This window comes from Allobosea sp. 10L417 (assembly GCF_056395485.1).
Genome location: NZ_JBFTJP010000007.1, coordinates 223,300 through 319,117, shown reverse-complemented (window position 1 = coordinate 319,117; position 95,818 = coordinate 223,300). Strand labels below are relative to the sequence as shown.

Below are 95,818 nucleotides of genomic sequence, written 5' to 3'. Positions count from 1 at the left end.
CCGGAAGGCACGGAGATGGTGATGCCGGGCGACAACATCTCGATGGAGGTGACGCTGATCGCCCCGATCGCGATGGAAGAGAAGCTGCGCTTCGCCATCCGCGAAGGCGGCCGCACCGTCGGCGCCGGCGTCGTCGCTTCGATCATTGCGTAACGCGTTTTCGTGAGGGGCGCGGGCCCTTCGGGCCTTCGCCTCTACACGTCACGGAGAAAACAAGACCATGAACGGTCAGAACATTCGGATCCGCCTCAAGGCGTTCGACCACCGCATCCTCGACGCTTCGACGCGCGAGATCGTGTCGACCGCGAAGCGGACGGGCGCTCAGGTCCGCGGACCGATTCCGCTGCCCACGCTCATCGAGAAGTTCACCGTCAACCGCTCGCCGCACATCGACAAGAAGTCGCGCGAGCAGTTTGAGATGCGGACCCACAAGCGGGTCCTCGACATTGTCGATCCGACTCCCCAGACGGTCGACGCCCTCATGAAGCTTGATCTCGCCGCCGGCGTCGACGTCGAAATCAAGCTCTGATCCGATTGAACGGGTCCTCTGTTTCCGGCGACCCCGGATGGACATGACCCCAGAAGAAGGTGTGCACCGATGCGTTCCGGTGTGATTGCACAGAAAGTCGGGATGACCCGCGTCTTCACGGATGCTGGCGAACATATCCCGGTCACCGTGCTGAAGCTCGACAGCTGCCAGGTTGTCGCGCATCGCACGAAAGAGAAGAACGGCTATGTGGCCGTGCAGCTGGGCTCCGGCACGGCGAAGGTGAAGAATGTCTCGAAGGCTGAGCGCGGTCACTTCGCGGTCGCCACGGTCGAGCCGAAGCGCAAGGTGGTCGAGTTCCGCGTCAGCGATGACGCGCTGATCCCCGTCGGCGCCGAGCTGACCGCGGACCACTTCGTCGTCGGCCAGTTCGTCGACGTCTCCGGCACCACCACCGGCAAGGGCTTCGCCGGCGGTATGAAGCGCTGGAACTTCGGCGGTCTGCGCGCCACCCACGGCGTCTCGGTCTCGCACCGTTCGATCGGTTCGACCGGCGGCCGTCAGGACCCGGGCAAGACCTTCAAGAACAAGAAGATGCCGGGCCATCTTGGCGCCGAGCGCGTCACGACGCAGAACCTGCGCGTCGTCCAGACGGATGCCGAGCGTGGCCTGATCCTCGTCGAGGGCGCCGTTCCCGGCGTTGCTGGCGGCTGGATCCATGTCCGCGACGCCGTCAAGCGCGCCCTGCCGAAGGATGCGCCGCTGCCGGGCAAGTTCAAGGTTGCCGGCGAGAGCAAGGCGGAAGAGGCTCCTGCGGCCCAGGCTGAGGAGAACGCGTGATGAAATTCGATATCGTCACTCTTGAAGGCGGCAACGCCGGTTCCCTCGAGCTGTCGGATGCGGTGTTCGGCCTCGAGCCGCGCGCTGACCTCCTCGCCCGCATGGTTCGCTATCAGCTCGCCAAGCGTCGCGCCGGGACTCACAAGTCCAAGGGCCGCTCGGAAGTCGATCGCACCCGCAAGAAGATCTACAAGCAGAAGGGCACCGGCGGCGCTCGCCACGGCGCGGCTTCGGCTCCGCAGTTCCGCGGCGGCGGCAAGGCCTTCGGTCCGGTGCTGCGCGACCACGCTCACGACCTTCCCAAGAAGGTCCGCGCGCTCGCTCTGCGCCATGCGCTCTCGGCCAAGGCGAAGGATGCCGGCATCATCGTGATCGACGATGCCACGCTCTCCGAGCCGAAGACCAAGGTGCTGCTCGGCCACTTCGGCAAGCTCGACCTGTCGAGCGCGCTGATCATCGGTGGCGCCGAGATCGATACGAACTTCGGCCTGGCCGCTCGCTCGATCCCGAATGTCGACGTTCTGCCGGTCCAGGGCATCAACGTCTATGACATCCTGCGTCGCGACAAGCTTGTCCTGACGCGTGCGGCTGTCGATGCGCTGGAGGCGCGCTTCAAATGAGCCAGTCCGCCAAGAACCTCGACCCGCGCCACTACGATGTGATCGTGGCGCCGGTCATCACCGAAAAGGCGACGATGCTCTCCGAGCACAACAAGGTCGTCTTCAAGGTTGCCCGCACCGCGACCAAGCCGCAGATCAAGGCGGCGATCGAGAAGCTCTTCGACGTCAAGGTCAAGAGCGTCAACACGATCGTCACCGAAGGCAAGGTCAAGGTCTTCCGTGGCCGCCTCGGCCAGCGCTCGGACGTCAAAAAGGCCGTTGTGACCCTCGAAGAGGGCCACTCGATCGACGTGACCACGGGCCTCTGAGGGAAGGATCGCCATCATGGCTTTGAAACACTTCAAGCCGATCACGCCGAGCCTTCGCCAGCTCGTGATCGTCGACCGCAGCGAGCTCTACAAGGGCAAGCCGGTCAAGACCCTGACCGAGGGCAAGAGCTCCTCGGGCGGCCGCAACAACCTCGGCCGCATCACCGTCCGCTTCCGCGGCGGTGGCCACAAGCGCACGCTGCGCCTCGTCGACTTCAAGCGTCGCGGCAAGGCCGGCATCCCGGCGACCGTCGAGCGGCTCGAGTACGATCCGAACCGGACGGCGTTCATCGCCCTGATCAAGTATCAGGACGGCGAGCAGGCCTACATCCTGGCGCCGCAGCGCCTGGCAGTCGGCGACACCGTCGTCGCGGGTGACAATGTCGACGTGAAGCCCGGCAACGCGGCGCCCATGGGCACGCTGCCGATCGGCACGATCGTCCACAATGTCGAGCTCAAGATCGGCAAGGGCGGCGCTCTGGCCCGCTCCGCCGGCAACTACGCCCAGATCGTCGGTCGCGACCAGGGTTACGTCATCGTCCGCCTGAACTCGGGCGAACAGCGCCTGATCTCGGGCCTGTGCTACGCCACCGTCGGCGCCGTCTCGAACCCGGATCACATGAACCGGAACGACGGCAAGGCTGGTCGCTCGCGCTGGCTCGGCCGCCGTCCGCATAACCGCGGCGTCTCGATGAACCCGGTCGACCATCCGCATGGCGGTGGTGAGGGCCGGACCTCGGGTGGCCGTCATCCGGTCACGCCCTGGGGTCTGCCGACCAAGGGCAAGAAGACCCGCTCGAACAAGCGGACCGATACGTTCATCGTGTCGAGCCGTCACGCCCGCAAGAAGAAGAACTGAGGTCCGTCATGGCGCGTTCGCTTTGGAAAGGTCCGTTTGTCGACGGATACCTCCTGAAGAAGGCAGAGGTCGCCCGGACCTCGGCCCGAAATGAAGTCATCAAGATCTGGAGCCGTCGCTCCACGATCCTGCCGCAGTTCGTCGGTCTGACGTTCGGCGTGTACAACGGACAGAAGCATGTGCCGGTGTCCGTGTCCGAGGAAATGGTGGGTCACAAGTTCGGCGAGTTCTCGCCGACCCGGACCTTCCACGGCCACGCTGCCGACAAGAAGGCGAAGAGGAAGTAAGCCATGGGTAAAGCATCCGCCCCCCGTGCGCTGCCCGAGAACGAAGCGCTTGCGGTCGCCCGCAACCTGCGCGTCTCGCCGCAGAAGCTGAACCTCGTCGCTCAGCTGATCCGCGGCAAGAAGGTCTCGACGGCGCTCGCCGATCTCGAGTTCTCCCGCAAGCGCATCGCGAACGACGTTCGCAAGTGCCTGCAGAGCGCGATCGCCAACGCCGAGAACAATCACGACCTCGACGTCGACGATCTCGTCGTCGCCCAGGCCTTTGTCGGCAAGGCACTCGTCATGAAGCGCTTCCACGCCCGCGCCCGCGGCCGTGGCGCCCGGATCATGAAGCCGTTCTCGAACATCACGATCGTGGTGCGCGAGCAGGCAGCGCAGGCCTGAGGAGAGAACGATGGGTCAGAAAATCAATCCGATCGGCCTGCGCCTCGGCATCAACCGTACCTGGGACTCGCGTTGGTTCGCCAATAAGGGCGAGTACGGCAAGCTGCTGCATGAGGACATGGCGATCCGCGCCGCCCTGATGAAGCTGCTGAAGCAGGCCGCTGTCTCGAAGATCATCATCGAGCGTCCGCACAAGAAGTGCCGCGTCACCATCCACTCGGCTCGTCCGGGCGTGGTGATCGGCAAGAAGGGTGCCGACATCGAGAAGCTCCGCAAGGTGGTCTCGAACCTCACCAAGGCCGATGTGACGATCAACATCGTCGAGGTGCGCAAGCCCGAGATCGACGCGACGCTCGTCGCCGACTCGATCGCGCAGCAGCTCGAGCGCCGTGTCGCCTTCCGTCGTGCCATGAAGCGCGCCGTGCAGTCGGCCATGCGTCTGGGCGCCGAGGGCATCCGCATCAACTGCTCGGGCCGTCTCGGCGGCGCCGAGATCGCCCGCCTCGAATGGTACCGTGAGGGCCGCGTGCCGCTGCATACGCTGCGCGCCGACGTCGATTACGGCGTCGCCACCGCCTTCACGACCTACGGGACGTGCGGCATCAAGGTCTGGATCTTCAAGGGCGAGATCCTGGAACACGACCCGATGGCCCAGGACAAGCGCCTCTCCGACGAGGGCGGCCGTTCCGGCGGCCGCGACCGTGATCACCGCGATCGCGATCGTCGCGAGCAGGCTGCGTAAGGCTGATCGAGAAGAGCCATGCTGCAACCAAAACGCACCAAGTTCCGTAAGCAGTTCAAGGGACGCATCTCCGGCGTCGCCAAGGGCGGCACGGACCTCAACTTCGGCCAGTTCGGCCTGAAGGCACAAGAGCCCGAGCGCGTTACCGCTCGTCAGATCGAGGCGGCCCGCCGCGCGATCACCCGCGCGATGAAGCGCGTCGGCCGCGTCTGGATCCGCGTGTTCCCCGACGTGCCGGTTTCGAAGAAGCCGACCGAAGTCCGCATGGGTAAGGGCAAGGGTTCGCCCGAGTTCTGGGCGGCCAAGGTCAAGCCGGGCCGGATCATGTTCGAGCTCGACGGCGTGTCCGAGGAGATCGCCCGCGAGGCGCTCCGTCTCGGCGCCGCCAAGCTGCCGATCAAGACCCGCTTCATCCAGCGCATCGCCGAGTAAGGGAGGGCGACATGAAAAGCACACAGCGTCTTTCCGACCTGAAGTCGATGAGCACGGACCAGCTCCAGGATGAGTTGCTCAAGCTGAAGAAGGAGCAGTTCAACCTGCGCTTCCAGCGGGCAACGGGCCAGCTCGAGAACACCGCGCGCGTCACCGAACTGCGCAAGGATATCGCCCGCATCAAGACGCTGCAGCGGTCGAAGGCCGTTGCGGCCAGCGCGTGAGGAGAAGATAATGCCTAAGCGCGTGCTCCAGGGCGTCGTCGTCAGCGACAAGCAGAACAAAACTGTTGTGGTTAAGGTCGAGCGGCGTTATACGCACCCGCTCCTCAAGAAGACGGTTCGCCGTACGAAGAACTATCACGCCCATAACGAGGCGGGTTCGTTCAAGATTGGCGATACGGTGTGGATCGAGGAGTCCAAGCCGATTTCCAAGCTGAAAAGCTGGGTTGTGCTCGACGGCGCCCCTAAGGCGTGAGGCGAGACGGCTTTGCCCGGCCCCGAATCAGGGGCGGGCAGGGCGCCTGAAGGAAGCCGGACATGTCTCTCCGCAAAGGTGGAAACCACTTTTGCGGATCGTGTTTTGTTTTGAGGCCAAGGGGGCGATCGACCCCCGTCAGTCGTAGTCCCGAGCAGCGCTGAGGCCGCTCCGGAAACCGCCTGATACACAGATTGGAAGGATCAAGGCCATGATCCAGGTGCAGACGAATCTCGACGTCGCCGACAATTCGGGCGCGCGTCGCGTGATGTGCATCAAGGTTCTCGGCGGGTCGAAGCGCAAGTACGCCGGTGTCGGCGACATTATCGTCGTTTCGATCAAGGAAGCCATTCCGCGCGGTCGCGTGAAGAAGGGCGACGTCATGAAGGCGGTCGTCGTTCGCACCGCCAAGGACGTCAAGCGCGCCGATGGTTCGGTGATCCGGTTCGACCGCAATGCGGCCGTGCTGATCAACAACCAGAAGGAGCCTGTCGGCACGCGTATCTTCGGACCGGTTCCGCGCGAGCTGCGCGCCAAGAACCACATGAAGATCATCTCGCTGGCGCCGGAGGTGCTGTGATGGCTGCGAAAATCAAGAAGGGCGACAAGGTCGTCGTGCTTGCGGGCCGCGACAAGGGTAAGTCGGGCGAAGTGCTGCAGGTTCTGCCGAAGGATGCCCGCGCCGTCGTGCGTGGTGTCAACCTCGTCAAGAAGCACACCAAGCAGTCGCAGACGTCCGAGGGTGGCATCATCTCGAAGGAGGCCACCATCGACCTGTCGAACATCGCCGTGGCCGATCCGAAGGACGGCAAGCCGACCCGCGTTGGTTTCAAGGTGCTCGATGACGGCCGCAAGGTCCGTTTCGCCAAGCGTTCGGGGGATCTGATCGATGGCTGACGCTCAGCAGGCGGCTCTCTCGCCGCGCATGAAGAAGCATTACGAGGACGTCGTTCGTCCCGCGATGATCGCCGAATTCGGCTACAAGAACGTCATGGAAGTGCCGACGATCGAGAAGATCGTCATCAACATGGGCGTTGGCGAAGCGACGGCCGACCGCAAGAAGGTCGACAACGCCGCCGGCGATCTCGCCATGATCGCCGGTCAGAAGCCGGTCATCACCAAGTCCCGCCTCGCGATCGCCGGCTTCAAGCTGCGCGAGAACATGGCGGTTGGCTGCAAGGTCACGCTGCGCAAGACCAAGATGTTCGAGTTCGTCGACCGGCTCGTCACCATCGCCTTGCCGCGCGTGCGCGACTTCCGGGGCCTCAACCCGAAGTCGTTCGACGGGCGCGGTAACTTCGCGCTCGGGATCAAGGAGCACATCGTGTTCCCCGAGATCAACTACGACAAGGTCGACCAGGTCTGGGGCATGGACGTGATCGTCTGCACGACTGCGAAGTCGGACGACGAGGCGCGCGCTCTGCTCAAGCACTTCAACTTCCCGTTCCGGCAGTGAACCTAAGCGTTCATACGCGGAAACCAGGAGAGATCGATGGCTAAGAAAAGCTCCGTCGAGAACAACGAGCGCCGCAGGAAGCTGGTGAAGAAATTCGCCGGCCGCCGGGCCCGTTTGCTCGCAATTGCCAATGATGACAACCAGCCCATGGACGAGCGTTTCCTCGCTCGCCTCAAGCTGGCCGAACTGCCGCGCAACTCGGCCAAGATCCGCATCCGCAATCGCTGCGAGGTGACGGGCCGTCCGCGTGCGTTCTATCGCAAGCTGAAGATGTCGCGTGTCGCGCTGCGTGAGCTCGGCAACAAGGGGCTGGTTCCCGGCCTCGTGAAGTCGAGCTGGTAAGGAGGACTGGACAATGGCGATCATTGATCCGCTCGGCGATATGCTGACCCGCATCCGGAATGCGCAGCTGCGCCGCAAGTCGCGCGTTTCCACCCCTGGTTCGAAGCTGCGCGCCCGCGTGCTCGACGTTCTGCAGTCCGAGGGTTATATCCGCGGCTACAGCCAGACCGAGTTCGGCAACGGCCGGACGGAGTTCGACATCGAGCTGAAGTATCACGAGGGCCAGCCGGTCATCCGGTCGATCTCGCGTGTTTCGAAGCCCGGCCGCCGCGTCTACTCGTCGGTCGAGACCATGCCGCGCGTGGCCGACGGCCTTGGCGTGACGATCGTCTCGACGCCGCGTGGCGTGATGGCTGATCATGTGGCCCGCGAGCAGAACGTGGGCGGCGAAGTGCTCTGCAAGGTCTTCTGACCTTACAGGCGCCGCTCATCTTCAGGAGAGATCCAATGTCTCGTATCGGTAAGAAGCCGGTTTCGGTTCCCGCGGGCGTCACCGCCACGGTCACCGGCCAGCTCGTCAAGATCAAGGGCTCGAAGGGCGAGCTCTCCTTCGAGGTGCCCGAGGACGTCTCGGTTGCCATGGAGGACGGCGCGATCGCGGTTCAGCCGCGTTCGCAGTCGAAGCGCGCCCGCGCGCTCTGGGGCACCTCGCGCGCCCGCATCAACAACCTCGTCGTCGGCACCACCGCCGGCTTCGAGAAGCGCCTCGAGATCAACGGCGTCGGCTACAAGGCCGCCGTCAACGGCAAGGTGCTGAAGCTGTCGCTCGGCTTCAGCCATGATATCGACTACGAAATTCCGGCCGGTGTCGCGATCGTGACGCCGAAGCCGACGGAGATCGTCGTCACCGGTATCGACAAGCAGATCGTCGGCCAGACCGCCGCGGAAATCCGCGACTATCGTGGCCCCGAGCCCTACAAGGGCAAGGGCGTCAAGTACGCCGGCGAGTTCATCTTCCGCAAGGAAGGCAAGAAGAAGTAAGGACGCCAGCCATGAGCAAGCAGAACGATGTGACTGCGCGCCGCAAGGCTCGCGTCCGCCGCGCGATCAAGGCGGTTGCCAACGGTCGCCCGCGCCTCTCGGTGCATCGCACCGGCAAGCAGATCTACGCCCAGGTCATCGACGACGTGAACGGGGTCACCCTCGCTTCGGCCTCGTCGCTCGACAAGGACGTGCGCGCCCAGATCAAGTCGGGCGCCAATGTCGAGGCGGCCGGCCAGATCGGCAAGATTGTCGCCGAGCGCGCGGTCAAGGCCGGCGTGACGGACGTGGTCTTCGATCGCGGTCCCTATATGTACCACGGCCGCGTCAAGGCGCTGGCCGATGCAGCCCGCGAGGGCGGCCTCAAGTTCTGAGGTTATCGGGTTTCGCCCGGTTCGGCGCTTGCGCCGGCCGGGCGGCATCCGTTTTCAGCTTCCCCCGCGCAATGAGGCACGGGGTTAGGCTCGAGCGAGCGGCGTGAGGCTCAGACCTTCGTCCGCGCAAGTAAGAGGAAAGACATGGCTAGAGAGCCGCGTGAGCGCCGGGATAGCGAGGATCGCGATTCCGAATTCGTGGATAAGCTCGTCCACATCAACCGCGTCGCCAAGGTGGTGAAGGGTGGTCGTCGCTTCGGCTTCGCCGCGCTCGTCGTCGTCGGCGACCAGAAGGGCCGCGTCGGCTTCGGCCACGGCAAGGCCCGTGAGGTTCCCGAGGCGATCCGCAAGGCGACGGAAGCCGCCAAGCGTGGCCTCGTCCGCATCCCGCTGCGCGAGGGCCGCACCCTCCATCACGACGTGCAGGGCCGCCACGGCGCCGGCAAGGTCGTGCTGCGCGCTGCTCCGGCTGGTACCGGCATCATCGCCGGCGGTCCGATGCGCGCCGTCTTCGAGGCGGTCGGCATGCAGGACGTCGTGTCGAAGTCGCTCGGCTCCTCCAACCCGTACAACCTCGTGCGCGCCACTTTCGACGCGCTGAAGAACGAGGACAGCCCGCGCTCGGTCGCGGCTCGTCGCTCGCTCAAGGTTTCGGCCCTGCAGACCCGTCGCCGCGATGCCGGCACGGATGCGGCCGCGGAAGCGTGAGGAGGGATTCATGGCAAAGGCTGAGAAGACCTTCACCGTCGAGCAGATCGGCTCCCCGATCCGCCGCGACGCCACCCAGCGCCAGACCCTCATCGGTCTCGGCCTGAACAAGATCCGCCGCCGCTCGACCCTCCAGGACACCCCCGCGGTGCGTGGCATGGTCGAGAAGGTCAAGCACCTCGTGCGCGTCGTCGACGCGAACTGAGGAGGGCGACACATGAAACTCAACGAGATTCGTGACAACGAAGGCGCTCTCAAGGAGCGCATCCGCGTCGGCCGTGGTATCGGCTCGGGCAAGGGCAAGACCGGCGGCCGTGGCGTGAAGGGTCAGACCTCGCGCGCCGGCGTCGCCATCAAGGGCTTCGAAGGCGGCCAGATGCCGCTCTATCGCCGCCTGCCGAAGCGCGGCTTCAACAACCTGTTCGCCAAGGATCTGAACGAGGTCAACCTCGGTCGCATCCAGCAGGCCGTGGAAGCCGGGAAGCTCGATGCCAAGGGCGCCGTGACCATCGAGGCGCTTGTCGCCGCCGGTGTCATCACCCGCCAGGCCAAGGACGGCGTCAAGATCCTCGGCGTCGGCGAGCTCAAGACCAAGCTCGCTTTCGAGGTGGCTGGCGCGTCGAAGTCGGCCGTCGCTGCGATCGAGAAGGCTGGCGGCACGGTCAAGATTCTGGCTGCTGCTTCGCAGGCGTGATCCGCGAGCAGGATGCGAAAAAGTGGGAACCGGTTTTTCGCATGAATCCTGCTCTCGTTTTTTGATAAGAGACGGATTCAGCTTCGAGATGGAAACGCTTTGCGCTTCCATCTGGAACCATCCGGCTCTAGCGCCTACATGACGTTTGCGAACGGCGGCCGGGCCAACGCCCAGGCCGCCGTTCGACTGTTTGACGCAAAGCGCACGACCCGAAAACGCACCGCGAGCGCGGCAGGGGATGTGCTTCACTGACTGACTTGAGACCCAAGGACCGGACGCATGGCATCGGCGGCTGAACAGCTTGCGGCAAACCTCAATTTCGGGGCCTTCGCCAAGGCGGACGAACTCAAGAAGCGAATCTGGTTCACGCTGGGCGCGCTCGTCGTCTACCGGCTGGGCACCTACATCCCGCTGCCGGGCATGAACCCGGACGCGGTCGCCGATCTCTTCCGCCAGTCGCAGAGCGGCGTGCTCGGCATGTTCAACATGTTCTCCGGCGGTGCCGTCGGCCGCCTCGCCATTTTCGCGCTGGCGATCATGCCGTACATCTCGGCCTCGATCATCGTGCAGCTGCTGTCCAGCGTCATCCCGAGCTTCGAGGCGCTGAAGAAGGAAGGCGAGCAGGGCCGCAAGACCCTCAACCAGTACACCCGCTACCTGACGCTGGTGCTGGCGGTGTTCCAGGCCTATGCGATCGGCGTCGGCCTGCAGGGTTCGGGCAACCTCGTCCTCGAACCTGGGCCGTTCTTCCTGCTCTCGACCACGCTCACGCTCGTCGGCGGCACCATGTTCCTGCTGTGGCTGGGCGAGCAGATCACCAGCCGCGGCATCGGCAACGGCACCTCGATGATCATCTTCGGGGGCATCATCGCCGAATTCCCGTCGCAGCTTGCCCAGACTCTCGAGCTCGGCCGCCAGGGCGCGATCTCGACCGGGCTGCTGCTCGGCATCCTGGTGATGGCGGTTTGCGTCATCGCCTTCTGCGTGTTCATGGAGCGCGCGCAGCGCCGCCTGCTGATCAACTATCCGAAGCGCCAGGTCGGCAACCGCATGTATGAGGGCCAGACCTCGTTCCTGCCGCTGAAGCTGAACACCTCGGGCGTCATTCCGCCGATCTTCGCCTCGTCGCTGCTGCTGCTGCCGACGACGGTCGCCAGCTTCTCGCAGGCCTCGGGCGGCACGGGCTTCCTGTCGATCATCGCGACCTATCTCGCCCATGGCCGGCCGCTGTTCATGGTCCTCTACGCAGCGCTGATCATCTTCTTCTGCTTCTTCTACACCGCGATCGTGTTCAACCCGGTCGAGACGGCGGATAACCTCAAGAAGCATGGCGGCTTCATGCCGGGCATCCGCCCGGGCGAGCGCACCGCCGAGCATATCGACCGCATCCTCAGCCGCATCACTGTTCTMGGCGCCGGGTATCTGACCATCGTCTGCCTTATCCCCGAGTTCATGATCACCTATGCTCAGATCCCGATCATCCTGCTGGGCGGCACTTCGCTGCTCATCGTGGTGACGACGACGATGGACACCGTGGCTCAAGTTCACGGACATCTGCTGGCCCATCAATATGAGGGGCTGGTCAAGAAGGCTAAATTGCGAGGAGCGAGGCGCTAAATGCGGTTGATTTTCCTGGGGCCGCCGGGGGCGGGGAAGGGCACTCAGGCGGCGCGCATCGTCGCGAAGCACGGCATTCCTCAACTGTCGACCGGCGACATGCTGCGCGCGGCAGTCGCGGCGGGCACGCCGATCGGTCAGAAGGCCAAGGCGGTGATGGATGCGGGCGGGCTGGTTTCGGACGATATCGTCATCGGCATCGTCGCTGATCGCATCGAGGAGCCGGACGCGAAGAAGGGCTTCATCCTCGACGGCTTTCCGCGCACGCTCGCGCAGGCCGAAGCGCTTGACCGGATGCTCGAGGGCAAAGGGCTGAAGCTCGACGCGGTGCTCGAACTCACGGTCGACCAGAGCAAGCTCGTGGACCGCATCGTCCGTCGCGCCGAAGAGGCGAGGGCGGCTGGCCAGCCGGTCCGCAAGGACGATGATCCGGAGGTCTTCAAGACCCGGCTTGAGGCGTATAACCGCGACACGGCGATTGTCGCGCCTTACTACGAGAAGCGTGGCCAGCTGACGGCGATCGACGGAATGCAGCCGATCGACAGCGTCTCGGAAGCGATCGCGAACGCGTTGTCGGTGGCCGCTCAGGGCTGATCCGCAAGCAGCGAAGAGAAATTCGAACCCGGATGGGCGATGCCCGTCCGGGTTTTTCGATTCCGGTGCGTTTTTGCGCGCCTGCCTTTGCCTTTTCTCGCTTCGCCCGTGCGTTGACAGGTGCCGGGCCGCCGGATGTGCTGGACACAAGTCGTGAAAAGCGGCGTGGAGCACCTTCGACCGGGAGGCGAAGCGACCTTCCAGTCCGGTCCGGTGCAGGACAGGGAGCAGGCGCATGACGAGGTGGGGTGCATTGCTGTTCGCGAGTACGCTGGCGCTGATGCCGGCGGCGGCGCGGGCGCAGGATGCGGTCAAGATCGGCATCCTCAACGACCAGTCGGGCAACTATGCCGAATTCGGCGGTCTCGGCTCGGTCGAGGCTGCGAAGCTGGCGATCGAGGACTTCGGTGGCTCCGTGCTCGGCAAGCCGATCGAGATCGTCGCGGCCGATCATCAGAACAAGCCCGACATTGCGGCCGGCCTGGCAAGGCGCTGGTACGATGCCGACGGGGTCACCGCGATCGCGGATCTGACCAATTCGGCTGTAGCGCTCGCCGTCGCTGGCATCGCCAAGGAACGGCAGAAGGTCGCGCTCTATAACGGGCCGGCGACGACGAGGCTGTTCAACGAGGACTGCTCGCCGACCGGCTTCATGTGGACTTTCGACACCGCGACCTCGGCCAAGGGCACGGCGCTGTCCGTCCTGCGCGAGGGCGGCAACAGCTGGTACATCATTGCCGCCGACTACGCCTTCGGCCATCAGCTCACAGCCGATATCGAGGCGATCGTCGCGGCCAATGGCGGCAAGACGCTGGGCACGGTGCGCGCACCTCTCGGATCGCCGGACTTCTCCTCCTTCCTGCTGCAGGCGCAGGCCTCAAAGGCCAAGATCGTCGCCTTCGCCAATGCCGGCACGGACACGATCAATTCGATCAAGCAGGCCGGCGAGTTCGGCCTGGTCGATGGCGGCCAGAAGCTCGCCGCCATGGTCGTGGTGCTCAGCGACGTCCACGGCCTCGGGCTCGACAAGGCCAAGGGGTTGATCACGACGACCGCCTATTACCATGACGCGGACAAGCCGAGCCGCGCCTTCGCCGACCGCTACATGGCGCGGACCAAGAAGATGCCGGGCATGATCCAGGCGAGCGTCTATTCCTCGGTGCTGCACTATCTCAAGGCGGTGAAGGCGGTGGGCACGGCCGCAGGCCCCGCAGTCGCGGCCAAGATGAAGGAGCTGCCGGTCGACGACTTCTACGCGCCCGGTGCAAAGGTCCGCGAGGACGGCCGGCTGATGAACGACATGCTGCTGGTCGAGGTGAAGGCGCCGGCCGATTCGAAGGCGCCGTGGGACTACTTCAAGGTCGTCCGCAGGATCCCCGCGGCCGAGATCATCGCCCCGCTTTCGGAGAGCAAATGCAATCTGGTGAAGAAGTAAGGGCGCACACCGGAAGCTGGGTCATTCTCGGGCGCAGCGAAGCGGAGACCCGAGAAACCCCTGGGAGAGGGGTTGCGAATCTCCTTCGTCACGAGATGCTCGGGCCAAGCCCGAGCATGACGGCGAATATCCAGTCCAACCTCGATGCCAACAGTCTTGGCATGTTTCTTGGTTGCACCGGTTGACTCGGGACGGGCAACCCGTTAACGAGCCGCAATCCGGTTTCATGCGAGCGATGCCGTTGCCTTTGTGAAAGGGGACGACGTCGCGTTATCGCGTGGAGCCGTTCAACGTCCTGCATGAGCCGGCCTCCACCGGACGCGGGATTTTTCCCACCGCTGGGGTGCCATCGGGTGCTTCGGCCGACATGGAGATGAGACCATGGCTCGTATCGCGGGCGTTAACATTCCGACCGGCAAGCGCGTCGTCATCGGCCTTCAGTACATCCACGGCATTGGTGCGGCCAAGGCTCAGGAGATCGTCGAGAAGGTCGGCATCGCGCCCGAGCGCCGCGTTAACCAGCTGACCGACGCCGAAGTCCTGCAGATCCGCGAGACGATCGACCGCGACTATCTCGTCGAGGGCGATCTGCGCCGCGAGGTCTCGATGAACATCAAGCGCCTGATGGACCTCGGCTGCTATCGCGGCCTGCGTCATCGCCGCTCGCTGCCGGTTCGCGGCCAGCGCACACACACCAACGCCCGTACCCGCAAGGGCAAGGCGAAGCCGATCGCCGGCAAGAAGAAGTGATTTCCGCGGGCCGCTTGTTCGGCCCGCTGTCTATACGCCGGCCGGTCCGCTCACGGGCCGCCGGCATCCCCAGCGCCTGGCATGACGGGCGCGCCTGAAGGATGGAAGAAGAGATATGGCCAAGGAAGCCCAGCGCGTCCGTCGTCGCGAACGCAAGAACATCGTCTCCGGCGTCGCGCATGTGAACGCCTCGTTCAACAACACCATGATCACCATCACCGACGCGCAGGGCAACACGATCTCGTGGTCGTCGGCCGGCACGATGGGTTTCAAGGGCTCGCGCAAGTCGACCCCGTATGCCGCGCAGGTTGCGGCTGAGGATGCCGCCCGCAAGGCTGCCGAGCACGGCATGCGCACCCTCGAGGTCGAGGTGACCGGTCCGGGTTCGGGCCGCGAGTCGGCGCTGCGCGCGCTGCAGGCCGCGGGCTTCACCGTGACCTCGATCCGCGACGTCACGCCGATCCCGCACAATGGCTGCCGTCCGCGCAAGCGCCGTCGCGTCTGACGTCTGACCATTGCAAGAGGCGCCCGCAGGGGCGGGCGCCTGTCCGGGGCGGCGTAAGCCGCCAGATGAATTCAGCACCAGGAGTGCGGTCGTGATCAGCAAGAACTGGCAGGATCTTTCCAAGCCGAACAAGCTCGAAGTCAAGGTCGGAGACGACCCGAAGCGTCTGGCCACCGTGATCGCGCGTCCGCTCGAGCGCGGCTTCGGCATGACGCTCGGCAATGCGCTGCGTCGCGTGCTCCTGTCGTCGCTCCAGGGCGCGGCCGTCACCGCCGTCCAGATCGACGGCGTGCTGCACGAGTTCTCCTCGATCCCGGGCGTTCGCGAGGACGTCACCGATATCGTCCTCAATATCAAGGCCATCGCGGTCAAGATGCAGGGCGAGGGCCCGAAGCGCATGACACTGCGCAAGTCCGGCCCCGGCACCGTCACCGCCGGCGACATCAACACCATCGGCGACGTCTCGATCCTCAACCCGGACCTCGTGCTCTGCACGCTGGACGATGGGGCCGAGATCCGCATGGAGTTCACGGTCAACACCGGCAAGGGCTACGTCCCGGCCGAGCAGAACCGCCCCGAGGACGCGCCGATCGGCCTGATCCCGGTCGACAGCCTCTATTCGCCGGTCAAGAAGGTCTCCTACCGCGTCGAGAACACCCGCGAGGGCCAGAACCTCGACAAGGACGCGCTGACGCTGGCGATCGAGACCAATGGCTCGGTTTCGCCCGAGGACGCGTTGGCGCTTGCCGCCCGCATCCTGCAGGACCAGCTCGCCGTCTTCATCACCTTCGAGGAGCCGCGCAAGGAAGAGGCCGTCTCGACCGCGCCGCAGCTGCCCTTCAACCCGGCGCTGCTCAAGAAGGTGGACGAGCTCGAACTCTCGGTCCGCTCGGCCAACTGCCTCAAGAACGACAACATCGTCTATATCGGCGACCTCATCCAGAAGTCCGAGGGCGAGATGCTGCGCACCCCGAACTTCGGCCGCAAGTCGCTGAACGAGATCAAGGAAGTGCTGGCGACCATGGGCCTGCATCTGGGCATGGACGTCCAGGGCTGGCCGCCGGAGAACATCGAAGAGCTGGCCAAGCGCTTCGAAGAGCACTACTGAGCCTCAACCGGCGCGGGAGGCATCCCGCGCCATCCCGCCCGGCTCATCCGAGCCGGAGCATAAGGAACGGCCGTTCCGTGGCACGGCGGCCGTAAGCAACGAAGGAGCCAAACAATGCGTCACGGTTTTCGCGGTCGTCGTTTCAACCGCTCGGCCGAGCATCGCCAGGCGATGTTCGCCAACATGGCCCAGGCCCTGATCAAGCACGAGCAGATCACCACCACCCTGCCGAAGGCGAAGGACCTGCGTCCGGTCGTCGAGAAGCTCATCACGCTGGGCAAGCGCGGCGACCTGCATGCCCGCCGCCAGGCGATCTCGCAGATCAAGGATGTCGAGCTCGTCGGCAAGCTCTTCGCGGTCCTCGGCCCGCGCTACAAGGAGCGCAACGGCGGCTATCTGCGCATCATGAAGGCCGGCTTCCGCTTCGGCGACAATGCCCCGATGGCGATCATCGAGTTCGTCGACCGCGACGTCGAGGCCAAGGGCAAGGATTCCGGCCCGGTGTTCACGGCGGAAGAAGAAGCGGCCTGATCGGCCTCGCTCAAGCGAATCACAGAAGAGGCGGCCTCCGGGCCGCCTCTTTTTTTGTCTGCCTTGGCGGCGAAGCCGTCTTCGCCGCAACACTGCCCCGATCCTGGCGCTTCTCGGGAAAGGCAGGTTTGGCTCTTGTCGGCGGCGCGCGATTGCACGACATGTCGGTACGGAACCGGAGCGTCGCCGCGCGGTATAGCTCCGGAAGAATGCAGCACAGATGCCCCGGTGATGCGGGCCGTCAGGACGAGGATGAGCATGACCCATCGCTTTGCAGGTAGGCCGGCCTTGGCGGCAGCTGCTCTCGCCAGCGTCCTGATGGCCGGCGCCGCGACGCTGCCAGCTGTCGCCCAGCAACGGCAGGTGCCCGAATCGCGCGAGCAGGTGACCTTGTCCTTCGCGCCGCTGGTGAAGCGCACGCAGGCCGCCGTCGTGAACGTCTATGGCGCCCGCGTCGAGAAGCGGCCGCAGAACGCCCTCATGGACGATCCCTTCTTCCGCCGCTTCTTCGGCGATGGCGGCTTCGGCGTGCCGCGGGAGCGGGTGCAGCGTTCGCTCGGCTCGGGCGTGGTCGTCGATGCCGGCAACGGCCTCGTGGTGACCAACAACCACGTCATCGAGAATATGAGCGAGGTTAAGGTTGCCTTTGCCGACAAGCGCGAGGTCGAGGCCACGATCCTGCTGCGCGATCCGCGCACCGATCTCGCCGTTCTGAAGGTCGCCGACACCAAGAACCTGACCGCGATCGAACTCGCGGATACGGACGAGCTTCAGGTCGGCGATATCGTGCTCGCCATGGGCAATCCGTTCGGTGTCGGCCAGACGGTGACGCAGGGCATCGTCTCGGCGCTCGCCCGCACGCAGATCGGCGTGGGCGATGCCCAGTCCTTCATCCAGACGGATGCCGCGATCAATCCCGGTAATTCCGGCGGGGCGCTGATCGACATGAAGGGCCGTGTCGTCGGCATCAACACGGCGATCTATTCTCGCTCCGGCGGCAGTGTCGGCATCGGATTCGCGATTCCGTCCGCGATGGTGCGCCTCGTCGTCGACAGCGCCAAGGCCGGCGCCAAGACCGTGCGCCGCCCCTGGCTCGGGGCGCGCCTGCAGAGCCTGACCGCCGATGTCGCCGATGGCCTCGGATTGGATCGCCCGGCGGGGTCGGTCGTGGCCAGCATCGTCGAGAAGGGGCCGGCCGACCAGGCGGGGCTGCGCCGCTCGGACGTGATTCTCATGGTCGACGGGCTCGCAGTCGACGATCCCGAAGCCTTCGGCTACCGCTTCGCGACGCGCCCGATCGGCGGGTCGACCGTCCTCATGTTGCTCCGCGGCGGAAAGAAGATCGAGATTCCGGTCAAGCTCGTCGCGGCGCCGGAGACGCGCCCACGCGATACTGTGAAGCTGACGAGCCGCTCGCCGCTTTCGGGGTTGACGGTCGCGAACCTTTCGCCGGCGCTGGCCGAGGAGCTGTCGATCGAGACGGGCAACGAGGGCGTCGTCGTCAGCGAGATCGAAGAAGGCAGCACGGCCGCCAATATCGGCTTCCAGAAGGGCGACATCATCATGGCGCTCAACGGCGAGCGCATGACCAATTCGCGTGAGATCGAGACTGCCCTCAAGGAGCGCAAGCGCGCCTGGGAGGTCACGATCACCCGCAACGGCCAGACGATCACCTCGGTCTTCCCGGGGTGAGCGACCTCTTCTCCGCCTCGGGGCTGGACAAGTCCGGCCCGCGCCCGCTCGCCGACCGCTTGCGGCCGACGACGCTTGCAGAGGTGGCCGGGCAGGAGCATCTGACCGGACCGGACGGGGCGCTGACGCGGCTCGTCGCCTCCGGCACGGTCGGCAGCCTGATCTTCTGGGGCCCGCCCGGCACCGGCAAGACCACCGTGGCGCGGCTGCTCGCCGGCCTCGTCGATCTCGGCTTCGAGCAGATCAGCGCGATCTTTTCGGGCGTCGCTGACCTCAGGAAGGTGTTCGAGGCGGCGCGAGGGCGCCGGCTCGGCGGCCGTGGCACTCTGCTCTTCGTCGACGAGATCCACCGCTTCAACCGCGCCCAGCTCGACGCCTTCCTGCCCGTTATGGAAGACGGCACGATCACGCTGATCGGCGCGACGACCGAAAACCCGTCCTTCGCGCTGAATGCGGCGTTGCTGTCGCGGGCGCGGGTGCTGACCTTCAAATCGCTGGACGAGGGTTCGCTGCTCTTCCTGCTCGGCCGGGCCGAGGTGCTGGAGGGCAGGGAGTTGCCGCTGACGCCGGAGGCGCGGCTCGCGCTCGCGCGCTTCGCCGACGGCGACGGGCGCGCCGTGCTGACGCTGGCCGAGGAGATCTGGCGGGCGGCCAAGCCGAGTGAGATTCTTGACGAGCACGGCCTTTCGGAGGTGATCCAGCGCCGGGCGCCGATCTACGACAAAGCGCAGGACGGCCACTACAATCTGATCTCGGCCTTGCATAAGACGATCCGCGGCTCCGATCCCGATGCCGCGCTGTATTATTTTGCTCGCATGCTCGATGCCGGCGAGGACCCGCGCTTCCTGGCGCGGCGGCTGGTGCGCATGGCGGTGGAGGATATCGGGCTCGCCGACCCGCAGGCGCTCCTCCATGCCCGGGCCGCGGCCGAGACCTATGAGCAGCTCGGCACGCCGGAAGGCGAACTCGCGCTCGCCAACTGCGTGATCTATCTGGCGACGGCGCCGAAATCGAACGCTGCGTATATGGCCTACAAGGCAGCGACGCGGGTGGCGAAGGACCGCGGTTCGCTGATGCCGCCGAAGACGATCCTCAACGCCCCGACGAAGCTGATGCGCGAGGAGGGCTACGGCGCCGACTACGCCTATGACCACGATCAGCCGGACGCGTTTTCAGGCCAGAACTACTGGCCCGACGCGCTCGGCCGCCAGCGCTTCTACGATCCGCCCGAGCGCGGCTTCGAGCGCGAGATCCGCAAGCGGCTGGAATACTGGGAGCGGCTGCGCCAGGAGCGCGGCGAGGACTGATCGTCGCCCGCTAGACGGAATGGGCTGGCCGATGACAACTCAGCTTCGGCAGTTGAACGGCAGGAAGGTGCCGGACATGCCGCTGTTCATCGCCATCAGCACCAGCTTGTTGGCAAGCTCGAGTTCCTCCTTGCTGCGGGCGCAGACCTCGGCGCGGCTCTGGCAGTTCGAGGCGAGGAAAGCATCGTGGCCGGCCAGGAAGTCAGGGCCCAGCCCTTGCTTGCCCTGGCGATTCAAGGCCTGCTCGTAAGCCTTTCTGTAGCGGTTGCATTTTTCCGTCGGCCAGTCCGAAGCCGGGCTTTGCTGCGCCGCCGCGAAAGTGCCCCCGATGCTGAAGAAGACGAGCGCAGCCACTGCCCGCAGCAGCGACCGGTGAGCCGGTGCCGCAGCCGAATTCCGTCCATTCATCGCCATCGCCTCTGCCGCCTCGCGGCATCGAGGCGAGGCTTCCGCAGAAGCACAGTCAATTGCGGCGGATTTCGTTTGTGCACGGCGGCGGTGCACTCTATTTCACAGGAATGACTTCCACCGCACTCGTCTTTCTGGGCGCCGGCATCGGCGGCGTGCTGCGTCATGGCGTGAACCTTGTCTCGTCGCGCTGGTTCGGCATGGATTTTCCGTACGGGACCATGGCGATCAATATTCTCGGCTCGGCCCTGATGGGCGTGGTCGTCGGCTGGTTCGCCTTCAGGGCGGGCGAGGGGACGCCTCACGGATTGCGCCTGTTCCTGGCGACCGGCGTGCTCGGTGGATTCACGACCTTCTCGGCCTTCTCTCTCGATGCGGTGCTGCTCTGGGACCGCGGTGAGGCGATGGCGGCGATGGTCTATGTTTTGGGATCCGTGATGGTGTCGCTCGCGGCGCTGGTCGGCGGGCTTGCGGTGATGCGGGGGCTGTCATGAGGACAGGTGGCAAGGGGCCGGGCACCGGCCCCGGACGTGGCGGCAGGCAGCCGCGCGCGGCGGAGGCGCCGGGCGGCAAAAGGCCGAGCCATGACGCAAGGCGCCGCGCCGCCGCCCGGCCGGCCGAGGGCGAGGAGCGGGCTCAGCGCCCGGTCCGCGCCGCCGCCAAGCCGACGCGTGCCGAAGTCAAGGCCGAGACGGCGCAGGTGCTCTCGACCGGCGTGCAGCAGCTCGTGGTGACGCCTGACGAAAACGAGATGCGGATCGACCGCTTCCTCGAGACGCGCTTCCCGCAGCTCTCCTTCAGCCATATCCAGCGCATCGTCCGGAAGGGCGAGCTGCGCGTCGACGGCAAGCGCGCCGACAGCAAGGACCGGCTCAGCGAAGGGCAGACGGTGCGCATCCCGCCGTTGAAGCTGGAGCAGCAGGCAGAGCGGCCGCGCTCGGCCAAGGCCGATGCCGATACGATCGGCTTCCTGCGCTCGATCACGCTCTATGAGGACGACGACGTCATGGTCCTCAACAAGCCGGCAGGTTTGGCCGTGCAGGGGGGCTCGGGCACGACCCGGCATGTCGACGGCATGCTCGCCGCCCTGACCGGCAAGGACGGGCAGAAGCCGCGCCTCGTCCACCGCCTCGATAAGGACACCGCCGGCTGCCTCGTCATCGCCAAGTCGCGCTTCGCGGCAGCGACGCTCGCCAAAACGTTCCGCTCGCGCTCGGCCCGCAAAGTCTACTGGGCGCTCGTCGCCGGCGTGCCGCGCGTTCGCCAGGGCCGGATCTCGACCTATCTCGCCCGCGAGGAGGCCTATGACGGCGATCAGCGCATGGCTGTCGCCAAGCATGGCGAGGACGGCGCAATGCACGCCGTGACCTATTACGCGGTGGTGGAGACGGCGGCGCAGAAGCTGGCCTGGCTCTCGCTGAAGCCGGTGACCGGACGCACGCACCAACTGCGCGCCCATGCGGCCCATATCGGCCATCCGATCGTCGGCGACCCCAAATACTTCAACATCCTGAACTGGGAGCTGCCCGGCGGCATCCAGAACAAGCTGCACCTGCTGGCACGGCGGATCGTGCTGCCGCACCCGCGCGGCAAGGGCACGATCGACGTCAGCGCGCCGATACCGCCGCATATGCGCCAGAGCTGGAATCTGCTCGGCTTCGACGACGCGCCCTACGATCCGATCGTTGAAGCGCCGGACGAATAGGGCGCGCCGCGAGGTGACGAAACGTAAGAGAACAGTTGCGGAACAAACCGCATTCTGTTCTAATTATGTTCTCGTCATCGGAAGGGGGTCCCATGCGTTCGCTTTTGATTGTTTCCGCGTTCCTTTTCGGTCTGGCCGGGGTCGCGCAAGCGCAGACGGCCGCGCCGGCCAAACCCGTGGCCCCGACTACCACGGCTGCTGCTGCCACTGACCAGCCTATCCCGCAGGCGGAGCGCGCCAAGGCGCGGCAGGATTGCCTCTCCGAGAATGTCGCGCTCTCGGGAGACGATCTGCGCGCTGCCATGCGCCTGTGCCTTCAGGCCAAGTTTCCGGGTGTGCGGCTCTACGCGCAGGACGGTGTCACCCGCGACGGCAAGCCGACGGCGGTCGCGGCGCGGGCCGCCTGCAAGGAGGAGGTCGACGGCCGCAATCTGCAGGGATCGGAGCGAGTCGCATCATTGACGGCCTGCTTCAACGCCAAGCGGCCCGATCTCGCCCAGCGCTCCGAATGCCGCAAGGAGGCGCGGGCAAAGGGGCTGGACGGAACCGATCTGCGCAAGGCCGTGGATGCCTGCGCGCGGGAGGCAAAGGGCTGAGCCGGAAGTGAGGCCGCATAGCCGGTGGGACAATGCCATGACGGTGCTGCAATGGCTTGCGGCGCCCGGTTGCGCTAAAGCGCCGTCATGGATCTCATCATCTTCGATCTCGATGGCACCCTGATCAATTCCGAGGCGATCATCCTTGGGGCGCAGTACGAGGCGTTCAGGCGTTGCGGCCGGGTGCATCCGGGCCGCGAGGCCGGGCTCGGCATCGTCGGGCTGACGCTGGATATCGCAATGGCGCGGCTCGCCGGGCTCGACCAGCCCGACGATGTGCTCACCGAGACCTATCGCCAGGTCTTCGGTGCGATGCGCCAGCAGGCCGAGAGCGACCCTTCGCTGGACGAGCCGCTGTTTCCGGGAGTGGCGGAGACTCTTGCCGACCTGAAGCGCCACACCGGGTTGAAGCTCGGCATCGCCACCGGCAAGTCGCGCAAGGGCGCCGAGTTCATCGTCGCCCGGCATGGCTGGGAGGGGCTGTTCGACACGGTGCAGTCGGCCGACGACGCGCCTTCGAAGCCGCATCCCGGGATGATCCAGCGCGCCATGGCGGAGACCGGCGCCGCACCCACGCGCACGGCGATGGTCGGTGACAGCTCCTTCGATATCGAGATGGCGGTGGCGGCCGGCGTGGTGCCCGTCGCAGTATCCTGGGGCTTCCAGCCGGTCGACCGGCTGGTCGCACTCGGCGCCCGGCATGTGCTGGGCGAGTTCCCCGAACTGCCGGGAGCGCTGGGATTGCCGAAGACCGTCTCGGCCTAAAGCACCGGGCCGAAAAGTGGAATGCACTTTTCGGAGAAATCCGATGCTCAAACAAAGAGATAGATCGCCATTTTGCGTCCGATAGGACGCACGGCGATCTCGCATCCGGCCAGACGGCGGAAGCCGCTTTTCGGAGCTGCGCGGATACGCGACGGACATCCCGCTGCGCCGACCCTGCGGAACCGCGCGTCCGCTCGCCGGGCGGCGGCCGCACGGGGCACCGGTAAGCCAGGAGAGTGCCAGGCCCGGCGCTTGAAACGGGCGGCGACGATATCGCCGGCTGCGGCCCTGCCGGAGCGGTTCCGCGCACAGCAGTAAGATCCTCGCAACCAAACCGACTCAGTTCTGTTTAACCTGAATAACCGTTCAGATTTGCGCGTTAACCACCTGATGCGGGAGGCGGGTGCATGGTGTTCCCACAACAGGGACGTACCGGCACACAACAACGCCGGACAGGGGTTCAAGCATGATGGATCATGAGTTTCGTGAATTCGTCGATCGCGTGATGGATCGTCGCGCGATCGACGATAAAGACGTCAAGATGCTTCAGCGTAACATCTTGAACGACATCGTCGTGACGCGCGACATCATCGATGTCCTGGTGGCACTCGACCGGGCCGTGGCGCAAAGCTGCAAGGCCTATGCGGATTATCTCGTGGCTGTTGTCGTCGACTTCGCCGTGTGGGAGAACCGCCCGACCGGCGTGATCGACCGCGACAAGGCGCATTGGCTGGTGACGACCCTCTCGGCCGGCGAGGGACCGACGGTGACGGCCCAGCGTATCGCCTTCGAGATCGCTCGCGAAGCCGAGCATTGCGACGAGGCGTTGCTTGCCTTCGCCTTCGCCAAGGGCGCAGCCAAGGAGGTCGCGCGGGTCGCTGCCGGCAACACGACGCGGGCTCTGCTCGCGAACTGAGCTGCGCATCCGCGCACAACGGTCTGGCCTATCGCTCACCACGCGCTCGTCCAGGCGTGCGGTGAGCTATCTGTTTGTCAAAGCATCGGGCCGAAACGAGGCTTCCACCTGTCGGACCGATGCGATTGCCGACTTTCGCATCGGTGGACGACGGTTGCGGCGTCCCATACACCCCGGCTATTGCAGTTTGGTCTGAAGCCGGGGGAATGCTGCGCATGTTCTCGAAAATCCTGATCGCGAACCGCGGCGAGATCGCCTGCCGTGTCATCAAGACGGCGCGGCGCATGGGCATCCAGACGGTCGCCGTCTATTCCGATGCCGACCGCGACGCGCTGCATGTCGAGATGGCCGATGAGGCCGTCCATATCGGCGCGGCGCCCGCGGCGCAGTCCTATCTGCTGATCGACAGGATCATCGACGCCTGCAAGGCGACCGGCGCCGAGGCCGTGCATCCCGGCTACGGCTTCCTGTCCGAGCGTGAGGCATTCGCAAGGGCGCTCAAAGACAACGGCATCGTCTTCATCGGCCCCAATCCCGGCGCCATCGCCGCGATGGGCGACAAGATCGAATCGAAGAAGGCGGCTGCTGCAGCCAAGGTTTCGACCGTTCCCGGCTTCCTCGGCATCATCGAGAACCCCGAGCATGCCGTGACCATCGCCGACGAGATCGGCTATCCCGTGATGATCAAGGCTTCGGCCGGCGGCGGCGGCAAGGGCATGCGCATCGCCCATTCGGCCGGCGAGGTCGCGGAAGGCTTTGCCCGCGCCAAGTCGGAAGCCGCGTCCTCCTTCGGTGATGACCGCGTCTTCGTCGAGAAGTTCATCGTCGACCCCCGCCATATCGAAATCCAGGTTCTTGGCGACAAGCACGGCAACGTCATCTATCTCGGCGAGCGCGAATGCTCGATCCAGCGCCGCAACCAGAAGGTGCTGGAGGAGGCGCCGTCGCCGCTGCTCGACGAGGCCACCCGGCGCAAGATGGGCGAGCAGGCGGTCGCGCTGGCCAAGGCCGTGCACTACGATTCTGCTGGCACGGTCGAATTCGTCGCCGGCCAGGACAAGTCGTTCTATTTCCTCGAAATGAACACGCGCCTCCAGGTCGAGCATCCCGTGACGGAGATGGTCACCGGCATCGACCTCGTCGAGCAGATGATCCGTGTCGCGTATGGGGAAAAGCTGGCGATCAGCCAGGAGGATGTGAAGCTCGACGGCTGGGCGGTGGAGAGCCGCGTCTACGCCGAGGATCCGACCCGCAATTTCCTGCCTTCGACCGGCCGGCTCGTCACCTACCGGCCGCCGGCTGAAGGGCCGGACGGCGAGGCGACCGTCCGCAACGATACCGGCGTGTTCGAAGGCGGCGAAATCTCGATCTATTACGACCCGATGATCGCCAAGCTGGTGACGCATGCGCCGACTCGCGAGGCAGCGATCAAGGCGCAGGCGCGTGCGCTCGATGCCTTCGCGATCGACGGCATCCGCCACAACATTCCCTTCGTCGCCGCGGTGATGCAGCATCCGCGCTGGATCGCCGGCAATCTCTCGACCGGCTTCATCGCCGAGGAATTCCCGGAGGGCTTTTCACTCCCCGAGCCCAAGGGTGAGACAGCGCAGCGCATGGCCGCGATCGCCATCGCCTGCGACCACAAGCTGAACCAGCGTAAGCGCAACGTCTCGGCGCAGATGGAAGGCTGGCGCAAGGTCTCCTTCGACCGGCAGCGCATCGTTCAGCTCGGCGCGGAGCGTTTCGAGGGCGAGGTGACGGAACAGGGCGGGGCGGTCGTCATCGCGTTCGCGGGCCGCAGCGTCAGCGTCGCCAGCGACTGGGTGCCGGGCGAGCCGGTCTGGCACGGCACGCTCGACGGGGTGAAGGTCGCGGCGCAGGTCCGACCGATCCTGAACGGCGTCTCGCTCGGCCAGGCCGGCGCCTATGCCAATGCCCATGTCTATACGCAGCGCGAGGCCGAACTCGCGGCGCTGATGCCGGAGAAGGTTGCGGCCGATACCGGCAAGTTCCTGCTGTGCCCGATGCCCGGCCTCGTCAAGGCGATTTCGGTCGCCGTCGGGCAGGAGGTCAAGGCGGGTGAGCCGCTCGCCATGGTCGAGGCGATGAAGATGGAAAACGTGCTGCGCGCCGAGAAGGACGTCACCATCGCCAAGATCCTGGCGAAGGAAGGCGACTCGCTTGCCGTCGATGCCGTCATCATGGAATTCGCCTGAGAGAGAGACGGGACATGCTGAAGATCTGGGGGCGGTTGAGCTCGATCAATGTCCAGAAGGTCGTCTGGGCGGCCGGCGAGGTCGGGCAGGCTTTCGAACGCATCGATGTGGGCGGGCCCTTCGGCGGGCTCGACACGCCGGAATATCGCGCGATGAACCCCAATCGCCAGATCCCGGTCCTGGAGGACGGCGACTTCCACCTGTGGGAGTCGAACAGCATCGTGCGCTATCTGGCGGCGCGCTACGGCGCCGCGGACATTTGGGAAGCGGACGTGGTGCGGCGGGCTGAGGCCGAGCGCTGGATGGACTGGATGCTGTCCGAGCTGCAGCCGGCGCTGGCGCCGGTGCTCTGGGGCGTGGTGCGGAAGGCACCGGGTTATACCGATCCCAAGGTCATCGCCGAGGGCATGAAGCGGGCCGAGGCGCTGATGACGATCCTCGAGGCGCAGTTGACGGACAAGCCGTTCCTGTCAGGCGAGCGCTTCGGCGTTGCCGATATTACCGTCGGTTGTGGCGCGCATCGCTGGTTCAACATGCCTGTCGAGCGGGCCGAGCGGCCGGTGGTGCGGCGCTGGTACGAGGCGCTTTTTGCGCGGCCGGCAGCTCAGGCGGCGCTGCCATTGCCGATCACGTAAGGCGTTGCCGCGGTGCTTGATCCGCGCCGCAGCCCTGTCATGATGCCCTGCATGAACGCTCTGCGCGCCGCTCTGCTGTTATGTTCGCTCGGCGCTGCCGGCGCAGCCGTGGCGCAGGACGCGCCGAGGCCGCGCGGCGACCTGTTGTCCCTGGCGGGCTGCCTGCGCGACAATGGTGCGTCGCCCTCGGCCTGTATCGGAACCGTAGCCATCGCCTGTGTCCGGGCGGCCAGCAGCAATCCCCGCGGAGCCGAAGCGGCCTGTGCCCGGCGCGAGGAAGCGGTCTGGCGCGAACGTCTGACGCTCGCGTTGCAGGTGAGCGGCCGCTCGCTCGATGCGGGCCAGCGTAGCCGGCTTGCTGCCGTGCAACTCGCCTGGGAAAGTTATGTCTCGCAGAAATGCGCGCTCTATGGCGCCAGCCAGCGCGAGGAACTGCAGGCCGGGCGGCAGGCGGGTTGCGAGCTGCGCGAGGTCGCCGAGCGCGCCATCGAGCTGGCCAAGGGGCTTCCGCAGGCGGGGCGCCAGCCGCAATCGCCGCCGCAGATCATCCGCTAGGCGGATCGCCTGTGGCCGTCGTGACCATCGGGCGGCGGATGGTGGCGATCCGAAAGCGCTGGAGTGCCGCCTCCGCCTGCGACTATAGGGTGGAGGGCGGTGGTTGTCCGCCATCCGCCTGAAGCCGCGAGCCAGCAATGTTCTTCGTCCTGTCCAAACTGGTCTGGTTCGTCTTCTCGCCGGTCAATTTCGTCATCCTGCTTGCGGGCGTTTCGGCACTGCTCGCCTTCACCCGTTTTGCCCGTCCGGCGCGGTGGCTCGGGCTCCTGTCGGTGGTTGCGCTCGGGCTGATGGCTTTCAGCCCGCTGTCGCGGATCATCGTCCGGCCGCTGGAGGACCGCTTCCCGCAGCAGCAGGCGGCGAAGGGGCCGGTGACCGGCATCGTCGTCCTCGGCGGCGCAGTCGGTGTGGCGCGGGGCGATGCGGTGCTGAATTCAGCGGGTGCGCGCATGACCAAGGCGGTGGAACTCGCCAGGCTTCATCCCGAGGCCAAGGTGGTTTTCACGGGCGGCTCAGCCAACCTGCTATCGGAAGCGACAACGACGGAAGCGGACGGGGCCAAATTGCTGTTCGAGGGCCTCGGACTCGATCCAAAGCGGCTCATTCTCGAGGATAAGTCGCGCAATACCCGCGAAAATGCGTCTTTCACGCGCCGTCTCGTCGATCCGAAGCCGGGCGAGCGCTGGCTTCTGGTGACGTCAGCCTGGCATATGCCGCGCGCGATGGGCGTTTTCCGGAGCGCGAACTTTCCGGTCGAGGCCTTTCCGGTCGACTACTGGACCAAGGGCGAGCCCGACGACTTCATCCGGCCCTATAGCCGTGCGCACAGGGCTCTGGAGATTTCCGATAACGGCTTCAAGGAATGGGTCGGGCTCGTCGCCTATCGGCTGGCGGGCTATACCGACGCGCTCTTTCCGGCGCCGTGAACTCAGATGTCGTCGGCGGGGAGCGTCAGCCTGTAGACGCCGCGGAAATCGTCGGGGTCGACCGGCCGCCCCTTGCGTGTGATGACGAGCAGGCCTTCCTTCATCAGCTTCACCGCGGCGCGGCGCACCGGCTGCATGAGCGGTCCCCAATCGTCGGGGTGATCGCTGCCGAGGGCGCGGGCCACGTCCATGGGGGAGACCGTCCGTCCCGGCCCCTGCTGCGCCAGCAGCGAAAGAATCGCCCGCTCGATCGCCTCTGCTTCGATGGTCATTGCTGGCTCGGATAGTTGAAGACGCGGGCGGCGTCGGAGGCGAACTGGCGGCGATACATCGCCACGAGCACGGCGCCGGTGAAGGCCAGGAAGGTGACCGGCCCAAGGAACCAGCCGAGATAGGCGAGCGCGAAGAAGAAGGCGCGCTGGCCGCGGTTGAAGTGGCGGCCAGCAGCGATGTTCATTTCGATCGCCTCATGCACGGCATGAGCCTTCGCGACCGCGTTGGGTTCGTCCTTTGGCGGCAGGGCGCCGAGCAGGATGACGCAGTAGTTGAACAGCCGGTAGCTCCAGGCGAATTTGAAGAAAGCGTAGCCGAAGACGCCGGCAAGCCCAATCACCTTCATCTCCCAGACCGCGCGCAGCGTGACCGGCACGAAGGGGAGATCGGAAAAGATTGCGACGACACGGTCGGTCGACTGCAGCAGGGCGAGCGTGCCGCCGATCGCGATCAGCGAGGTCGAGGCGAAGAAGGCCGTGCCGTTTTGCAGGCCGTTCATGACCTGGGTGTCGACAATGCGATTGTCGCGCGCCATTGATTCGTTGATCCAGCGGGCGCGGCGCAGGTTCATCCGCATATTCAGGGTCTTGCCCGCGTGCGGGCCGAGTTCGACGGCATAGTGATAGCCGACCCAGGAGGCGGCGAAGAACGCCAGGGCGATCACGTCCAGATTGCTGAAACCGAGCATGCCATCGCTCTGCCACTTCACTTGCCAAACAGGCAAGCAGCTTGTGCCGAGGCCGCGCTGACGACAAGAGACACGGCATTGACGCTGCGGCGGCAAGCCGCCACGGTGCGCGCGGAATCGGGAGGGCGCAGCGATGCCGCAGACCATCACGAAGGGCTACAAGGCCCTGGTCGCAGAAGCTGAGAGCAACGTCGAGACGTTGTCGATCGAGGCGGCGCAGGCACTCCACGGCCGCGACGACGTGGTCTTCGTCGATCTGCGCGATCCACGCGAGCTGGAGCGGGAAGGGCGCATGCCCGGTGCCTTCCATTGCCCGCGCGGCATGCTCGAATTCTGGATCGACCCGGAAAGCCCCTATGCCAAGCCGGTCTTCCAGGAAGACAAGCGCTTCGTCTTCTTCTGCGGTGGCGGCTGGCGTTCGGCGCTGGCGGCAAAGACGGCGCAGGAGATGGGGCTGAAGCCGGTCGCCCATGTCGCCGGCGGTTTCTCGGCCTGGAAAAAGGCGGGTGCGCCGGTCGAGACCTCCGCCGCCGACCGGAAGGGCTGAGTCTCGAGCCTTGTCCCATATCGTCATCGTTCTGCTGGTTGCGGCTTTTATCTTCCGCAAGCCGCTCGGAAAGCTGCTCGCGCGACAATTTCCGAATCGCGGCAAGCGCCAGCAGGTGCTGGCGACGATCATCGCCGCTTTTCTTCTGGTGATCGCAGCCCGGCTCCTCGCGCTGTTCTGGTGACGGCCCGTCGCCCGTTTTGAAATGGGCGAGGGTGCCCCGTGCGGCCGGCGCATGGGAGGGCGGCTTGCGCCATGCCTACAGATCAGGCATCTTGGCTATCTGGCTCCAAGTCAAGAAAGGGAGGGCTGAATGGTAATCGTCACCACCGCTGTCACTCCCATGCGACCACCTAAACACTAGGTCGGTCTTGCACGAGGCCCGCCAACCGGCGGTCTCCTGAGCCTTTTCCAGACTATTTTCTTTCATTGCCGGAGTCGGCGCGCGTCGTCGTCTCCGCCTGATCCGGAGTCGGTGCCGCCTCGGTGCCGAATGACGCTATGTCTCTTGATAATCAAACCGGGCGGCGGGAGCCGTTCCGGGCCGTTCTCGGCTTCACTTTCCGTCATTGGGCGCGTCAGCCCGGGCAGGTCGCCTGGGTCGCGGGCGTCACCGTGGTCGCTACGCTCGCCGAGCTGTTCACGCCGGTCTATGCCGGCCGTCTCGTCGATGCGGTGGCGACAGGCGTCGACGCTGCCGATGCGGCGCTGTGGGCCTTGGGGGCGATGATGGTGCTCGCCGCCGTCACTGTGTTCGGGCGGCACTTCGCCTATATCGGCATCACCACCATGACGCTGCGCACGATGCGCGACGTGGCGCAGGAGGCGTTCGCGCGCCTGCAGCGCTTCTCGACCGACTGGCACGCCAATAACTTTGCCGGCTCAACTGTCCGCAAGATCACGCGCGGCATGTGGGCGCTCGACCTGCTCAGCGACACCGTCCTGATCGCGCTCCTGCCGTCGCTCGTCATCCTGCTCGGCATGACGGCACTGCTGGCCTGGCACTGGCCGGTGATGGGGCTTGTCGTGGCGCTGGGAGCATTGGCCTATATCGGGTTGACGCTCGGGCTCTCGCTGCGCTTCGTCGCACCGGCAGCGCGGCTGGGCAATGCCTGGGACACCCGCCTTGGCGGTGCGCTAGCGGACGCCATCACCTGCAACCCGGTGGTAAAGGCCTATGGGGCGGAGGCGCGCGAGGATTATCGCCTCGCCGCCGTGATGGCGAAATGGAGCCGCCGGACGGAGCGCGCCTGGGTGCGCGGCACCTGGTCCGGCACCGGGCAGCTCATCGTGCTGCTGTTCCTGCGGGCTGCGGTGATCGGCCTCGTGATCTGGCTCTGGCTGAACGGGCAGGCGAGCGCGGGCGATGTAGCTTTCGTGCTGACGGCCTATGCGGTGGTGCATGGCTATTTGCGCGACGTCGGGCAGCACGTCCACAACCTGCAGCGTTCGGTCAACGACATGGAGGAGCTCGTCTGGATGCACGATCTTCCCTATGGCGTGCCGGACCGGAAAGGCGCGGTGGAGATGGGTGTGACGGCGGGTGAGATCGCCTTCGAGGACGTGACCTTCCACTATGGAGGCCATCACGATCCGCTCTACCGCGACTTCTCGCTGACCATCCGTGGCGGCGAGAAGGTCGGCCTCGTCGGGCGTTCCGGCTCCGGCAAGACGACCTTCGTCAAGCTGGTGCAGCGGCTCTACGACGTCACTGCGGGCCGCATCGCGATCGACGGGCAGGACATCGCCGATGTCACGCAGGACAGCCTGCGCCGGCAGATCGCGATCGTGCAGCAGGAGCCGGTACTGTTCCACCGCTCGCTGGCGGAGAACATCGCCTATGGACGGCCCGGCGCCAGCCAAGCCCAGATCGAGCAGGCGGCGCGGCTCGCCAACGCGCATGACTTCATCATGCGCCTGCCCAAGGGCTACGCCACGCTCGTCGGCGAGCGCGGCATCAAGCTCTCGGGCGGCGAGCGCCAGCGCGTCGCGCTGGCCCGCGCCTTCCTGGCCGATGCGCCGATCCTGATCCTGGACGAGGCGACCTCCAGCCTCGATTCGGAATCGGAGGCGCTGATCCAGCAGGCGATCGAGCGCCTGATGGAAGGCCGCACCACGATCGTGATCGCGCACCGTCTCTCGACTGTGCGGGCCATGGACCGCATCCTGGTCTTCGATCGCGGCCGGGTGGTCGAGGAGGGGCCGCACGAGACTCTGCTGACCCGTCAGGACGGCGCCTATCGCGCGCTGTTCGAAAAGCAGGTCAGCGAATTGGCGAAGGGGCTGGCGGTGTAGCCGCCGCCGGTTCCCTGGCGTCATGGTCGGGCTTGCCCGACCATCACGTCTTCGCTGGCGAGTGTCGCGTTCAAGACGTGGAAACCAGTGTCAACCGAGCGGGCACGAGCTCGGTTGACACTGCTGCGGCCGGGCCAGGCCGCTATCTGCCGCACGGTCAGTTCTCGAAGTAGCTGGTGTTGCGGCCACCGATCACGATGTCCCATCGATACAGAGCCTCGCCATCGACGCCCTTCCCGGCGGCCTGTCCGAAATGCCGCGGTTGCGCTTCACCAAGCAGAATGAACATCGGGTCGCGGGCGAGGTGGGGGTCGCCTTCGAAATACATTTGCGCGATCAGGCGGGCCGAGCCGCCACGGACCGAGACATGGACATGGGACGGCCGCCAGCGGTCGATATCAGGGCGCGCCAGATAGGAGCCGGGCCGAATCGTGCGGAAGCGGTAGCGTCCCTGATCGTCCGTCATCGTTCGGCCGAAGCCGAGGAAGTTCGGATCGAGGCGTTCTCGGACGGGATCCTTCACATGGGTGTAGCGACCCCATCTGTTGGCGTTCCAGATCTCGACCAGCGTGTTGCGGACGGGGCGTCCAAACTCGTCGAAGACATGGCCTGAAATCTCGATGACCTCGCCTTCGGCCTGCGGGCGGCCGGGCGCGATGCGGCTCAGATCGTTCTCGCCGATCTTGAGGCCCGGCAGATCGGTGACCCACGGAACGAAGCTCCGGCGCGCCGCCTGGGGAATGAGATGCAGGCGTTCGATCGGCACGCGCCGTTCCGCCGCCCCGTCGGTCGGTCCGGGCAGCATCAGGCGTCCTCGGTTCATGATCATGAGCTTGCTCCGCCGCTCGTCAGCTCGAAAGGTCGTCGAAGAATGGGGTCTCGTCCGCACCGCGCATCACGATCGCGATCTCGTAGATCGCGGGACCGTCATTCGGTGTGGCCGTCAGTCTGGCGACGAGTCGGTCGCGCCGCTCCGCCGGGAGGCTTTCCAGCAGGGGGTCGCGAGCGTTCGCTTCGGGCTCGTCGTCGAAGAAGATCTGTGTGACCAGCCGGGTGATCCCGTCGGAGAAGATCGTCAGCGTGATGTGAGGCGCGCGTGCGCCCATGCCATTTCCTGCGACCATCGCGCCAGGCTTGATGGTCTTGAAGCTGAACGGTTCCAGGGTCGTCACTAGCCGGCCATACCCGTCGAAATACGGGTCGAGCAGAGGGTGGTCCAGCACGTCGGGCATCCGCAGAATTCCGGCCGCGTTCGCTTGCCAGAATTCCAGCAGCGCGTCGTCGACCGGCTGTCCCTCGCAATCGAGAAGGCGTCCCCGCAGGATGATCGGCTTGCCCTGCGGCCCAACGCTGAGCCCGTGATGGAGCTGCGTCAGGTCGCTCCGGTCGTCGTCGACAAAGGAATAGGGATAGTAGGGGCCAACCGTGTCCTCTGCGAGAGGCGCCAGACGATTGGCGGAGAGAGACGGGCTAGTCATGTCGTTGTCTCCAATTTGGGCGAAAGCGGCCCTCCGCCTTCCGAGCGATGATCCACAGCCTCCAAACCAGCCTGCTGCTGTTCGGGAGGACGGATTGACCGGCTGGCGTTTCCGCTCCTTGCATGGGCACTTCGTTACGCGTCGACCATTCTCGATCGCGTGCGCCTGAACGACGGAACGAGAATCATCACCAGCAATGCGGCGGTCGCCACAAGCAGACCAACGCAGATCGGGCTCGCGAAGATCTGAACCTCTCCCCCGGATATGAGCATCGCGCGCCGCAGGTTTTCCTCCATGGCGGGCCCCAGGATGAAGGCGAGCACCAGCGGCGCGAGGGGGCAATCCAGGAGGGTGAGCACGATGCCGGCCAAGCCGAAAGCGGCCAGCATGGCGACTTCGAAGGGGCTGCTGTTCACCGAGTAGATGCCGATACAGCAGAACAGCAGGATCGCCGGAAACAGCAGGCGGTATGGCACCTGCAACAAGCGAACCCATAGGCCGATGAGCGGCAGGTTGATGACGAGCAGCATGAGGTTGCCGACCCACATCGACGCTATCAAGCCCCAGAACAACGCGGGTTGCGCTGAGGACAGATTCGGACTCGGTGCGATACCGTGAATCAGCATGGCACCGGCCATCATCGCCATGACCGAATTGCTGGGGATCCCGAGCGCCAGCATCGGGATGAACGAAGCCTGCGCGCCCGCATTATTGGCAGCCTCGGGGCCTGCCACTCCCTCGATCGCCCCCTGGCCGAATTGCGCGGGCGACGACGACAGTTTCTTCTCCGCCGAATAGGCCGCGAAGGATGCCAGCATCGCGCTGCCGCCCGGTAGGATGCCGAGCACCGCGCCGATACCCGTGCCCCGCAGGGCGGCAGGCCAGGTTCGGCGCCAATCCTCCGCGGTGAGGCGCAATGCGGAGACGGGCTGGGTGCGCCCGCCTTCTTCCTGCGGCCGCGCCAGATTGAGCACGACCTCGGCAATGCCGAAGACACCCATGGACAGCGCCGCGATGCCGATGCCGTCCCGCAACTCGCCAACGCCGAAGGTGAAGCGGTCAAGGCCGGTGTTGACGTCGGCTCCGACCGATCCGAGCAGCAACCCGAGCAGGATCATCCCGATCGATTTCAGCAGCGACCCTTGCGCGAACACGATGGCTGCGATCAGGCCGAGAACCATCAGGCAGAAATATTCGGCCGGGCCGAAGCGCTGCGCAGCGGTCGTCAGGGCGGGGCTGAAGAAGGCGATCAGCAGCGTCGTGATCGTCCCCGCCAGGAAGGAAGAGAGCGCGGCGGTGGCCAGAGCCGTGGCCGCCCGGCCTCGGCGCGCCATCTCGTAGCCATCGAGGCAGGTGACCACGGACGACGATTCCCCCGGCAACCGCATCAGGATGGCCGTGGTGGAGCCGCCATATTGCGCGCCGTAATAGATGCCGGCCAGCATGATCAGAGCGCCGGTCGGCTCGAGATAATAGGTCAGCGGCAACAGCATCGCCATGGTGGCGATCGGCCCCAGGCCGGGCAGGACGCCTATCAAGGTTCCGATCAGCGCGCCGAGAAAGCAGTACCAGAGATTGATCGGGGTTGCCGCGACGGCCAGCCCGCCGGCGATAGAGGAAAGGATATCGCTCACAGCGGCCAGACCTGAACCGAGAGCCTGAGAACGTAACCGAAGAGCAAAGCGGCAACGCCTGCGAAGATCACCGCGACGACTGGCACCTCCCGCCAGCGCGCCTGCGGATCACCGAGTGCAGCCGCCAGGACGCAAGCGAGGCAGGCGACAAACAGGCCGGCGCGCTCCACCAGCAGCCCGAACAGAAGAATCGCCAGGCAGACACCGCTCGCAGCGCGCAACGGGAAGGCTGGCCATCCCCGCGGGCGCCATCCTGCTCCCTTGATAATGAGCAGGAGCCCTGTGACCAGCAAACCCGCGGCGATGGCCCGCGGAATATAGCCGGGGCCCATGTCGAGCGAGCTCCCGGCCGGATAGTCCCGACCGATGAAGAGCGCCGCGAGCCCCAATAGGCCCAGCATCAGCCCAGCCGCGAGATCGCTCCCCGAGCTCGCCGCCTCCGGGCTGGCCTCTGCCAAGCTCTGCGGGGAGACTTCGTTCTGCTCTTGCATGACCTTTCGCTCCGGGAAAAGGCGCCTGCTCTCATTGTGCCTATAGACTAGTTTTATATACTATTGCTAGGCAGGCAAGCCACTCGATGGCATATGCGTCGTGCGGAACGTTCGGGAGGCCAGATGCCCATTGAGACAATCAGGACGGTCGCGATCGACCAGCGGCTGACGGATCCCGAATGGCGCTTTGCGCAGGGGCCGCTCGCGGGGATACGGGGCTTTGCCATCGTCATAACGGACGCGCGGGGCGTGGAGGGCCATGGCTACATCCGCGCGATGCCGCCATGGACGGAGCCCGTCGCCGTGGTGAAGGCGAGCTTCGATCATCTCTGCGAGGGCCTGGTCGGACAGGACGAGACCGCGATTGGTGCCATCATGGACGGGCTGGATCGACAGCTGCATGGCGCGCTGCCGGTAAAGGCCGGAATCGAGTGCGCTTTGCTCGACCTGCGTGCCCGTGCGCTCGGCGTGCCCTTGCACGACCTGTATGGCGGCAAGCGGCAGGAGCGCTTCGCCAATACGCGGATCATTCCCCTGAAATCGCCGCAGCGCATGGCCGAGGTTGCCGTGGAGTTGGTGGAGGCCGGCTTCAGGCACCTGAAGGTCAAGGTTTCCGGCGAGCCGGAACTCGATATCGCACGCGTCCGCGATGTGCGCTCGGCGGTCGGGCAGGATATCGCGCTGATGATCGATGCCAACGAGTCCTACCCACCCAAGCTGGCGGTGCGCACCATCAACGCCATGGCTCGCTTCGGCCTTGAACTGGTTGAGCAGCCCACCTCGGCCCGTGATTTCAGGAGCCTGATCGCGGTGGCCTCTGCGCTCGACATTCCCGTCGAGGCTGATGAGAGCGCCCAGGATCTGCAGTCGATCCTGAGGATCGTCGAGGCCGGCCATGTGGCGTCGATCAATCTGCGCATTCTCAACCATGGTGGCCCGAGCCGCACCGCACAGGCGATCGCGATCTGCCGCGCCGCGAATGTCGACTTCCGCTTCGGCGCGGTGTTCGGCTCGAGCATCGTTCATGCCCATACGCTGCATCTCGCGGCGAGCCTGCCGCCTCCGCGCTTTCCGCACGAATTCTCCGAGATGGCGTTGCTGGACAACGACCTTTTCTCGGGGCTGAAGCTGGAGGCGGGGACAGTCGCCGTGCCGGATGGTGTCGGGACGGGGCTCGTGTTCAACGGGTGAAGCGCCGGTTGATCAATCGAATTTGAGCCCCGCCTTGGCGATGATCTCGGCATAGATGTCGCGATCCTGCGCCACCGTCTTTCCGAAATCGGCAGCCGGCTGATAGGCCGGCTCGCCGCCGAGGCCGCGCAGCTTCTCCTGCGTCGCAGGATCGGCCATGACCCGTGCCAGCGTCACGTTCAGCTTGTCCGCGACTGTTCCCGGCATGTGTGCAGGGCCGACGAGGCCAACCCAGGAATGAGCGACGAACTGCGGAAAGCCGCTCTCCTTCATCGTCGGGACATCCGGGAATTCCGGCGAGCGCTTCTCGTTGGTGGTGGCAAGGATGCGGATCTTTCCGGCCTTGGCGAGTTCCCCGAGTTCGCCGCCGATCATCAGCGGGATATGCCCAGCCACGATGTCGTTCAATGCCGGGCCGCTGCCGCGATAGGGGACATGCTTGAGCGCAGCGCCCGATGCGATGCTGACGAGTTCGCCCGCCAGATGGCTGTAGGTTCCGACGCCGCTGGAGGCATAGCCGATGCTGTTCGGCTTTTGCTTCGCGAGCGCTACGAGTTCGGCCATCGACTTGGCCGGGAGGCCGGGATAGGCGCCGATGAAGGTAAAGCCTTCGATAAGCCGCGCCACGGGTGTGAAATCCTTGACGGGGTCGTAGGGCAGCTTCTTGTCGACATTGGGCAGGATCGACAACACGCCGGCCGAGCAGAGGAGCAACGTATGGCCGTCGGGCTGCGCCTTCGCGACGAAGTCCGCGCCCGTGGCACCTCCGGCACCGGGGCGGCTCTCGACCAGGAAGGGCTGGCCCAGATCCTTGCTGAGAGCATCCGCGATCAGGCGCGCAACGGCCTCGACGCGCCCGCCCGGCGCGAAAGGAACGATCATGCGGTCAGGTTTCGTCGGATAGCTCTGGGCGGCGGCCTCCGTCGCTGCGGTGCCCAGCAAGGCGGCGATGATCGCCAGGAATTTCAAGCTCGACGCTCTCATCTTCACGTTTCCCCTCCTGTTTTCGTTCTTGGATCGGCTTGGCGTTCGACTTGGCGCGGCGCCCCGTCGCCACCAGGTGCGAAAGGGTGATCGCGCCCTGCCTTCGCAGGGCGTTTCAGGAAGCAGCGTGCTCTGTCAGCGAACCGGCGGGGCGTATTGCAGGCCGCCCTTCGACCAGAGGTTGTTGGCGCCGCGCGGAATGCCCAGCGGCGACGCCGGCCCGAGATATTTCTCGTAGCTCTCGCCGTAGTTTCCGACCTGCTTGACGATCCGGTAGGCCCAGTCCTTCGTCAGCCCGAGGCCGTCGCCGAGATTGCCCTCGACGCCGAGGAAGCGCTTGATCTCCGGATTGGCCGATTTGAGCTGATCGTCGACATTGCCCGAGGTCAGGCCGAGCTCCTCGGCATTGACCATCGCGTAATGCGTCCAGCGGACGATATTGGCCCAGGCTTCGTCGCCGCGACGGACGGCCGGTCCAAGCGGCTCCTTCGAGATGAGCTCCGGCAGGATCACGAAATCCTGTCCGTTGGCGATTTTCAGCCGGTAGGCGTAGAGCGCCGATGCATCGGTGGTGAAGACGTCGCAGCGGCCGGCCTCAAACGCCTTGATGGCCTCATCGCCCGAGGCGAAGCTCACTGGCTCGTACTTCAGCCCGTTCTTCTGGAAGAAATCGGCGATGTTCAGTTCGGTCGTCGTGCCGCCCTGGACGCAGACGGTCGCGCCGCCCAAATCCTTCGCGGATTTGATGCCCAGCGACTTTTTGACCATCAGCGCCTGGCCGTCGAAATAGGTGATCGCCGAGAAGGACAGGCCGAGCGTCGTGTCGCGCGATAGCGACCAGGTGGTCTGGCGCGAGAGCACATCGACCTCGCCGGATTGCACGACCGCGAAGCGATCCTTGGGGTTGAGCGAGATGTACTTGACCTTGCCGGCATCGTTCAGGACCGCCGCCGCGATGGCACGGCAGAGATCAACATCGAGCCCGCCCCACTGGCCTTGCCCATTCGGCAGCGAGAAGCCGGGAACGCCCGGGCTCGTCCCGCAGATCAGCTCGCCGCGCTCCTTGACCTTCTCGAGCGTCCCGGCCTGAGCCGCCGCAGCCGATACCAAGGCAGCCGCTACCCCAAGAACAACATGCAGTGCCTTCATTCTCTCCTCCCGAACATTTTAAAAAGGCCATAAGACTAGCCTATTGTCACCCTATCGCTCCGTCAACTGGGCGGCCAATGCCGAATCCGAGGGATACACCCCCGGAGCGCGGTGGGTTCAGGAGATATAAGTTTCGATTTTAGTGGGATTCCCCGGCTTTCTGCCTTTGTGCGACACCGCCGCTGCGCTCGACAGGACAGATCGTGGTTGATATAGGCCATAAAGCTGACTTAATAGATCGATGCCGATCGAGCCGAGAGCATGCAATGGGCGACATGACACTTCACTGGTCTCCTCGATCGCCGTTCGTACGAAAGGTGATGGTGGCCGCGCATGAGCTGGGCCTCACCGATCGACTGACGCTGCGACGCACGGTCGTCCAGATGACGAGGCCGAACCCGGATCTGCTGCCCGACAATCCGCTGAGCAAGATCCCGACGCTGGTCCTGGCCGATGGTTCGGTCCTGATCGATTCCGGCCTGATCTGCGAGTATCTCGATTCCCTGGCCGGTGGCGGCGTCATCATTCCCGCCAAGGGGCCGGAGCGCTGGAGCGAGCTCAGCCGACACGCGCTCGCAACCGGGCTTCTCGACCTGCTCATCCTCTGGCGCAACGAGCGCAACAAGCCTGCCGAGCGGCAGACGGAGGAGTGGCTGTCGAGCTTCGCCACCAAGGCTGCGGCCTCTCTCGCGCGCTTCGAGAGTGAGGCCGGGCCGATCGCGCCGGGACCGCTGCAGCTCTCCGGCATCGCGCTCGGCTGCTGCCTGTCCTATCTCGACTTTCGCTACGCGGATTTCGATTGGCGGGCGGGTCATCCTAGGCTTGCGCAATGGCATGGAGCCTTCCGCCAGCGCCCGTCGGCCGTCGCCACCGAGGTCAGGGACGATGGCTGAAACCCGGCGCCAGGGCCCTCTCAGCCATGTCCGCGTCCTCGATCTCAGCCGGATCATGGCCGGGCCATGGGCGACCCAGATCCTGGCCGATCTCGGCGCCGACGTCATCAAGGTCGAGCGGCCGGGAGCCGGCGACGACACGCGCTCCTGGGGTCCGCCCTTCCTCAAGGACGAGGCCGGAAACCCGACCAGCGAAGCCGGCTATTATCTTTCGGTGAACCGCGGAAAGCGCTCGATTACCGTCGATATCACCAGCCCGAAGGGGCAGGACGTCGTCCGCCGGCTGGCCGCCAAGAGCGACATCGTCGTCGAGAACTACAAGGTCGGGACGCTCAAGCGTTACGGCCTCGACTACGAAGCACTCAAGACGATCAATCCGCGCCTGATCTTCGCCTCAGTGACCGGCTTCGGGCAGAGCGGCCCGCGCAAATCCGCTGCGGCCTATGATTTCGCAATCCAGGCCATGGGCGGCCTGATGAGCGTCACCGGCGAACGCGACGGCATGCCCGGCGCCGGGCCGCAGAAGGTCGGCGTTCCCATCGTCGACATCATGACCGGGATGTATACTGCGGTCGGCGTGCTCGCCGCGCTGGTGAGGCGCAACGAGACCGGCAAGGGCGACAATATCGACCTCGCCATGCTGGATGTTCAGACCGGTTTCCTCGCCAACCAGGCGATGAACTGGCTGGTCTCCGGGCGCGCGCCGGTCCGCGGCGGCAATCGCCATCCCAATATCCAGCCACAGGACGTCTTCCCCTGCGCCGATGGCTTCATCGTGCTGGCGGTCGGCAATGACGGGCAGTTCGCCAAGCTCTGCGAGGTATTGGGCGAGCCGCAATGGGCGCGCGACGCGCGCTTCGCCAGCAATCCGACCCGCGTGACCAACCATTCCCTGCTCGATCCGTTGCTGCGTGAGGCCTTTGGCCGTTTCAACCGCGACAGGCTCATCGCCATGCTCGATGCTGCCGGGGTTCCTTGCGCGCCCATCAACACGGTGCCGGAAGTGTTCGACGACCCGCAAGTCAGGCATCGGGGCATGCTACGCCAATTGCCCCACGCGCTGGGTGGCAAGGTCCCGCAGGTCGTCAGCCCGCTGAATTTCGAGAACGAACCCCTCTCGTTCGATCGCCCCCCGCCCTTGCTGGGGGAGCATACCGACGAAATTCTCCGTGACATCGGCCTGGCCGAACAAGCTTGATGGAAGACAGAATGGGGCGCCTCCACCTCCCGGCCGTCGATGAGCTGACGACGGATCAGCGCAAGGTCTATGACGAGGTCGTATCCGGGCCGCGCGGGCGATTGATCGGGCCGCTGCGAGCGGTGATTCACAGCCCGGAACTCGCCACGCGCTGGTCCAGGCTCGGCGAGTTCCTGCGCTATTCGACGCTGTTGCCGGCCAAGCTCAACGAGCTCGCCATCCTCGTCGTTGGCCGCCACTGGAACAGCCAGCTCGAATTCCACATCCATGCGGAAGCGGCGAAGGTCGCGGGCCTGGGTGCGGACTGCATCGAGGCCATCCGGCTGGGCCAGGCGCCGGTCTTCGTCGCGGATGAGGAGCGGGAGATCTATGAATATGCCCGCCTGCTCGTGCAGACCGGCACCGTTCCCGACGACGTGCATGAAGCAATCGTCGATCGGTGGGGACCGCGTGGTGCCGTCGAACTCACGGGCGTGATCGGCTACTACACGATGGTGTCGATGACGCTGAATGCACATGGAATCCCGCTGCCGGACGGAGCGGCTCCGCCTCTGCCCGAGCTGCAGGATGGACCGACACGCTTGCCTGCCTCCATACGCGTGGCCGAGGACGCCGGCCGTGACTGAAACAGTTGCTCCTAGATCGCATCGTGCCCCCGGTTGGAAACTTCCGGCCGGGGCCTGCGACTGCCATGCGCATGTCTTCGGGCCCTATGAGCGTTTCCCGGTATCGCACCAGATGCATTATGCGGCGCCCCTGGCGCCGGCGGCAGCGCATCGCGACACGGAGGAGCGCACCGGCCTGACCCATGGCGTCCTCGTCCAGCCCGGCGCCTATGGCGAAGACCCCTCCGCCATCCTCGATGCCTTGGCTGAAGGCGAGGGGAGTCTGCGCGGCATCGCCGCTGCAAGCGAGCGGGTTCCCCAGGTCGACCTCGACGCCTGGCACGCGGCGGGCATCCGCGGCCTGCGCTTCAACGACATGACCGTGCCTGGTGGGACGGGTCCCTTCCCGGGCTCGGTCGGCACCGAACATCTCGAGGCCATGGCTCCCGGTATGCGGCACAGGGGCTGGCATGCGGAAATCTGGGCCGGGATAGACCGGCACGTCGTGAACCTGCCGCTCTACCGCGCCAGCGGCATTCCTATCGTGCTGGACCATATGGCCGGCCTGCAGATCGCGCGCGGGCTGGGCGATCCGTCGTTCCGGGCGATCTTGGACGCACTTCAAGAGGGCTGGCTCTGGATCAAGCTCGTGCTGTGCCGCTGCTCGCAGGATTTTCCGGATTACGCCGATGTCCGGCCGTTCCATGACGCCCTCATCGCGGCAAACCCCGGACGCGTGGTCTGGGGCTCGGACTGGCCACATCTGCGCCTCGCCGAGCGGGCTCCCGATATCGGGCATCTGCTCGATCTCTTCGCGGAATGGGTTCCGGATGCCGAATTGCGGCGCCAGATTCTCATCGACAATCCCCGCGCGCTCTACGGGTTCTGATGCCGGCCCCGGGCCGCGTTCGATACGGAGTTTCAGATGGCCAACGCCCTTGAATGCCTGACGGTCGACGTCAGCGATTTCGTCGCGACGGTGACGATCGACCGCCCTCCGGTCAACGCGCAGAACCGCCAGTTCCGGGAGGAGATCGTCGCCGTCTTCGATGGCCTCAGCGACCGCGCCGACGTGCGGGCGATCGTGCTGACCGGTGCCGGCAAGACCTTCTCGGCAGGCGCCGACCTGAAGGAGCGGCCCGGTCTGGCGGAAGAGCCGGGCGCCTATCCGCGCCATAACCGCCTCGTGCGCGCCTCCTTCGATACGGTGATGGAGTGCGACAAGCCCGTCATCGCCGCAGTCAATGGTGCCGCGATTGGCGCGGGCTGCGTGCTGGCCCTGTGCTGCGACATCATCCTCGTGGCGGAGGAAGGCTTCTTCGCGATGACCGAGGTCGATGTCGGGCTGGCCGGCGGCGTGAGCCATGTCCGCCGGTTCTTCCGAGAATCCGACGCTCGGATGCTGATCTACACGGCGCGGCGTGTGCGTGGCGCCGAGCTCTACCGGATGGGCGTCGCCTCGCATTGCGTGCCGGCGGAGCAGTTGCTCGGGCTGGCACAGGAGATTGCGCGCGAGATCGCATCGAAGAGCCCTTCGGCCGTCCAGGCTGCCAAGCGCTCCTTCAACGTCACCGAGGGTCTCGAACTGCGTGACGGCTATCGCTTCGAGCAGTCGCAGACCGTGGCGCTGGCTTCCTCCGAGGATACGAAGGAGGCGCAGCGCGCCTTCGCCGAAAAGCGCAAGCCGGTCTTCGGAGGCCGCTAGATGGGCACGCCCGAAATCGTAGCGGTCGAGCACGTTTCCGATGGCGTCGCGGTCGTCACGCTGCACCGCCCGGAGCGTCGCAACGCCCTGAACCTCGAGATCAAGACGCGCATTGCCGACGCCGTCCTGACGCTCGAGGCCGACAGTAATGTGCGCGTCATCGTGCTGACCGGCGCTGGCGGCTACTTCATCGCCGGCACGGATATCGCCGAGATGGAGTCGATGAGCCCGGCCCGACATCAGGCGCTTGAAACAGACCGGATGTTCACGGTGCTGCGAAGATGCCCGAAGATCCTGATCGCGGCCGTCGAGGGCTATGCCCTGGGCGGCGGCTGCGAGACGGCCTTGTGCTGCGATATGATCGTCGCCGGTGAAGGCGCGCGTTTCAGCCAGCCGGAAATCCGTGTCGGCATCATGCCCGGCGCAGGCGGGACGCAGCGTCTTCTGCGGACCATCGGCAAATACCGCACCATGAGGCTGGCTCTGACGGGAGAGCCCCTAACCGCGCGAGAGGCTTTCGATGCAGGCTTGCTATCGGAGATCGTGCCCGACGGGAGCGCCCTCGAGCGGGCTCTGACTCTTGCCAGGACCGTAGCTGCGATGCCGCCGCTCTCCGTCCTGGCGATCAAGGAGGTCGTGCAGCTCGGGCAGGACGTACCCCTCGAGACGGCGCTCGCGCTGGAGCGCAAGGCCTTCGTCCAGCTTTTCGACACGCAGGACCAAAAAGAGGGAATGCGTGCCTTTCTGGAAAAACGCCCACCTCAATTCAAGGGAAGCTGAGCGCTAGCGCAGCTTCACATCGAATTTCACGACATCCCCGCGATAGATGCCCTTCGCATCGAGCACCAGCATGCCGTCCTGGTCCAAGGCCTGCCGATGGACGAAGGCGACCGGCGAATCCAGGGAAATCCCGAGCGCCTCGCTGGTCTCGATATCGGCCGTGCCTATGGTCAGCGTTTGGCGCGCATCCATGATCTCGACCCCCTCGACTTCGGAGACCAGGCGCAGGGCCGTCTTCGATTCGAGATCACGCTGGGCCATGCGGTCGCGAAGCCGTTCATCGATATGGAGATCGGCCAGGAGGAAGGGCTGCCCATGCCGCCAATGACGGCGCCGGACATGCCGGTAGGCCGGAGCGAGGGTCCCGATCTGCCCCTCGAAGCCATGGAGGATCGCATCGGGCTCGTCATGGAGAATCTCGATCGTCGCGTCGTAGTTCGGGCGCAGCAGCCCCGACCAGTCGGTGCCGACCTCACACCACAGGTTCTCCGCCGGCCGCCGGCGCACGAACGTTCCCCGCGCCCGGTAGCGTTCGATCAGCTGCTCGTCTTCGAGTAGGTCGAGCGCCTGGCGGATTGTCGCCCGCGCCACCCCGCATTCGGTCGAAAGCTCGTCGACGGTTGGAATCTGCGCGCCGACCTGCCACTGCCCGGCCTCGATCCGGCGCCGAAACAGCGTGGCGAGCTGATGATAGCGGGAAATGCCCGTTCGTTTGAATTCCAACGGCTTCGAAGAAACGCTGCGGACGATCATGCGGCTCCCAATGCGGCCTGAGATATTCGGCAGGGTATCGCAATACCCTGCAGTTGACGAGCCGGGGGCGCGATATTAATCCGATTAACTAGCTTATTGTCCTTTAGATGCTCGCCCCGGCATGACGCTCGCGCCCGGATGGCTGGTCGTCGCTGGCATGCAGGACGGATCATCATGCGGAATATCATCGAGATCTCCGGCCGAAACCTGGACCCGGCAGGGATCGTCCAGGTCGCCCGGTTCGGGGCGCGGGTGGCTCTCGACAGAGAGGCGATGGAACGCATCGTCCGCGCCCGCGAGGTCGTCGACGAGGTTGTCGGCAAGGGCGAGAAAATCTACGGCGTCACCAGCAGCGTCGGAGCCAAGACCGGCACCGTGCTCGCCCTTGAGCGCATTCCCGAATTCAATCGCCGCCTGCTCCTGACCCACAATATGGGGCACGGCCCCCTTGCCGCGCACGAGACGGTGAGGGCGATGATGGTCGTGCTGCTCAACAGCATGGCGACCGGCTATCTCGGCGTCAGGCCGGTGATGGCTGAGATGCTGGTCGATGCGCTGAACACGGATCGCCGGATCGACGTCCACCTCTGGGGCTCGATGGGCCAGAGCGACATGTCGCCCATCGCCGATCTCGCGCTGGAAATTTACAAGGACCATGACTTCGCCGCCGGGGAAGCCCTTGCCCTGCTGAATTCCAGTGCGCTCTCGATCGGTACGGCGGCTCTCGCTTTCCATGATCTCGCGCGCATGCTCGATTTCGCGACGCTTGCCGGCGCGTTCAGCATGGAGGGCTTCGCCGCCAATCCCTCGATCGTTTCGGAAGCCGCACTGAATTCGCGTCCCTTCGACGGCGTGCTACGTCATGGCCGCGCGATCCGAAACTATCTGGCCGGCAGCTACCTGATGCAGCCCGGCGGGCCGCGTCATCTCCAGGATCCGCTGAGTTTCCGCTCGCTGCCGCTTCTTCACGGGAACGCTGCAGACAGCCTCGCTTTTGCAGGCAGGCAACTCGCCATCGAACTGAGCGCGAGCCAGAACAATCCGATCGTGGCGATCGAGCAACGCCAATTGGTCTCGGTCGCCAATTTCGACATGGTCGCGCTGGCGATGGCGCTGGATACCGCCCGGCTCGCCATGGTGCCGGTGGTAACCAGCTCGACCGAACGGCTGGCCAAGCAGGCGGACTCATTCTGGTCGGGCTTGAGCGTCGGCCTGATCGAGGAAGACGGCGTCGGCCTGCCGGGCTTCAACGGCCTCGCGCAGTTTCACAAATCGATCACCTCGGAGGCACGGCTTCTCGGCGCTCCCGTGGTGAGCGAAATCGCGAGCTCCAGTCATTCCAACGGCAATCTCGATCGCGCCAGCATGGCTGGACTTGCAGCCCGCCGTACGGCGGACATGGCCACACTCTGCCGCTCCATCTTCGGCATGGAACTCATGGTGGCGGCGCAAGCCGTCGAGATGCGAAGGGCCAAGCCACTCGGCCTAGCAACTTCTGAGCTCCTTGCGTTCGTCAGACGCGCCGTTCCCTATGCAGGCGCCGGGCAACGCGTGCCTCATGCTGGACAACTGATCGACTACCTCGCTGCAAACGATGCCGAAATCGACCGCCTAATCGGAATGGCCTAACTATCGCAAGGGCATGTCCGCTTTCGGGAATTCAGCCAATATTCGGAAGTGGCGCATTTTGCATGGAAGTGAGGAGGGCAGTTGTGCCCTCCTCAGACATTGGGAAAGCCCAGTTCCGGGCCCGAATAGACGATCTGCTCAAGGTACGACACCAGGGTGAAGCGCCTTCAAATTTCGACATAGGCCAGGGCCCGCAGTGGCAAGGTATCCCGCCCCGAGCTGGACATGCCTAAGGGGAACTACGCGATGCGAGATAGTGATCGATGCTCGCGCGGGTTCCTGATTGCCAGATTCTCTGCAGTGTTCGGCCGAACGCTTCCCGGAAGCGTCGATCGTCCGGCAAGTTTCCATAGATGTCCGGCATCTGCAGCCAGGCTTCCGGTTCGAGGCGTGCTCGTCGTGCTTGGGCGTTGAGCCGCGCCCAACTGGGGTCATTCGGCGCGATGGCTTGTCCGCTTTCTGTTTCGCCAAAGCAGTAGCGGCACCACAGGGCACTCACCAATGTGAGACCGTCAATTGGCCCCCCCGCCTGCAAGGCATCGCGCAGCGTCGGCAGGATAAATTTCGGCTGGCGGTTGGAGCCGTCGAGGCAGAGGCGACGGATGGTGTCACCGATCTTCGGATTGGCGAAGCGCCGTTCGATCGTGCGCTTGTAATCGGCGAGATCGGTATCGGGGACAGGGGGGACGACGGGAATGACTTCGTCGTCGAGAAGTGCGGACAGGAAGCGGGCGATCTGGGCGTCTTGCATCGCATCGTGGACGAAATGGACGTCGAGCAGGCCGGCGGGATAGGCGATCGCTGCGTGGCCGCCGTTGAGGATGCGGATCTTCATCAGCTCGAACGGCGCGACATCGGCGACGAACTGCACGCCGACCTCTTCGAGGCGAGGGCGCCCGGCCGGGAAATTGTCCTCCAGCACCCATTGCCGGAAATCCTCGCAGAAGACCGGGCGGCTGTCGTCGATGCCGAAATCGTCGCGCAGCGCCTTGCGTTCGCGCTCTGACGTCGCCGGCGTGATGCGGTCGACCATACCATTCGGGAAGGCCACGTTCTCGCGGATCCAGCGCGCGCCGTCGGGGGTGACGAGATCGACGAGGCCGGCAACGGCGTCCACAGTGACGTGGCCGTTGCCCGGCAGGTTGTCGCAGGACATCACCGTGAAGGCCGGCAGGCCGGCCGCGCGCCGCCTTAGCAGTCCGGCGGCGATCAGGCCGAAAGCGGTCTTCGGCGAGACAAGGCGATCCGCCGCATCGGCGACGATGTCGGGATGGCCGGGATCGAAAGCCTGCGTCGCCGGGTCGATATAATAGCCGCCTTCAGTCACGGTCAGCGAGACGATGCGCGTGCGGGGATCGACCAGGCGCTCGATGATCACGGCACTGTCGCCGGGGGGCACGAAATCGATCATCGCGCCGGTGACGCGCGCCTGCGAGTGCTGGGCTTCCTGCGTTACCACCGTGGTCAGGAAATCCTGCGCGGCGAGATCGCGGCCCATCTCGGCGTCGCTTTCGCGCACGCCGGTGCCGACGATCGCCCAGTCACGATCAAGTCCGCACTCGAACAATTCGTCGAGATAGGCGGCCTGATGGGCGCGGTGGAAATTGCCGACACCGATATGGACGAGGCCGGGGCTCAACTCGTCTGCATAGTAGCGGGGGACGCGTATGGACGGCCCGAGCTGTCCGAGCGTGGCGCGAGACAGGCGCACCGCCATCTCTCAGCCCTTCCTCGCAGCGCGCAATTGCAGGGCGAGATCGGGGCGGTCGCTGGTGATCTGCGAGATTGGCTGGCCGAGCCAGAAATCGAGTTCGCCCACGGTATTGGGCACCCAGGCGCCGAGCTTGTCGCGGCCGACGATGCCGACGGCGCGATCGACGCTCAGCCGCAGGAGCGACTGCTCGACCGCGACGATGCAGCCGAGATCGACGAAACGCTGCAAGATGCGATCGACGCCGCCGAAAGCCTCGCAGGAGCGGCGGTCCACCGAGGCGAGCCTGCGCATGGCGGGCGCCTTGGCCCTGATGTCCTCGATAACCTCCGGGACGAAGCAGGTCAGCACGATGCGCGACGCCATCTTGCGGGCTTCGACCAGCGCGATGACCTTGTCGACCAGTCCGGGATAGGGATTGCCGAAGGCATCCATCTTCATCTCGATCTCGAGCTCGATCCCAGTCGGACCGAAGATGTCGAGCACCTCCGACAGCGTCGGGATCGTCTCACCGAGCGTGTCGTCAAGCTTCACCTTGGCGATGGCCTCGCGCGAGAGATGCGCGACCGGCCCCTTGTGATCGGTGGTGCGATCGAGCAGCGGGTCATGGATCACCATGATCTCGCCATCGCTGGACAGGTGGACGTCGAGCTCGACCGCGTCGACGCTCAAGGCGCAGACATTGCGGAAGCCGCTCAGGCTATTCTCCGCCCAGATGTTGCGCGCGCCGCGATGACCGATGATCCGCATGTCGATGAGCCCTGCTTGCCTATTGGTCGGTTACTTGCCGCTATCCACCAGCCCCTTCACGAACCAGCGCTGGAGGGCGAGGATGACGAGGGTCGGCGGCAGCATCGTTAGCAAGGCCGCATTCATGAGGAGATGCCACGTCGGCAGCGAGTCGCCCTGCGGCATCAGCTTCTTTAGCCCGATTACTGCATTGGCCATGGCGGGCTCGGTGGTGAGCAGCAGCGGCCAGAGATACTGGTTCCAACCCATCAGGAAGAGGATGATCGCAAGCGCCACGATGTTCGAGCGCGAGAGCGGCAGCAGGATCAGCCGGAAGAACTGCCAGGGCGTCGCGCCGTCGATGCGCGCGGCCTCGCAGAGCTCGTCGGGGATGGTGAGGAAGAACTGGCGGAACAGGAAGGTCGCGGTGGCCGAGGCGATCAGCGGCAGGATCAGGCCCGAATAGGTATTGACGAGGTTCCAGTCGAGGTCGACCAGCGCCCGGATGCCGAGCCAGGAGCCGAGGATGTTGAGCGGCAGGGCGACATTCGCGGCAGATTCGTAGGTTGGCACGATGCGCACCTCGATCGGCAGCATCAGCGACATAAAGATCAGCCAGAAGGCGGTCATCCGGAAGGGGAAGCGGAAATAGGTGACGGCGAAGGCCGCGATGACCGAAACGGCAAGCTTCCCGACGGTGATGCCGGTGGCGATGACGAAGGAGTTGAGCAGCAGCCGGCCGAAATTGGCGCTGCTCAGCACGGTCTGCATGTTCGCGAAGAACTGGCTGCCGGGCAGCCAGGACATCGGCACACGCATGATCTCGGCCTGCGAGAGAGAACCGGTGACGAAGACAAAGTAGATCGGCAGGCAGACGAGCGCGGCCCCTGCGAGCAAGATGAGGTGGCAGATCGCGTCGATGACGGGTGTGCGCTCGTTCATCGCCGCCCTAGACGCTGTAGTTGACGCGGCGCTCCACGAAGTGGAACTGCGTGAAGGTCAGGAAGAGGGCTAGCGCCATCAGCACCACAGATTGCGCGGCGGAGGAGCCGAGATCGAGCGTGACGAAGCCGTCCTGATAGACCTTGTAGACAAGGATCGAGGTAGCGCCGGCCGGGCCGCCGCGCGTGGTCGCGTCGACGATGGCGAAGGTCTCGAACAGCCCGTAGACGAAGTTGATCACGATCAGGAAGAAGAGCGTCGGCGTGATCATCGGCAGCGAGATGCGCAGGAAGCGCTGGATGGGCCCCGCGCCGTCGAGATAGGCGGATTCGAGGATAGACTGGGGCACCGACATCAGCGCCGCGACCAGAAAGATGTAATTGTAGCAGATGTGCTTCCAGGACGCCGCCATGACGATCAGGGCCAGAGCGTGCCAGGAGTTGCGGTTCGGGTCCCAGTCCAACCCCAGGACCTGCAGCATGTGGGCGACGGGGCCGACGCGGGGGTTGAACAAGAAGGCCAGCATGATGCCGGCGATCGCGGGCGCAATCGCATAAGGCAGCAGCAGCACGGTGCGATAGGCGCCGCGGCCGCGCAGGATATGGTTGGAGGCGAAGGCGAGCAGCAGCGCGACCGACAGGGTCAGCGCGCTCTGCATGATTGTGAAGATCAGCGTGACCTGCGCCGACGACCAGTAGACGTTGCTGCGGAAGAGCCGCTCGAAATTCTGGAAGCCGACCCATTGGGTCGTGGCGCCGAACGGGTCCGTCAGCTGGAAAGCCTGGATCAGCGCCCTGATCGAGGGGATGAAGAAGAACAGCAGCAGGATGAAGAGCTGCGGCGCGAGCAACCAGAAGGGCAAGCGCCATTCCTTGAAATGCGCGCGCTTCAGTCCGCTTTCGCCTTGCGCATCGCCGGCGCCCTTCAGGAACAGGTGCCGCAGCGGCGACCGGAGGCGCAGGCCGCCCAAGCCTGCTGCCGTTGGAAGGCCAGGTGCCTTATTTCTTGCCAGCATTGAGCTGCTCGTAGCGGCGCAGCGACTCGTTACCGCGGGAGACCGCATCGTCGAGTGCCTGCTGCACGGGCTTCTTGCCGAGGAATGCCGCCGAAACCTCTTCCATGATGGCGACATTGATCTGGTTGCTGTTGCCGATGCGGAAGCCGAGCGAATTGTCGCTGGGCGTGCCGCGCATCAGCTGCACCACGGCGATCTCGCGCGTCGGGTTCTTTTGGTAGTAGCCCTCAGCCTTTGCAGCTTCGTAAGCCGCGGTCGTGACCGGGACATAGCCCGTCGCCTGGTGCCACCAGACCTGCGTGTCGGTCCTGGCGAGGAAGTCATAGAAGGCGGCGATCGCCTTGTACTTCTCCGGCGTATGGCCCTTGAGGGTCCAGAGAGCGGCGCCGCCGATGACGCTGTTCTTCGGCGTTACGCCCTGCTCGTACGGCAGCTCGGCTGCGCTCCAGTCGAATTTCGCGGCCGCGACGACGGCGGCATGCGAGGCGGTAGAGGCGATGATGGTCGAGCACTCGCCGGAGGTGAAGAGCTGGATCGGGATGATGCCCTGGCCGGCGAGCTGCATGACGCCGGACGATACGAGGCGCTTCATGCGCTCGACGTGGCCGACGAGCTTGCCCTTGTTAAAGACAAAATTGGTGTCGAGCCCGTCCATGCCGTTGCGCTTGGTCGCATACGGGATGTCGTTCACGGCGCTGTAGTTCTCGAGGAAGCTCCACTCGTAGTCGCCGGGGAGCACCATCGCGCATTTTGACACGCCCTTGGCTTTGATTGCGTCGAGCTGCGGTTCCAGCTCCTGCCAGGTCGTGCCGGGCTTGTCGAAGCCGGCGGCTTTGAAGTGGTCACGGTTGTAGAAAAGGATCGGCGTGGAGGAGTTGAACGGCATCGCCTGCAGCTTGCCGTCGATCGCATAGTAGCTGACGACCGGCGCGATGAATTTCGAGGTATCGATCGGATGGCCTTGCTGCGCCATCAGTTCGCTGGTCGGGAGGATGGCGCCGGAATTGACCATGGTCAGGAAGGAGCGCTCGTTCGACTGCACGATCTCGGGCTGGCGCTTGGCGCGATAGGCCGCGATCGTGCCGTTCAGGACCTCGTCATAGGTGCCCTTGGCGATAGCCTTGACGACATAGTCCTTTTGCGAGTCGTTGAACTTCTTGACCAACTCGTCGACCCGCTCGCCAAGCGCGCCACTCATCGCGTGCCAGAACTCTATTTCAGTCGCTGCCTGCACCGAGCTGAGCCCTGCCAAGAGCAGAGCGCCCGCACCCGCCAACGCACCATAGAAAGGTCGCATGCAAAGCCTCCCTCATCAGTTTTTTTGCGAGCATATGCTCTTTGTTGAAGCATATGCTCGCACACTGGCTTCTCATGTCAACTCTTGGCGACAAGCGGACGGCGGTTGCGCGGTGACCGGTGCGCGAGCGGGGAATGGTCGGCCTGGGGAGTGGAGTTAGTCCGCGAGCAGGGCGCGGGCGGTACCCTCGTCGGTAACGAGACCGTTGACGATCTTGCCGGTCAGTGCGGCCCGTAGCGGCGCGACTTTGGCCTGACCCTGGCCGATGCAGATGCGCAGGCGGGCGCTGCCCGGCTCCGGCGGCACGCTGGTGACGCGCAGGTTGGTGCCGCGGTCGAGAAAGCGGCCTTCGGCGTCGAACACCCACCCGGTCACTTCACCAACGGCGCCATGGCGAACCATTTCGAGCAATTCGCTGCGGGTCATGAAGCCGTCCCGATAGAGCACGGCATCTTCCCCGATCTGGCTGATGCCCATCAGCCAGAGATCCGCCTCGCCGGCGATGGCGCGGATACGCCGGATCGACTCGATCTCGACGAGCTGGGCGCGCTCCTCGGGACTCGACACATAAAGTGGCAGCGGCATCGGGAAATGCTGCGCCTTGGTGATCTCGGCGAGCTTGACCAACGTGTCGAAGGGACTGGCCGAGCCATCGGGGGAAATTGTGCCGACCAGCGAAACCAGCCGGTGGAGCGGGCAGGACATCGGGGGGACGCGCTCGATGCTGGCACGCATCGAGCGGCCGGTGCCGAGTGCCATGACCAGCGATTTGCGCGAGCGCAGCCAGCGCTCGATCAGCACGCCGCCGAGCGCGGCGATGCCGGCCGCGCCGGTTTCCGTCGAGCCGTCGGAGGGGGCGACGTCGCAATGCAACAATTCGAAACGGTCGCGCAGCCTGGCGGCGAGATCCATGCAGGTGCTGATCGGATGATTCATACGGAAGCTGATCAGGCCCTCGCTGCGGCAGAGCGAGACGAGGCGCTGGGCCGCCGGGCGCGAAATGTTCAGCGTTTGCGCAATATCGTCCTGCGTGCGCCCTGCAATATAGTAGAGCCAGCCGGCCCGAGCTGCGTCGTCGAGGCGGGTGTTGTCGTTCTCGGCCATCGCGTTCTCAGTGAGGCGCCGGCGCGAGCGCGAGCTCCCGCCAGGATTCGAAAAGGCGATCGGCTCCAGCTGCCAGAAGTGCCTGGCGCTGATCCAGTACGGCGAAATGGCTGCCGGCAGCGAGGCCATAGGCGGTCATCCCCGCCGCTTTCGCCGCGGTCACGCCGCTGACGCTGTCCTCGATCACCAGGCAGCGCTCCGGCGCGACGCCGCGCTCGCTCGCGGCAAGAAGAAAGAGGTCCGGTGCCGGCTTGCCGCGCCGCACGCGCGTCGTGCTGAAGATCCGTCCCTCGAACAGGTCCCAGAGCCCGGTCTGGCGCAGGCAGATCTCGATGCGTTCCTCATCGCTCGACGAAGCCACGCAATAGTCGCCGCCGAAGGCTGCGACGGCATCGCGGACGCCATCGACAGGCTGGAGATCGCTCCGGAAGGCTGCGAAAAGCTGCGCCCGCCAATTCCGCGTAAAGTCAGCCGAGGCCGGGCGGCCGGTCATTCGCTCGTAATCCTCGACAACGGCGCTGGCCGGCCGCCCGAGATAGCGGCGCATGACCATCTCCAGATCATAGCGCGAGTCGAAGGGCGAGAGAATATCGACGAGGGTTCGGCAACTGATGGTTTCGCTGTCGACGAGTACGCCGTCGCAGTCGAGGATGACAAGGTCGAAGGGCGGGAGCGGAGGGGGCATCGGGCAACAGTCAGTTCGAACGAATGCTCACATGAAGAGCATTCGTCCGACCGCCTGTCAAACTCTCCCCCGTTAGCGCAGCGTGCGGTTGACCTCCACGGCGCGCCGCCAGACCGCGTAGCGCTCGGCATAGGCCGCAGCCCTCCCGGGGTGCGGCGTGAAGATAGCGGCTTCGCCAGACGGCCGCGTACAGATCGCTTCCGGGCTTTCGCCGGTGCAGGCCAGGCGGGCCAGGCGCGCAGCTCCGAAGACGGCGCCGGTCTCGGCCTTGTGGTAGCGCTTGAGCGGCAGGTTCAGCACGTCAGAGAGGATAGACAGCCAGGTATCCGAACGTCCCCCGCCTCCGATCACCATGGCTTCCTCGATTGGCGAGGCTTCAGCTTCCAGTGCCTCCTTGCCATCCTTGAAGGCAAAAGCAACGCCCTCCAGCACGGCCTGGGTCATCGCCGTGCGATCAGTCTCGTGGCCGAGGCCGATGAAGCTGCCGCGCATCTGCGGGTCGTTGTGCGGTGTGCGTTCTCCCGACAGATAGGGCGTGAAGAGCATCGGTGCCGGGCGCTGCAACTGCGGGCCGAGTTCCTGCAGCAGCGCCGCCTCTGTTCGCCCGGAGATCGACGCCCACCAGCTCAGGCTGGCGGCAGCCGAGAGATGGACTGACATCTGGTGCCAGCGCTCCGGCAAGGCATGGCAGAAGGCGTGGACGGCGCTGCCGGCGCGGGGTTCGAAACCCGCCGTCGTGCGCCACAAGACGCCGGAGGTGCCAAGGGAAAGGAAGCAGCTACCGGGTGCCACGGCGCCCAGGCCGACAGCTCCGGCGGCGTTGTCACCGCCGCCTCCGGCGAAGCGGGGTGGCGCGTTGAAGCCCAGCTCCCGGCTGAGCTCTGCCCGCATGCGGCCCGCCGGCTGCGACCCTTCGACAAGCTCAGGCATGAAGCTGCAATCGAGCTCGGTCGCGGCCAGCATCCGGTCCGACCAGTCGCGGCGGCCGACATCAAGCCAGAGCGTTCCGGACGCATCGGACATGTCCTCGATCGCGTCACCGGTCAGCGCGAGCCGCAGATAGGCCTTCGGCAAGAGAATCCGGCGGGTTCGCCGGAAGATGTCGGGCTCGTGCCTGCGCACCCATAGAAGCTTGGGCGCGGTGAAGCCGGGCATGGCGATATTGCCGGTGATGACGCGGGAATCAGGCTCCCTCGCTTCGAGCTCCGCGCATTCCGCCGCGGCGCGGCCATCGTTCCAAAGAATGCATGGGCGCAGTGGCTCATCATGCTTATCCAGCAGAACCGCGCCGTGCATCTGTCCGGAGAGGCCGATGCCGGCGCAGCGGCGAAAGGCTTCGGGAGCAGCGCCCTTCAGGCTGCGCAGCGCATCCAGCGTCGCGGCGATCCAGTCCGCGGGATTCTGCTCCGACCAGAGCGGGAAGCGGCGAGCGACGGCAAGCTCTCGCGTCGCCGTGGCGAGCACGTGCTGCCGGTCATCGACCAGCACTGCCTTGACGGATGACGTTCCGAGATCGATGCCGATGAAGGTCACAACAAGGCCTGCGGTTCAGCGATGTTCTTCAGGCAAGCGGCCCGGATAGATCATGCTCTTCACCATACCGGCCTCGTTGGCGGCGTGGCGGCGAAACGCGGCAGGCCCCTCGGCGAGGGGGAAGCGATGGCTGACAACGGCATCGACATCGACCTTGCCGAGCGCCACCAGTTCGATTGCCCGCGGATAGACATGGCCCATTCGGCGCGAGAATTTGATGTTGAGACCGCGCCTGCGCGCTTCTGCGGCGGGGATCACATAGCTGTCGCCGTCGGGAATGCCGACCAGGACGACGCGACCGCCGATGCGGGCGGCGCGGATCGCGTCGCGAAAGCCCTCGGGCGCATTGGTAGCCTCGATGACCAGCGGCAGGCCTTCCCCCTTCGTCCATTCGGCGATGTCGGCGACGCTGGCGCCAGCCCTGCTCGCGCCGAGCTTGAGCGCCAGCTCGCGGCGGTGCGGCTGCGGATCACAGGCAAGGATCTCGCCGACCCCGGCCGTGCGCAGCACCTGCAGGATCAGGAGGCCGATCGGGCCGCAGCCGATCAGCGCCACGCGTTCCAGTAGACGCGGCTTGGCAAGATCCACCGCATGGATCGCGACGCCGAGCGGCTCGAGCATCACCGCATCGCTCGGCGAGAAGGCCTCGGGAACCGCGACGATCTGCGATTTCGGCACCCAGATCCGCTCCGTCATCGCCCCGTCATGCGGCGGGGCCCCGATGAAGACGACGTCGGGACAGAGATTGGGATGCCCGCTCCGGCAATGCTCGCAATGGCCGCAGGCCTGGTTGGGATCGACGGCCACCAGGGCGCCGCGCGGCAGGCCGAGTTCCGGCAAATCCTCGGTCAGCCAGCCGCTGAATTCATGGCCGGGGACGAAGGGCGTCGCAATCACAGCCGAACCGATGCCGCCATCCTTGTAGTAGTGCAGGTCACTGCCGCAGAGGCCGACCGCCGCCACGTCGAGCAGGGTCTCGCCCGGCGCTCTCTCGCGGAGATTGAACGGCGCGACACGCGCATCGCCTGCGGCGTGAAGGAAGACGGCACGGGACATGGGTGGTCGCCACTCGCTATGCGGATAATCTTATGCAAATGTATTTTGTGATTTACATTGGTTTGCGTCAAGCGTGATACCGCCCGGGCCCTGTGCGTTGTCGGCGCGTGCGAAAGCGATGTAAGCCAGCTTCGAAGACCTCGCTCACCATTGTCGACCGCTTCATAGGCGGCTCCCATCGCATCAGGACACCGCCATGCCGGAGGAACCGCAGACGCAAGTTCGAGCCGCCTGGCTCTATTACATGGAAGGGCTGACCCAGGCGGAAATCGCGGACCGACTGAAGATGACCCGCCTGCGCGTCAACCGGCTCCTGGTCGAGGCGCGCAGCAGCGGGCTCGTCAACATCACCATCAACTCCCGGCTGGAAAGCTGCGTCCGGCTTGAACGCGCGCTGATGGCGGAATTCGGCCTGACAGACGCGATCGTCGTGCCCAGCCCCGCCGATCCCGGCCAGATCGCAATGCAGATCGGCAAGGCCGCCGGAGAGTTCGTCTCGCGGGTCATCGAGGAGAAGCCCACCGGCATCTTCGGCGTCGGCTGGGGCGGAACCCTCAGGGAAACCATCCGGCATATCCGTCCCGGGCAATATCGCGATCTCGCGGTGACCTCGATGATGGGCGGGCTGACCTATGGCATCGAGATCAACACCTTCGAGATCGCCAGCCATTTCGCCCGGCTTTGGCAGGCGCAATGCCATTATCTGGCTGCGCCGATTTACGCTGGGGCCCCGCAATCGCGCGACATCATCTTGGCGCAGGACGTGTTCGAGGCGGCCTTCGCCCGGATCCGAGCGACCGATGTTGCGATCCTCAGCGCCGGCGATCTCAGCGCGCGATCCTTGCTGGTGCGCTACGGGCTACCGGGCGATGTCCGGGTCGCGGAACTGGCGGAAGCTGGCGCCGTCGGCGACATGCTCGGTCAGTTCATCGATCGCAGCGGCCAGGCTGTCGCGCATCCCATCAACCGCCGGGCCATCGCCTTGCCGCTCCAAGCCCTCCGCCGGATACCGACCGTGATCCTGGCCTCCGGCGGGGCCAACAAGGCGGAGGTCATTGCGGCCACACTGCGCGGGAAGCTCGCTTCCGTGCTGATCACGGACGAGGATGCGGCGGCCGCCGTGCTCGAGGCCCCGGCCACCGTGTGACCGCTAAGCCTCAGGCGCTACGGATTGCCTGCAGCAATTCGGCGTGAATCAGGCCGTTGGTGACGATCTTCTCCAGATCTTCGTCGCGCGAATCCTGGTCATAGACCGTCGTCACCCGGCCACCCGCCGCCCGCACCAGGGGCATCGCAGCGGCATGCGAGACGATGTCGGCCTTGAGGCCGATGAAGGCGTCGAGCCGGCCGGCTGCGACCAGCGACATTTCCAACCCACCGGAGACGATGACCCGCACGCCCCGGCACAGGCCGGCGAGGCGGCGGATGACGTCGCTCGTCCGGTTCGCCTCCTCGGCAGAGTAATGCGAGGTCAGGCAGATCGAGACGACGGCATCGCTCAGGCGCGCCGTGGCGGAAACGCGCGCCGGCCGGCCGTCGACCGTCGCGATGCCGCCCTCAGTGAAGCGCGCGGAGAGCCCGGCGAGCGGCGCATGGGTCAGGCCGAGGACCGTGCGGCCCTGCTCCTGATAGGCCATGGTGACCGAAAACCAGGGCAGGCCGGACGCGTAGTTCACCGTGCCATCGAGCGGGTCGATGATCCAGCGCGGCGCCTGTTCCGAACCGGAGAAGCCGGCCTCTTCGGAGAGGATCGCCGCCTCCGGCGTCAGCGCGCGCAGGCCGTCGATGACGAGACGCTCTGAGGCGAGGTCGGCCGCCGTGACCACGTCATTCAATTCCTTGCGGGTGACGCCGAGCTCGGCGCCCTGCATCTGCACGAGAACCTCGCCGGCCCGGCGGGCGAGAGCATCGGCCTGGCCGAGTAGAGCGAGAAGGCGTGGCTCGGTCATGGGGCAGGCACCGTTTGCGGCTTTCCGGGATAGGCGGGATCGAGCACGAAATCCCGGCGCGGTCCATAGTCGCCGATCGGCTGGAGATGGCTGACCAGGCCGAGGCCGGGCTTCCAGACATGGAGGGCCAGCGCCGGCGGCTCCATCACGAATTTGTTTTCCGTGCCGGGCCTGAGATCGAGCGCGACCTGATGGGCGGTGCCCGGCACGACATAGCCGATGGTGCCGGCGAAGCGCAGCTGGATCGGCCGGTGGTAATGGCCGCAGAGCACGCGCTCGATCTCGGGATGATCGGCGATCAGCTTGGCGAAGCCCGGCGAGACCTTGCAAGGCATGATGTCCATGCCGTCGACGCCGACTGAGAAGGGCGGATGGTGCATGAAGATCACCGTCGGCTTGCTCTGTCCCTGTGCGAGCTGCTCGGCGAGCCAGGCCTCGCGCGCGGCGCAGATCTCGCCGCCGTCCTCGCCCGCGACGACGGTGTCGAGCCCGATTAGCCGCACGGGAAAATCGTCGATGACGTAATGCAGGAAGCCCGCTTGCGGCAGGTACGAGTGATCGGGACGCAATTCCGCGGCGAAGGTGTCGCGGCGGTCATGATTGCCGGGGATGACGTAGACCGGCATCGGCAGGCGGCGGAGCGCGGCGCGGACGATGCCGTATTCCTCGGGCAGGCCGCAATCGGAGAGATCCCCGGTGACCAGCACGCAGTCGGGCTGCGGCTCCAGCTTCAGGACCTGGTCCACAGCCCGTTCGATCGCCGGGTTGGTCTCGACAATGCCATAGGCGGGATTGCCATGAGGGCGGGCATGGAAGTCGCTGAGCTGGGCAATGATCATCGGGAAACGTCCGGCGGTCGGGAAAAGGGAAACCGCCCGGTCATGACAGGACCGGGCGGCGAGGGGCGGGCGGCGCAGCGCGGCCGATTACTTCATCAGGGCTTCGGTCTCGGAGACGATGCGCTCGATGCCGGCCTTGGGCTGGATCTCGCCGCGCATCACGCCGGCGACGACTTCGCGCTGCTGGCGCCAGATGCGCACCGAGTTGCCGCCCGGATAGCCTTCCCACGGCGCGGCGCGAGAGACCTGGCCGTTGATCGTGCGGAAGTTGGCGTTCTCCTTGTAGAACGGGCCGAGGAAGGCATCCTCGCCGGCGCGCAGATTGGTCGGCATGTAGCCGGCGGTCTCGACGACGATCTTCTGGGCCTCCGGCCCGGTGACGAACTTGATGAACTCCCAGGCCGCCTTCTGCTTGGCGGCGTCCTTGGCGGTGATCAGCGCGGCGTTGCCGCCGGTCGGCAGCCTGCCCTTGGCCTTGTCGTCGACCGGAAAGAGGGCGGTCTTCAGCGTGAAGCGGTCGCCGATCAGGTCGGTGACCTGACGCAGGCGGGCGGGCGTGTCGAAGAAGATCCCGATCTTGCCGGCGATGAACTGCTGGCGCGACTGGTCCCAGTCGATCAGCGGCATGCCGCCTTCGGTGACGAAGCTGCGCAGCAGCGACAGCGTCTTCTCGCCAACCTCGCCGCCGAAGGCGACCTTCTTGCCGTCTGCGGACAGCATGGAATGGCCGCCCTGGAGGATCACGCCGCGCCAGAGCCAGTCATCCGGCCAGTCATGGATGTTGTAGGCCATGCCGGCGGTGTCGCCGTTGCGGATCTTCTTGGCGAGCGCGACGGTGTCGGCCCAGTTGTCCGGCATCTTGTCGGGGTCGCCGCCGGCCTTCTTCACCAGCTCGGCGTTGAAATACATCAGCGGCGTCGAGGCGTTGAAGGCAAGGCCCGCCTGCTTGCCAGCGACCTGACCGAGCGAGAGCAGGGCGTCGGAATAGTTGGCCTTGCGCCAGGCCTCCGGCTCGGCCTTCAGCAGAGGGCCGAGATCGACGAGCTGCTTGCGCTTGTCGAGGGTTTCGACGAGCTCGGTCAGTAGATGGAAGCCGGAATAGTAGACGTCCGGCAACTGGTTGGTGACGGACTGGCGTAGCATCGCCTGATGGCCTTCGTCATAGCTCGCTGCGGGCGCCCGGAAGTTGATCTTGATGTCCGGGTGCTTCTTCATGAATTCCGCGGCGATCGGCTCGTGAAACTTGGCGAAAGCGGGGAAAGCGTAGAGCACGTCGAGCGTGACTTGCTCGGCCCTGGCCGCCGTCGAGGCGAGAAGGGTCAATGCCGCCGCGGCAAGGACTTTGCCGAGAGGTTTCATGGGTGATCTCCTTGGCAGGACAGCGGGGGCTGTCCGGGGTTGCGTTGCTTCAGGCCTGAACTCTTGGGGGGCGGGCGGCTCGGCAGCCGGCTACTTCACCCCGGTCATGGTGATGCCGTCGATGAACCGGCGCCTTGCGACGAGGAAGGCGATGACGAGCGGCGCCGTGAGGATCGTCGCGGCGGCCGTCAGCGCCCCATAGTTTGATCCGGTCTCGGCATCGGCGAAGAACATCATGCCCAGCGGTGGCGGTGCGAGCTTGGCGTCGGAGATGACGATCAGCGGCCAGTAAAGGTCGTTCCAGTGCGCCACCGCCGAGAAGACCGAGAAGGCGGCGATGGCCGGCCAGGCGCTCGGCGTGACGATCCGCCAGACGATCTCGAACTCGCTCATGCCGTCGAGCCGGGCGGCGTTGATGATGTCGTCGGGAAAGCTGCGGAAGAACTGGCGGAACAGGAAGATGGCGAAGACCGAGAGGAAGAACGGCACCATCATCGAGAAATAGGTGTTGAGCAGCCCGAGCTGAGCGAGTGCCATGTAGAGCGGCATCGCCGGCACCTGCACGGGGATGCACAGGCCGAGCAGAACCAGCACGAAGAGGGCGTTGCGGCCGGGGAAGTTCAGCTTCGCCAGCGCATAGGCGCAGGGTATGGCGACGAGCAGCTGGACGATCAGGATGCCGCCGCAGAGGATGAAACCATTCAGCGCAAAGCGCAGCAGCGGTGCTTTCTCCAGCGCGAAACCGTAGTTCTGCAGGCCGTAGAACTGCTTCGGCCAGAGCGAGATCTCGGCGCTGAAGATCTCGGCCGGCGGCTTGATCGAGGTCACGAGCATCCAGATGAAGGGTGCCAGCATGAAGACCGCCCCGGCGATCAAGACGGCATGGATCAGCGCGAGCGAGAGGAAGCGGCGCAGCACCGAATGGACGGGCGTGACCGAGGCGGCGGGGAGCGCGAGATCGGTCATCAATAGTGCACCTTCTTGTCGAGGGCGAAGGTCTGCACGGCCGAGAAGACGAGGATGAAGGCGAGGAAGATGAAGGTCAGCGCCGCGGCATAGCCGGTGTGGAAGTACTGAAAACCCTCGAGATAGATGTTGTAGAGCAGCACCTCGGTGGAGCCGACAGGGCCTCCGCGTGTCATCACCGCCACTGTATCGAAGATCTTGAAGGCCGTGATCATCGTGGTGACCAGCACGAACATCGTCGTTGGCCCGAGCAGCGGCCAGGTGATGGTCAGGAAGCGGTCGATGCCGCTGGAGCAGCCGTCGATATCGGCAGCTTCGTAGAGATCGCGCGGGATCGCGGTGAGCCCGGCGAGAAACAGGATCATGTTGAAGCCGATCAGCTGCCAGATGCCGATCACGGCCAGCGTCGCCAGCGCGGTCGAAGGCTCGCTGAGGAAGGCTATGGGGCCGATGCCCAGCCATTTCAGCAGGCCGTTGACCGGACCGAGCGAGGGATGGAGCAGGAACTGCCAGACCGTCGCCATGGCGATCAGCGTCGAGGTCACGGGCAGGAAATAGACCACTTCGTAGAAGGAACGCGTGCGCCCACGCCGATGCACGAGCACCGCGATCAGCAGCGCGCCGAACACGCCGCCGGGCACGACGATCGCGACATAGAGCAGCGTGTTGACGAGCGAGCGCCGGATGATCGGATCGGCCAGCGCCTTCTGGAAATTGGCGAGGCCGACCCAGTCCATGTCGACGCCGCCGAACTCGTAGTTGGTCAGGCTGAGCCAGAGCAGGACGGCGAGCGGCAGCAGGATCGTCAGCAGGAGCAGGATGAAGGCCGGCAGGGCAAAACCGAGCCCGGTGACACGCTCGATCCAGATCCGGCGGCGCGCGACGGGGGCAAAATCGGTTGGGGATGCGAGGGCGAGCGTCATGCTCAGGCCCTCAGCGGCACGACGGAGCCGGTGGCAGCGCCCGGGCCGCGCGGCTCGATACGCTCGCCATCGGCGGCGAAGACGTGGGCTGCGGCCTCGTCGAAGCCAAGCGTGACTTCGGCAGCCTCGTTGACGCCGGCCGCTGCGGCCGGTGTCGCGCGCATCGTCACGCCTGCGGCGTCGCGCCCGGCGAGGTCGAAATGCAGGATGTATTCGGAGCCGAGATTCTCCTTGCGCCGCAGGCGGGCCGAGAACCAGGCTCGTCCGCTGCCGCCGGGCTCGCCATGAACCAGCGAGAGCGCCTCGGAGCGGATGCCGAGCGTCGCGGCCTGCCCTTGCGCCAGCGGAACGGCGAGCGCCAAGGGCCGGCCGAAGAGCTCGAGGCGGCCGCCATGCGCGACCGTTGCCGGCAGCAGGTTGATCGCCGGGCTGCCAATGAACTGCGCGACCTTGAGCGAGGCCGGCTTCTCGTAGAGCTGCGAGGGCGTGCCGAGTTGCAGCACGGAGCCTGAATCCATCATCGCCACGCGGTCGGACATCGTCATCGCCTCGACCTGATCGTGCGTGACATAGATGAAGGTCGCGCCCAGGCGCTTGTGCAGCTCGGCCAGCTCGGTGCGCATATGGACGCGCAGCTTGGCGTCGAGATTCGAGAGCGGCTCGTCCATCAGGAAGACGTCGGGATTGCGCACCATGGCGCGCCCGAGCGCGACGCGCTGGCGCTGCCCGCCGGAAAGCTGGGCCGGCTTGCGGGCGAGCAGGTGTTCGAGCTGGAGCTGCGCGGCGACCGCGCCGACATCGGCCTCGATGCCGCGCATCACGCTGCGGCGCTGGGGGGAGAGCTGCCGCAGCAGCGGCAGGCGCTGCCAAAGCTTGAGCCGCGACATCGTCAGCGGCAGCGCGATGTTCGCGCCGACGCTCATATGCGGATAGAGCGCATAGGACTGGAACACCATGGCGACGCGCCGCTCATGCGGGCGCAGATGATCGACGCGACTGCCGCCGATCGCGACGCTGCCGCGGTCGTGATGTTCAAGCCCGGCGATGATCCGGATCAGCGTCGATTTCCCGCAGCCGGACGGGCCGACCAGAGTCAGGAATTCGCCATCGGCGATGTCGAGATCGACGCCGTCCAGAACCTTCGTCGGTCCGAAGGACTTGGCGATCGAGGAGAGTGCGACCTTGGCCATGGCGTTCGCCTTTCTGTGGCCCTCTGGGCTCGTCGTTGGGCGTGTCTTGGTTGGGCGTGTCTTGCCGTGCCGCCCGCGGGCGGCCGGGGAGGCGTCTCAGGCGGCGCGCGGCGGGTAGACCTCGTGGATCACATCGTCGATCCAGAGTGTCTTCAGCGCGGCGATCTCACGGATCTCGGCGGAGAAGTCCCGGCCGTCGAATGTGTAGGAGACGGCGCCGAGCGTGGTCGTGCCGGCCATGCCGGGCTGCAGCTCTGCGCCTACGACGAAGCCGGAAGACGGCCCCCAGATGTAGCGCGTGCCGGCAACCGTGAAGTCATGGGCGCGGTGCAGATGGCCGCTGGCGACGAAGGCGACCTCATGCCGGCGCACGAGGTCGAGCAGATGGGCGCGCGGTTCGGGCGGCACGCTCCAATAGCCCTTGTCGCCCTCGTCCGGCGCCTCGATGAAAAGCGGGCGATGCAGGAACCAGCCGATGCGGCGGCCTTGCGCCTCGGCGATCTGCCGGTCGAGCCAGGCGAGCTGCCTTTGCTCTTCGGCCTCGTCGCTGCCGAACAGCATCGAATTGAGGCCGATCAGCCGCCAGCCCTCGAGGTCTCGGACCCAGAAATCCTCGCCGATATGGCTGCGCCAGCGCGCGAGACGTGCGTCATTGACCGGCTGGTGCGGATGATGGGCCTCTCCCACATCATGGTTGCCGGGGATGCTGAGCACCGGCACGCCCAGCGTATCGAGCAGGGCGCGGCAATGGCGCATGTCCTCGTCGACATCCGCGCCATCGACGGTGATGTCGCCGGTATGGATGACGAGGTCCGGCGCGTGGGCGGCCAGCCACGCCGTCAGCGGCGCCCAATTATCGGCGAAATGCCGCTTGGTCGGGCTCAGATGGGTGTCGGAAATCTGCACGATACGCTGCATGTCCCCTCCAGAATTCGCCACTTCATCGGGCGACCGTCTGTCTCCGGCGCGAGCGCCGGGCAGCGGCTTTGCCTTGGACCATACAAATGAATGTTTGATGACACAATTGTATTTTCGCTGTCGCTCGCCTCTTCGGCGATGATTGCGCGCGTGCCGCATGAACTCGCAGGGCGTGCGGGCTGCCCGCTTTATTCGACCATCTGCGCGACCTGCTTCATCGGTCCGGGCAATCACCCATCTTCGATCGGCATCTCCGATAACATCATCGGATCATTCCGTTTTCAAAACAGCCCGCGAAGCCGGAAAACGGCGGGCAAATCGAAAATGGAGACCGAGATGACCAAGCAGAGAACGAACCCGCGCCGCATCCTCATCGTCGGAGGTAGCTCCGGCATGGGCTTCGCCCTCGCGCGGCGGCTGTCAGCGGCCGGCGACCATGTGACGATCGTTGGCAGGGACGCTTCCCGGCTTCGGCGTGCGCAGGATGACCTCGGGGCCTCGGCAAAGCTCGAAATACGGGTAGCCGACATCACCTCGGAAGCAGCGATGCAGGCGCTGTTCGCGCATGGCGAGCCGTTCGACCACATCGTCTGCACGGCAGCGGATTTTACGGGCGCTTACGAAAGGCTTCCTGCGCTGGACCTGGATGCAGTCCGGCGCGCCATCGACAGCAAGATCATCGGCCCCATCCTTCTCGCCAAATACGGAAGTCCGAAGCTCTCTCCCGGAGGATCGCTGACCTTCACCTCCGGCATCGCAGCCTACCGGCCTATGGTAAGGGGAACGGTGGTCGCAACCATCAACGCGGCACTCGAAGGGCTCGTTCGGGCTTTGGCCGTCGAATTGGCTCCGATCCGTGTGAATGCGGTATCGCCGGGCTGGGTCGATACGCCGATATGGCAGACGGTGGCAGGCGAACGGAAGGCGGAGGTTCTCGCTGGAATGGCAGAACGCCTGCCGGTCGGTCGCGTCGGTCAGCCGGACGATATCGCCGACGCCATGGCCTTCCTCATCGGCAATGGCTTTACGACAGGCACGGTTCTTCACGTCGAAGGTGGTCATCGCCTCGTGTGAGAGAACGTCGCGTTCGCCCTGTCGAGGCCAGGAGAAACCTGAGGCCGGGCGGTTGAACGCGCCGGCGGCGCCATACCATGTCAAGCGTCGCCGCAAGCTCGAATCCGGGGGATGGGATCGCGGCGACGACACCGCGTTCCAGCGCTTCCCGGGTCGCGATCCGGGGTACAAGGGCATAGCCGCTGCCGGCCGCGACCAGCCGCACGATGGCCTCGATGCTGCCGACCTCGGCGACAGGCCTGGGCGGGGTGAAGCCGGCCCTGCACCAGGCCTGATCGAACAGATGCCGGTACACGCAGCCGGGATCGGTCGCAATGTATGGCTGGGCTGCGAGGGCATCCGGTGTCAAAGGGCGCACGACGGCGCCCGGGGCTGCCGGCTGCCCGATCATGACCAGCGGCTCTTGCGCAAATTCCCGCCGAGCCAGACGTTCATCCAGAGCACCCTTGCGAAAGCAAAAGGCGATGTCGTTCGAGCCGTCGAGAAGGCGCTGCAGGAGATGATCACTGCCCGCCACCTCGACGCGCATTCGAAGTTCGGGCTGGTGTTGTCGCAGATCCGTGAGCAGTGCGGGCAAAACCTCCCTTGCCACGGTTTCGAGCGCTCCGATGGTAACCGATTGATCGCCGAAAAGGCTTGCGCTCTTAACTGCCGCTAGCGCGTCGTCCGTTGTGGCCAGAATGTCCTGGGCATAAGGGACCAGCGCCTCACCGGCTGCCGTCAGCCGGAAACCCTGTCTGGAGCGCAGGAACAGGCGAACGCCCAGTTCATCCTCGAGAGCCTGGACCTGGTCGCTCACGCTGGACTGAGCGAGGTTGAGTTCGCCAGACGCTCGCGTCGCCGTCCTGCAGCGCGCGACGGCAAGGAAAGTCTGTAGCAGGCGCGGGGTCATGTCCGGTCAACGTAGATCATGCGGCTTTCCGACGCGATCACGAATTTCAATCTGCCGGCACGGTCCTTCGTAGCCAGCTTGAGACAATCCATCACATCTGGTCTTCGATCCGCGCACCAGGTGCATCGTCAACTCGCCGGACATGTGCCCAAATATTCCCGGCGTCGTCGTTGCTGCCTCCGGCGCTCTGAACAAGAGCCGCGCGGAGGTCGCGGAACGCTTCGTCGGGCTTTTCCATCGGGCGACCGAACGGGTTCGCAAGGAGCCGGCCAAGGTCGCCCCGCTGGTCCTCGCCGTGCTCGGTGGCGACCTGATCGCCGAAGCGACGATTGCGAAGGCACTCGTTTCGCGATCGCCTGATACACGGCTGCAGCGGGGCTCAGGCTCGAATCTCCGTCGGCTTGTATGTCCGACCGAAAATCCCATAGTTTGCAGTCGGCAATTCGATATTCGAGCGTGTGTCCTCGGAGGAGGAACATCATGCGAGAGCTGAGCATCCTGGGTTCCTCGCCGGTTGCTTCGACCGCGGGCGCATCGTTCGAAAGGGCGGTCACGAGTACCCTCACTGCGGAAGGCGTCAGGACTCAGCTTCATCGCATCGTGAACAGCGCGGACTTCGATGCTACGGAACGGTCGCGGAGATTTCTCGGCTATGTCGTCGAGGAGGAGATCGCAGGCCGTGCCGACCGCATCAAGGCGTATGCGATCGCGACCGAGGTCTTCGGGCGGGATGCCTCATTCGACGCGCATTCCGACCCGGTCGTCCGCATCGAGGCGGGGCATCTTCGGCGCGCACTCAATCTCTACTATGTCACCGCCGGCATTTCCGACGAGATCGTCATCTCGATCCCGAAAGGCAGCTACGTCCCCAAATTCGACATGCGGCCATCGCCGATGCGTCCCGTCCGGGTCGCCAGCCCGGCGCGCCGGTGGCGTGCTGTTCCTATCGCCGCCGCTTGCCTGTTGGCACTTGCCACACTGTCCTGGCCGACCGTGAATCGGATCAGAAGCGATCGTCAGCAGGCTCCGGCGCTGCCTCGGCTGCTGGTGAGACCTTTCGACGACCTGACCAATACGGGTAACTCGCAAGCGATCGCGCGCGGGCTGACGCAGGAGATCATCGGGCAGATCGCAAAGTTCAAAGACATCGTGACGGTGGCCGGTGATCCACGCGATGATCAAGGCGCCTCCGCTGCACGCTCTTCTGCCTCCGATCCGCGCTACGTTCTCGCGGGGGACATCAACGTCACCGACAACGAGTTCCGGCTTCGTGCCCGTGTCCTCAACCGTGTCGACAACACGGTGATCTGGGCGAACAGCTACACCGGCGATCTGCAGGCTTCGAAGCTCATCGAAACCGTGACCGACATCGCCCGGCAAGTCGTGACGCCGTGAGGGCAGCCCTATGGGGTGATCTATCGAGCCGACGCGTCGCAGCGACTTCAGAACGCTCCGGACGATTGGCAGGCCTATGCCTGCACGCTGTCCTACTACGCCTATCGCGTCAGCCTCGACGGCAAGAAGCATCCATCGGTCCGCAAATGCCTCGAGGACGCGGTGCGGCGCTTTCCGGACTATGCGACCGCCTGGGCGCTCCTCTCGCAAGCCTATGTCGACGAGATCCGCTTTCGCTATCCAATCGACCCGTCATCGTCGCCGGCTTCGATCGACAGGGCGCTCGAAGCCGCGCGCCGTGCGGTGGAACTCGACCCGGAAAACATTCGCGCACTTCAGGCCCAGATGTTTGCCTTGTATTTCCACGGCGAGGTCGAGACCGCTCTCAAGATCGGCGAGCAGGCCCTTGGGCTGAACCCCAACGATACCGAGCTTGTCGGCGAATATGGCTACCGCCTCGCCTTGGCCGGCCATTGGCCGCGCGGCTGCGATCTGATGAACGAGGCTCGCGAGCGCAATCCCGGGCCGCTCGCCTATTACGAATCCGGCCTGGCGCTCTGCAGCTACTTCAAGGGGGACCTGCGCGAGGCTGTGATGTGGATCACGAAGACGCCTGCGCCGGAGAACCCCAATTATCACTTGATCGCCGCAGCGGTCTACGGCGAGGCCGGTCAAACGATCGAGGCCGCGCGCGAGCGGGCCTGGCTCGAGGCCCATGCGCCTCAGCTCGTCGCCAATCTTCGATCCGAGGTGGCGCTGCGCGTCGTCCGCCCGGAGGACGTCGATCGGTTCCTGCAGTCCTTGCGCAAGGCCGGTATCGCGTCGCCGGGCGAGGGCAAGAGGAAATTCGACTGACTGCAGCGCTACGATTCCGCCGTATCCCGAACGACCGTCCTGAACAGCAGCGCTTTCATGTGCGCCGGACCGAGCGCGCGACTGAGATTCTGGAATGCGAAGTGCGGCATGAGGGCGAAGAACAGGATCACGGCGACGCACAGCACGCCGGACAGGCCGCCTCCGCCGATCGCCGGAACGCTGGTGGTGGCGGATTCGCCCTTGAACAGGCCGATCAGCATCTCTTCGACGACGTGAAAGACGACGAACAGGATCGAGAACAGGAAGGCCTCGTACAGGATCGGATAGATCAGTGGCCGCCGATCGAGCCACCTGCTCAAATTGAGATCCTCCAGGACAAGCATGACCTTCGCGAGGATGAACGCGTTGAACACGGCGAAGCCCTGGGACGCAAAGCCGATGCCGTGTTCGCGAAGAATGATCCGCTCGTTCAGCACGAAGAGTCCGAACAGGATCCACAGGTACAGAAACAGCACGGCGAACCGCCTTGCCTCGTCGAGGACGCGCGTCCGGAGGTTGCGCGCACGCCCTCGCTCGCCCGGATCAGCCTTCGTCATCGCCCGCATCTCCGCTTCGGCTCTTCGAGGGCTTCGCCAGCTCCTCAGCCAGGATCGGAATCGCGAGGTTGCAGGCCTGTACGCCCAGTGCGGTGCACAGCTTCAGGACTTCCATGATGTCCGTGGCTGTCGCCCCTAGCGCCAAGGCGGCCTTGATGTGTCGATGCGTCCCTGGCGCGTACATGTGGGTGAAGGATGCATCGAATGCGATGCTGAGAAGCTCCATCTCCTTCGAACTGAAAATTCCGCTGCCGTAGATTCCGGCGCCCGTCGCCATGAACTGGTCGGTCCATTGCGGATCGAGCTCGAAGAAGGGATTCCACGCTTCGTTCCACTGGCCGATATCCTTCATCCTATCGCATGCGGGCGTCGCGACCGGAGGCCTTGTCGCCGAACGCTGTCCCGACGCCTTCATTTCCTCGAGGAGGAGCGGCGCACCAAGGCTGCAGGAATGAATGGACACCACGGTCGCCATCTTAATGACCGTCAGGAGTTCGTCGCGTGTCGCGCCCGCGTCCAGGGCAGCGCGGACGTGGCGGCGCGCGCCTTCCTTATCCAGATTGGTGCAGGCGGCAGTGATCCCAACGGCGATCAACTCGACGAAACGGCGCGGAAGGACCCCGCCGTCCCAGGGGTTGGCGCTCATCGCCTGGCAGGCAAGCGCCCAGCCTGGGTCCCATGCCTCGAAATGAGCAAGGGCATCGCGTTCCCACGGCCCAAGCGAACGGCTGTCCTGGGGCTGATGCATTTCCAAACCTCCGCTTAGTCCGGTTCCGGCATTGGGAAGGCCGTGGCATCGGGCTGCCAGACCGCGAACATGTTCCCCGACGGATCGGCGAGAACGGCAACCCATGCCGTTCTCGGAACGGCCGTCTTGGGCCGCATGACTTTGGCCCCCATTCGTTCAGCGAGGGTGATCGACTCTTCGATTGACTCGACATGCACGAATTGCAGCCAGCCCTTCGGGTCGGCCTGCGGCCGGTAGGTTAGGCCGCCGCCGACCGTGTCGGCGTCGGTCGGGTCGAGGTGCATGCGCCAATAGTCCATGCCCTCCACGCGCTCCATTCGCCAACTGAAGAGCGCGCTGTAGAATCTGGAGAGCTGCTCCGGCTCGTCGCTATAGATTTCGAAGTGGGTTATCTGGCCAGTCACGATCCCGCTCCCGAGCTCGTTTGGAAGGATCGGCCTGCGCCGGAGCGCAGGCCCCATCAAGGCGCATGGAGCGCGATCGGCTATGCCGATGCGATCTTCAGCTTTGCCTGTGCGGCCAGGACGGGCGCCGGTGCGATCATGCACGCGGCGATCGGATGCGAGTCACCGCCCAGGACAGCCGGCTTGACCTTTCCATCGGTCGGCCAGGTCAGGAAACCCGGATTGAAGTCAGTCGGACTGGGTGGCATGTCGTTCTTGCGTAGCGTCTCTTCAACGCTGTCGTACCAGGTCCCGACCTTCATGATCCGGCGCGCCTCTTCGGCGGTCGCAACCTTGCGGCCGAACTCCTTGCACAGACGCACCGCGCCTTGAATTTGCTCCACCGTGGTCTTGCGGGTGCGATCGGCGCCCCAGAGATTGTCTTCGTTGCCGACCCGCACATGCTGGCCGAGCACGATGGACATCGCCGAGATGGAGATAAGGCCACGCATGCTCGACCAGAAGGTATTGACCGACCCCTGCGGCAGGCGTTGCAGGAAGTGCATCAGATCGAACGGATTCCGGCCCAGCGTTCCGCCGCCATAGGCACAGAGCGCGATGTTCAACGGCCCCATATAGACGCCAGCCCGGATGACCCGCTCGATGAGCTCCCATTGGTGGACATGAGCGGGGACGAAGTAAGGCTGGATGCCGTTCTTCCGAAGGCGCTTGAGGTGCTCGACGTAGAATTCGGGGGTCGAATCCACCACCATGCCGGCCCAGGCCGCCAGCACCTTGGGGTCGTCCATATGCGTCCCCTTGATGTCTTCCTTGGAGAACATCGAAGCGATGTCCCAGAGCGTGGTGCCGGTCGTCACCGTCACGAACTCCGGCTTGGGATCCAGCTCGGTGAGCATGTGGCGGGTATCGTAATCGAGCCATTTCGCCTTGGCGTCGGCCGTGTGCGGCGAGAACGAGATCGAGCCGCCGACCTGGATGATCATGTCGGGCACGGCTTCCTTCACCCGCTTCAGCAGGTAATTGTAATCGTCGAAGTTCGTCGACCCCATGCCGGTGGCCGGGTTCCGGACGTGGAAGTGCAGCATCGTGGCGCCGGCCCTGTAGCAGTCGACTGCGATCTGGACTTGTTCGTCCCAGGTCAGGGCGATATCGCTCGCGTCGCCGGGTAGCCATGCCGGGCCATAGGGCGCCGCCGTGATGATGAGTGGCGCCATGTTCTCCGGCAATATCGAGTTGTCGGTGTAGTACATGTCTTTCCTCCCTCGCTTTGGCTCTCCGGGCTTCTCGCGGCCCCTGACGGCAGGAGCGCCCGGCGCCGTGGAACTCTCATGCTCATGAGCGGCGCTTCGGCTGGTCCGCCCGGCCAATCGGGATGAGGTCGACGGTCCTCAGCGCCGCGCCGATTTCGGCGATGAGGCGGTCGATCACGGCAAACCATTCCGCCGTTCTTTCACCGCGAATCTCGGCGGGAAGTGCCTGGGCCAAGAGCAGCGCCCGCTCCGCCTCGGCGAGTTCCTCGCACATGTCACAAAAATCCTCGCTGCGTGCCGCGAGCTGCTCGATCGTCCGGCGCTCGGCCGGGAACCGTTGCATCACGGCGGAAACGCCTGGCTTCCTCTGTTCGTCGTCGGGCATCGACGCCGATCCCATCATCGCGTCGGTTCTTGCTTCGGGGCGGACCATAGACGGATCGGTCGGAAATCTGCGTAACCTACGCAGAAGACACGGGGGGAGGGGGCACATCACGGCGCTGTCAGGATGCGCCAATTGCAGCCATTGGGCGGTTGCCCGAGTGCGGACATTCATAGGCGCGCACGCGGTCACCTGCCGTGCCGGAACCTCATGTCCGCAGGTCGCTGCTGGCTTGTGATCGCCTTCAGAACCTGACGTCGAGCCGTCCCTTGAGGGCCTGGTCGCGGGTTCGCTCGCCGACGGCGGCCACATAGGAGATGCCGAAGGTGGTCGAGGCGTTTGCGCGCCAGTCGAGCCYGGCTTCGGCGACCAGCGCATTGCGATCGATGGCCGCGGCGTAAACCCCGGCCCACGTCGTGCCGGCGACGAAGGCCGTCACGGTCTTCGGCGTCAGATCGCCGAAGCCATAGCGCCAGCCGAGCAGACCCCGGGCGAAGAGCGGCATCGTACCGAGCTGCGCCTCGGCGCGCAGGCCCCATGTCGTGAAGCCGAGATTCTGGTCGCCGGAGAAGACGCGTAGCGCCGCAGCGCCGCCTTGCTCGACGTCGGAGCCGCTCGAGACCTGAAGCAAGGCAAGCTGGGCGAAGGGTTCGATGCCGAAGCGCTCAGAGGTGAACGCATAGCCTAGCTCGGCGAAGGCCTGCGCCACCCGGCTGTCGCGGTCCGATCGAAGCGTGGCTCGCCTCCGCTCTTAGCAAAGAAAACAGCCCGTAAAGTGCAGAGTAGACTATTGCCGTAGTTCATCGCGTGGCGGCAGACGCGGGCGGTGGCTGCCCAGTTGGTTTCCTGCGCTTCGCTACTGCGGTGACGGGCTGATCTTCGTCGGCATCAATGATGCGCTGTCGATCGCAAGGCGCCGCAATAGCGACGAGGTGCTGCTGGCGCGGGCGGCCAATCCGGATAGTGCGGCACGCGCTCGCGAAGCGGGCCAGGGGCGCGCCCATGAGAAGCATTTGACCGCATCGCGCTGACGTGCGCCTTCGGCTGGCGTCGCCAAGATCGGCTCTGCCGGAATGACGCATGGCTCAGGTCACATCGCGAGGTTATGGGCATGACAGCAAATGCTACGGCCGCAGCCCTATTGAATGCCTGCGAAGACCTGCTCGTCCAAACAAGACATCCGTCCGAAGTCTCATCGCGTCGGATCGCCGATCGCGCCGGCACGAATCCGGCTGCGATCAACTATCATTTCGGCGGCCTCGAACAGTTGTTCATTGCGGTGGCGGAGCGCACCTACCGACGCCTCAACGCAGAGCGTCTGGCGCTTCTGCAAAAGGCCGTTGATGCGGCCCACCCTGAGCCGGTGCCAGCCGACGCGTTGGTCCGCGCTATCATCGGCCCCTCGATCCGCTGGGCGCTCGATCCGGATTCCGCTTATCCGGTCCTTCGGCATGTAATCTCCAACTACCTGGGTTCGGAGAAGCCGGAGATGTACCGAGCGATGATCGACGAGGTCGAGCCTCACCGCCTGTTCATCTCGCATTTCCTGAAGGTCGCGCCATGGCTCGACGAGGCGGAGATCGGCTTCAGGATCAGTTGCCTTCTCGGCATCCGATCGCAGCTCATCCGGCATCGGCAGCGGACAGAAGCCCTCACCATGGGCCGGATCGACATGTCGGATGCCGAGGTGCTGCTCGGCCATATCGTTTCTATCGCCACGCCGATGTTCCGTCAGCACTGATTGTCAAACCGCGTTTGAATTCGTTCATTCCAGTGACATTTGGCAGACCTATCGGGCTCCGAACTCGCGGAGCCCCCGATGAAATCAAGCGTCACATTCGTTCATATTACCGACCTGCATGTCGGCGATCCCGCGGTCTCGGACGATCACCTGTTCAGCAATACGAGCGAGACGCTCACCTCGATCCTCGCGATGATCGGCCGCATCGAGCCGAAGCCCGCCTTCATCGTCGCCAGTGGCGACCTGACGAACCGCGGCAGCACTGACGACTACAGGCATCTCGCCCGGCTCATGCAGTCGACGGACGTTCCGGTCCTGTACGCGCTCGGCAATCATGACACGCGCGAGGGCTTCTATCAGGGCATGCTCGATCGTGCCGACGAGCTGACGGCGTCCTACGACCATGATCACGTCATCGACGGGCTACATGTCATCGTTCTCGACACCAGCACGCCCGGCCAAATTGGCGGCACGATCGAACCCGAGCAGTTCGACTGGCTTGAAGCCAGGCTCGACGCCCACCCGGAGCTGCCGAAGCTGCTCGTCGCCCATCACGCGCCTGCGCTCGGCGAGGCCCCGGACTGGGCCCATTGGCGCACTATCGAGTTCGACCAGTCGCAGCGCCTGGCCGAGATGCTCGTCGGGCGGAACATCCTCGCGATCCTGAGCGGCCATATCCATCACGACCGCTTTTCCGTCTGGCACGGCATTCCGGTGATCGTCGGTATGGGCATGCATGCAGCCACGGACATTCTGGAAAGTTCGGTACTGCGCATGGTCCGCGGCGCTTCCTTCGGCATCGGCACGGTCCGCAAATCGGGCCTGACGATGGCGCTCGTCCCGCTGCCGTCCGATCGGGCCGAGCTCAATCGCTACGACCTCACGATGCTGAGCGAGCGGCAGGAAGCCGCCCTGGCCGAAGCCACGGCGGGTTGAACCCAGAGTCACCGCAAGGACGGGTCTACCCATGATGAAACGTTTGATGTTGCGGCTGCTGGCTGCGGGCGGGCTCGGCATTGTCTTGTCGAACCCGGCAGCGGCGGAGATGGCTGGCCCACCGAGCAAGCCGGTCACGATCACGTTCTACAACTACAACCTCGCCACAGCCACGGCCGGCGCGCAGGCGACGCGCGAGCTCATCGCCGAGTTCGAGGCGGCCAATCCGTTGATCAAGGTGCAGCCGGTCCCAGTGCCGCCGAACGAGATCATGACGCGGCTGCAGGCGGATATGGCTGCAGGGCGGCAGCCCGACGTCGCGCAGCTCGTCTTCCGGGACCTGATCTATCTGGCCACCGATCTCGGCGCGCAGCCCCTCGAGGACATGGCGGGCGCCAAGGGCTATGCCGAGCTCACCGCGGGGATGATCCCGAACGGCCTGGAGCTCGGCAAGGTCGAGGGGAAGACCTACGGCCTTGCCTACACCTTCTCGACGCCGATCCTCTACTACAACGCCGACCTGTTCCGGAAGGCGGGGCTCGACCCTGACAAGCCGCCGCGGACCTGGGCAGAAGTGCGCACGGCCGCCGAGGCCATCGCCAAGAAGACCGGCGCCGAGGGCTTCTTCCCCGGCGCCTATGGGCCGGCCGACGGCACCTTCGTCTACCAGGCGATCCTGATGTCGAATGGCGGCAAGGTCCGGGACGGCAACAGGCTGACCTATGCCAGCCGCGAAGGTATCGAGGCCGTGCAGATGCTGCGCGACATGGTCGCGGGCGGTGGGCATTCGCGCATGGATCCGGCCAGCCCGGCCGATGCCATGTCCGCAGGCAAGCTCGGCATGTTCCTCTATACGAGCGCGCTGCAAAACAGCATCTCCAATGCGGCCAGGGGCAAATGGGAGCTGCGCGTCGCGCCGATGCCGGCCTTCGGCACCAAGCCTACGGCGCCGACCAACTCCGGCTCTGCTCTGTTCGCGTTCTCGACCGATCCGGCCAAGCAGCGTGCCTCCTACGAGTTGCTCAAGTTCATGACCTCGAAGCGCGGCTATACGGTCATCACCAGCAAGATCGGTTACCTGCCGTTGCGTCTCGATATCGTCGACGATCCCAATTACCTCGGCCCGTGGACCGCTGCGAACCCGCTGATCCGCCCGAATCTGGAGCAGCTCTCGCGGCTGACCCCGAACGTCGCCTTTCCCGGCCCCGATTACCGCCAGGTCGAAAGCCTTATGAAGGACGCCGTCATCGAAGCGGTCTTCGGCCGAGGCGACGTCGCCAGGATCCTGACCGAGGCGCAGACCCGCGGCCAGGCGATGATGCCCTGACCTTTGACGCTGGAGCGGGCGTCCCCGCCCGCTCCCTCCGCGTTTCCGTTCACCGACAGGTCACCCGATCGATGCCGCTTCACCCCTTGCGTCACTGGCAACTGCCGGACGCCCATAATATCCGCGATCTCGGGGGCTATGCCGGCGCCGGTGGAGTCGCCACGGGCTGGGGGCGTCTGCTGCGCGGCGACGACCTCTGGCATCTGAGCGAGAGCAGCCGCGACGCGCTGGTGGACCGCGGATTGGCTCTGGTGATCGATCTGCGCGGGTTCCACGAGATTGCCCATCAGCCGAACCCGTTCGCTGCCCATGCGACGGTGCGTTATCGCAGCATAGCGCTTTTCGACCAGTTGGAGCCCATTGGAACGCTGTCAGCGCCGCTCAATATGGCAGCACGCTACTGCGAGGCATTGGATCGATGTGGTGAGCGGCTCGTGGACGTCCTGGCCGCCATCGCCGAGGCGCCCGAGGGGGTCGTGCTCTTCCACTGCACGGCGGGCAAGGACCGCACCGGCATCGTCGCTGCGCTCCTGCTGCTGGTCGCCGGCGTCGCCGAAGACGAGATCGCCGCCGACTACGTCCTGACCGCGGAACTCGGACAGGCGATGCTCGACAGACTGCGCGAGCGCGCGCTCGCCGGCGGCGCCGATCCGGCCCAGGTCTCGCTCATGCTGGCGAGCGACGAGATCACGATCCGCACGATGCTCGCGCATCTGCGGGAGCGGCATGGCGGCATCGCCACCTATCTCGCAGCCATCGGGCTCGCGCCCGCTCGGATCGAGCGGCTGCGGGCCCGGCTGAACGATTGAAGCGCGCGGCAGCCGGCACATGGCACATGCGATGACACCCTTCGCCGAGCTCGCTGCGGCGGCCTCGAGGCGCAGGGCGAGATGGATCGTCTCTCCGTGGCTCTATCTGGCGCCCGCGATGATCAAGCTGATCCTGTGGATCTACTGGCCGCTGGTCGACGCCGTCCGGCTCAGCTTCTTCCGCTGGAACATGCTGCCCAACGCGCCGCAGCGCTTCGTCGGATGGGACAACTATGTCCGGATATTCTCGCTGCCGAAATTCTGGGATGCAGTCGCCAATACCGGCGTCTACGTGCTCGGCCTGATCCCGCTCGCCGTGCTGCTGCCGCTCGCGATCGCAATCTACACGCACGACCTGCCGGCGCGCTCCCGCAACATCTATCGCGCGATCATCTTCGTCCCGATGATCATCGCCCCCGTCGTCGGCGCGGTGATCTGGCGCTGGTTGCTCGATCCCGGCCACGGGCTGGTCAATGCCGGCATCACCCTGACCGGCGCTGCGCCTGTCCGCTTCCTGGGCGATCCCGCCTGGGCGATCTGGACCATCATCGTCATCACAGGCTGGAAGCTGATCGGCTTCTCGACGCTGATCCTTTCGGCCGCCAACGCCAACATCAATCCGGCACTGATCGAGGCCGCGCGAATGGACGGAGCCTCGCGCTGGGAGATCATCCGCGACGTGCGCCTGCCGCTGCTGCGCTCCACGGTGCTGTTCCTGCTGATGATGACCACGCTGCTCGGCGCGCAATGGAGCTTCAGCTACATCCATGTCCTGACCGGCGGCGGCCCGCTCGGCTCGACCACGAACCTGTTCTACCTGCTTTGGGATTTCGGCTTCTCGACAATGTCCGTCGGCTGGAGCTCGGCCTCAGCCGTCATCCTCTTCCTCGGCTTCAGCGCGATCGCCTTCGTCCTCCTGCGGCTGATCGACAGGTATTCCATCCATGACAACTGACATTCGTCCGGGGCAGCGCGGCCGCGCCGTGGGCCATCTCGTCATGGTCCTGCTGTCGATCTTCTGCCTGTTCCCGGTCTACTGGATGATCGTCACCTCGCTGCGTCCCGAGAACGCGATCTTCGAGACCAGCCTCTGGCCCTCCGAGCTCTCGCTCGCGAATTATGCAACAGCCTTGGACGCCATCCCGATCGTCCGGATGCTGGCCAATACGCTCGTCATCTCCGTCGCCGTGACGGTGATCCAGCTCTTCACCGGGCTGCTGGCGGCTTATGCCTTCGCGCGCTGGCGCTTCCCGGGCGATCGTCTCGTTTACGCTCTGATCGCGCTGACCTGGCTCGTGCCGTTCCAGGTCGTGATGATCCCGAACTACCTGCTGATCGCGCGGATGGGTCTGCTGGACAGCGTCGCCGCACAGATCCTGCCGAACTTCGCCTCCGCGCTCGCGATCCTGCTGCTGGCCCAGACCATGCGGAGCTTTCCGAAAGAGGTGTTGGAGGCGGCCCGAATGGATGGCGCCGGGCACTGGCGCGTGCTGTGGGAGGTGGTCATGCCCAGCCTGCGCGGGACGCTCGCCTCGCTCGCCATCCTGATCTTCATCTCGACATGGAACGAGTATTTCTGGCCGTTGCTGCTGAGCCGCACGTCCGAGAACAGCGTGATCCAGATCGGCATCCAAATGTTCATGACGGCCGAGGGCAATGCCTGGGGGCCGCTCATGGCAGCCTCGACGATGGCGAGCCTGCCGGTCCTGGCGATCTATCTCGTGCTGCAGCGTCAGGTCGTTCAATCCTTCATGAAATCGGGCATCCGCTGATGCCGAGAGGTCTCTGATGTCCGCTCTTTCGATCACGGCGCTCCGCAAGAGCTATGACGGCAAGCAGGTGCTGCATGGCATCGATGTCGCGATCCCCGACGGAGACTTTGCGGTCATCGTCGGCCCCTCGGGCTGTGGCAAGTCGACCTTGCTGCGGATGATCGCGGGGCTCGAGGACGTCACCGACGGCACCATCGTGATCGGCGACAGGGTGGTGAATTTCGTCGATCCGGCAGAGCGCGGCTGCGCCATGGTTTTCCAGAACTATGCGCTCTATCCGCATATGACGGTGGCGCAGAACATCGCCTATCCGCTGAAGATCGCCCGTGTTCCGCAGGCCGAAAAGGAGCGCAAGGTGCGCGAGGCCGCCGCGCTTCTCGGGCTGAGCGACTATCTCGGCCGCAAGCCCGCGCAGCTTTCCGGCGGCCAGCGCCAGCGGGTGGCGATGGGCCGGGCGATCGTCCGCGAGCCGCAGATCTTCCTGTTCGACGAGCCGCTCTCAAATCTCGACGCCCTGCTGCGCGTGCAGATGCGGATCGAGATCAAGCGATTGCACAAGCGGCTGCGGACGACCTCCATCCTCGTCACGCATGACCAGATCGAGGCGATGACGCTCGCCGACACCCTGATCGTGATGAACAAGGGCCGGGTGGAGCAAATCGGAGCGCCGTCCGAGATCTATCGTCGCCCGGCGTCCCTGTTCGTGGCCGGTTTCCTCGGGGCTCCCGCCATGAACCTACTGCCGGCTTTCGTCCGCGACGACGGGGCGGTCGCGCTCGAGATCGAGCCGGAGCGGGCGATCGCTTTGCGCTCTGGCATGAGACCAGGCACGCAACTGGTCGCTGGGATCCGTCCGGAAGAGATCGTCATGAGCGAAGCGGCCGAGAGCTGCGACGCGGTCGTCGACATGGTCGAGGAGCTCGGAAATTCGCGCATCGCCTATTGCAGAATCCTCGACCGGGACCTCGCGGTCATCCTGCCACCGGGAACGGAACAGATCGAAGGCAAGTCCGTCCGGCTTGGCTTCAACGGCTCGGCTTGGCACTTCTTCGACGCAGCCGGGCTGCGGGTCGAGCTCCGCTACGCCCCTCCGGCGAGGGCTGTAGCGGCCCTCGTCTAGTCCAACCTCGCAACGATCCGCCGACACCCGAGCGTTCCCAGCGTCGAAATAGCTCTCGCGTTGGCCCAGGGGCATCAGAATTTGCGGAGTTTTTCCTGCAATCGCGGCGACACCATCCCTCGGTTCTCGGTCAGAAAACGATTCAGGTTGGCGATGTAAGTCTCTGGCAGGCCGAAGTGTTTTGCTCCAGCGATGACCGTCTCCATGTAGCCGGGCTTCGGCTTTCCCGGCTCGGCTGAGCGACCGATATAGATCAACGTGCGCTTGGCGCCGCCCGGCACGATCACCGGTTGGCTGATCTTCACATAGAGGCCGCTCGCGATATCCTCGAACTTGTCGAGCACGCGGATGTCGCTGAGCGAGCAATCCCAGAGCACGCCATGCACTTCGTCGCGCGGATCGCGGATCGCCGAGGCATAACCGTCGCGGGTGATGATGAAGCGATGGCGCGGCAGGCGAGCGGGGCCGAGCGGGCGCGAGTTCGGGCAGCGCTGTGCCATCCCGGCCGGGTCCATGTTGAGGCCGTAGGCGAAATAGAGGGGCATTGGGGCCTCGCGTCAGTCTCGGGCGGCGCGCGGCGCAGACCCGAGAATCTCGGGACGTATAGCCGCCCTGTTTGTTGAGGCATCTCGTCCTGAGATGCTCGGGTCAAGCCCGAGCATGACGGCGCCTTTGACCCTTACTTCGTCTTGTTGAACAGTTCCCGCCCGATCAGCATCCGCCTGATCTCGCTTGTCCCTGCGCCGATTTCGTAGAGCTTGGCGTCGCGCAGCAATCGCCCGGTCGGGTAGTCGTTGATGTAGCCGTTGCCGCCGAGCAACTGGATGGCGTCGAGCGCGACCTGCGTCGCCTTCTCGGCTGCGATCAGGATGGCGCCGGCAGCATCCTCGCGGGTCGTCTCGCCGCGGTCGCAGGCCTTGGCGACCGAATAGACATAGGCCCGGCAGGAGTTCATCGCGACATACATGTCGGCAACCTTGCCCTGAACGAGCTGGAACTCGCCGATCGACTGGCCGAACTGCTTGCGTTCGTGGACATAGGGCATGACCGCGTCGAGTGCCGCTTGCATGATGCCGAGCGGCCCGGCCGCCAGCACGACGCGCTCGTAGTCGAGGCCGGACATCAGCACGTTGACGCCGCGCCCGACCTGGCCGAGCACGTTCTCCTCCGGCACCTCGCAATCCTGGAAGACGAGCTCGCAGGTGTCGGAACCGCGCATGCCGAGCTTGTCGAGCTTCTGATGGGTCGAGAACCCCTTCATGCCCTTCTCGATCAGGAAGGCGGTGATGCCGCGTGAGCCGGCCTCCGGATCGGTCTTGGCGTAGACGACCAGCGTTTCGGCGATCGGGCCGTTGGTGATCCACATCTTGTTGCCGTTGAGGACGTAGCGGTCGCCCTTCTTCTCGGCGCGGGTGCGCATCGAGACGACGTCGGAACCCGAGCCGGGCTCGGACATGGCGAGCGCGCCGACATGCTCGCCGGAGATCAGCCCAGGCAGATATTTGCGCTTCTGCGTTTCGTTGCCGTTGCGGCGGATCTGGTTGACGCAGAGATTCGAGTGGGCGCCGTAGGAGAGGCCGACCGAGGCCGAGGCTCTGCTGACCTCCTCCACGGCGATGCAATGTTCGAGATAGCCGAGCCCCGAACCGCCATATTCCTCCTCGACCGTCATGCCGTGCAGGCCGAGCGCGCCCATTTCCGGCCAGAGATCGCGCGGGAACTGGTTGGTGCGGTCGATCTCTTCGGCGCGCGGGGCGATTTTCTCCTGCGCGAAGGCGTGGACGGTGTCGCGGATGGCGTCGGCGGTCTCGCCGAGGTCGAAATTGAACGGGCGCGGCGCGTTGGCAAGCATGGCGGAACCTCCCGGCAGATCGTGGGGAGCGGGGCTCCCTTTGCCTTCGTTATAGCTGCCCGGGGGGCGGCGCGTCAGTGCGCAGCCGCGCCCGGCGCAGTTTGGCGTCGACGCCACGGTCAGGTCTCGCAGCCGGCATCGGCGGAGCGGCGTTCCAACCGGAATTCAAGGCTTGTACATATCCTATCCAGGGGGATAGGATACGTACATGAGCCACGCGATGGATCCCGACATCATCAACCGCCTGCGCCGCGCGCAGGGGCATCTCGGCACCGTCGTCGGCATGGTCGAGGGGGGCAGGGCAGTGCCCGAGGTGGTGCAGCAGCTCCAGGCTGTCGAGAAGGCGCTGGAGAAGGTCAAGTCGCTGCTCATTTTCGATCATATCGAGCATCATCTGTTCGACCACGCACAGGTCTCGACGCCTGATGCGCGCAAGTCGATCGAGGAGCTCAAGGCCCTCACCAAATATCTCTGACCGCCGCGGAGTAAACCGATGTCGGACGCGAACAGCTTTCCCGCCCAGCATGAGCATATCTTTCTCGGCAGCGCGCATGACCGCCACGAGCGGCGCACCTGGCTCGTCGTCGGCCTGACGGCCGTCATGATGGTCGCCGAGATCGTGGCCGGTACGGTCTTCGGCTCGATGGCTCTCGTGGCCGATGGCTGGCATATGTCGACCCATGCGGCGGCGCTCGGCATCGCTGCCTTTGCCTATCGCTTCGCGCGCCAGCACGCGCATGACCGCCGCTTCAGTTTTGGAACGGGCAAGCTCGGCGATCTCGCTGCCTTCGCCAGCGCGTTGCTGCTGATGTTCATCGCACTGGCTGTCGCCTGGGAGTCGGCTCTGCGGCTCTACACGCCGATCGCGATCGACTTCACCCAGGCGACGGCGGTTGCCGTGCTCGGGCTTCTGGTCAATCTCGTAAGCGCCTGGCTGCTGAGCGACGGGCACGATCATCACCACGGCCACAACGATGGCGGCAGCGGGCATCACGGCCGCGGGCATGACGACCACCAACACGGCCATCACCACGCCCATGGCGGTCATGGCGGGGATACCAATCTGCGCGCCGCCTACATGCATGTGCTCGCGGATGCGTTCACCTCGATCCTGGCGATCACGGCGCTGCTCGGCGGCCGCTTCTACGGCTGGGTCTGGCTCGATCCGGTGATGGGCATCGTCGGCGCCTGCGTCATCGCCCATTGGTCGATCGGGCTGCTGCGCAGCTCGGGAGGCGTGCTGCTGGACACGGTGCCGGATGAGGAGCTGGCAAGGCGCATCGGAGAGCGGATCGCGGCCGAGGGCGCAGAGGTCGCCGACCTGCATCTCTGGCAGGTTGGGCCGGGCCATCGCAGCGCCATCGTCTCGGTCGTGACCGGCCAGCCCAAGCCGCCCGCGGCCTACAAGGCGTTGCTCGCCGATCTGCCGACGCTCTCGCATGTCACGGTCGAGGTGAACACGCGTTCCGCCGCGTAGGGGCGGGCTCAGTCGCCGATCACGCCGCGGCGGCGCAGCAAGATCAGCGTGAACAGCGCGGCGCAGATGCAGGACAGGGACACGAAGGCGGCGCCGAAATCCGACTCGACCCAGGGCAGTCCCTTCACATTGATGCCGAACAGGCCGGTGATGAAGGTCGCAGGCAGGAAGAGCGCCGTCAGCAGCGAGAGTACGTAGAGCTGCCGGTTGGTGCGGCTGGCCGAGCGGGCGGCGATCTCATCCTGCAACAGCCGGGCGCGGTCCTGTACGGACTGGACATCGTGGTGCAGGCCGTCGATGCGCTGGAGCAACCGCAGGGCTGCCGCCTTGACGGCATCCGGGGCGCTGCGGCCGGACGGCGTCTCGGCGAAGCGGCGGAACAGCACATGCAGGCCGCTGAGCTGCCGGTGCAGGCGGACGGCCGTGCGGCGCACTGCACCGACACGCTGCGGGCCATCATGCAGCCTATCGAGCAGGATGTGATCCTCGACGCTGTCGGTCTCGTCGACGAGGCGGATGACCGCGTCGGTGACGTCGTCGATGATGTATTCGATGATCTGCTCGAACAGCCCGGCCGGGCTCGCGGCCGGCTCGCCGCGATCGAGCGCCTCCGCCGTCATGCGGATCGAGTGCAGCGCCTCGCGGCGTCCGGTCAGCAGGAACCGGTCGCCGACGATCCAGCGCAGCGCGCCGACATCCTCGGATTTGTGGGCGATGTCGCGGATCAGATCGTGCGAGACGCCCCAGGCGAGGCTGGCCGAATGGTCGAGCCGCTGGTGCTGCTCATGCGAGAGGAACGCTTCCTGGGTTGCGTCCGGCAGGGCCTGCTCGGCGATCCAGCTCTGGGCCCGCGTGTGGACTAGGTCGAGATGGAGCCAGACGAAGCCCTCGGCGGGATTTAGGTCCGGCAGGATGTCGCGCGGAACCCGGCTCGGCAACCCATCCTCATCGAAGCGATAGGCCCAGATGATGCCGGATTGGGATTGCACGTCGCCGGGCATGGTCTGTTTCCGCTACCGCCGCAGTCTGGCCGGCGGCGCGCCTAAGGGCGCTGCGGATGTGACAGCGACGTGACGGTCGCTGTCCCCGGCTAGTTGCGATTGGCGGCCGTGCGCGCGGGCGGGATACGTCCCGGCGGAACGAATTGAAGCTGCGTTCCGCCCGCAGCTTTCGGCGCGCGGGCGCCGGCCGGTGTCGGCAGTGCCCTCTGCTCGGCAACCTTCGGCTCGCCACCGTGCCACTTACGCGAACCGATGTCGAAGTGGCCCTTGCGCCAGGCCTCGAACTCGCGCTCGCTGCCGAAGAAGGCGTTGCGATCGACGTCTCCGGAGATGCCGGGCACGCGCCCGGTGGTGGTGAATTGCCAGAATTCCCAACGGTCCCGGGCATAGCGCTTGGCCAGCGGCGCGGCGGTCGAGCGCAGCCAGAAGGGGTGATCCTTGAGTTCGCCCTCCAGCACATCCTCGTGGAAATTGATGTCGGTATAGATGATCGGCTTCTTGCCGGTGTGCTCGCGCAACCCCTTCAGCATCTCCTCGATCTTGGCGAGCGCCAGTTCGCGCGAGATCTTGCGGGTGCATTGCGAGTCGTTCTGCCATTCGACATCGAGGACGGGCGGCAAGGCATCCGGGTCGCGCGGGATATGCTTCTTGATCCAGCGCACCTGGTCCTTCGCGGAACGGCACCACCAGACGAAGTGATAGGCGCTGCGTGGAATGCCGTGCTTTTTCGCCTCGGCCCAGTTGCGCTTGAAGTTGGGGTCGAGATAGTCGCCGCCCTCGGTCGCCTTGATGAAGGCGAAGCGGGTGCCGGCGTCCTTGACCCTGCCCCAGTCGATCTCGCCCTGCCAGCGCGAGACGTCGATGCCCTGGATGACCTTGCGCCGCGCATCGCGGACGCCGTGATGCGGGGCGCTGTCGCCCTTCTTCGGATAGAGAGCCAGTGCCGGCTCGACAAAACAGGTCAGAAGCGCCGCTAGGGCAAGGGCTCCAAGCCCGGTCCGTCCGCTGGTCAGCTTGCCCGCTGGCATGTGTCTCTCCCGCATCACAGGTCCAGATGGCGGGAGCGTGGTTAAGCAGCGGTTAGAATTGCCGCGCAATCTAGCGAAGAGTTTCAGCCTTGGTTAACCGCCGGGCTGGCGGGCCCTCAATCGTCGAGGTCGGAGTCCTGAGCCGCCCTCGCAGCCATGCGGCTCGGCTGGAAGGCGGAGGCGACTGGAGGAGCGCTGCCCGGGATGCGCGCGACCGGTACGTCGCTCGGCACGTCCGGTGCCGGCAGCGGGGCCTGGCCGGGAACGGGAGCCGGCGAGGGGGCTTGCTGAGGCGCTGGAGCCGCCGCGGGTTGCGGAGCGGCCTCCCGCTTGTCCCAACGCCGCATGCCGATGTCGTATTCGCCGCGCAGCCAGCCGGCGAACTGGCTCTCCGTGCCGAAGAATGCGTTGCGGTCGACGTCGCCCTTGATGCCGGGCACGCGGCCGGTGGTGGTGAACTGCCAGAAGCCCCAGGTGCGGTTGTTGTAGCGCGCTTCCGGGAGGGCCGCGGTCGAGCGGATCCAGTAGGGGTACTCGTTGAACTGGCCTTCCAGCACCTCGCGGTGGAAGGTGATGTCCGTGTAGATCACAGGCTTCTTGCCCGTGAGCTGTTCCAGCTCCCTCAGCATCAGCTGGATCTTCTCACGCGCCAGCTCGCGGTCGATCTTCTGTGGGCAGGTGCGGGAGTGCCCGTTCCATTCGACGTCGAGCACCGGCGGGAGCGCATCGGCATCGTTGGGAATCTGCTGCTTGAACCAGACCGCCTGCTCATGCGCCGGACGGCACCAGTAGACGAAATGGTAGGCGCCGCGCGGGATGCCGGCGCGGCGCGCACCTTCCCAGTTGCGCTGGAAGGCCGGATCGACATGGTCTCCGCCCTCTGTCGCCTTCATGTAGACGAAACGGGTGCCGGCCGCCTTGACCGAGGCCCAATCGATATCGCCCTGCCAGCGCGAGATGTCGATGCCGTGGATCGGATAGCTATGTGCCGCGGCAACACCGGGATGAGGGCGCGCATCGCCCTTCGACGGATAGTTGTCGAGCGCCACGCAGCCACCAAGGGCCGCGACAGCGGCGGCAGCCAGAAAGGGCAGGATGCTAGAGAACTGCATGCGATGGGAGTTCATGTCGGGGAGAATTGCGGAGAATGCTTGACGGCCGGTTTACGTTACCAAAGTTCTGCCGCCTGTCAGCCCAATCGGCGGCAGCTCCGTGATACGGCCGTCCAGCGCCGTCGATTCGCTGTTGCCGCGGAAAGGAAGGTTCTTGCCGTAACGCCTTGCGATGGCCCGGAAACACGAAAGGCGACCCGAAGGTCGCCTTTCGCTGGACACTGTCCGAATTTGGTGCGGTCGAGAGGACTCGAACCTCCACGGGTCTCCCCGCTACCACCTCAAGGTAGTGCGTCTACCAATTCCGCCACGACCGCAGCTCGGTTCCGGTTGCGGGCGGTGCAACCAGGGAGCGGCGCCGATCTAGCAAATCGAATCCGCTGCCACAAGAGCGTCACTGTGGAAAAACGAGCGATATCGAATTTTCCCCAGAATGGGCCGCTTCAGGCGGCTTCGGCGACGCTCTGCAGGGTGTAGATCGTCGGGCGCTTCAGCATCTGGGTGATCTCGACGGAGATCCTCGCGCCGCTGACGACGACGATTCCCTTGGCGAAGGGGTGGTTGTTCGCGAGAATCTGGACTTCGTCGGTCTCGCTGGCGTTGAGCTCGATGATGGCGCCGCGGCCGAGTCGCAGCAGCTTGTAGATCGGCATCTGGGTCTGCCCCAGCACGACAGTGAGCTCGACGGGAACGAGATCGAGATCGGCCTTCAAGTCCTGCCTCCGGAACCTTACTTCAGAATTGGACCAGCAAAACTTGCCTGCCTGCCGGTTTTCGGCGCATCAGGCTTGCCGAGGTCGCGCCGGATGTCGCCAGCCTGGAAAGATTGAACGGAACATGGTTAAGCCATGGTGAAGATGCGTGAGGAACTGGCCGTCTCCTTCCTGCCGGAAGCAGGCTCCGAGCCGGTCGAATGGGTCGTGGCCGAGGGACTGACCGGCTATGACGAGGCCGTCGCCGAGATGGAACTGCGTGCCGGCCTGATCGCCGACGGCAAGGCCCGCGAGCGCGTCTGGCTGGTCGAACATCCGCCGCTCTACACGGCCGGCACCTCGGCACGCGACGAGGATCTGATCGCGCCGGAGCGTTTCCCGGTGTTTCGGTCGGGGCGGGGCGGGCAGTTCACCTATCACGGCCCCGGCCAGCGGGTGGCCTATGTCATGCTCGACCTGAAGCGGCGCCAGCCGGATCTGCGCCGCTTCGTCGCGGCGCTCGAAGGCTGGCTGATCGGCGCGCTCGGCGATTTCAACATCCGCGGCGAGCGGCGCGAGGATCGCGTCGGCGTCTGGGTGCGCCGGCCGGAGAAGGGCGCTGATATCGAGGACAAGATCGCCGCCATCGGCATCCGCGTGCGACGCTGGGTCTCGTTCCACGGCATCTCGCTCAATGTCGAGCCTGACCTTTCCCATTTCGACGGAATCGTGCCCTGCGGCGTCAGCCAGCATGGCGTGACCTCCCTCGTCGATCTCGGCCTGCCGGTGACGATGCCGGAGGCCGATTCGATGCTGCGCGAAGCCTTCGAGCGGGTGTTCGGGCCGACGGTCTTGGTCTGATTTACCTGTCGTTAGCCATGCCAAACCCATCCTCGGTATGGGGACTGGGCCAAAAGCATGGGGACGACGATGCGTGTTTTCCTTTTCGCCGGTAGCTTCGCCGTGTTGCTGGCAGCCTGCAACACGACGGACCAGCGCATTGCCGGCGCTGCCGCTGGAGCGGGAGCCGGGGCGATCGTCGGCGGACCGATCGGCGCGGTCGCCGGAGGTGCGATCGGCGCCGTCGCGGCGCCTTCCGTAACCGGATCGATCAACAAGATGAGCGAGTGAACGCAAGCGCCCGGCGCGGATTTGCCCGGCCGCGTCCGGGTGTCCGTGCCGGTTGGCGTTTTCGATAGGGCGCGCCATAACCTCGGGCCAAGGATTGTCGTGAGGGAGCGCGCCCGTGCCTGTCATCGAGAGCAAGGTCGATCTGAATTCGGCTGAGACGCGCGCCAATGCCGAAGCCTGGGCCGGCCTGCGCGACGAGCTGCAGGAGCGGCGCGCGACGGCTGCGCTCGGCGGCAATGCCAAGTCCCGCGAGCGCCATACCTCCCGCGGAAAACTGCTTCCTCGGGAACGCGTGCTGCGCCTGACCGACCCCGGCTCTGCCTTCCTCGAGATCGGCTCGCTCGCTGCCTTGGGCATGTATGAGGGCGATGTCCATGCCGCCGGCATGATCGCCGGTATCGGGCGCGTCGCGGGGCGGGAATGCATGATCGTCTGCAACGATGCTACGATCAAAGGCGGCACCTACTACCCGATGACGGTGAAGAAGCATCTGCGGGCGCAGGAGATCGCGCGCGAGAATCGCTTGCCCTGCATCTACCTCGTCGATTCCGGCGGCGCGAACCTGCCGCACCAGACCGAGGTCTTTCCCGACCGCGAGCATTTCGGCCGCATCTTCTACAACCAGGCGACGCTCTCGGCCGAGGGCATCCCGCAGGTCGCGGTGGTGATGGGCTCCTGCACTGCCGGCGGCGCCTATGTGCCGGCAATGTCGGACGAGACGGTCATCGTCAGGAAGCAGGGTACGATCTTCCTCGGCGGCCCGCCGCTGGTGAAGGCCGCGACCGGCGAGGTCGTCTCGGCCGAGGATCTGGGCGGCGCCGATGTCCATGCGCGGCTGTCGGGTGTCGCCGACCATTATGCCGGCGACGATACCCATGCGCTTGCCATCGCCCGGCGCATCGCCGGCAATCTCAACAGCGTGAAGCGGCCGGACATCGACATCGCCGAGCCGGTCGAGCCGCTCTACGACCCCGCCGAGCTCGAAGCCGTCGTCCCGACCGACCTCAAGAAGCAGTACGATATCCGCGAGGTGATCGCGCGACTCGTCGACGGCTCGGAGTTTGACGAGTTCAAGAAGCTCTATGGCACGACGCTGGTAACGGGCTTCGCCCGCATCCACGGCATCCCGGTCGGGATCATCGCCAATAACGGCATCCTGTTCTCGGAGAGTGCGCTGAAGGGCGCGCATTTCATCGAGCTCTGCTGCCAGCGGCGCATCCCGCTTCTCTTCCTGCAGAACATCACCGGCTTCATGGTCGGCCGCGACGTCGAGACCCGCGGCATCGCCAAGGACGGCGCCAAGCTCGTCACGGCGGTGGCTTCGGCGCGGGTGCCGAAGATCACCGTGCTGGTCGGCGGTTCCTTCGGTGCCGGCAATTACGGCATGTGCGGGAGGGCCTATTCGCCACGTTTCCTGTTCACCTGGCCGAATTCGCGGATATCGGTGATGGGCGGCGAGCAGGCGGCGAGCGTGCTCGCGACGGTGCGCCGCGACAATATCGAGGCCGAGGGCAAGAGCTGGCCGGCGGCGGACGAGGAAGCCTTCAAGGCGCCGATCCGTAGCAGATACGAGGAGGAGGGCTCGCCCTATTTCGCGACGGCCCGGCTCTGGGACGACGGCATCATCCTGCCCTCGGAGACGCGCCGGGTGCTGGCGCTGGCTTTCTCCGCCACGCTCAATGCCGAAGTGCCCGAGACGAAGTTCGGCGTTTTCCGGATGTGAGGGGCGCAGCCCGCCTCAGCGCAATTCGATCTTCGTGACCTCGTAGACGGCGTGCGCGCCGCGCTTGTCACCGGGGGCGACGAGGCGCCAACCGCCGTCGAGCGGCCTGCCGTCCACGGCAGTGACAAGGATTAAGGGCAGGCCGCCGAAATCGGGATGGATCTCGCCGATCGAGAAGGCGATCTGATAGCCGTCCTTGGCACTCACGAGGAACGTCTTCCTCAACTGGTCGGCGGGCTTGAGGCCGTCGAGTGCCTTGTTCGCCTGCAGCACATCCCAGAACAGCACGCCGTTGTAGCGATGCGTCGCCGGCCCCTTCGAGGTTTCGAACGTCACGTCGCGTTCCACGGCCGGCAGGCTGGCGAGGGATCCCGGCGAGAGCCGGATCGCAGCCGCTCCGATACCCGCGAGTTCGAGGACGGGCTCCTGGGCGCGCGCGAGCGGAGCCGTCAGTATGACGAGCAGGATCAGCAGGGTGCGGAGCAAGGCGGGTGGCCTCCTTGGAATATCGACAGCATGAGGGCATCGTTTGACACGCCTGTCGATAGCTGTCGCTTCCGGCGCTAAGGGCTGGCGCGAGCTGCACCAACGCTCGACGATGCTGATCATCGGCATCTGGATCATCTGATTTCGTGGAGGCGCGGCATGGACCGATTCACCGCTAGTTGCCGCTGCGGAGACGTTCGCATCGTGGCCTCGGGGCGCCCCTATCGGGTCGGCATTTGTCACTGCCTCGATTGCCGCAAACATCACGGAGCGCTGTTTCACGCTTCCGCGGTGTTCCCTCAGGAGGCGGTGACGATTGCCGGCGAGACCCGCGATTATGCCGGGCGGTTCTTCTGTCCCCGCTGCGGCTCGCCGGTTTTCGCCCGCAGCGGCGATGAAGTCGAGGTGAACCTGGGATCCCTCGATGCCCCCGACCAACTGGTGCCGACCTACGAGCTCTGGACCGTCCGCCGCGAATCCTGGCTGCCGCCGTTTCCATTCAAGCGACGATATGAGCGCGATCGGGATGCTACGGGCCGCTACGAGGAATAGCGAGCGCGCTGTGAGGCGACCGGGCGATGCGCGGCCCGGAAGGCGCCGAATTCCGCGGTGCCGTCCGCGCGACGGCACCGATCGTCGGTGGTGACCCTCGTCGGTCGCTGCGTGATCGCGTCAGTTCGTCGCGAAGCAGTAAAAGCGGCCGGCGCCGCCCGTGCTTTTCAGGGCATCCTGGCTGCAGCCGCCGCGCGAGAGATGCGCCATGTTCCAGGATTTCGCAGGCGGCGATTGATCGAGCCCGGTGCGGTCATGGTGACCCATCATCACCGCTCCTTCCGTGCCGCTCCTGGTGTAGTTGCCGCAGGTGCGGTCCTCGCCCGGACCGAATGCCGTGCCGTCGGCCTGCGAGCCCGTCAGCATATCGTGCTCATTGGGCCTGTCGCCGATGCCGTTTACGATTTCGCCTTTCTCAGTCAGCGCGGTCTGCTTGGTGAGATTCGCTGCAGCACCATGCAGATCAGCAACGCTGGTGGCGATGACCGCTCCCTTGGCATTGCGCCAGGGACCGGCGCCGATGCGATCACGCGCATTGACGGCAGCCGCACCAGCACTCGCCTGCGTCGACAAATAAGCTCGCCAAGTCTTGCCGCCGGCGCCAACCGCCTGGGCGAGGCGCTGGCAAGTCGCGTCCGCACCTGCGAGGCCGCCGAGGTCGGCCCCCTTGCCGGACCCCGCACTGGTGACGAAAAAACTCATCTCTGCTGTCTGGGCTTTAGCCACACCGCCGGCCAGTGCCAGCAGCCCGACGGCCGCGGCAAGCGTAACGCATCTTGTGCCCATGGTTGGTCCTCCCATCGTCTTCCGTGCTGTTGGATACGTGGTCGTCCGGTTGCTCCTCCAAATCCGCGGCCGGTCCAAGATTAATTTAACATGACTGCAATCCGAGAGAGGAACCGCCGCCGAATTCTGCTTCGCCAACGACCCACGGTGCCGTTCGGGCCGGGTTCGCCTCGCTTGCGGGGCTTCAGCCCAGCGCGAAGGCTTCGTGCACGGCGCTCTGTACGCCGCCGCCCATGATCGGGCCGCCGCCGGCAACGTGGATCGCATCGCCCACCACCGCCGCGCCGAGGCCATGGCGGGGCGTCAGCATCGGCGCGTACTGCTCCCAGCTGTCCGCCGCAGGATCATACGCTTCCATTTGGCCGAAGACGCGGTTGGTGCCTTCGCCGCCCATCACGAAGACCTTGCCGCGATAGAGCACGGCGCCGTGGCCGGAGCGGGCGGTCGGCAGGGGCGAGCGCATCGCCCATTTGTCCGTCGTCGGATCATAGGCGTGGTGCAGGTTCGAGTTGGTGTGGAAGGAATCGACGCGCCCGCCGATCACGTGGATCAGGTTGCCGATAGCGAGCGTGCCGGTGTGGTCGCGCGCCGTGGGCATGGGCGTGCGCCTATCCCACCGGTCGGTTTTCGGTTCGTAGGTCAGGTGCCAGTCGATCGATTTCTTGGTGTCGAAGGTGTCGCCGATGGCGCCGCCGATGACGTGGAGGCGGCCGTTCAGCCCGACGACGGCGGCCGAGCCGACCGCGGCCGGTAACGAGGCGATCTCGGCCCAGCGATCGGTCTTCGGATCATAGACGAAGCAGCGCGGATGCGGCTTGCGGTTCTGCTCGAGGAAGCCGCCGATGGCGTAGAGCTTGCCGTCGAGGAGGCGACGCCGACATGGTTGGCGCCGAGCGGGAGTGGCGCGGCGTCGCTCCAGCGATCGGACATCGCCTCATAGACATGGTGATAGCGCCGGTCGACCCGCTGCTCGGCGTAGCCGCCGACGATATGCATCTTGTCCTCGAAGGCCGTTGCCCAGGCCATCTCGGAGCGCGGCAGCGGCAGCGGCGACTTCGGGCTCCAGCGGCCGGGCGAGGCGGCTTTCGGTGCCGGCGAGTCGAAGACGTTCTGCGCGGCGGCAAGCGCGGGCTTCTCGATCCGCCCGGGCTGGGTGAGCCGCTCGTATTGCGGGCCGTGGTGCTCATGACCCGGCTGCTGGGCGAGCGCCGGCCCGGCGAGCGCGGCGGCGCCAGCAGCCAGCAGATGGCGGCGGTTCAGGCTGGTCATCGCGTCGTCCTCCCGACTACAACGATAAGGCAGAGCCGGCGGGCGGCAAGCGCATGCAACGCGAATGGCTGCGCAGTTCCCCCGAGCCGTCCCCGTCGCTATGGTCGTGCGCCATATCAAACGATTTAGGCCGCAGGAAACACGAGGAAGCGCATGTCTGGGCATAACAAGGTCGCGATCATCACCGGAGCTGGCTCGGGCGTGGGGCGGTCGGTCGCCATCGCCTTCCTGAAGGACGGCTACCGCACCGTGCTGGCCGGGCGCCGGGTCGATGCGCTGGAGGAGACGATCGCGCTCTCCGGCGTCGACAAGGGCCGCGCACTGGCGGTCTCGACCGATGTGACCGACAAGGCCTCGGTCGAGAGCTTGTTCAAGAAGACGAAGGAGGCCTTCGGCCGGGTCGACGTTCTCTTCAACAATGCCGGCGTCAATGCGCCGGGCGGGGTCCTGCTGGAGGACCTCTCGCTGGAGGACTGGCAGAAGGTGGTGGATACCAACCTGACCGGCCCCTTCCTATGCACCCAGGCCGCCTTCAATGCGATGAAGAGCCAGGAGCCGCGCGGCGGGCGCATCATCAATAACGGCTCGATCTCGGCCCAGGTGCCGCGGCCGAACTCGGCCGCCTATACGGCGACGAAGCATGCGATCTCGGGCCTGACCAAGACGGCCTCGCTCGATGGGCGCAAATACGACATCGCGGTCGGCCAGGTCGATATCGGCAATGCGCTGACCGACATGGCCAAGAAGATGACGACCGGCGTGCCGCAGGCCGACGGCTCGGTTAAGGTCGAGCCGGTGATGGATGTCGACCACGTCGCCACCACGGTGCTGCATATGGCCGGACTGCCTCTCGACGCGAACATCCTCTTCGTCACGGTGATGGCGACCAAGGCGCCGCTCGTCGGGCGTGGGTGATCGGGCAGCTCCGTCATGCCCGGGCTTGACCCGGGCATCTCGTCCAGATGGATGATGAGATTCTCGGGGCTCCGCGGAGTTTATCCTTGGGCTGACCAAAGGTCGGACCCAGGCGCTGCGCCCGAGAGTGACGGGAGGCCGCATGGCGGCGATCGAGAATGCTCCTGATGCGATTATGGACTCGGTGACCGGTCCCACCGTGGCTCGCGCCTATACGCTGACCATCTGGGGCATCGCGCTCGGCATCCTGGTTCAGGCGGTGGCGACTGTCGTCTGGGCGCTCGCCATCGGCAATGCCCAACTGTTCAAGGACGGCGTCGACTGGGTCTACGATGTCGCGCTTTACGGCATCGCCGCTCTGGTCTTCGGCCGGGACGCACGGGCCGAGCGACTGGCGGCCATCGCGATCGGCGCCGTCATGGCTGTCGCCGGGTTGCACACCCTCTACGATCTCTGGGACAAGATTGTCCGCCCGCGACCGATCGAGGTCTGGACGCTCGGCTTCGCGGCGGCGAGCGCCATCGTCATCGCGCTCATCGTCATTGCCGTGCTCTGGCGGTTCCGCCGCGAGGACAATCCGGTGATCAAGGCGACCTGGCTGTCGAGCCGCAACGATGCGATCTCGACGACCGGCTTCGCGCTGGTGGGGCTTGCGGCGCGCGTCGCGCCGGTGCGCTGGCCGGAATATCTGTTCGATCTCGTCGTCGCAGGGATCTGCTTCCAGGCGACATGGGCGATCTGGCGCTCGCTGCGGCGGCGCGCGGGGTCGGAAGCGGCCCAGCCCGGTTTGCACAACAAGGCGCAGACAGAAGCGGCGGGCGGGCTATAAAGGCGAAAAGCCAAGGATGCTGCCGAGGACGCTTCCATGACGATCGCCGCCAAACTGCCCTCCATCCTGATCGCCAATCGCGGCGAGATCGCCTGCCGGGTGATCCGCACCGCGCAGCGGCTGGGCCTGCGCACCATCGCAGTCTACTCGGATGCCGATGCCGAGGCGCTGTTCGTGCAGATGGCTGATGAGGCCTACCATATCGGCCCGGCCCCGGCCCGCGAGAGCTATCTCGACGCGGCCAAGATTCTCGCGGTGGCGAAGGAGGCCGGCGCTGCCTGCATTCATCCCGGCTATGGCTTCCTTTCGGAGAATGCCGATTTCGCGGATGCCTGTGCCAAGGCCGGTATCGTCTTCGTCGGCCCGCCCGCCTCCGCAATCCGGGCGATGGGATTGAAGGACGCCGCCAAGGCGCTGGTCGAGAAGGCCGAGGTGCCGGTCGTGCCGGGCTATCACGGCGCCGAGCAGGATGCCGGGTTTCTGGCGAAGGAGGCCGAGCGCATCGGCTATCCCGTGCTGATCAAGGCGGTCGCCGGCGGCGGCGGCAAGGGCATGAAGAAAGTCGAGCGGGCGCAGGACTTTGCGGACGCGCTGACAAGCGCCCAGCGCGAGGGCAAGAATGCCTTCGGCGATGCGCGCGTGCTGGTCGAGAAATATGTGCTCTCGCCGCGCCATGTCGAAATCCAGGTCTTCGGCGACAGCCACGGCAATGTCGTCCACCTCTATGAGCGCGACTGCTCGCTGCAGCGTCGCCACCAGAAGGTGATCGAGGAAGCGCCGGCGCCCGGCATGACGGACGAGGTACGTGCCGCGATGGGCAAGGCGGCGACGGAGGCGGCGAGGGCGGTCGGCTACGTCGGAGCCGGAACCGTCGAGTTCATTGCCGATGGCCGCGACGGGCTCCGGGCCGACCGCTTCTATTTCATGGAAATGAACACGCGG

At 65.4% G+C, this 95,818-nt stretch carries 111 protein-coding genes, 1 tRNA gene and 2 pseudogenes (1 of these 114 cut by a window edge); 71 read left to right on the top strand and 43 right to left on the bottom strand.

The window, feature by feature from the left end; all coding sequences use genetic code 11:
- From AC1DE3_RS18990 to AC1DE3_RS18840, 31 genes are all read left to right on the top strand, one after another.
- A partial coding sequence (locus AC1DE3_RS18990) for an EF-Tu C-terminal domain-related protein (RefSeq protein ID WP_465247582.1) occupies positions 1-153 on the top strand: 153 nt, incomplete at its 5' end.
- Positions 154-220: 67 nt separating this feature from the next.
- The gene (gene rpsJ, locus AC1DE3_RS18985) at positions 221-529 is read left to right on the top strand and encodes a 30S ribosomal protein S10 (protein WP_043237115.1); all 309 of its coding nucleotides are present in this window, start codon (positions 221-223) and stop codon (positions 527-529) included.
- 69 nt (positions 530-598) lie between these two features.
- Positions 599-1,327 carry a 50S ribosomal protein L3 gene (gene rplC, locus AC1DE3_RS18980; RefSeq protein ID WP_441512847.1) on the top strand — a complete coding sequence of 243 codons (729 nt, stop codon included), beginning with the start codon at positions 599-601 and terminating at the stop codon, positions 1,325-1,327.
- Positions 1,327-1,947 carry a 50S ribosomal protein L4 gene (gene rplD, locus AC1DE3_RS18975; RefSeq protein ID WP_441512846.1) on the top strand — a complete coding sequence of 207 codons (621 nt, stop codon included), beginning with the start codon at positions 1,327-1,329 and terminating at the stop codon, positions 1,945-1,947. The genes rplC and rplD overlap by 1 nt, the downstream gene beginning before the upstream one ends.
- Complete coding sequence (locus AC1DE3_RS18970) at positions 1,944-2,255, top strand: 50S ribosomal protein L23 (RefSeq protein ID WP_149128651.1); 312 nt, start codon at positions 1,944-1,946, stop codon at positions 2,253-2,255. The genes rplD and AC1DE3_RS18970 overlap by 4 nt, the downstream gene beginning before the upstream one ends.
- A gap of 16 nt (positions 2,256-2,271) precedes the next feature.
- A complete protein-coding gene (gene rplB, locus AC1DE3_RS18965) occupies positions 2,272-3,114 on the top strand; it encodes a 50S ribosomal protein L2 (protein ID WP_441512845.1) in 843 nt (280 codons plus the stop codon).
- Positions 3,115-3,122: 8 nt separating this feature from the next.
- On the top strand, positions 3,123-3,401 hold the full coding sequence (gene rpsS / locus AC1DE3_RS18960; RefSeq protein ID WP_441470739.1) for a 30S ribosomal protein S19: 279 nt from the start codon (positions 3,123-3,125) through the stop codon (positions 3,399-3,401).
- 3 nt (positions 3,402-3,404) lie between these two features.
- Entirely contained in the window at positions 3,405-3,785 is a 381-nt protein-coding gene (rplV, locus tag AC1DE3_RS18955; protein WP_441512844.1) for a 50S ribosomal protein L22, read from the top strand.
- Positions 3,786-3,795: 10 nt separating this feature from the next.
- On the top strand, positions 3,796-4,527 hold the full coding sequence (gene rpsC / locus AC1DE3_RS18950) for a 30S ribosomal protein S3 (RefSeq protein WP_441512843.1): 732 nt from the start codon (positions 3,796-3,798) through the stop codon (positions 4,525-4,527).
- Positions 4,528-4,545: 18 nt separating this feature from the next.
- Positions 4,546-4,959 (top strand): 50S ribosomal protein L16, encoded by a 414-nt coding sequence (gene rplP / locus AC1DE3_RS18945; protein WP_112581124.1) that lies wholly within the window; start codon positions 4,546-4,548, stop codon positions 4,957-4,959.
- 11 nt (positions 4,960-4,970) lie between these two features.
- Positions 4,971-5,183 carry a 50S ribosomal protein L29 gene (rpmC, locus tag AC1DE3_RS18940; RefSeq protein WP_400506013.1) on the top strand — a complete coding sequence of 71 codons (213 nt, stop codon included), beginning with the start codon at positions 4,971-4,973 and terminating at the stop codon, positions 5,181-5,183.
- Between the two features lie 10 nt (positions 5,184-5,193).
- Positions 5,194-5,436 carry a 30S ribosomal protein S17 gene (rpsQ, locus tag AC1DE3_RS18935; protein WP_441512842.1) on the top strand — a complete coding sequence of 81 codons (243 nt, stop codon included), beginning with the start codon at positions 5,194-5,196 and terminating at the stop codon, positions 5,434-5,436.
- A gap of 211 nt (positions 5,437-5,647) precedes the next feature.
- Positions 5,648-6,016, top strand: a complete 369-nt coding sequence (gene rplN, locus AC1DE3_RS18930; RefSeq protein ID WP_055730187.1) for a 50S ribosomal protein L14 — start codon at positions 5,648-5,650, stop codon at positions 6,014-6,016.
- Positions 6,016-6,333 carry a 50S ribosomal protein L24 gene (rplX, locus tag AC1DE3_RS18925; protein WP_377838317.1) on the top strand — a complete coding sequence of 106 codons (318 nt, stop codon included), beginning with the start codon at positions 6,016-6,018 and terminating at the stop codon, positions 6,331-6,333. Before rplN ends, rplX begins: the two co-directional genes overlap by 1 nt.
- On the top strand, positions 6,326-6,892 hold the full coding sequence (rplE, locus tag AC1DE3_RS18920) for a 50S ribosomal protein L5 (protein WP_476778751.1): 567 nt from the start codon (positions 6,326-6,328) through the stop codon (positions 6,890-6,892). Before rplX ends, rplE begins: the two co-directional genes overlap by 8 nt.
- 36 nt (positions 6,893-6,928) lie before the next feature.
- Entirely contained in the window at positions 6,929-7,234 is a 306-nt protein-coding gene (gene rpsN / locus AC1DE3_RS18915) for a 30S ribosomal protein S14 (RefSeq protein ID WP_199085556.1), read from the top strand.
- Positions 7,235-7,247: 13 nt separating this feature from the next.
- Positions 7,248-7,646 carry a 30S ribosomal protein S8 gene (rpsH, locus tag AC1DE3_RS18910; RefSeq protein ID WP_400506018.1) on the top strand — a complete coding sequence of 133 codons (399 nt, stop codon included), beginning with the start codon at positions 7,248-7,250 and terminating at the stop codon, positions 7,644-7,646.
- 35 nt (positions 7,647-7,681) lie between these two features.
- The gene (gene rplF, locus AC1DE3_RS18905; protein WP_441512841.1) at positions 7,682-8,215 is read left to right on the top strand and encodes a 50S ribosomal protein L6; all 534 of its coding nucleotides are present in this window, start codon (positions 7,682-7,684) and stop codon (positions 8,213-8,215) included.
- An 11-nt stretch (positions 8,216-8,226) separates the two neighbouring features.
- Positions 8,227-8,589 carry a 50S ribosomal protein L18 gene (gene rplR / locus AC1DE3_RS18900; RefSeq protein ID WP_441512840.1) on the top strand — a complete coding sequence of 121 codons (363 nt, stop codon included), beginning with the start codon at positions 8,227-8,229 and terminating at the stop codon, positions 8,587-8,589.
- A 144-nt stretch (positions 8,590-8,733) separates the two neighbouring features.
- A complete protein-coding gene (gene rpsE, locus AC1DE3_RS18895; RefSeq protein WP_262333094.1) occupies positions 8,734-9,297 on the top strand; it encodes a 30S ribosomal protein S5 in 564 nt (187 codons plus the stop codon).
- 10 nt (positions 9,298-9,307) lie between these two features.
- Positions 9,308-9,502: a 50S ribosomal protein L30 gene (gene rpmD / locus AC1DE3_RS18890; protein ID WP_441512839.1), complete on the top strand. Its 195-nt coding sequence runs from the start codon at positions 9,308-9,310 to the stop codon at positions 9,500-9,502.
- A gap of 12 nt (positions 9,503-9,514) precedes the next feature.
- Positions 9,515-9,991: a 50S ribosomal protein L15 gene (rplO, locus tag AC1DE3_RS18885; RefSeq protein ID WP_441512838.1), complete on the top strand. Its 477-nt coding sequence runs from the start codon at positions 9,515-9,517 to the stop codon at positions 9,989-9,991.
- A 279-nt stretch (positions 9,992-10,270) separates the two neighbouring features.
- Positions 10,271-11,608 (top strand): preprotein translocase subunit SecY, encoded by a 1,338-nt coding sequence (gene secY, locus AC1DE3_RS18880; RefSeq protein WP_441512837.1) that lies wholly within the window; start codon positions 10,271-10,273, stop codon positions 11,606-11,608.
- Positions 11,609-12,202, top strand: coding sequence for an adenylate kinase (locus tag AC1DE3_RS18875; RefSeq protein WP_441470732.1), 594 nt, complete (start codon positions 11,609-11,611; stop codon positions 12,200-12,202).
- Positions 12,203-12,437: 235 nt separating this feature from the next.
- Positions 12,438-13,637 carry an ABC transporter substrate-binding protein gene (locus AC1DE3_RS18870; protein WP_476778750.1) on the top strand — a complete coding sequence of 400 codons (1,200 nt, stop codon included), beginning with the start codon at positions 12,438-12,440 and terminating at the stop codon, positions 13,635-13,637.
- Between the two features lie 381 nt (positions 13,638-14,018).
- Entirely contained in the window at positions 14,019-14,387 is a 369-nt protein-coding gene (rpsM, locus tag AC1DE3_RS18865) for a 30S ribosomal protein S13 (protein ID WP_112581136.1), read from the top strand.
- A 115-nt stretch (positions 14,388-14,502) separates the two neighbouring features.
- On the top strand, positions 14,503-14,892 hold the full coding sequence (rpsK, locus tag AC1DE3_RS18860; RefSeq protein WP_043237079.1) for a 30S ribosomal protein S11: 390 nt from the start codon (positions 14,503-14,505) through the stop codon (positions 14,890-14,892).
- A gap of 91 nt (positions 14,893-14,983) precedes the next feature.
- Complete coding sequence (locus AC1DE3_RS18855; RefSeq protein WP_441512835.1) at positions 14,984-16,000, top strand: DNA-directed RNA polymerase subunit alpha; 1,017 nt, start codon at positions 14,984-14,986, stop codon at positions 15,998-16,000.
- 114 nt (positions 16,001-16,114) lie between these two features.
- On the top strand, positions 16,115-16,531 hold the full coding sequence (rplQ, locus tag AC1DE3_RS18850) for a 50S ribosomal protein L17 (RefSeq protein ID WP_476778749.1): 417 nt from the start codon (positions 16,115-16,117) through the stop codon (positions 16,529-16,531).
- Positions 16,532-16,783: 252 nt separating this feature from the next.
- Positions 16,784-18,223, top strand: a complete 1,440-nt coding sequence (locus AC1DE3_RS18845) for a DegQ family serine endoprotease (RefSeq protein WP_441512833.1) — start codon at positions 16,784-16,786, stop codon at positions 18,221-18,223.
- Positions 18,220-19,530 (top strand): replication-associated recombination protein A, encoded by a 1,311-nt coding sequence (locus tag AC1DE3_RS18840; RefSeq protein ID WP_476778748.1) that lies wholly within the window; start codon positions 18,220-18,222, stop codon positions 19,528-19,530. The genes AC1DE3_RS18845 and AC1DE3_RS18840 overlap by 4 nt, the downstream gene beginning before the upstream one ends.
- Positions 19,531-19,569: 39 nt before the next feature.
- Here AC1DE3_RS18840 and AC1DE3_RS18835 read toward each other — a convergent pair whose 3' ends face one another.
- Positions 19,570-19,884 carry a hypothetical protein gene (locus tag AC1DE3_RS18835; RefSeq protein ID WP_476778747.1) on the bottom strand — a complete coding sequence of 105 codons (315 nt, stop codon included), beginning with the start codon at positions 19,882-19,884 and terminating at the stop codon, positions 19,570-19,572.
- A 164-nt stretch (positions 19,885-20,048) separates the two neighbouring features.
- On the opposite strand from AC1DE3_RS18835, the gene crcB reads away from it, so the two are divergent.
- From crcB to AC1DE3_RS18790, 9 genes are all read left to right on the top strand, one after another.
- The gene (gene crcB, locus AC1DE3_RS18830; protein WP_476778746.1) at positions 20,049-20,432 is read left to right on the top strand and encodes a fluoride efflux transporter CrcB; all 384 of its coding nucleotides are present in this window, start codon (positions 20,049-20,051) and stop codon (positions 20,430-20,432) included.
- Positions 20,369-21,643, top strand: coding sequence for an RluA family pseudouridine synthase (locus tag AC1DE3_RS18825; protein WP_476852654.1), 1,275 nt, complete (start codon positions 20,369-20,371; stop codon positions 21,641-21,643). The genes crcB and AC1DE3_RS18825 overlap by 64 nt, the downstream gene beginning before the upstream one ends.
- Before the next feature lie 176 nt (positions 21,644-21,819).
- On the top strand, positions 21,820-22,239 hold the full coding sequence (locus AC1DE3_RS18820; RefSeq protein ID WP_476778745.1) for a hypothetical protein: 420 nt from the start codon (positions 21,820-21,822) through the stop codon (positions 22,237-22,239).
- A gap of 87 nt (positions 22,240-22,326) precedes the next feature.
- Positions 22,327-23,004 (top strand): HAD-IA family hydrolase, encoded by a 678-nt coding sequence (locus tag AC1DE3_RS18815; protein ID WP_476778744.1) that lies wholly within the window; start codon positions 22,327-22,329, stop codon positions 23,002-23,004.
- 466 nt (positions 23,005-23,470) lie between these two features.
- Positions 23,471-23,920 carry a hypothetical protein gene (locus AC1DE3_RS18810; protein ID WP_476778743.1) on the top strand — a complete coding sequence of 150 codons (450 nt, stop codon included), beginning with the start codon at positions 23,471-23,473 and terminating at the stop codon, positions 23,918-23,920.
- Between the two features lie 215 nt (positions 23,921-24,135).
- A complete protein-coding gene (locus AC1DE3_RS18805; protein ID WP_476778742.1) occupies positions 24,136-26,136 on the top strand; it encodes an acetyl-CoA carboxylase biotin carboxylase subunit in 2,001 nt (666 codons plus the stop codon).
- A 14-nt stretch (positions 26,137-26,150) separates the two neighbouring features.
- Positions 26,151-26,771: a glutathione S-transferase family protein gene (locus tag AC1DE3_RS18800; RefSeq protein WP_476778741.1), complete on the top strand. Its 621-nt coding sequence runs from the start codon at positions 26,151-26,153 to the stop codon at positions 26,769-26,771.
- Positions 26,772-26,822: 51 nt separating this feature from the next.
- A complete protein-coding gene (locus AC1DE3_RS18795; protein ID WP_476778740.1) occupies positions 26,823-27,326 on the top strand; it encodes a lysozyme inhibitor LprI family protein in 504 nt (167 codons plus the stop codon).
- A 137-nt stretch (positions 27,327-27,463) separates the two neighbouring features.
- A complete protein-coding gene (locus AC1DE3_RS18790) occupies positions 27,464-28,252 on the top strand; it encodes a YdcF family protein (RefSeq protein WP_476778739.1) in 789 nt (262 codons plus the stop codon).
- A 2-nt stretch (positions 28,253-28,254) separates the two neighbouring features.
- Here AC1DE3_RS18790 and AC1DE3_RS18785 read toward each other — a convergent pair whose 3' ends face one another.
- Positions 28,255-28,524, bottom strand: coding sequence for a DUF3253 domain-containing protein (locus AC1DE3_RS18785; RefSeq protein WP_476778738.1), 270 nt, complete (start codon positions 28,522-28,524; stop codon positions 28,255-28,257).
- Positions 28,521-29,213 (bottom strand): DUF599 domain-containing protein, encoded by a 693-nt coding sequence (locus AC1DE3_RS18780; RefSeq protein WP_441512821.1) that lies wholly within the window; start codon positions 29,211-29,213, stop codon positions 28,521-28,523. Before AC1DE3_RS18780 ends, AC1DE3_RS18785 begins: the two co-directional genes overlap by 4 nt.
- 133 nt (positions 29,214-29,346) lie before the next feature.
- On the opposite strand from AC1DE3_RS18780, the gene AC1DE3_RS18775 reads away from it, so the two are divergent.
- From AC1DE3_RS18775 to AC1DE3_RS18765, 3 genes are all read left to right on the top strand, one after another.
- Positions 29,347-29,760, top strand: coding sequence for a rhodanese-like domain-containing protein (locus AC1DE3_RS18775; protein ID WP_476778737.1), 414 nt, complete (start codon positions 29,347-29,349; stop codon positions 29,758-29,760).
- Between the two features lie 10 nt (positions 29,761-29,770).
- Entirely contained in the window at positions 29,771-29,944 is a 174-nt protein-coding gene (locus AC1DE3_RS18770) for a hypothetical protein (RefSeq protein ID WP_476778736.1), read from the top strand.
- A gap of 317 nt (positions 29,945-30,261) precedes the next feature.
- Entirely contained in the window at positions 30,262-32,055 is a 1,794-nt protein-coding gene (locus AC1DE3_RS18765) for an ABC transporter ATP-binding protein (protein ID WP_476778735.1), read from the top strand.
- 157 nt (positions 32,056-32,212) lie between these two features.
- Here AC1DE3_RS18765 and AC1DE3_RS18760 read toward each other — a convergent pair whose 3' ends face one another.
- From AC1DE3_RS18760 to AC1DE3_RS18745, 4 genes are all read right to left on the bottom strand, one after another.
- Complete coding sequence (locus AC1DE3_RS18760) at positions 32,213-32,884, bottom strand: dioxygenase family protein (RefSeq protein WP_476778734.1); 672 nt, start codon at positions 32,882-32,884, stop codon at positions 32,213-32,215.
- Between the two features lie 19 nt (positions 32,885-32,903).
- Positions 32,904-33,533, bottom strand: a complete 630-nt coding sequence (gene pcaG, locus AC1DE3_RS18755; protein ID WP_476778733.1) for a protocatechuate 3,4-dioxygenase subunit alpha — start codon at positions 33,531-33,533, stop codon at positions 32,904-32,906.
- 134 nt (positions 33,534-33,667) lie between these two features.
- The gene (locus tag AC1DE3_RS18750) at positions 33,668-35,167 is read right to left on the bottom strand and encodes a tripartite tricarboxylate transporter permease (RefSeq protein ID WP_476778732.1); all 1,500 of its coding nucleotides are present in this window, start codon (positions 35,165-35,167) and stop codon (positions 33,668-33,670) included.
- Entirely contained in the window at positions 35,164-35,658 is a 495-nt protein-coding gene (locus tag AC1DE3_RS18745) for a tripartite tricarboxylate transporter TctB family protein (protein ID WP_476778731.1), read from the bottom strand. Before AC1DE3_RS18745 ends, AC1DE3_RS18750 begins: the two co-directional genes overlap by 4 nt.
- A gap of 123 nt (positions 35,659-35,781) precedes the next feature.
- On the opposite strand from AC1DE3_RS18745, the gene AC1DE3_RS18740 reads away from it, so the two are divergent.
- Complete coding sequence (locus AC1DE3_RS18740; protein WP_476852651.1) at positions 35,782-36,849, top strand: mandelate racemase/muconate lactonizing enzyme family protein; 1,068 nt, start codon at positions 35,782-35,784, stop codon at positions 36,847-36,849.
- Between the two features lie 12 nt (positions 36,850-36,861).
- Here the strand turns inward: AC1DE3_RS18740 and AC1DE3_RS18735 are convergent, their stop codons facing one another.
- The gene (locus AC1DE3_RS18735; protein WP_476852653.1) at positions 36,862-37,833 is read right to left on the bottom strand and encodes a Bug family tripartite tricarboxylate transporter substrate binding protein; all 972 of its coding nucleotides are present in this window, start codon (positions 37,831-37,833) and stop codon (positions 36,862-36,864) included.
- Between the two features lie 135 nt (positions 37,834-37,968).
- Positions 37,969-38,982 carry an amino acid ABC transporter substrate-binding protein gene (locus AC1DE3_RS18730; RefSeq protein WP_476778729.1) on the bottom strand — a complete coding sequence of 338 codons (1,014 nt, stop codon included), beginning with the start codon at positions 38,980-38,982 and terminating at the stop codon, positions 37,969-37,971.
- A 266-nt stretch (positions 38,983-39,248) separates the two neighbouring features.
- On the opposite strand from AC1DE3_RS18730, the gene AC1DE3_RS18725 reads away from it, so the two are divergent.
- The 6 genes from AC1DE3_RS18725 to AC1DE3_RS18700 are packed head-to-tail and all read left to right on the top strand — an operon-like array spanning position 39,249 to position 44,163.
- Entirely contained in the window at positions 39,249-39,875 is a 627-nt protein-coding gene (locus AC1DE3_RS18725) for a glutathione S-transferase family protein (RefSeq protein ID WP_476778728.1), read from the top strand.
- A complete protein-coding gene (locus tag AC1DE3_RS18720) occupies positions 39,868-41,073 on the top strand; it encodes a CaiB/BaiF CoA transferase family protein (protein ID WP_476778727.1) in 1,206 nt (401 codons plus the stop codon). The genes AC1DE3_RS18725 and AC1DE3_RS18720 overlap by 8 nt, the downstream gene beginning before the upstream one ends.
- 11 nt (positions 41,074-41,084) lie before the next feature.
- Entirely contained in the window at positions 41,085-41,699 is a 615-nt protein-coding gene (locus tag AC1DE3_RS18715) for a carboxymuconolactone decarboxylase family protein (RefSeq protein ID WP_476852650.1), read from the top strand.
- On the top strand, positions 41,692-42,567 hold the full coding sequence (locus AC1DE3_RS18710) for an amidohydrolase family protein (RefSeq protein WP_476778725.1): 876 nt from the start codon (positions 41,692-41,694) through the stop codon (positions 42,565-42,567). The genes AC1DE3_RS18715 and AC1DE3_RS18710 overlap by 8 nt, the downstream gene beginning before the upstream one ends.
- Before the next feature lie 36 nt (positions 42,568-42,603).
- Positions 42,604-43,383, top strand: coding sequence for an enoyl-CoA hydratase/isomerase family protein (locus tag AC1DE3_RS18705; protein ID WP_476778724.1), 780 nt, complete (start codon positions 42,604-42,606; stop codon positions 43,381-43,383).
- Entirely contained in the window at positions 43,384-44,163 is a 780-nt protein-coding gene (locus AC1DE3_RS18700; protein WP_476778723.1) for an enoyl-CoA hydratase-related protein, read from the top strand.
- Between the two features lie 3 nt (positions 44,164-44,166).
- Here AC1DE3_RS18700 and AC1DE3_RS18695 read toward each other — a convergent pair whose 3' ends face one another.
- Positions 44,167-44,916: a GntR family transcriptional regulator gene (locus AC1DE3_RS18695; RefSeq protein ID WP_476778722.1), complete on the bottom strand. Its 750-nt coding sequence runs from the start codon at positions 44,914-44,916 to the stop codon at positions 44,167-44,169.
- Positions 44,917-45,090: 174 nt separating this feature from the next.
- Between AC1DE3_RS18695 and AC1DE3_RS18690 the strand changes: the two genes are divergently transcribed.
- Entirely contained in the window at positions 45,091-46,545 is a 1,455-nt protein-coding gene (locus tag AC1DE3_RS18690) for an aromatic amino acid lyase (RefSeq protein ID WP_476852649.1), read from the top strand.
- A 229-nt stretch (positions 46,546-46,774) separates the two neighbouring features.
- On the opposite strand, the gene AC1DE3_RS18685 is transcribed toward AC1DE3_RS18690, so the two are convergent.
- The 9 genes from AC1DE3_RS18685 to AC1DE3_RS18645 form a co-directional block, all read right to left on the bottom strand.
- A complete protein-coding gene (locus tag AC1DE3_RS18685) occupies positions 46,775-48,262 on the bottom strand; it encodes a mannitol dehydrogenase family protein (RefSeq protein WP_476778720.1) in 1,488 nt (495 codons plus the stop codon).
- 3 nt (positions 48,263-48,265) lie between these two features.
- Entirely contained in the window at positions 48,266-49,006 is a 741-nt protein-coding gene (locus AC1DE3_RS18680) for a glycerophosphodiester phosphodiesterase family protein (RefSeq protein WP_476852648.1), read from the bottom strand.
- 30 nt (positions 49,007-49,036) lie between these two features.
- The gene (locus tag AC1DE3_RS18675; RefSeq protein ID WP_476852647.1) at positions 49,037-49,927 is read right to left on the bottom strand and encodes an ABC transporter permease subunit; all 891 of its coding nucleotides are present in this window, start codon (positions 49,925-49,927) and stop codon (positions 49,037-49,039) included.
- 7 nt (positions 49,928-49,934) lie between these two features.
- Positions 49,935-50,942, bottom strand: coding sequence for an ABC transporter permease subunit (locus tag AC1DE3_RS18670; RefSeq protein ID WP_476778717.1), 1,008 nt, complete (start codon positions 50,940-50,942; stop codon positions 49,935-49,937).
- Positions 50,926-52,239: an extracellular solute-binding protein gene (locus tag AC1DE3_RS18665; RefSeq protein ID WP_476778716.1), complete on the bottom strand. Its 1,314-nt coding sequence runs from the start codon at positions 52,237-52,239 to the stop codon at positions 50,926-50,928. Before AC1DE3_RS18665 ends, AC1DE3_RS18670 begins: the two co-directional genes overlap by 17 nt.
- 156 nt (positions 52,240-52,395) lie before the next feature.
- Positions 52,396-53,343: a sugar-binding transcriptional regulator gene (locus AC1DE3_RS18660; protein WP_476778715.1), complete on the bottom strand. Its 948-nt coding sequence runs from the start codon at positions 53,341-53,343 to the stop codon at positions 52,396-52,398.
- 7 nt (positions 53,344-53,350) lie between these two features.
- Positions 53,351-54,028, bottom strand: coding sequence for an HAD family hydrolase (locus tag AC1DE3_RS18655; RefSeq protein ID WP_476778714.1), 678 nt, complete (start codon positions 54,026-54,028; stop codon positions 53,351-53,353).
- A gap of 72 nt (positions 54,029-54,100) precedes the next feature.
- On the bottom strand, positions 54,101-55,561 hold the full coding sequence (gene xylB, locus AC1DE3_RS18650; protein WP_476778713.1) for a xylulokinase: 1,461 nt from the start codon (positions 55,559-55,561) through the stop codon (positions 54,101-54,103).
- A gap of 15 nt (positions 55,562-55,576) precedes the next feature.
- On the bottom strand, positions 55,577-56,617 hold the full coding sequence (locus AC1DE3_RS18645) for a zinc-dependent alcohol dehydrogenase (RefSeq protein WP_476778712.1): 1,041 nt from the start codon (positions 56,615-56,617) through the stop codon (positions 55,577-55,579).
- Positions 56,618-56,813: 196 nt separating this feature from the next.
- On the opposite strand from AC1DE3_RS18645, the gene AC1DE3_RS18640 reads away from it, so the two are divergent.
- Positions 56,814-57,764, top strand: coding sequence for a sugar-binding transcriptional regulator (locus tag AC1DE3_RS18640; RefSeq protein WP_476778711.1), 951 nt, complete (start codon positions 56,814-56,816; stop codon positions 57,762-57,764).
- Positions 57,765-57,774: 10 nt separating this feature from the next.
- Here the strand turns inward: AC1DE3_RS18640 and AC1DE3_RS18635 are convergent, their stop codons facing one another.
- From AC1DE3_RS18635 to AC1DE3_RS18605, 7 genes are all read right to left on the bottom strand, one after another.
- Positions 57,775-58,566 (bottom strand): inositol monophosphatase family protein, encoded by a 792-nt coding sequence (locus AC1DE3_RS18635; protein WP_476778710.1) that lies wholly within the window; start codon positions 58,564-58,566, stop codon positions 57,775-57,777.
- On the bottom strand, positions 58,563-59,405 hold the full coding sequence (locus AC1DE3_RS18630) for a phosphodiesterase (protein ID WP_476852646.1): 843 nt from the start codon (positions 59,403-59,405) through the stop codon (positions 58,563-58,565). The genes AC1DE3_RS18635 and AC1DE3_RS18630 overlap by 4 nt, the downstream gene beginning before the upstream one ends.
- A gap of 87 nt (positions 59,406-59,492) precedes the next feature.
- Entirely contained in the window at positions 59,493-60,764 is a 1,272-nt protein-coding gene (locus tag AC1DE3_RS18625; RefSeq protein WP_476778708.1) for an extracellular solute-binding protein, read from the bottom strand.
- 90 nt (positions 60,765-60,854) lie between these two features.
- Positions 60,855-61,730 carry a carbohydrate ABC transporter permease gene (locus AC1DE3_RS18620; protein ID WP_476852645.1) on the bottom strand — a complete coding sequence of 292 codons (876 nt, stop codon included), beginning with the start codon at positions 61,728-61,730 and terminating at the stop codon, positions 60,855-60,857.
- On the bottom strand, positions 61,730-62,653 hold the full coding sequence (locus AC1DE3_RS18615) for a carbohydrate ABC transporter permease (protein ID WP_476852644.1): 924 nt from the start codon (positions 62,651-62,653) through the stop codon (positions 61,730-61,732). The genes AC1DE3_RS18620 and AC1DE3_RS18615 overlap by 1 nt, the downstream gene beginning before the upstream one ends.
- Positions 62,654-62,655: 2 nt before the next feature.
- A complete protein-coding gene (locus tag AC1DE3_RS18610; protein WP_441512789.1) occupies positions 62,656-63,843 on the bottom strand; it encodes an ABC transporter ATP-binding protein in 1,188 nt (395 codons plus the stop codon).
- A 96-nt stretch (positions 63,844-63,939) separates the two neighbouring features.
- A complete protein-coding gene (locus tag AC1DE3_RS18605) occupies positions 63,940-64,761 on the bottom strand; it encodes a metallophosphoesterase family protein (RefSeq protein ID WP_476778705.1) in 822 nt (273 codons plus the stop codon).
- A 336-nt stretch (positions 64,762-65,097) separates the two neighbouring features.
- Here AC1DE3_RS18605 and AC1DE3_RS18600 point away from each other — a divergent pair, with 336 nt between their 5' ends.
- Complete coding sequence (locus AC1DE3_RS18600; RefSeq protein WP_441513079.1) at positions 65,098-65,835, top strand: SDR family oxidoreductase; 738 nt, start codon at positions 65,098-65,100, stop codon at positions 65,833-65,835.
- Here the strand turns inward: AC1DE3_RS18600 and AC1DE3_RS18595 are convergent.
- Entirely contained in the window at positions 65,786-66,727 is a 942-nt protein-coding gene (locus AC1DE3_RS18595; RefSeq protein ID WP_476778704.1) for a LysR family transcriptional regulator, read from the bottom strand. The two genes, AC1DE3_RS18600 and AC1DE3_RS18595, sit on opposite strands and share 50 nt — an antisense overlap.
- Positions 66,728-67,132: 405 nt before the next feature.
- Between AC1DE3_RS18595 and AC1DE3_RS18590 the strand changes: the two genes are divergently transcribed.
- Together AC1DE3_RS18590 and AC1DE3_RS18585 are read left to right on the top strand one after the other, a co-directional pair.
- Positions 67,133-68,122, top strand: coding sequence for a hypothetical protein (locus AC1DE3_RS18590; RefSeq protein ID WP_476852643.1), 990 nt, complete (start codon positions 67,133-67,135; stop codon positions 68,120-68,122).
- A gap of 15 nt (positions 68,123-68,137) precedes the next feature.
- Positions 68,138-68,977, top strand: coding sequence for a tetratricopeptide repeat protein (locus AC1DE3_RS18585; RefSeq protein WP_476852642.1), 840 nt, complete (start codon positions 68,138-68,140; stop codon positions 68,975-68,977).
- An 8-nt stretch (positions 68,978-68,985) separates the two neighbouring features.
- Here AC1DE3_RS18585 and AC1DE3_RS18580 read toward each other — a convergent pair whose 3' ends face one another.
- From AC1DE3_RS18580 to AC1DE3_RS18555, 6 genes and pseudogenes are all read right to left on the bottom strand, one after another.
- Complete coding sequence (locus AC1DE3_RS18580; protein WP_476778702.1) at positions 68,986-69,543, bottom strand: hypothetical protein; 558 nt, start codon at positions 69,541-69,543, stop codon at positions 68,986-68,988.
- On the bottom strand, positions 69,521-70,282 hold the full coding sequence (locus tag AC1DE3_RS18575) for a carboxymuconolactone decarboxylase family protein (protein ID WP_476778701.1): 762 nt from the start codon (positions 70,280-70,282) through the stop codon (positions 69,521-69,523). The genes AC1DE3_RS18580 and AC1DE3_RS18575 overlap by 23 nt, the downstream gene beginning before the upstream one ends.
- Positions 70,283-70,296: 14 nt before the next feature.
- On the bottom strand, positions 70,297-70,686 hold the full coding sequence (locus tag AC1DE3_RS18570) for a VOC family protein (RefSeq protein WP_476778700.1): 390 nt from the start codon (positions 70,684-70,686) through the stop codon (positions 70,297-70,299).
- Positions 70,687-70,766: 80 nt separating this feature from the next.
- Entirely contained in the window at positions 70,767-71,936 is a 1,170-nt protein-coding gene (locus tag AC1DE3_RS18565) for a beta-keto acid cleavage family enzyme (protein WP_476778699.1), read from the bottom strand.
- An 82-nt stretch (positions 71,937-72,018) separates the two neighbouring features.
- Positions 72,019-72,492, bottom strand: coding sequence for a hypothetical protein (locus tag AC1DE3_RS18560; RefSeq protein ID WP_476852641.1), 474 nt, complete (start codon positions 72,490-72,492; stop codon positions 72,019-72,021).
- A 70-nt stretch (positions 72,493-72,562) separates the two neighbouring features.
- Positions 72,563-73,045 (bottom strand): annotated as a pseudogene (locus AC1DE3_RS18555) (autotransporter outer membrane beta-barrel domain-containing protein); the annotation flags it as partial.
- A 378-nt stretch (positions 73,046-73,423) separates the two neighbouring features.
- Here AC1DE3_RS18555 and AC1DE3_RS18550 point away from each other — a divergent pair.
- From AC1DE3_RS18550 to AC1DE3_RS18520, 7 genes are all read left to right on the top strand, one after another.
- Complete coding sequence (locus AC1DE3_RS18550; protein WP_476778697.1) at positions 73,424-74,059, top strand: TetR/AcrR family transcriptional regulator; 636 nt, start codon at positions 73,424-73,426, stop codon at positions 74,057-74,059.
- Positions 74,060-74,137: 78 nt separating this feature from the next.
- Positions 74,138-74,995: a metallophosphoesterase gene (locus AC1DE3_RS18545; protein ID WP_476778696.1), complete on the top strand. Its 858-nt coding sequence runs from the start codon at positions 74,138-74,140 to the stop codon at positions 74,993-74,995.
- A 31-nt stretch (positions 74,996-75,026) separates the two neighbouring features.
- Entirely contained in the window at positions 75,027-76,322 is a 1,296-nt protein-coding gene (locus tag AC1DE3_RS18540) for an ABC transporter substrate-binding protein (protein WP_476778695.1), read from the top strand.
- A gap of 71 nt (positions 76,323-76,393) precedes the next feature.
- Positions 76,394-77,131, top strand: a complete 738-nt coding sequence (locus tag AC1DE3_RS18535) for a tyrosine-protein phosphatase (protein WP_476778694.1) — start codon at positions 76,394-76,396, stop codon at positions 77,129-77,131.
- Positions 77,132-77,150: 19 nt separating this feature from the next.
- On the top strand, positions 77,151-78,086 hold the full coding sequence (locus AC1DE3_RS18530) for a carbohydrate ABC transporter permease (protein WP_476852640.1): 936 nt from the start codon (positions 77,151-77,153) through the stop codon (positions 78,084-78,086).
- Positions 78,076-78,903 (top strand): carbohydrate ABC transporter permease, encoded by an 828-nt coding sequence (locus tag AC1DE3_RS18525; protein ID WP_476778692.1) that lies wholly within the window; start codon positions 78,076-78,078, stop codon positions 78,901-78,903. The genes AC1DE3_RS18530 and AC1DE3_RS18525 overlap by 11 nt, the downstream gene beginning before the upstream one ends.
- 16 nt (positions 78,904-78,919) lie before the next feature.
- A complete protein-coding gene (locus AC1DE3_RS18520; protein ID WP_476778691.1) occupies positions 78,920-80,023 on the top strand; it encodes an ABC transporter ATP-binding protein in 1,104 nt (367 codons plus the stop codon).
- A 74-nt stretch (positions 80,024-80,097) separates the two neighbouring features.
- On the opposite strand, the gene AC1DE3_RS18515 is transcribed toward AC1DE3_RS18520, so the two are convergent.
- Together AC1DE3_RS18515 and AC1DE3_RS18510 are read right to left on the bottom strand one after the other, a co-directional pair.
- On the bottom strand, positions 80,098-80,568 hold the full coding sequence (locus AC1DE3_RS18515; RefSeq protein WP_476778690.1) for a gamma-glutamylcyclotransferase family protein: 471 nt from the start codon (positions 80,566-80,568) through the stop codon (positions 80,098-80,100).
- Positions 80,569-80,702: 134 nt separating this feature from the next.
- The gene (locus tag AC1DE3_RS18510; protein ID WP_476778689.1) at positions 80,703-81,875 is read right to left on the bottom strand and encodes an isovaleryl-CoA dehydrogenase; all 1,173 of its coding nucleotides are present in this window, start codon (positions 81,873-81,875) and stop codon (positions 80,703-80,705) included.
- Positions 81,876-82,083: 208 nt separating this feature from the next.
- Here AC1DE3_RS18510 and AC1DE3_RS18505 point away from each other — a divergent pair, with 208 nt between their 5' ends.
- Entirely contained in the window at positions 82,084-82,350 is a 267-nt protein-coding gene (locus tag AC1DE3_RS18505) for a metal-sensing transcriptional repressor (protein ID WP_476778688.1), read from the top strand.
- Positions 82,351-82,368: 18 nt separating this feature from the next.
- Entirely contained in the window at positions 82,369-83,352 is a 984-nt protein-coding gene (gene dmeF / locus AC1DE3_RS18500; protein ID WP_476778687.1) for a CDF family Co(II)/Ni(II) efflux transporter DmeF, read from the top strand.
- A gap of 8 nt (positions 83,353-83,360) precedes the next feature.
- Here dmeF and AC1DE3_RS18495 read toward each other — a convergent pair whose 3' ends face one another.
- From AC1DE3_RS18495 to AC1DE3_RS18475, 5 genes and pseudogenes are all read right to left on the bottom strand, one after another.
- Positions 83,361-84,353: a CorA family divalent cation transporter gene (locus tag AC1DE3_RS18495; protein WP_476778686.1), complete on the bottom strand. Its 993-nt coding sequence runs from the start codon at positions 84,351-84,353 to the stop codon at positions 83,361-83,363.
- A gap of 89 nt (positions 84,354-84,442) precedes the next feature.
- The gene (locus AC1DE3_RS18490; protein ID WP_476778685.1) at positions 84,443-85,381 is read right to left on the bottom strand and encodes a glycoside hydrolase family 25 protein; all 939 of its coding nucleotides are present in this window, start codon (positions 85,379-85,381) and stop codon (positions 84,443-84,445) included.
- A gap of 353 nt (positions 85,382-85,734) precedes the next feature.
- Positions 85,735-86,493: pseudogene (locus AC1DE3_RS18485) on the bottom strand (glycoside hydrolase family 25 protein); the annotation flags it as partial.
- 232 nt (positions 86,494-86,725) lie between these two features.
- Positions 86,726-86,810, bottom strand: a tRNA-Leu gene (locus tag AC1DE3_RS18480).
- Positions 86,811-86,936: 126 nt separating this feature from the next.
- On the bottom strand, positions 86,937-87,206 hold the full coding sequence (locus AC1DE3_RS18475; RefSeq protein ID WP_149128694.1) for a FliM/FliN family flagellar motor switch protein: 270 nt from the start codon (positions 87,204-87,206) through the stop codon (positions 86,937-86,939).
- Positions 87,207-87,341: 135 nt separating this feature from the next.
- Between AC1DE3_RS18475 and lipB the strand changes: the two genes are divergently transcribed.
- The 3 genes from lipB (at position 87,342) to AC1DE3_RS18460 (ending at position 90,039) form a co-directional block, all read left to right on the top strand.
- The gene (lipB, locus tag AC1DE3_RS18470; protein ID WP_476778684.1) at positions 87,342-88,046 is read left to right on the top strand and encodes a lipoyl(octanoyl) transferase LipB; all 705 of its coding nucleotides are present in this window, start codon (positions 87,342-87,344) and stop codon (positions 88,044-88,046) included.
- A 69-nt stretch (positions 88,047-88,115) separates the two neighbouring features.
- Entirely contained in the window at positions 88,116-88,316 is a 201-nt protein-coding gene (locus tag AC1DE3_RS18465; RefSeq protein ID WP_441512764.1) for a hypothetical protein, read from the top strand.
- Between the two features lie 115 nt (positions 88,317-88,431).
- On the top strand, positions 88,432-90,039 hold the full coding sequence (locus AC1DE3_RS18460; protein ID WP_476778683.1) for a carboxyl transferase domain-containing protein: 1,608 nt from the start codon (positions 88,432-88,434) through the stop codon (positions 90,037-90,039).
- 15 nt (positions 90,040-90,054) lie between these two features.
- Here AC1DE3_RS18460 and AC1DE3_RS18455 read toward each other — a convergent pair whose 3' ends face one another.
- Positions 90,055-90,525: a hypothetical protein gene (locus AC1DE3_RS18455; protein WP_476852639.1), complete on the bottom strand. Its 471-nt coding sequence runs from the start codon at positions 90,523-90,525 to the stop codon at positions 90,055-90,057.
- Between the two features lie 159 nt (positions 90,526-90,684).
- Here AC1DE3_RS18455 and AC1DE3_RS18450 point away from each other — a divergent pair, with 159 nt between their 5' ends.
- Positions 90,685-91,077 (top strand): GFA family protein, encoded by a 393-nt coding sequence (locus AC1DE3_RS18450; RefSeq protein ID WP_441512761.1) that lies wholly within the window; start codon positions 90,685-90,687, stop codon positions 91,075-91,077.
- 120 nt (positions 91,078-91,197) lie between these two features.
- Here the strand turns inward: AC1DE3_RS18450 and AC1DE3_RS18445 are convergent, their stop codons facing one another.
- Together AC1DE3_RS18445 and AC1DE3_RS18440 are read right to left on the bottom strand one after the other, a co-directional pair.
- On the bottom strand, positions 91,198-91,878 hold the full coding sequence (locus AC1DE3_RS18445) for a hypothetical protein (protein WP_476778775.1): 681 nt from the start codon (positions 91,876-91,878) through the stop codon (positions 91,198-91,200).
- A gap of 169 nt (positions 91,879-92,047) precedes the next feature.
- Positions 92,048-92,707, bottom strand: a complete 660-nt coding sequence (locus tag AC1DE3_RS18440; RefSeq protein WP_476852652.1) for a Kelch repeat-containing protein — start codon at positions 92,705-92,707, stop codon at positions 92,048-92,050.
- A gap of 578 nt (positions 92,708-93,285) precedes the next feature.
- On the opposite strand from AC1DE3_RS18440, the gene AC1DE3_RS18435 reads away from it, so the two are divergent.
- From AC1DE3_RS18435 to AC1DE3_RS18425, 3 genes are all read left to right on the top strand, one after another.
- On the top strand, positions 93,286-94,047 hold the full coding sequence (locus AC1DE3_RS18435; RefSeq protein WP_476852638.1) for an SDR family oxidoreductase: 762 nt from the start codon (positions 93,286-93,288) through the stop codon (positions 94,045-94,047).
- Positions 94,048-94,189: 142 nt separating this feature from the next.
- Positions 94,190-94,876, top strand: a complete 687-nt coding sequence (locus tag AC1DE3_RS18430) for a cation efflux transmembrane domain-containing protein (RefSeq protein WP_476778679.1) — start codon at positions 94,190-94,192, stop codon at positions 94,874-94,876.
- A 36-nt stretch (positions 94,877-94,912) separates the two neighbouring features.
- Positions 94,913-95,818: the beginning of an acetyl/propionyl/methylcrotonyl-CoA carboxylase subunit alpha gene (locus AC1DE3_RS18425; RefSeq protein WP_476778678.1), read on the top strand. The gene runs 1,080 nt beyond the window's last position; only the first 906 of its 1,986 coding nucleotides appear in the window; it begins with the start codon at positions 94,913-94,915; its stop codon lies beyond the right edge, outside the window.

Excerpts from the sequence above, each read along its gene's own strand:
- rplR (WP_441512840.1), top strand. The coding sequence starts at position 8,227 with ATGAGCAAGCAGAACGATGTGACTGCGCGCCGCAAGGCTCGCGTCCGC.
- AC1DE3_RS18800 (WP_476778741.1), top strand. The coding sequence starts at position 26,151 with ATGCTGAAGATCTGGGGGCGGTTGAGCTCGATCAATGTCCAGAAGGTC.
- rplE (WP_476778751.1), top strand. The coding sequence starts at position 6,326 with ATGGCTGACGCTCAGCAGGCGGCTCTCTCGCCGCGCATGAAGAAGCAT.
- AC1DE3_RS18745 (WP_476778731.1), bottom strand. The coding sequence starts at position 35,658 with ATGCAAGAGCAGAACGAAGTCTCCCCGCAGAGCTTGGCAGAGGCCAGC.
- AC1DE3_RS18730 (WP_476778729.1), bottom strand. The coding sequence starts at position 38,982 with ATGAAGGCACTGCATGTTGTTCTTGGGGTAGCGGCTGCCTTGGTATCG.
- AC1DE3_RS18690 (WP_476852649.1), top strand. The coding sequence starts at position 45,091 with ATGCGGAATATCATCGAGATCTCCGGCCGAAACCTGGACCCGGCAGGG.
- rplB (WP_441512845.1), top strand. The coding sequence starts at position 2,272 with ATGGCTTTGAAACACTTCAAGCCGATCACGCCGAGCCTTCGCCAGCTC.
- rplP (WP_112581124.1), top strand. The coding sequence starts at position 4,546 with ATGCTGCAACCAAAACGCACCAAGTTCCGTAAGCAGTTCAAGGGACGC.
- AC1DE3_RS18435 (WP_476852638.1), top strand. The coding sequence starts at position 93,286 with ATGTCTGGGCATAACAAGGTCGCGATCATCACCGGAGCTGGCTCGGGC.
- AC1DE3_RS18515 (WP_476778690.1), bottom strand. The coding sequence starts at position 80,568 with ATGCCCCTCTATTTCGCCTACGGCCTCAACATGGACCCGGCCGGGATG.
- AC1DE3_RS18430 (WP_476778679.1), top strand. The coding sequence starts at position 94,190 with ATGGCGGCGATCGAGAATGCTCCTGATGCGATTATGGACTCGGTGACC.
- AC1DE3_RS18540 (WP_476778695.1), top strand. The coding sequence starts at position 75,027 with ATGATGAAACGTTTGATGTTGCGGCTGCTGGCTGCGGGCGGGCTCGGC.
- AC1DE3_RS18845 (WP_441512833.1), top strand. The coding sequence starts at position 16,784 with ATGAGCATGACCCATCGCTTTGCAGGTAGGCCGGCCTTGGCGGCAGCT.
- AC1DE3_RS18530 (WP_476852640.1), top strand. The coding sequence starts at position 77,151 with ATGGCACATGCGATGACACCCTTCGCCGAGCTCGCTGCGGCGGCCTCG.
- AC1DE3_RS18630 (WP_476852646.1), bottom strand. The coding sequence starts at position 59,405 with ATGATCATTGCCCAGCTCAGCGACTTCCATGCCCGCCCTCATGGCAAT.
- AC1DE3_RS18655 (WP_476778714.1), bottom strand. The coding sequence starts at position 54,028 with ATGCCCCCTCCGCTCCCGCCCTTCGACCTTGTCATCCTCGACTGCGAC.
- AC1DE3_RS18760 (WP_476778734.1), bottom strand. The coding sequence starts at position 32,884 with ATGATCATGAACCGAGGACGCCTGATGCTGCCCGGACCGACCGACGGG.
- rpsS (WP_441470739.1), top strand. The coding sequence starts at position 3,123 with ATGGCGCGTTCGCTTTGGAAAGGTCCGTTTGTCGACGGATACCTCCTG.
- AC1DE3_RS18635 (WP_476778710.1), bottom strand. The coding sequence starts at position 58,566 with ATGACCGAGCCACGCCTTCTCGCTCTACTCGGCCAGGCCGATGCTCTC.
- AC1DE3_RS18705 (WP_476778724.1), top strand. The coding sequence starts at position 42,604 with ATGGCCAACGCCCTTGAATGCCTGACGGTCGACGTCAGCGATTTCGTC.
- AC1DE3_RS18740 (WP_476852651.1), top strand. The coding sequence starts at position 35,782 with ATGCCCATTGAGACAATCAGGACGGTCGCGATCGACCAGCGGCTGACG.
- AC1DE3_RS18620 (WP_476852645.1), bottom strand. The coding sequence starts at position 61,730 with ATGACCGATCTCGCGCTCCCCGCCGCCTCGGTCACGCCCGTCCATTCG.
- dmeF (WP_476778687.1), top strand. The coding sequence starts at position 82,369 with ATGTCGGACGCGAACAGCTTTCCCGCCCAGCATGAGCATATCTTTCTC.
- AC1DE3_RS18495 (WP_476778686.1), bottom strand. The coding sequence starts at position 84,353 with ATGCCCGGCGACGTGCAATCCCAATCCGGCATCATCTGGGCCTATCGC.
- AC1DE3_RS18510 (WP_476778689.1), bottom strand. The coding sequence starts at position 81,875 with ATGCTTGCCAACGCGCCGCGCCCGTTCAATTTCGACCTCGGCGAGACC.
- AC1DE3_RS18590 (WP_476852643.1), top strand. The coding sequence starts at position 67,133 with ATGTCCGACCGAAAATCCCATAGTTTGCAGTCGGCAATTCGATATTCG.
- rpsN (WP_199085556.1), top strand. The coding sequence starts at position 6,929 with ATGGCTAAGAAAAGCTCCGTCGAGAACAACGAGCGCCGCAGGAAGCTG.
- AC1DE3_RS18445 (WP_476778775.1), bottom strand. The coding sequence starts at position 91,878 with ATGGGAGGACCAACCATGGGCACAAGATGCGTTACGCTTGCCGCGGCC.
- AC1DE3_RS18575 (WP_476778701.1), bottom strand. The coding sequence starts at position 70,282 with ATGCATCAGCCCCAGGACAGCCGTTCGCTTGGGCCGTGGGAACGCGAT.
- crcB (WP_476778746.1), top strand. The coding sequence starts at position 20,049 with ATGACTTCCACCGCACTCGTCTTTCTGGGCGCCGGCATCGGCGGCGTG.
- AC1DE3_RS18665 (WP_476778716.1), bottom strand. The coding sequence starts at position 52,239 with ATGCGACCTTTCTATGGTGCGTTGGCGGGTGCGGGCGCTCTGCTCTTG.
- AC1DE3_RS18695 (WP_476778722.1), bottom strand. The coding sequence starts at position 44,916 with ATGATCGTCCGCAGCGTTTCTTCGAAGCCGTTGGAATTCAAACGAACG.
- AC1DE3_RS18580 (WP_476778702.1), bottom strand. The coding sequence starts at position 69,543 with ATGCGGGCGATGACGAAGGCTGATCCGGGCGAGCGAGGGCGTGCGCGC.
- pcaG (WP_476778733.1), bottom strand. The coding sequence starts at position 33,533 with ATGACTAGCCCGTCTCTCTCCGCCAATCGTCTGGCGCCTCTCGCAGAG.
- AC1DE3_RS18600 (WP_441513079.1), top strand. The coding sequence starts at position 65,098 with ATGACCAAGCAGAGAACGAACCCGCGCCGCATCCTCATCGTCGGAGGT.
- AC1DE3_RS18790 (WP_476778739.1), top strand. The coding sequence starts at position 27,464 with ATGTTCTTCGTCCTGTCCAAACTGGTCTGGTTCGTCTTCTCGCCGGTC.
- AC1DE3_RS18450 (WP_441512761.1), top strand. The coding sequence starts at position 90,685 with ATGGACCGATTCACCGCTAGTTGCCGCTGCGGAGACGTTCGCATCGTG.
- rpsQ (WP_441512842.1), top strand. The coding sequence starts at position 5,194 with ATGCCTAAGCGCGTGCTCCAGGGCGTCGTCGTCAGCGACAAGCAGAAC.
- rplD (WP_441512846.1), top strand. The coding sequence starts at position 1,327 with ATGAAATTCGATATCGTCACTCTTGAAGGCGGCAACGCCGGTTCCCTC.
- AC1DE3_RS18970 (WP_149128651.1), top strand. The coding sequence starts at position 1,944 with ATGAGCCAGTCCGCCAAGAACCTCGACCCGCGCCACTACGATGTGATC.
- AC1DE3_RS18660 (WP_476778715.1), bottom strand. The coding sequence starts at position 53,343 with ATGGCCGAGAACGACAACACCCGCCTCGACGACGCAGCTCGGGCCGGC.
- AC1DE3_RS18810 (WP_476778743.1), top strand. The coding sequence starts at position 23,471 with ATGATGGATCATGAGTTTCGTGAATTCGTCGATCGCGTGATGGATCGT.
- AC1DE3_RS18645 (WP_476778712.1), bottom strand. The coding sequence starts at position 56,617 with ATGTCCCGTGCCGTCTTCCTTCACGCCGCAGGCGATGCGCGTGTCGCG.
- rpsM (WP_112581136.1), top strand. The coding sequence starts at position 14,019 with ATGGCTCGTATCGCGGGCGTTAACATTCCGACCGGCAAGCGCGTCGTC.
- AC1DE3_RS18685 (WP_476778720.1), bottom strand. The coding sequence starts at position 48,262 with ATGGCGGTGCGCCTGTCTCGCGCCACGCTCGGACAGCTCGGGCCGTCC.
- AC1DE3_RS18545 (WP_476778696.1), top strand. The coding sequence starts at position 74,138 with ATGAAATCAAGCGTCACATTCGTTCATATTACCGACCTGCATGTCGGC.
- AC1DE3_RS18490 (WP_476778685.1), bottom strand. The coding sequence starts at position 85,381 with ATGCCAGCGGGCAAGCTGACCAGCGGACGGACCGGGCTTGGAGCCCTT.
- AC1DE3_RS18520 (WP_476778691.1), top strand. The coding sequence starts at position 78,920 with ATGTCCGCTCTTTCGATCACGGCGCTCCGCAAGAGCTATGACGGCAAG.
- lipB (WP_476778684.1), top strand. The coding sequence starts at position 87,342 with ATGGTGAAGATGCGTGAGGAACTGGCCGTCTCCTTCCTGCCGGAAGCA.
- AC1DE3_RS18595 (WP_476778704.1), bottom strand. The coding sequence starts at position 66,727 with ATGACCCCGCGCCTGCTACAGACTTTCCTTGCCGTCGCGCGCTGCAGG.
- AC1DE3_RS18680 (WP_476852648.1), bottom strand. The coding sequence starts at position 49,006 with ATGCGGATCATCGGTCATCGCGGCGCGCGCAACATCTGGGCGGAGAAT.
- rpmC (WP_400506013.1), top strand. The coding sequence starts at position 4,971 with ATGAAAAGCACACAGCGTCTTTCCGACCTGAAGTCGATGAGCACGGAC.
- AC1DE3_RS18670 (WP_476778717.1), bottom strand. The coding sequence starts at position 50,942 with ATGCTGGCAAGAAATAAGGCACCTGGCCTTCCAACGGCAGCAGGCTTG.
- AC1DE3_RS18715 (WP_476852650.1), top strand. The coding sequence starts at position 41,085 with ATGGGGCGCCTCCACCTCCCGGCCGTCGATGAGCTGACGACGGATCAG.
- rplX (WP_377838317.1), top strand. The coding sequence starts at position 6,016 with ATGGCTGCGAAAATCAAGAAGGGCGACAAGGTCGTCGTGCTTGCGGGC.
- rpmD (WP_441512839.1), top strand. The coding sequence starts at position 9,308 with ATGGCAAAGGCTGAGAAGACCTTCACCGTCGAGCAGATCGGCTCCCCG.
- AC1DE3_RS18505 (WP_476778688.1), top strand. The coding sequence starts at position 82,084 with ATGAGCCACGCGATGGATCCCGACATCATCAACCGCCTGCGCCGCGCG.
- AC1DE3_RS18875 (WP_441470732.1), top strand. The coding sequence starts at position 11,609 with ATGCGGTTGATTTTCCTGGGGCCGCCGGGGGCGGGGAAGGGCACTCAG.
- AC1DE3_RS18625 (WP_476778708.1), bottom strand. The coding sequence starts at position 60,764 with ATGAAACCTCTCGGCAAAGTCCTTGCCGCGGCGGCATTGACCCTTCTC.
- rplQ (WP_476778749.1), top strand. The coding sequence starts at position 16,115 with ATGCGTCACGGTTTTCGCGGTCGTCGTTTCAACCGCTCGGCCGAGCAT.
- AC1DE3_RS18785 (WP_476778738.1), bottom strand. The coding sequence starts at position 28,524 with ATGACCATCGAAGCAGAGGCGATCGAGCGGGCGATTCTTTCGCTGCTG.
- AC1DE3_RS18700 (WP_476778723.1), top strand. The coding sequence starts at position 43,384 with ATGGGCACGCCCGAAATCGTAGCGGTCGAGCACGTTTCCGATGGCGTC.
- AC1DE3_RS18720 (WP_476778727.1), top strand. The coding sequence starts at position 39,868 with ATGGCTGAAACCCGGCGCCAGGGCCCTCTCAGCCATGTCCGCGTCCTC.
- AC1DE3_RS18815 (WP_476778744.1), top strand. The coding sequence starts at position 22,327 with ATGGATCTCATCATCTTCGATCTCGATGGCACCCTGATCAATTCCGAG.
- rpsH (WP_400506018.1), top strand. The coding sequence starts at position 7,248 with ATGGCGATCATTGATCCGCTCGGCGATATGCTGACCCGCATCCGGAAT.
- AC1DE3_RS18765 (WP_476778735.1), top strand. The coding sequence starts at position 30,262 with ATGTCTCTTGATAATCAAACCGGGCGGCGGGAGCCGTTCCGGGCCGTT.
- AC1DE3_RS18615 (WP_476852644.1), bottom strand. The coding sequence starts at position 62,653 with ATGACGCTCGCCCTCGCATCCCCAACCGATTTTGCCCCCGTCGCGCGC.
- rplO (WP_441512838.1), top strand. The coding sequence starts at position 9,515 with ATGAAACTCAACGAGATTCGTGACAACGAAGGCGCTCTCAAGGAGCGC.
- AC1DE3_RS18675 (WP_476852647.1), bottom strand. The coding sequence starts at position 49,927 with ATGAACGAGCGCACACCCGTCATCGACGCGATCTGCCACCTCATCTTG.
- rplV (WP_441512844.1), top strand. The coding sequence starts at position 3,405 with ATGGGTAAAGCATCCGCCCCCCGTGCGCTGCCCGAGAACGAAGCGCTT.
- rpsJ (WP_043237115.1), top strand. The coding sequence starts at position 221 with ATGAACGGTCAGAACATTCGGATCCGCCTCAAGGCGTTCGACCACCGC.
- AC1DE3_RS18640 (WP_476778711.1), top strand. The coding sequence starts at position 56,814 with ATGCCGGAGGAACCGCAGACGCAAGTTCGAGCCGCCTGGCTCTATTAC.
- AC1DE3_RS18610 (WP_441512789.1), bottom strand. The coding sequence starts at position 63,843 with ATGGCCAAGGTCGCACTCTCCTCGATCGCCAAGTCCTTCGGACCGACG.
- AC1DE3_RS18725 (WP_476778728.1), top strand. The coding sequence starts at position 39,249 with ATGGGCGACATGACACTTCACTGGTCTCCTCGATCGCCGTTCGTACGA.
- AC1DE3_RS18795 (WP_476778740.1), top strand. The coding sequence starts at position 26,823 with ATGAACGCTCTGCGCGCCGCTCTGCTGTTATGTTCGCTCGGCGCTGCC.
- AC1DE3_RS18805 (WP_476778742.1), top strand. The coding sequence starts at position 24,136 with ATGTTCTCGAAAATCCTGATCGCGAACCGCGGCGAGATCGCCTGCCGT.
- AC1DE3_RS18780 (WP_441512821.1), bottom strand. The coding sequence starts at position 29,213 with ATGCTCGGTTTCAGCAATCTGGACGTGATCGCCCTGGCGTTCTTCGCC.
- AC1DE3_RS18560 (WP_476852641.1), bottom strand. The coding sequence starts at position 72,492 with ATGAATGTCCGCACTCGGGCAACCGCCCAATGGCTGCAATTGGCGCAT.
- AC1DE3_RS18775 (WP_476778737.1), top strand. The coding sequence starts at position 29,347 with ATGCCGCAGACCATCACGAAGGGCTACAAGGCCCTGGTCGCAGAAGCT.
- rplC (WP_441512847.1), top strand. The coding sequence starts at position 599 with ATGCGTTCCGGTGTGATTGCACAGAAAGTCGGGATGACCCGCGTCTTC.
- rplF (WP_441512841.1), top strand. The coding sequence starts at position 7,682 with ATGTCTCGTATCGGTAAGAAGCCGGTTTCGGTTCCCGCGGGCGTCACC.
- AC1DE3_RS18565 (WP_476778699.1), bottom strand. The coding sequence starts at position 71,936 with ATGTACTACACCGACAACTCGATATTGCCGGAGAACATGGCGCCACTC.
- AC1DE3_RS18735 (WP_476852653.1), bottom strand. The coding sequence starts at position 37,833 with ATGAGAGCGTCGAGCTTGAAATTCCTGGCGATCATCGCCGCCTTGCTG.
- AC1DE3_RS18535 (WP_476778694.1), top strand. The coding sequence starts at position 76,394 with ATGCCGCTTCACCCCTTGCGTCACTGGCAACTGCCGGACGCCCATAAT.
- AC1DE3_RS18605 (WP_476778705.1), bottom strand. The coding sequence starts at position 64,761 with ATGCAGCGTATCGTGCAGATTTCCGACACCCATCTGAGCCCGACCAAG.
- AC1DE3_RS18870 (WP_476778750.1), top strand. The coding sequence starts at position 12,438 with ATGACGAGGTGGGGTGCATTGCTGTTCGCGAGTACGCTGGCGCTGATG.
- rplN (WP_055730187.1), top strand. The coding sequence starts at position 5,648 with ATGATCCAGGTGCAGACGAATCTCGACGTCGCCGACAATTCGGGCGCG.
- AC1DE3_RS18465 (WP_441512764.1), top strand. The coding sequence starts at position 88,116 with ATGCGTGTTTTCCTTTTCGCCGGTAGCTTCGCCGTGTTGCTGGCAGCC.
- rpsE (WP_262333094.1), top strand. The coding sequence starts at position 8,734 with ATGGCTAGAGAGCCGCGTGAGCGCCGGGATAGCGAGGATCGCGATTCC.
- AC1DE3_RS18525 (WP_476778692.1), top strand. The coding sequence starts at position 78,076 with ATGACAACTGACATTCGTCCGGGGCAGCGCGGCCGCGCCGTGGGCCAT.
- rpsK (WP_043237079.1), top strand. The coding sequence starts at position 14,503 with ATGGCCAAGGAAGCCCAGCGCGTCCGTCGTCGCGAACGCAAGAACATC.
- rpsC (WP_441512843.1), top strand. The coding sequence starts at position 3,796 with ATGGGTCAGAAAATCAATCCGATCGGCCTGCGCCTCGGCATCAACCGT.
- AC1DE3_RS18550 (WP_476778697.1), top strand. The coding sequence starts at position 73,424 with ATGGGCATGACAGCAAATGCTACGGCCGCAGCCCTATTGAATGCCTGC.